91 protein-coding genes and 7 pseudogenes (2 of these 98 running past the window's edge) are annotated in these 115,343 nt (G+C 40.3%); 49 read left to right on the top strand and 49 right to left on the bottom strand.

Features of this window, described 5'->3' with window-relative positions; translation table 11 throughout:
* Positions 1-652: the 3' portion of an ABC transporter permease gene (locus V7L20_RS21260; protein ID WP_334745978.1), read on the top strand. Its footprint begins 236 nt before the window's first position; 652 of the gene's 888 nt are visible here — the last part of the coding sequence; its start codon lies off the left edge, out of view; the stop codon is at positions 650-652.
* Positions 653-877: 225 nt separating this feature from the next.
* On the opposite strand, the gene V7L20_RS21255 is transcribed toward V7L20_RS21260, so the two are convergent.
* The 3 genes from V7L20_RS21255 to V7L20_RS21245 all read right to left on the bottom strand — a co-directional run bounded on the left by V7L20_RS21255 (position 878) and on the right by V7L20_RS21245 (position 5,737).
* A complete protein-coding gene (locus V7L20_RS21255; RefSeq protein ID WP_334745977.1) occupies positions 878-1,834 on the bottom strand; it encodes a trypsin-like serine peptidase in 957 nt (318 codons plus the stop codon).
* 69 nt (positions 1,835-1,903) lie between these two features.
* Positions 1,904-5,224 carry a CHAT domain-containing protein gene (locus V7L20_RS21250; RefSeq protein WP_334746039.1) on the bottom strand — a complete coding sequence of 1,107 codons (3,321 nt, stop codon included), beginning with the start codon at positions 5,222-5,224 and terminating at the stop codon, positions 1,904-1,906.
* Positions 5,225-5,323: 99 nt separating this feature from the next.
* On the bottom strand, positions 5,324-5,737 hold the full coding sequence (locus tag V7L20_RS21245; protein WP_334745976.1) for a hypothetical protein: 414 nt from the start codon (positions 5,735-5,737) through the stop codon (positions 5,324-5,326).
* A 619-nt stretch (positions 5,738-6,356) separates the two neighbouring features.
* Here V7L20_RS21245 and V7L20_RS21240 point away from each other — a divergent pair.
* Positions 6,357-7,061: a Uma2 family endonuclease gene (locus V7L20_RS21240; protein ID WP_334745975.1), complete on the top strand. Its 705-nt coding sequence runs from the start codon at positions 6,357-6,359 to the stop codon at positions 7,059-7,061.
* A gap of 48 nt (positions 7,062-7,109) precedes the next feature.
* Here the strand turns inward: V7L20_RS21240 and V7L20_RS21235 are convergent, their stop codons facing one another.
* The 8 genes from V7L20_RS21235 to V7L20_RS21200 all read right to left on the bottom strand — a co-directional run bounded on the left by V7L20_RS21235 (position 7,110) and on the right by V7L20_RS21200 (position 19,362).
* A complete protein-coding gene (locus V7L20_RS21235) occupies positions 7,110-10,754 on the bottom strand; it encodes a hybrid sensor histidine kinase/response regulator (RefSeq protein WP_334745974.1) in 3,645 nt (1,214 codons plus the stop codon).
* Between the two features lie 83 nt (positions 10,755-10,837).
* A complete protein-coding gene (locus V7L20_RS21230) occupies positions 10,838-11,020 on the bottom strand; it encodes a four helix bundle protein (RefSeq protein WP_334746038.1) in 183 nt (60 codons plus the stop codon).
* Between the two features lie 137 nt (positions 11,021-11,157).
* Positions 11,158-14,466 (bottom strand): GAF domain-containing protein, encoded by a 3,309-nt coding sequence (locus V7L20_RS21225; RefSeq protein ID WP_334745973.1) that lies wholly within the window; start codon positions 14,464-14,466, stop codon positions 11,158-11,160.
* 120 nt (positions 14,467-14,586) lie between these two features.
* The gene (locus V7L20_RS21220) at positions 14,587-15,060 is read right to left on the bottom strand and encodes a chemotaxis protein CheW (protein WP_334745972.1); all 474 of its coding nucleotides are present in this window, start codon (positions 15,058-15,060) and stop codon (positions 14,587-14,589) included.
* A 125-nt stretch (positions 15,061-15,185) separates the two neighbouring features.
* On the bottom strand, positions 15,186-15,548 hold the full coding sequence (locus V7L20_RS21215) for a response regulator transcription factor (protein ID WP_334745971.1): 363 nt from the start codon (positions 15,546-15,548) through the stop codon (positions 15,186-15,188).
* 496 nt (positions 15,549-16,044) lie between these two features.
* A complete protein-coding gene (locus V7L20_RS21210) occupies positions 16,045-17,250 on the bottom strand; it encodes a response regulator (RefSeq protein ID WP_334745970.1) in 1,206 nt (401 codons plus the stop codon).
* 639 nt (positions 17,251-17,889) lie between these two features.
* Positions 17,890-18,816, bottom strand: a complete 927-nt coding sequence (murQ, locus tag V7L20_RS21205; protein ID WP_334745969.1) for an N-acetylmuramic acid 6-phosphate etherase — start codon at positions 18,814-18,816, stop codon at positions 17,890-17,892.
* A gap of 117 nt (positions 18,817-18,933) precedes the next feature.
* Positions 18,934-19,362: a DUF3110 domain-containing protein gene (locus V7L20_RS21200; protein WP_334745968.1), complete on the bottom strand. Its 429-nt coding sequence runs from the start codon at positions 19,360-19,362 to the stop codon at positions 18,934-18,936.
* A 263-nt stretch (positions 19,363-19,625) separates the two neighbouring features.
* Here V7L20_RS21200 and V7L20_RS21195 point away from each other — a divergent pair, with 263 nt between their 5' ends.
* A complete protein-coding gene (locus V7L20_RS21195; protein ID WP_334745967.1) occupies positions 19,626-25,298 on the top strand; it encodes a translocation/assembly module TamB domain-containing protein in 5,673 nt (1,890 codons plus the stop codon).
* Positions 25,299-25,896: 598 nt separating this feature from the next.
* Here the strand turns inward: V7L20_RS21195 and V7L20_RS21190 are convergent.
* A complete protein-coding gene (locus V7L20_RS21190; protein WP_334745966.1) occupies positions 25,897-26,826 on the bottom strand; it encodes a carbohydrate ABC transporter permease in 930 nt (309 codons plus the stop codon).
* Positions 26,827-26,950: 124 nt separating this feature from the next.
* Between V7L20_RS21190 and V7L20_RS21185 the strand changes: the two genes are divergently transcribed.
* Positions 26,951-27,613 carry a GIY-YIG nuclease family protein gene (locus tag V7L20_RS21185; protein WP_334745965.1) on the top strand — a complete coding sequence of 221 codons (663 nt, stop codon included), beginning with the start codon at positions 26,951-26,953 and terminating at the stop codon, positions 27,611-27,613.
* 484 nt (positions 27,614-28,097) lie between these two features.
* Here the strand turns inward: V7L20_RS21185 and V7L20_RS21180 are convergent, their stop codons facing one another.
* The 4 genes and pseudogenes from V7L20_RS21180 to queA all read right to left on the bottom strand — a co-directional run bounded on the left by V7L20_RS21180 (position 28,098) and on the right by queA (position 33,170).
* On the bottom strand, positions 28,098-28,871 hold the full coding sequence (locus V7L20_RS21180) for an ABC transporter ATP-binding protein (RefSeq protein ID WP_334745964.1): 774 nt from the start codon (positions 28,869-28,871) through the stop codon (positions 28,098-28,100).
* Positions 28,872-29,472: 601 nt separating this feature from the next.
* Positions 29,473-30,315: a methyltransferase domain-containing protein gene (locus V7L20_RS21175; protein WP_334745963.1), complete on the bottom strand. Its 843-nt coding sequence runs from the start codon at positions 30,313-30,315 to the stop codon at positions 29,473-29,475.
* Between the two features lie 297 nt (positions 30,316-30,612).
* A pseudogene (locus tag V7L20_RS21170) lies at positions 30,613-31,551 on the bottom strand (tetratricopeptide repeat protein).
* A gap of 407 nt (positions 31,552-31,958) precedes the next feature.
* Complete coding sequence (gene queA, locus V7L20_RS21165; protein ID WP_334746037.1) at positions 31,959-33,170, bottom strand: tRNA preQ1(34) S-adenosylmethionine ribosyltransferase-isomerase QueA; 1,212 nt, start codon at positions 33,168-33,170, stop codon at positions 31,959-31,961.
* A 246-nt stretch (positions 33,171-33,416) separates the two neighbouring features.
* Here queA and V7L20_RS21160 point away from each other — a divergent pair, with 246 nt between their 5' ends.
* Positions 33,417-33,806 carry a hypothetical protein gene (locus V7L20_RS21160; protein ID WP_094333021.1) on the top strand — a complete coding sequence of 130 codons (390 nt, stop codon included), beginning with the start codon at positions 33,417-33,419 and terminating at the stop codon, positions 33,804-33,806.
* A gap of 69 nt (positions 33,807-33,875) precedes the next feature.
* On the opposite strand, the gene V7L20_RS21155 is transcribed toward V7L20_RS21160, so the two are convergent.
* Entirely contained in the window at positions 33,876-34,373 is a 498-nt protein-coding gene (locus tag V7L20_RS21155) for a YraN family protein (RefSeq protein WP_334745962.1), read from the bottom strand.
* 120 nt (positions 34,374-34,493) lie between these two features.
* Positions 34,494-34,718 carry a hypothetical protein gene (locus V7L20_RS21150; RefSeq protein WP_334745961.1) on the bottom strand — a complete coding sequence of 75 codons (225 nt, stop codon included), beginning with the start codon at positions 34,716-34,718 and terminating at the stop codon, positions 34,494-34,496.
* A gap of 87 nt (positions 34,719-34,805) precedes the next feature.
* On the opposite strand from V7L20_RS21150, the gene V7L20_RS21145 reads away from it, so the two are divergent.
* Positions 34,806-35,315: a pentapeptide repeat-containing protein gene (locus V7L20_RS21145; protein ID WP_334745960.1), complete on the top strand. Its 510-nt coding sequence runs from the start codon at positions 34,806-34,808 to the stop codon at positions 35,313-35,315.
* A 206-nt stretch (positions 35,316-35,521) separates the two neighbouring features.
* Here V7L20_RS21145 and V7L20_RS21140 read toward each other — a convergent pair whose 3' ends face one another.
* A complete protein-coding gene (locus tag V7L20_RS21140) occupies positions 35,522-35,923 on the bottom strand; it encodes a hypothetical protein (protein WP_334745959.1) in 402 nt (133 codons plus the stop codon).
* A 595-nt stretch (positions 35,924-36,518) separates the two neighbouring features.
* On the opposite strand from V7L20_RS21140, the pseudogene V7L20_RS21135 reads away from it, so the two are divergent.
* Positions 36,519-36,836: pseudogene (locus V7L20_RS21135) on the top strand (nuclease-related domain-containing protein); the annotation flags it as partial.
* Between the two features lie 414 nt (positions 36,837-37,250).
* Positions 37,251-37,970: pseudogene (locus V7L20_RS21130) on the top strand (sigma-70 family RNA polymerase sigma factor); the annotation flags it as partial.
* 43 nt (positions 37,971-38,013) lie between these two features.
* Here the strand turns inward: V7L20_RS21130 and V7L20_RS21125 are convergent.
* Positions 38,014-39,768 (bottom strand): N-acetylmuramoyl-L-alanine amidase, encoded by a 1,755-nt coding sequence (locus V7L20_RS21125; protein ID WP_334745958.1) that lies wholly within the window; start codon positions 39,766-39,768, stop codon positions 38,014-38,016.
* Positions 39,769-39,852: 84 nt separating this feature from the next.
* On the opposite strand from V7L20_RS21125, the gene V7L20_RS21120 reads away from it, so the two are divergent.
* From V7L20_RS21120 to V7L20_RS21105, 4 genes and pseudogenes are all read left to right on the top strand, one after another.
* Entirely contained in the window at positions 39,853-41,490 is a 1,638-nt protein-coding gene (locus tag V7L20_RS21120; protein ID WP_334745957.1) for a CTP synthase, read from the top strand.
* Between the two features lie 94 nt (positions 41,491-41,584).
* Positions 41,585-42,007 (top strand): hypothetical protein, encoded by a 423-nt coding sequence (locus tag V7L20_RS21115; RefSeq protein WP_334745956.1) that lies wholly within the window; start codon positions 41,585-41,587, stop codon positions 42,005-42,007.
* A gap of 194 nt (positions 42,008-42,201) precedes the next feature.
* Positions 42,202-43,250: pseudogene (locus V7L20_RS21110) on the top strand (IS630 family transposase).
* 538 nt (positions 43,251-43,788) lie between these two features.
* Positions 43,789-44,499, top strand: a complete 711-nt coding sequence (locus V7L20_RS21105; RefSeq protein WP_334745955.1) for an SDR family oxidoreductase — start codon at positions 43,789-43,791, stop codon at positions 44,497-44,499.
* 249 nt (positions 44,500-44,748) lie between these two features.
* Here V7L20_RS21105 and V7L20_RS21100 read toward each other — a convergent pair whose 3' ends face one another.
* From V7L20_RS21100 to trxB, 5 genes are all read right to left on the bottom strand, one after another.
* Entirely contained in the window at positions 44,749-45,651 is a 903-nt protein-coding gene (locus V7L20_RS21100; protein WP_334745954.1) for an ROK family protein, read from the bottom strand.
* Between the two features lie 3 nt (positions 45,652-45,654).
* Positions 45,655-45,792 carry a hypothetical protein gene (locus V7L20_RS21095; RefSeq protein WP_334745953.1) on the bottom strand — a complete coding sequence of 46 codons (138 nt, stop codon included), beginning with the start codon at positions 45,790-45,792 and terminating at the stop codon, positions 45,655-45,657.
* 54 nt (positions 45,793-45,846) lie between these two features.
* Positions 45,847-46,056, bottom strand: coding sequence for a hypothetical protein (locus tag V7L20_RS21090; RefSeq protein ID WP_334745952.1), 210 nt, complete (start codon positions 46,054-46,056; stop codon positions 45,847-45,849).
* A 73-nt stretch (positions 46,057-46,129) separates the two neighbouring features.
* Positions 46,130-47,026 carry an ABC transporter permease gene (locus V7L20_RS21085; protein WP_334745951.1) on the bottom strand — a complete coding sequence of 299 codons (897 nt, stop codon included), beginning with the start codon at positions 47,024-47,026 and terminating at the stop codon, positions 46,130-46,132.
* Positions 47,027-47,144: 118 nt separating this feature from the next.
* Positions 47,145-48,515, bottom strand: a complete 1,371-nt coding sequence (trxB, locus tag V7L20_RS21080) for a thioredoxin-disulfide reductase (RefSeq protein ID WP_334746036.1) — start codon at positions 48,513-48,515, stop codon at positions 47,145-47,147.
* Between the two features lie 200 nt (positions 48,516-48,715).
* Between trxB and V7L20_RS21075 the strand changes: the two genes are divergently transcribed.
* Complete coding sequence (locus V7L20_RS21075) at positions 48,716-49,282, top strand: Uma2 family endonuclease (RefSeq protein ID WP_334746035.1); 567 nt, start codon at positions 48,716-48,718, stop codon at positions 49,280-49,282.
* Positions 49,283-49,301: 19 nt separating this feature from the next.
* On the opposite strand, the gene V7L20_RS21070 is transcribed toward V7L20_RS21075, so the two are convergent.
* Positions 49,302-49,460: a hypothetical protein gene (locus V7L20_RS21070; RefSeq protein ID WP_334745950.1), complete on the bottom strand. Its 159-nt coding sequence runs from the start codon at positions 49,458-49,460 to the stop codon at positions 49,302-49,304.
* Positions 49,461-49,487: 27 nt separating this feature from the next.
* On the opposite strand from V7L20_RS21070, the gene V7L20_RS21065 reads away from it, so the two are divergent.
* Positions 49,488-50,024, top strand: a complete 537-nt coding sequence (locus tag V7L20_RS21065) for a type IV pilin-like G/H family protein (protein WP_334745949.1) — start codon at positions 49,488-49,490, stop codon at positions 50,022-50,024.
* A gap of 281 nt (positions 50,025-50,305) precedes the next feature.
* Positions 50,306-52,513: an O-linked N-acetylglucosamine transferase, SPINDLY family protein gene (locus V7L20_RS21060; protein WP_334745948.1), complete on the top strand. Its 2,208-nt coding sequence runs from the start codon at positions 50,306-50,308 to the stop codon at positions 52,511-52,513.
* 297 nt (positions 52,514-52,810) lie between these two features.
* Here V7L20_RS21060 and V7L20_RS21055 read toward each other — a convergent pair whose 3' ends face one another.
* Positions 52,811-52,987: a hypothetical protein gene (locus tag V7L20_RS21055; RefSeq protein ID WP_334745947.1), complete on the bottom strand. Its 177-nt coding sequence runs from the start codon at positions 52,985-52,987 to the stop codon at positions 52,811-52,813.
* Positions 52,988-53,275: 288 nt separating this feature from the next.
* On the opposite strand from V7L20_RS21055, the gene rfbF reads away from it, so the two are divergent.
* The 9 genes from rfbF (at position 53,276) to V7L20_RS21010 (ending at position 65,610) form a co-directional block, all read left to right on the top strand.
* The gene (gene rfbF, locus V7L20_RS21050) at positions 53,276-54,046 is read left to right on the top strand and encodes a glucose-1-phosphate cytidylyltransferase (protein ID WP_334745946.1); all 771 of its coding nucleotides are present in this window, start codon (positions 53,276-53,278) and stop codon (positions 54,044-54,046) included.
* A 2-nt stretch (positions 54,047-54,048) separates the two neighbouring features.
* Positions 54,049-55,029, top strand: coding sequence for a GDP-mannose 4,6-dehydratase (locus tag V7L20_RS21045; RefSeq protein WP_334745945.1), 981 nt, complete (start codon positions 54,049-54,051; stop codon positions 55,027-55,029).
* 6 nt (positions 55,030-55,035) lie between these two features.
* Positions 55,036-56,355, top strand: a complete 1,320-nt coding sequence (gene rfbH, locus V7L20_RS21040; protein ID WP_334745944.1) for a lipopolysaccharide biosynthesis protein RfbH — start codon at positions 55,036-55,038, stop codon at positions 56,353-56,355.
* Positions 56,352-57,398, top strand: coding sequence for an NAD-dependent epimerase/dehydratase family protein (locus V7L20_RS21035; protein ID WP_334745943.1), 1,047 nt, complete (start codon positions 56,352-56,354; stop codon positions 57,396-57,398). Before rfbH ends, V7L20_RS21035 begins: the two co-directional genes overlap by 4 nt.
* The gene (locus tag V7L20_RS21030) at positions 57,391-58,902 is read left to right on the top strand and encodes an N-acetylneuraminate synthase family protein (protein WP_334745942.1); all 1,512 of its coding nucleotides are present in this window, start codon (positions 57,391-57,393) and stop codon (positions 58,900-58,902) included. Before V7L20_RS21035 ends, V7L20_RS21030 begins: the two co-directional genes overlap by 8 nt.
* A 22-nt stretch (positions 58,903-58,924) precedes the next feature.
* Positions 58,925-59,512 carry a hypothetical protein gene (locus tag V7L20_RS21025; protein ID WP_334745941.1) on the top strand — a complete coding sequence of 196 codons (588 nt, stop codon included), beginning with the start codon at positions 58,925-58,927 and terminating at the stop codon, positions 59,510-59,512.
* Positions 59,513-59,517: 5 nt separating this feature from the next.
* Entirely contained in the window at positions 59,518-61,332 is a 1,815-nt protein-coding gene (locus tag V7L20_RS21020; RefSeq protein ID WP_334745940.1) for a thiamine pyrophosphate-binding protein, read from the top strand.
* Positions 61,333-61,570: 238 nt separating this feature from the next.
* Positions 61,571-62,758, top strand: coding sequence for an FkbM family methyltransferase (locus tag V7L20_RS21015; protein ID WP_334745939.1), 1,188 nt, complete (start codon positions 61,571-61,573; stop codon positions 62,756-62,758).
* A gap of 128 nt (positions 62,759-62,886) precedes the next feature.
* The gene (locus V7L20_RS21010) at positions 62,887-65,610 is read left to right on the top strand and encodes a glycosyltransferase (RefSeq protein WP_334745938.1); all 2,724 of its coding nucleotides are present in this window, start codon (positions 62,887-62,889) and stop codon (positions 65,608-65,610) included.
* Positions 65,611-65,739: 129 nt separating this feature from the next.
* Here the strand turns inward: V7L20_RS21010 and V7L20_RS32795 are convergent, their stop codons facing one another.
* From V7L20_RS32795 to V7L20_RS21000, 3 genes are all read right to left on the bottom strand, one after another.
* On the bottom strand, positions 65,740-65,826 hold the full coding sequence (locus tag V7L20_RS32795) for a hypothetical protein (protein WP_442943601.1): 87 nt from the start codon (positions 65,824-65,826) through the stop codon (positions 65,740-65,742).
* The gene (locus V7L20_RS21005) at positions 65,813-66,040 is read right to left on the bottom strand and encodes a hypothetical protein (protein WP_334745937.1); all 228 of its coding nucleotides are present in this window, start codon (positions 66,038-66,040) and stop codon (positions 65,813-65,815) included. Before V7L20_RS21005 ends, V7L20_RS32795 begins: the two co-directional genes overlap by 14 nt.
* 418 nt (positions 66,041-66,458) lie before the next feature.
* Positions 66,459-66,881 (bottom strand): tetratricopeptide repeat protein, encoded by a 423-nt coding sequence (locus V7L20_RS21000; RefSeq protein WP_334745936.1) that lies wholly within the window; start codon positions 66,879-66,881, stop codon positions 66,459-66,461.
* Between the two features lie 1,298 nt (positions 66,882-68,179).
* Here V7L20_RS21000 and V7L20_RS20995 point away from each other — a divergent pair.
* Entirely contained in the window at positions 68,180-68,398 is a 219-nt protein-coding gene (locus V7L20_RS20995) for a DUF4327 family protein (RefSeq protein WP_012407469.1), read from the top strand.
* Between the two features lie 92 nt (positions 68,399-68,490).
* Here the strand turns inward: V7L20_RS20995 and V7L20_RS20990 are convergent, their stop codons facing one another.
* The 3 genes from V7L20_RS20990 to V7L20_RS20980 all read right to left on the bottom strand — a co-directional run bounded on the left by V7L20_RS20990 (position 68,491) and on the right by V7L20_RS20980 (position 72,990).
* Positions 68,491-69,762, bottom strand: coding sequence for an FHA domain-containing serine/threonine-protein kinase (locus V7L20_RS20990; RefSeq protein WP_334745935.1), 1,272 nt, complete (start codon positions 69,760-69,762; stop codon positions 68,491-68,493).
* 192 nt (positions 69,763-69,954) lie between these two features.
* On the bottom strand, positions 69,955-71,961 hold the full coding sequence (locus tag V7L20_RS20985; RefSeq protein WP_334745934.1) for a serine/threonine phosphatase: 2,007 nt from the start codon (positions 71,959-71,961) through the stop codon (positions 69,955-69,957).
* A 237-nt stretch (positions 71,962-72,198) separates the two neighbouring features.
* A complete protein-coding gene (locus V7L20_RS20980; RefSeq protein WP_334745933.1) occupies positions 72,199-72,990 on the bottom strand; it encodes a basic amino acid ABC transporter substrate-binding protein in 792 nt (263 codons plus the stop codon).
* A gap of 249 nt (positions 72,991-73,239) precedes the next feature.
* On the opposite strand from V7L20_RS20980, the gene V7L20_RS20975 reads away from it, so the two are divergent.
* Entirely contained in the window at positions 73,240-74,442 is a 1,203-nt protein-coding gene (locus V7L20_RS20975; RefSeq protein WP_334745932.1) for an aminotransferase-like domain-containing protein, read from the top strand.
* 80 nt (positions 74,443-74,522) lie between these two features.
* Here the strand turns inward: V7L20_RS20975 and V7L20_RS20970 are convergent, their stop codons facing one another.
* From V7L20_RS20970 to V7L20_RS20960, 3 genes are all read right to left on the bottom strand, one after another.
* Positions 74,523-75,149 carry a J domain-containing protein gene (locus V7L20_RS20970; protein WP_334745931.1) on the bottom strand — a complete coding sequence of 209 codons (627 nt, stop codon included), beginning with the start codon at positions 75,147-75,149 and terminating at the stop codon, positions 74,523-74,525.
* A 330-nt stretch (positions 75,150-75,479) separates the two neighbouring features.
* Complete coding sequence (locus V7L20_RS20965) at positions 75,480-76,091, bottom strand: ATP-dependent Clp protease proteolytic subunit (RefSeq protein ID WP_334745930.1); 612 nt, start codon at positions 76,089-76,091, stop codon at positions 75,480-75,482.
* A 247-nt stretch (positions 76,092-76,338) separates the two neighbouring features.
* Positions 76,339-77,001 (bottom strand): ATP-dependent Clp protease proteolytic subunit, encoded by a 663-nt coding sequence (locus V7L20_RS20960; protein ID WP_334745929.1) that lies wholly within the window; start codon positions 76,999-77,001, stop codon positions 76,339-76,341.
* A gap of 240 nt (positions 77,002-77,241) precedes the next feature.
* Between V7L20_RS20960 and V7L20_RS20955 the strand changes: the two genes are divergently transcribed.
* From V7L20_RS20955 to V7L20_RS20940, 4 genes and pseudogenes are all read left to right on the top strand, one after another.
* Entirely contained in the window at positions 77,242-78,498 is a 1,257-nt protein-coding gene (locus V7L20_RS20955) for a vWA domain-containing protein (protein WP_334745928.1), read from the top strand.
* A gap of 12 nt (positions 78,499-78,510) precedes the next feature.
* Complete coding sequence (locus V7L20_RS20950) at positions 78,511-79,791, top strand: vWA domain-containing protein (RefSeq protein WP_334745927.1); 1,281 nt, start codon at positions 78,511-78,513, stop codon at positions 79,789-79,791.
* Between the two features lie 328 nt (positions 79,792-80,119).
* Positions 80,120-80,331 (top strand): annotated as a pseudogene (locus V7L20_RS20945) (hypothetical protein); the annotation flags it as partial.
* Between the two features lie 29 nt (positions 80,332-80,360).
* Positions 80,361-81,059 carry a hypothetical protein gene (locus V7L20_RS20940; RefSeq protein ID WP_334745926.1) on the top strand — a complete coding sequence of 233 codons (699 nt, stop codon included), beginning with the start codon at positions 80,361-80,363 and terminating at the stop codon, positions 81,057-81,059.
* A 48-nt stretch (positions 81,060-81,107) separates the two neighbouring features.
* On the opposite strand, the gene V7L20_RS20935 is transcribed toward V7L20_RS20940, so the two are convergent.
* Positions 81,108-81,266, bottom strand: a complete 159-nt coding sequence (locus V7L20_RS20935) for a DUF433 domain-containing protein (protein WP_334745925.1) — start codon at positions 81,264-81,266, stop codon at positions 81,108-81,110.
* Between the two features lie 168 nt (positions 81,267-81,434).
* Between V7L20_RS20935 and V7L20_RS20930 the strand changes: the two genes are divergently transcribed.
* Both V7L20_RS20930 and gloA2 read left to right on the top strand, forming a co-directional pair.
* On the top strand, positions 81,435-82,007 hold the full coding sequence (locus tag V7L20_RS20930; protein WP_334745924.1) for a pentapeptide repeat-containing protein: 573 nt from the start codon (positions 81,435-81,437) through the stop codon (positions 82,005-82,007).
* Positions 82,008-82,206: 199 nt separating this feature from the next.
* Positions 82,207-82,593: an SMU1112c/YaeR family gloxylase I-like metalloprotein gene (gloA2, locus tag V7L20_RS20925; protein ID WP_334745923.1), complete on the top strand. Its 387-nt coding sequence runs from the start codon at positions 82,207-82,209 to the stop codon at positions 82,591-82,593.
* Between the two features lie 122 nt (positions 82,594-82,715).
* Here gloA2 and V7L20_RS20920 read toward each other — a convergent pair whose 3' ends face one another.
* A complete protein-coding gene (locus V7L20_RS20920; RefSeq protein WP_334745922.1) occupies positions 82,716-83,192 on the bottom strand; it encodes a hypothetical protein in 477 nt (158 codons plus the stop codon).
* A 211-nt stretch (positions 83,193-83,403) separates the two neighbouring features.
* Between V7L20_RS20920 and V7L20_RS20915 the strand changes: the two genes are divergently transcribed.
* Entirely contained in the window at positions 83,404-84,222 is an 819-nt protein-coding gene (locus V7L20_RS20915; protein WP_334745921.1) for an Rpn family recombination-promoting nuclease/putative transposase, read from the top strand.
* 63 nt (positions 84,223-84,285) lie between these two features.
* On the opposite strand, the gene V7L20_RS20910 is transcribed toward V7L20_RS20915, so the two are convergent.
* Positions 84,286-85,362, bottom strand: coding sequence for a PIN/TRAM domain-containing protein (locus V7L20_RS20910; RefSeq protein WP_334745920.1), 1,077 nt, complete (start codon positions 85,360-85,362; stop codon positions 84,286-84,288).
* A 250-nt stretch (positions 85,363-85,612) separates the two neighbouring features.
* Here V7L20_RS20910 and hemW point away from each other — a divergent pair, with 250 nt between their 5' ends.
* Both hemW and V7L20_RS20900 read left to right on the top strand, forming a co-directional pair.
* Positions 85,613-86,794, top strand: a complete 1,182-nt coding sequence (gene hemW / locus V7L20_RS20905) for a radical SAM family heme chaperone HemW (RefSeq protein ID WP_334745919.1) — start codon at positions 85,613-85,615, stop codon at positions 86,792-86,794.
* Positions 86,795-86,804: 10 nt separating this feature from the next.
* Positions 86,805-87,701: a UTP--glucose-1-phosphate uridylyltransferase gene (locus V7L20_RS20900; RefSeq protein ID WP_334746034.1), complete on the top strand. Its 897-nt coding sequence runs from the start codon at positions 86,805-86,807 to the stop codon at positions 87,699-87,701.
* A gap of 221 nt (positions 87,702-87,922) precedes the next feature.
* On the opposite strand, the gene V7L20_RS20895 is transcribed toward V7L20_RS20900, so the two are convergent.
* A complete protein-coding gene (locus V7L20_RS20895) occupies positions 87,923-89,323 on the bottom strand; it encodes a hypothetical protein (RefSeq protein WP_334745918.1) in 1,401 nt (466 codons plus the stop codon).
* 305 nt (positions 89,324-89,628) lie between these two features.
* On the opposite strand from V7L20_RS20895, the gene V7L20_RS20890 reads away from it, so the two are divergent.
* Together V7L20_RS20890 and V7L20_RS20885 are read left to right on the top strand one after the other, a co-directional pair.
* Positions 89,629-90,753, top strand: coding sequence for a THUMP domain-containing class I SAM-dependent RNA methyltransferase (locus V7L20_RS20890; protein ID WP_334745917.1), 1,125 nt, complete (start codon positions 89,629-89,631; stop codon positions 90,751-90,753).
* A gap of 211 nt (positions 90,754-90,964) precedes the next feature.
* Entirely contained in the window at positions 90,965-91,231 is a 267-nt protein-coding gene (locus tag V7L20_RS20885; RefSeq protein ID WP_334745916.1) for a hypothetical protein, read from the top strand.
* A gap of 214 nt (positions 91,232-91,445) precedes the next feature.
* Here V7L20_RS20885 and V7L20_RS20880 read toward each other — a convergent pair whose 3' ends face one another.
* The 5 genes and pseudogenes from V7L20_RS20880 to V7L20_RS32790 all read right to left on the bottom strand — a co-directional run.
* Positions 91,446-92,330 (bottom strand): hypothetical protein, encoded by an 885-nt coding sequence (locus V7L20_RS20880; protein ID WP_334745915.1) that lies wholly within the window; start codon positions 92,328-92,330, stop codon positions 91,446-91,448.
* A 667-nt stretch (positions 92,331-92,997) separates the two neighbouring features.
* The gene (locus tag V7L20_RS20875) at positions 92,998-93,261 is read right to left on the bottom strand and encodes a hypothetical protein (protein ID WP_334745914.1); all 264 of its coding nucleotides are present in this window, start codon (positions 93,259-93,261) and stop codon (positions 92,998-93,000) included.
* Between the two features lie 240 nt (positions 93,262-93,501).
* On the bottom strand, positions 93,502-93,873 hold the full coding sequence (locus V7L20_RS20870; RefSeq protein ID WP_334745913.1) for a transposase: 372 nt from the start codon (positions 93,871-93,873) through the stop codon (positions 93,502-93,504).
* Between the two features lie 106 nt (positions 93,874-93,979).
* A complete protein-coding gene (locus V7L20_RS20865) occupies positions 93,980-94,111 on the bottom strand; it encodes a hypothetical protein (RefSeq protein ID WP_334745912.1) in 132 nt (43 codons plus the stop codon).
* Positions 94,112-94,117: 6 nt separating this feature from the next.
* A pseudogene (locus V7L20_RS32790) lies at positions 94,118-94,162 on the bottom strand (hypothetical protein); the annotation flags it as partial.
* A gap of 481 nt (positions 94,163-94,643) precedes the next feature.
* Here V7L20_RS32790 and V7L20_RS20860 point away from each other — a divergent pair.
* Complete coding sequence (locus tag V7L20_RS20860) at positions 94,644-94,988, top strand: hypothetical protein (RefSeq protein ID WP_334745911.1); 345 nt, start codon at positions 94,644-94,646, stop codon at positions 94,986-94,988.
* A 211-nt stretch (positions 94,989-95,199) separates the two neighbouring features.
* On the opposite strand, the gene V7L20_RS20855 is transcribed toward V7L20_RS20860, so the two are convergent.
* Positions 95,200-95,799 carry a hypothetical protein gene (locus tag V7L20_RS20855; RefSeq protein ID WP_334746033.1) on the bottom strand — a complete coding sequence of 200 codons (600 nt, stop codon included), beginning with the start codon at positions 95,797-95,799 and terminating at the stop codon, positions 95,200-95,202.
* Between the two features lie 261 nt (positions 95,800-96,060).
* On the opposite strand from V7L20_RS20855, the gene dacB reads away from it, so the two are divergent.
* Positions 96,061-97,506 (top strand): D-alanyl-D-alanine carboxypeptidase/D-alanyl-D-alanine endopeptidase, encoded by a 1,446-nt coding sequence (gene dacB / locus V7L20_RS20850; RefSeq protein ID WP_442943600.1) that lies wholly within the window; start codon positions 96,061-96,063, stop codon positions 97,504-97,506.
* Between the two features lie 16 nt (positions 97,507-97,522).
* Here dacB and V7L20_RS20845 read toward each other — a convergent pair whose 3' ends face one another.
* Positions 97,523-98,026 carry a GNAT family N-acetyltransferase gene (locus V7L20_RS20845; RefSeq protein ID WP_334745909.1) on the bottom strand — a complete coding sequence of 168 codons (504 nt, stop codon included), beginning with the start codon at positions 98,024-98,026 and terminating at the stop codon, positions 97,523-97,525.
* 342 nt (positions 98,027-98,368) lie between these two features.
* On the opposite strand from V7L20_RS20845, the gene V7L20_RS20840 reads away from it, so the two are divergent.
* From V7L20_RS20840 to hetR, 6 genes are all read left to right on the top strand, one after another.
* On the top strand, positions 98,369-98,818 hold the full coding sequence (locus V7L20_RS20840) for a helix-turn-helix domain-containing protein (protein ID WP_334745908.1): 450 nt from the start codon (positions 98,369-98,371) through the stop codon (positions 98,816-98,818).
* An 18-nt stretch (positions 98,819-98,836) separates the two neighbouring features.
* Positions 98,837-99,664: a PIN domain-containing protein gene (locus V7L20_RS20835; protein ID WP_334745907.1), complete on the top strand. Its 828-nt coding sequence runs from the start codon at positions 98,837-98,839 to the stop codon at positions 99,662-99,664.
* A gap of 58 nt (positions 99,665-99,722) precedes the next feature.
* Positions 99,723-100,769, top strand: coding sequence for a zinc-dependent dehydrogenase (locus V7L20_RS20830; protein ID WP_334746032.1), 1,047 nt, complete (start codon positions 99,723-99,725; stop codon positions 100,767-100,769).
* A gap of 100 nt (positions 100,770-100,869) precedes the next feature.
* Positions 100,870-102,207 (top strand): inorganic phosphate transporter, encoded by a 1,338-nt coding sequence (locus tag V7L20_RS20825; RefSeq protein WP_334745906.1) that lies wholly within the window; start codon positions 100,870-100,872, stop codon positions 102,205-102,207.
* 905 nt (positions 102,208-103,112) lie between these two features.
* Entirely contained in the window at positions 103,113-105,527 is a 2,415-nt protein-coding gene (locus tag V7L20_RS20820) for an EamA family transporter (protein ID WP_334745905.1), read from the top strand.
* A gap of 1,825 nt (positions 105,528-107,352) precedes the next feature.
* Positions 107,353-108,252: a heterocyst differentiation master regulator HetR gene (hetR, locus tag V7L20_RS20815; protein WP_334745904.1), complete on the top strand. Its 900-nt coding sequence runs from the start codon at positions 107,353-107,355 to the stop codon at positions 108,250-108,252.
* A 578-nt stretch (positions 108,253-108,830) separates the two neighbouring features.
* Here the strand turns inward: hetR and V7L20_RS20810 are convergent.
* Positions 108,831-109,538 carry a hypothetical protein gene (locus V7L20_RS20810; protein ID WP_334745903.1) on the bottom strand — a complete coding sequence of 236 codons (708 nt, stop codon included), beginning with the start codon at positions 109,536-109,538 and terminating at the stop codon, positions 108,831-108,833.
* 468 nt (positions 109,539-110,006) lie between these two features.
* On the opposite strand from V7L20_RS20810, the gene rpsD reads away from it, so the two are divergent.
* On the top strand, positions 110,007-110,615 hold the full coding sequence (rpsD, locus tag V7L20_RS20805) for a 30S ribosomal protein S4 (RefSeq protein ID WP_334745902.1): 609 nt from the start codon (positions 110,007-110,009) through the stop codon (positions 110,613-110,615).
* Between the two features lie 753 nt (positions 110,616-111,368).
* Here the strand turns inward: rpsD and moaA are convergent.
* Positions 111,369-112,355 (bottom strand): GTP 3',8-cyclase MoaA, encoded by a 987-nt coding sequence (gene moaA / locus V7L20_RS20800; RefSeq protein ID WP_334746031.1) that lies wholly within the window; start codon positions 112,353-112,355, stop codon positions 111,369-111,371.
* 162 nt (positions 112,356-112,517) lie between these two features.
* Between moaA and V7L20_RS20795 the strand changes: the two genes are divergently transcribed.
* The 3 genes and pseudogenes from V7L20_RS20795 to V7L20_RS20785 all read left to right on the top strand — a co-directional run.
* Complete coding sequence (locus V7L20_RS20795; RefSeq protein ID WP_334745901.1) at positions 112,518-113,549, top strand: hypothetical protein; 1,032 nt, start codon at positions 112,518-112,520, stop codon at positions 113,547-113,549.
* Positions 113,550-113,589: 40 nt separating this feature from the next.
* A pseudogene (locus tag V7L20_RS20790) lies at positions 113,590-113,778 on the top strand (helix-turn-helix domain-containing protein); the annotation flags it as partial.
* Positions 113,779-114,005: 227 nt separating this feature from the next.
* On the top strand, positions 114,006-115,343 hold the beginning of the coding sequence (locus V7L20_RS20785; protein ID WP_334745900.1) for a Hachiman antiphage defense system protein HamA. Its footprint extends 2,070 nt past the window's final position; only the first 1,338 of its 3,408 coding nucleotides appear in the window; its start codon is at positions 114,006-114,008; the stop codon falls past the right edge of the window.

The raw sequence follows: 115,343 nt of genomic DNA, 5'->3' as shown, positions 1-115,343 counted from the left end.
AGTAATTGTGCGATCGCTATTTTTTGCGTTTGGCACTACAATAATTTGTTTAATTTTGGGCTTTCCCGTCGCTTATTGGATTGCTCAGATAGCGCCGCAGCGTTGGCGGAATTTGCTGCTATTAGGCTTTGTATTACCTTTGTGGACTTCCTCGTTACTTCGTTCATACGCTTGGATTACAATTCTTCGTCCTACTGGTTTATTAAACAGTTTACTCAGCAATTTAGGCTTGCCTACTTTGGAATTACTTAACCAGAGTCAAGCTGTATTTATTGGTATGAGTTACAGCTTATTACCCTATATGGTTTTGATTTTATATGCTTCTCTCGAAAAGCTAGACAAGCGGTTGCTAGAAGCGGCAGCTGATTTAGGCGCAAATCCGGTGGAAACTTTTTGGCAAGTAACCGTACCACAAATTTTTCCTGGAATTGCGGCTGCTTCTATGCTTGTATTCATCACAGGCTTGGGGGATTTTGTCGATCCAGAATTACTTGGTGGTGCTTCTAGTATGACGGCGGCGCGGTTAGTTTATAACCAGTTTCTGGGAGCAACGCAAAATTGGGGATTTGGTTCAGCTTTAAGTATGACGTTAATTTTGCTTGTTAGTATTGCGATCGCACTTTTAATTAAGTTTGGGACTTCCAAGGAATAAAATCACCAAATACAATAATGATAATCATTCGGAGGTGAAATAAATGATGGAATTAACTATGGAATTGAGCGGTTTTAAGAAAATTGAGTAACAAAAAGAATTGATTGACTTGCCCAAAAGCTCTGTTAATAAGGGTTTTGGCTGCCAGTGCTGCCTTACTTCACTTCCTTGTGATGTCGGGGCTGTTGCCCCTGATGACACCATTGCTAGCTCCGTCTCTAGATGCTAATTTCTAGCGCTCAACCGCTCCAAAAAGTCGATTTTTACCGCTACATTAATTAGGTCTTTATGAGCGCGTAAGTCTTTAATTTCACCCTCATTGAGGGCAACAATGTATGGTTCATCATCAATCATGGCAATAATCGGGCCTCCGGAAGACCCACCAGCAGTATCGCAGTCATGTAAAAGGAAGTTTTCTTCTTCCTTAACAATACTACAACCAGCTTGGAAACTGGCAGTCCATCCAGGGCCAGCAGTGAAATACTGTTGATACTTAGCACTAGGGAAATCGCCGGAATAGCCAATGAAAAAGAATCTCTTCTGGTTGCGAATCAAAGTGGCACTTGGTAAAGCTTTAATTCCTAAATAACCATACCTGCGACCAAGAGGTTGATTGATTTTCATTAAAGCCCAATCATTTGCATTTAGTTCTTTACCATTTTTGAAATCTGTGCCATAGACGACTTGCTCTACAGTTGCGACATCTCTAACGTCTTGTACTTGTCCATCAATAACGTTTGGCAGAAATTGAATTTGTTGACTTAACTTGCCAGTATCAGGATCAATAACACAATGGGAATTAGTTATAACCCAATTTTCTGCAATCAATGCACCAGTGCAGTGATAACTACCAGCATCGGCTGTAGTTCCTTGGACTCGTCCAATTGTAGACCAAGGATATTTCCTACTCAACATCGGAGTGCGATCATCTATTTGATCAGGTATTCCTCGTTTCCCGCCTACATTAGGTTTTGGAGATTGTCCACGACTGGGAATAAAAGGTTGACCATTGCTTGGAAGTTTTAATTGACCTGCATCTTTTAAAGAAGTAAATTTTGGAGGTGTAGATTTTTGTGTTTGCGTTTGCGCTTGTACCGATGCCCAATAAACGAAAGTGCTGACACCAAGAATTCCTGATAAAAACAGTGCGAGTGGTTGTTTGTAAATGGGTTGTTTAGTCATGAGAAATTACTCCTGAATGGAAATGTGAATATTAGTTGTGTACTCAAACTTTTTAGGTGCTAAAACGATTTACCGCCACTCACCCTGTAAAGTGAATGCAGCCCAATATTGTGGCTGATTCAAGTTAGGGTCTTTCCACAGTTTCAGTTGTGCTTCTCGAAGGGCAGTTGTAGGCGATTTACCTTGTTGCAACAAAGCTTTATAGAATTCCTGCATCAACTGTGCTGTAGCGTCGTCATCAACCCGCCACAAAGATACAGCTACCCGTTCAGCACCCGCATACATCAAGCCTCTAGTCAAGCCTACTAATCCCTCGCCACTAACATCTTTGCCCAAACCAGTTTCACAAGCACTAAGTACTACTAAATCAGCAGGAAAGTTCAGGTTGAAGATGTCACGTAGTTGAAGATAGCCATTGGAGAGTTTATTGCCTTGTTTATCTACAAGGGACAGGACAATTCCTGATAATTCCGGGTTAATAGGATTAGCAAATCCGTGAGTGGCAAAATGTAAAAACCGATATTGGGAGAGTTGCTTGCTAGTTGCCCAGTTGTAATTAGCATCAAAACCAAAAGCTTGCAGAGTATCAGAAGCAGGTACAAGTTTTAAAATTGCTTTTGCTTCTTCTGCTGTTCCAGGGAGCGCCCCCCATCCATTGCGGTCAAGACTTCTTGCTGCTCTTTGTAACTGAGATTGTTGTATTTGACCACGAATATCAAGGTTTTGGGTAGTACTTGCTGGTTTGCCTGTAACTCGCTCATCAGTTGTTTCAAACACTGGGTTAGCAAGGAGAGCTAAAGTTTTGAGAGCGTGTTTACGTCCTTTAAGAAGCTGTCTTTGAGTTGCAACAGCTGTGACTGAAGGCAAATTAACTATTTCGTGGTTAACTATTAATGGTTGGTAAGTAGTTTTGTTATTAGCTTTGCTACTATTAGTAGATGGCTGGGTCAACGCTGCAAAAGGAATTTGTTGCAAAACCCCATCAGCGACAATCACTAAACGTTTTTGACCCAACTTTTGGGCTACAGGTGCAAGGATTAGTTGACTCAAAGAATTAGCAACTGTAGCGGTTTCTTTTGTGGATGCTCCTTGTATTCCTGGATTAGTTAGATAATTTTTGTAGAAATTGTTAGCAACTTTCTCTATTTGCTCTCGTCCAGGCAGTATGTATGTATCGATGGAATTAGGAGTCACTGCCCAAAGATAACTGTGTTCTTTACCCAGAGAATATTCTAACAGCAGTGTGTCTTTATCAAGTTGTTGTTGAATTTGGGGTAATTCTAGTGGTTGGGGATATTTTATTGCTGCATATTTGGGGCTACTAGTACGAATTTTTGTGATTAATTCTTTCTGTTGAATGAGTATGTCGGAAATTTCTTGTTGAAGTTTTGCTGTTATTTGTTCTGCATTTGGTTTTGTAGATGCTTCTTGTAGAAGTTGAGTTTTAGCGTCAATTAACTGCTGTAATTGCTGTTCAGTAGCTAGAAGTTTGGGTTCAACACCGTTGCGGATATCTGCACGAGCTTCTGTTAGCAGTTCAACTAATCCTCTAGCGCGAGAACGTTCGCTGATGTTTAGTGCTTCCGCATCGTATCCTTTGGATGGGTCTTTTTTGTGCAACTGCATCAGCAAGTCGATGTAGAACTTGTAGTAATCCTGTACTGTGGCGAAGTAGGAAGTACGCAAGTCCTCGCTAGTAACTTTGGTGCGTATACCTTCTACTATCTCAATTGTGGTTTGAATTTGAGTGAGGGCATCTTCAAGATTACCTCTATCGCGCTCTGTCACAGCAAGATTGTATCGTGTGTCAGCTTCGCCTACCTTATCCTCCATTTTCTGCCGCAGCGCTAATAGTTGATTGTAGGTTTCAATTGCCTGCTGCGGTTGCTTCAAAGAATTGTAAATCTTGCCCAAGTAGTCAAGTGAGTTTGCTTCTCCCAAGCGAAACTTCATGTTTCGCCACGCTGATAGCCCTTCTTTGGATGATTCGAGGGCTTTTTGATATTCACCCGATGCCAGATATACTCTGCTCAAAAAGAATAAGGCTATACCTTTGTTTAAGTTGTCATTTTGTTGGCTAGCTAATACCTCAAGCTTCTTAGCATTATCTAACGCCTTAGGATAATCCTTCGATAACTCGTAAACCTTAACTAACCCAACCAGTGCGTTCTGTTCGTCTGAGAAATACTTTTGTTCATGGCTCAACTTCAGCGCGGAGTTACAATATTTCAACGCCTGCTCATACTCTTGAGCTTTGCGGGAGACATTACACATATTAATTAGAGTCATGGCTTCCGTATTGCGATCGCCTAGCTGCTCAAATATCTCTAACGCCTGTTCACTGGTTTTAAGACTTTGCTCATAGTCGCCCAATGAACTGTAAACTAGAGCCATATCTTTGAGGGTTTTTGCCTCTTCAGGGCTAAGTTTTAGCCGTCTTTGAATATCTAGTGCTTTATTGTGAGAGTCCAGGGCTTTCTGTGGTTCACCCATTGAAAGATAAGTTTCGGCAATATCATTGAGTGTTCCAGCTTCTGCTGCTGAATTTTCAATGGCATGGTTTAGTGCTAAAGCTTTGTTAAGAGAGTCTAGCTCTTTTTGTTTCTCACCCAATGAACTATAGACATATGCGATTGAGGAAAGTGCCAACGCTTCCAAACCCCGATTCCCTGCTTTTTGCCTAAGCAATCGCGCTTGATTTAAGTAGTTCAGTGCTTCCTGTAAATCATATAAAGAAACGTAGGTGACAGCAATACTTGAAAGAACACTGCTTTGTGTGAGCAAGTCATTATTACCTTTAGACAGTTTTGCCAGTGCTGTTTTTTGTAGCTGTAGTGCTTCTTTTAAGGATGCTAATGCATTTTGCTTGTCGCCTGAGAAGTTGTAGATTGAGGCCATCCAGCCGAGAATCTCAGCTTGCCCAAGTAAATCCTTCCTTTGGCGCTGGATCTCTAATGACTGTTTCAAAAACACAAGTCCTTCTTGGTAATTACCGAATGAGTCGTAGTATGTTAGACCTTTAAGCTTAAGTATACTTGCTTGCCCTTCTAGCTCTTTGTTCTTCCGATGAATCTTCAACGCCTTATTGTAGGAGTCAATTGCATCTTGTGCCTGACCCAAATCCTTATAGTCTTGAGCAATTGAGCTAAATGTCCCAGCAGTTAAAGAGTCTTGTTTTTCAGATTGAAACACTGATAGTGCTTGGTTGTAATAGTCTATTGCTTTTTGCTTGTCGCCAAAACCAGAGTAAACACTAGCGATACCCAAGAGTATATTACCTTTCACAATGCCGTGTTTGGGTTCAACTTGAATAACTAACCCTTGGTTAAAATATTCCAGTGCTTTTTGGTTTTCACCCAAAAGACTGTAAGCTGAACCTATATCATGCAGTATTGCAGCTTCTACAAAGCCAGCATACTTTGGGATAGTAGCTCTTATATCTTTTTGCCGCCAGATTTTGAGTAATTCTTCCCATTTAGCAATTGCTTGTCACCGAGATTTTCCTGTTTCTTGATTAAACAGTTTCAGACCTTCATTAGACAGTTGCTGAGTTCGAGCAAAAGCTGTGTTTACATTAGCCTTTACATAGGGTGTTGCTTGCTCTAGTTTTTGTTGTTCTTCTGACGACAGTCCTAGTCCTTCATCCTTTGGGGAGTTGGGTTTAGCTGGGACTTGCGGTTGTTGTGCTATCAACAAACTTGTACTCAAAGGTATTGCGGCGATATCTTTCTCTGTTTGTGTAACCGCACTCTTGTTGGTCATAGATGTTGACCGATAAGTGTTTGCTGTTACCCCCATCGACTTAGACAACAAAACCGTACTGACCAGCAACGTGAAACTACAATGGGTAAAATTTTGCAGGAATTTGTGAGAGATACATTGATAACTTGCACCTTTGGTCATTATTAAACCTCATTTCATGATGATTTACAGCGATATTCCTGACTGAACAAATCCCGCTTACTAGTAAATTATTTAATTGTCGTCAGTCAAATTGCTGAAAAATTAATTTAATTTGATTTTATGGGTACGGTCAGGATATCTGTTATGGTTTCTGTTTTTGCAACGAACTCACTCGGTAAACCCTGGTTTTCTCGTACGTAGACTTTGTATGAGTCATTTTTACCCGCTTACAACTCCATTGTTTAATACAACTCTCCCAACCACTAAATTTTCATACATTACAATAATTAGTGGCTGTTAGCCTAGATTTCCTGCAAATTAATTTTTATAGAAGGTTACAATCCTTCATGCGCCTATCGACCCAAAAAAGTTTTTTGTACGGGAAGGATTTTTATAAGCCGCGATCGCGCAAGAGCAATGCGAGGTAATGGCTCTTCAAATCCTTATCAATAGTGAGGGAAACCACCTTAAACTTATAAGCCGACATCTGACCCACAATATTTTTTGTGAACAAAAAATCTCGTGAGTAGTCACTACTATTAGCGAACCTGCACCCAAACGCTAAACTTTCTGTCACTCATTTATAATAAGGGCATCAAACGCCAGCGAGACAACGGTTATGCTCTCACCTGATCTCAAAAATGCGTTACCAACGACTGATGAACTTCCCTGTTCAGACGATACGCCAGTGGATAACGAAGACCAAAACTTTTTGCCCAACATTTTACTCTTCTTACTCAACTCCATTTGGGCAAATCGCATGGATTGGTACTTCGGGGTAGATATGGGAGTATATCACACGACAGGAGTAAATCCCAGAGTACCTGTAGTGCCAGATGCTTTTTTAAGTGTGGGAGTAGAACGGAAAAAGGGTGGCAAATCACGCAAAAGTTACGCAGTTTGGGAGGAAAATGGGATAGTTCCAATATTCACATTAGAAATGGTATCCCACACTCCTGGAGGTGAATATGACGAGAAGTTAGATATATACAGTAAACTTGGTGTATTGTACTACGTAATTTATAACCCTGAGTTTTGGCGACGCGACCAACATCAACCCTTTGAAGTGTATAAGTTAATAGATGGAAACTACCAACTACAAATAGGTGAACCCTATTTGATGCCAGAACTAGGGTTAGGTATTGGGCGACACCAAGCTGTAATTGCTGGGATACAACAGGAGTTTTTATGTTGGTATGATCAGCAAGGAAATCGCTATTTGACAGATGCAGAACAGGCACAACAGCAGCGACAAAGGACCGAACAATTAGCGCAGTATTTACGTTCTCTAGGTGTAGATCCAAATAATCTACCTAGTAATTAAAGCGATCGCATTTCTTAAAATATCAAACTGCGACGCGAGAGCCATTAGTCATTTGCCACGGTGGACTAAATGGTTTAAATCATCTGTATTACTATTAATTAACTCATTAATTTTAGAAAGAAACTCATGTTCTAAATAAGGCTTAGTTAAGTAAGCCTTTGCACCCAATTCTTGAGCAAGCTGGCGATGTTTTTCAGCGCTGCGAGATGTGAGAATCATTACAGGTTTTTTGGCTAAATTGGGGTATTGACGAAAATTGCCCAACAACTCAAAACCATTCATTCGTGGCATCTCTAAATCGGAGATGACAACTTGTATTTCTGGATGTAGCTGTAACTTTTCTAAAGCTTCTACACCATTTTGAGCCTGTATTACTTGATAACCAGATTTTTGCAATGTGAGAGAGATAGTTTGGCGCAGACTAATTGCGTCATCTACTACTAAAACAACTTTTGGTAATATATTATCTGGCTCTTGAGAATAACTGGGTTGGGTTTCTTTTGGTGATGTATTATCTGGCTCTTGAGAGTAACTGGGTTGGGTTTCTATAGTTTTTGTGGAAGTAGATGCAGCAAGTAATGGTGTAGATGAAAAAGTATCTCCTGATATTGCTAAGGCTTTTTTATTTGACAAAGAAGGTACTGATAGCGCCATGACATCAAGTGTTGTTTGTTGAAGTTCACTAGATACCAGCAATGAAGCATCAATCACTAAGATGAGATTACCATTGGCTAAACTACTACAACCATAAATGTATTTTGGCGGTGCGATCGCATTTCCTAAAGGTCTGATTACCAGTTCTTGTTCACCAATTATTTGGTCAACTTCTAAAGCAAATCTTCCCTGATTTCGTCGTAGCAAAAGCACCGGATTTTTTGCTATGCTTGGCTCTTGATTACTTGATGTATTATATAAAGTATCATTATTCAAGCATGAATTATTATAATTAATCAACTTTGAAAGTTGATGGAGGCTGACCATAGTCTCATTATCGTCTGTATTCCAATGTAAAACTTTTTTACCTTCAATTTCTTTAATCTGCTGCTCAGACGGAATCAATATTTTTTCGATGCTGTCTAAAATAAGGGCATATACAACACCTTTTGCTTGAACGAGCATTAATTTTTCGGTAGTCATAGAAAAGGGAATTTTGAGTATAAATATTGTTCCTTGGTTGGGTAAGGATTGAACTGAAATTGAACCATTAAGTGCGTTCATCTGAGTTCGCACGATATCTAACCCTATACCACGTCCAGAGATTTCACTTACTTTATCAGCAGTAGAAAATCCAGGTGAAAATATCATATCTAACAGTTCAGATTCAGCCAGATTAGAAGCATAGGTAATAGTTTTTTCTTCACTTTGTATCGGATAAAATTCAGCAGCTTTTCTGCGAATTCTGTCTAAATTCAATCCCTGGCCATCATCTCGAACCTCAATAACAGTTTGGCTACCCTGATGATAGGCGCGGATTTCGATTAACCCTTGTTCTGGTTTACCAAACTCTCGGCGAAGTTGCGGAGATTCAATCCCGTGGTCAAAAGCATTACGTACTAAATGTAACAAAGGATCGTACAGCTTTTCTGCGATCGCTTTATCAACTAGTACTTCAGTACCAGTAAGTTTCAATTGTACAAGTTTGGCATGAACATTCCCCAACTTATCTACCATGTGGGGGAAGCGATTCAGGATATTGCCCAAAGGCGACATTCGTGCTTCTACTAAGCTATCTATAATATTAAGAGTTAAATTTTCTTGTTTGTCACTAATTTGGGCAGCTTGCGTCAGAAGCAAGTCAAGAGACTCTGTGGTTTCTTGTAGTTGCAGTGTCTCTTCTATTGCTTCATGCAATGTCATCTGAAAATCTGTATATACATCCATTTCTAAAGAGTCAAATTTCACTGCAAAATTTTGCGTTTGTTGTGAGCTAAGATTTTGTATTTGTAATGGTAAATCATGTAATTCATTTAAAGTTGTTTGGTGTCTAGTGAGTTGCTGGATTAATTGATCAATTATTTCTTTGACTTGTTCATCTTGCAAACTATGCCGTTTTTGGGAAATTAACAATTCCTCAGCTAGATAATTGAGGTGTTGCAGCCTTTCTGTATCTACACGAATAAATGAAGATTGGCGAAAGTTTTTAGTTTGAACATACTGTGATTTATCTTCTATGTCTTTATTTATTTGTGTAGCTAAATCAGGCATGACTTCAATAGTTGTTTCAGGAACATTTATAACTACCTGCTTATTAATAGTTAATGAATCAAGCTTTCCTGAAGAATCATCATTTGTGGTTACCACCACCTGCTCTGTAAGGTTTTCGCTAGCTTCTTTTCCCCATATTGCTTCTAGTAAGTTTTCAGTTTTTTGAGAAGATACATTAGGTATTTCTTTAAGAACTAAGAGTGTTTGTAACTTTGGGCTATCAAGCCAATTTTTATCTTTACTATTAACTGGAGGATATTTTTTATATTTTTGTGCTAATGTATGAATTCGCGTTTGTAATATTTTAATTAGTAAAATATAAGCGTCAGCTTTTTTAATAGAATGCTGAAACTTTGTCACAGCAAAGATTATAATTAAAATTATTCCATTTCGATAAATACAAAGGCTTTGACTATCTTCTTCATTTTGAACAAAATCAAGAAAGTTTTTCAACCAATTGTCAATATAATCAAGTAAATTTTCTTCTTTTAATCTAGGAACTATTAAATCAAAATTAAGTTCTGATTTTGGGATTTTTATTTTGTGATTAAACCAGCCCCAAATGTAGCGAATGACTTTTAAATAAAACTTGGCAGTTGTTGGCTTTACTGATTCGTTTTTATTATGCTCAGATGTAGTAATAAATTGGTAAAATTGTTCTTCTGAATTAGTTTTTAATTCTCCAAATAACTCATTATTTGCCACTGTCGTGAGTTTTTGTAAAGCTGGAGAAGTTTTTCTGCCAGATGTGCGATCGCCTTTTAATACCAATTGTTGTGCTTGTTGCAAATCTCCAAGGGCAATTTCTGCAATTTGCTGTACCTGAGTGGGGTTTGCTTGCAGCGCTAACAGAATTGTTTGAGAAATTTCTCGTAATCCGGGTAAATTTAGAGATTCCGCTAAACCGAGAAACACCTCAGCTTGAGAGTGTAAAAACTCAATAAATTCGTCATGACTTGGTGGATTATTAACAGCTTCAGCAATACTGTTTAAACGTTGCTCTACTCCTACTTCAAAAACAGACTGGACAATATCAAATCCCAATTCTTCAGAAGTGGGAATATGAGTCTCAGCACCAAATGCATCACCCAGCTTTTCTTGCAACTGTGCAAACACTGAAGTCGTTCGATGAAGCAGTTCTTCATTATTAACAGTACTACCGATTAATTCGGTATTTAATGCTATGCTAAGACATTCATAAGCTTGTAATAAAAGTGTTTGTAATTCTGCATCAACTACCACTTCTGGATTATATAAAGCCTTAAATACATCTTCTAAAAAATGGGTTATCATCTTAATTACTTCTAGTCCAACATTAGCAGCGCCACCTTTAAGTGTATGAGTAGCCCGCATTAAGTTATGAACTTTAGCAGTGCTATAGCCTTCCGATAAGCTAAATAGTTCTTGTTCAATAATTTGTACTAATTCTGGGGCTTCAGCCAGAAAGTAGATGTATCCTTGTTCGCGGATTTCGTTATCTGTAATCATATTTTAGATTTTAAATTTTGGATTTTGGATTTGTTGCGTAAAGTTTTGATTGATGCAACTGTCATTGCCATAATTTCAGTATTTTATGACATTAAGTTGCTTACTTTTTCCAAAGGTAATAAACCAACCTCAACAATAAGTTCCATCCAATAAAGACTTTCATCGGCTTCTTCCTCTACCAAGCTGAGTTTAGCAATGACATCGGCAGTTGACTTACCACGGCAAGCTGACCGATAGTTAGCTCCTACAGATGTTGCTGAACGGATTAGCTGCTTTTACCTCTGCCGTTCGACTCTGTGGAAGGGCTTCTACTAAGCGGATTACTCGCAATGCTAACTGCTTTGTTCTCCGCTTAAAATCTTCCTCATTCATAATCCCAAATTTAAAATCTAAAATCTAAGATTCATTTGACCTTAAACTTACTAGCAGTTGTTAATAAATCTTGCGCCATCCCTGATAAATCTTGAAACACAGTAGCAATTTCTTGAGATTCTGCAAAAGTCTTATTAGCAATTTCTGCTACATCTTGCATTGATTTTGTGACTGTTACAGATTGCATCATTTGTTTTTGAGTTGCTGCGGTAATTTGCTCGATTAGCTGACTAATTTCGGCAGTTGCATAAACGATCGCATTCAAGTTTTGGCGAGTATCATTGACAAGATTTGTGCCTTCTACTACCTGTTGAATACCAGTTTCCATCGCTACTGCAACTTCTCCGGTTTCTGCTTGAATCTCCTGGACTAATTTTTCTATTTCGATGGTTGCTGTTGCTGACTGGCGAGATAAAGAACGGACTTCATCAGCTACAACTGCAAAGCCTTTGCCATATTCACCTGCACGGGTGGCTTCAATAGCTGCATTCAAAGCCAGGACGTTTGTCTGTGTGGCAAAATTACCAATTAAATTCACTACTTTGGAGATTTTTTGTGAAGATTCACTGAGGCGTTTAATCTTCTTGCTGGTTTGAGCGACGGTTTCACGAATTCCTTGGATTGCTTTTACAGTTAAGTTCATCGCAGTATCACCAGACTCTACAGTTTCATTGGCTTGTTGCACCGCTACTTGCACTAACTCAGCATTTGTCACCACAGCTTGAGTAGAGTCTACCATCTGTTGAATCTCACCTAAAGCTGCGGTAATTTCCTCAGATTGTTGTTGTGCTAAATTAGTCAATCCCGTTAGTGAAGCCTCGCTGTTACCAGAAGTTTGGGCAACTTGTTGAGCAGCGCCCTGTACCTGAAGAACGATTTGCCGCAATGCTTGCAGGGTATTATTGTAAGCATCGGCGATCGTGCCTAGTTCATCTTCTGTAATCGGTGCGCGTACTGTTAAGTCACCGTTGAGGGCGGGTCTAACGGCTGTTAGCAGTTGAATAGATCGTTGTTGTAGTAGCTCTTTGGCTGCCTTTTCTCGTGCTACTGCTTCTGCTAATTTGGCTGACTGCCCTTTTACTTGTTGCAAATATTCAGTTTGTTGTAATGCTAGTCCTAACTGGTTACCAATGCGTGCTAACAAGGTGACTTCCGATTCTTCCCAATCACGAGTTTCAGAATTTTGATAAGCTGCCAGCAATCCCCACAATTGTTCTCCAGCAAATACAGGAACAATTACATAAGCTTTAACTTCAAATTGCTCTAAAATTTCCAGATGGCAAGGAGAATGACCTACCTGATAGATGTCATTTACAACAAAGTTTTCACTCTGGATATATCGACCTCCTTGAGTTTCTTGCAAGTGGGTATCTTCCCAGACAGTTTTGATATCGGGGCCTACCAGTTTTACCCAAGTATGAGCTACTGATTCTGCTACAAATTCACCAGTCCAATTAGGATTGAAGCGATAGACTGCGACACGATCGCATCGCAGTAATTGCCGTACTTCTTGAGTGGTTGTTTTGAAGATTTCTTGTACATCTAAAGATTGCCGAATCCGGTTACTAATCTTGGTGACAGCTTTCTCTTGTTCCGCAATTTGAGCTAGTTTTTCAGATTTCAACCGAACTAATTCCAAATAATCTATCTGTGATTTAGCTAGACTAAATTGCAAGCTAGTCTGAACCAAAAAGTTTACTTCCCAGGTTTCCCACTCACGGGGGTGATAATTTTGATAAGCTGCCAGCAAACCCCACAATTTATCCCCAAAGAATATAGGAACAATTATGTAAGCTTTGGCTTCAAACTGTTCTAAAATCTCAATATGGCAAGGAGCAAGTCCTACTTTATAGATGTCATTAACAATAAAGTTTTCATTTTTGATATACCTACCTCCCTTCGTTTCTTGTAAGTAGGTATCATTCAAAACGGTTTTAATATCAGGCCCTACCAGTTTTGTCCAACCAGTACCCACAGACTCAGCTACAAATTCGCCACCCCAGTCAGGGTTAAAACGATAGACTGCGACGCGATCGCATCGTAGTGATTGACGCACTTCTTGAGTGGTTGTTTTGAAGACGCTATCTACATCTAAAGATTGTCGGATGCGGCCTACTATCTTAGTAAAAGCTTTTTCTTGTTCAACTATTTGAGCTAGTTGCTCAGATTTCTTATGCATTAGTTCGAGATATTCGCCTTGTGAGATAGCCACACCAAATTGCAGCCCAATTTGAGTCACAAAGCTTTCTTCCCAAGGTTGCCAATCACGAGGCCCAGAATTTTGATAAGCTGCCAGCAAGCCCCATAATTTCTCTCCAGCAAATATGGGCGCAATGATGTAAGCCTTTATTTCATATTGCTCTAAAATATCAATATGGCATTGAGCATGACCCATTTTATAAATGTCTTTGGCCACAAAGCTTTCACCCTTGGCATAACGTCCTCCTTGGGTGTCTTGCAAGTGGGTATCTTCCCACACCATATAAAAGTCAGGGGTGACCATTTTTACCCAGCCATTACCCACTGACTCAGCGACAAACTCGCCACTCCAGTCAGGTTTAAAGCGATAAACGCCGACGCGATCGCATTTTAGTAATTGACGTACTTCTTGAGTGGTTGTTTGAAAAATCTTATCGACATTTGATGCTCGCAGAATTTTGTCGATGACTTTAGCTACTGATTTTTTTGCTAGTATTCGTTGTTGTTCTTCTCTTTTGAATTCAAAACTCTGTAATTTGTAGATTAGTTCTGTTGTAATTTGAGATAGCAGACTAATTTCTACTTCTTGCCACTGCCGTGTTGATAAGCAATTATTTACTGCCAGTAACCCCCATACTTTTCCTTCTATGACAATGGGTAAACTCAAACTAGCTTTAATTTGAAATTTATCTAGCAGTTGCTTTTGATAAGGGGTAAGTTGAATCTGACTGATATCGTCAATAACTACAGGTTGTATATAGTCTTGATTGGTATATAAACCAAAAATAATTACGGGAATATTTTCGCCTAAAGTTGGTGTCCAACCTAGTGTTTTTGATTCTGTTAAAACATTACCTGTATCAAGTGAAGTAAACTGATAAATTAAGGCGCGATCGCAACTAATTTTTTCTCTAATTTGCGCTACAGTAATTTTGAGTAGTGTATCAAGGTCTGGGGCTTGGCGCATGTGAGTTGCGATGTCTTGCAACTGTCGCCGCCAAGTTTTAAATTCCTGAGCGATTGCGTTTAATAAAGATATTTCATTGTTAGCAATATTTGTTATATTACCGCTTACATTCATATTTTCAACTTCAGAAATTATATCCTGTTTTTCATTGCTATTATTATACAAAAATGTCATTATACTGACCTCAATTTTTATTTAAATAATAACCATTTGTCATTAAAAAAGAACTAGTATTTGGTTATAAATAATTAGCAATTATTAAAATAATCTGCCTAATCAACCATAATCAACAGTTCAATTATGAATTTTCCATATCGGAGCTTGAATAATTGTGATGGGATCTAAATTAAAAATTATATCATCAGAATCATTAATAAAGTATCCCTGTAAAAAAGGTGATATTTTAGGATAAAATAGTTCGCTATTTGGGGGTTTTATTTGCTGAGTATCTAACCATTCAATATCTATCAGTTGTCGCACCAATAGTCCCAAATACTTACCCTTGTTTTCGAGAACAATGGCCATCATTTTTGAAAGTAGATTTGCTCCTTGCGAAATTGGAGGATAACCTAACATTGCCTCTAAATCTACTAGCCAAAGCATCTCGCCACGCCAGTTATAGATACCCAAGACGCTACTGGGCATCTGAGGAACGCCACATATTTCTGGTAATGATACTTGCAAAACTTCGGTGATCTGCTGTAATGAAATTATTGCTGTATCCCTGACTCCCAAATTAAAACTTAAAAACTTTTCTTTGGTTTCCAAAGTTATTGATCCTTTGTGCTTGATTATTGCTCTATAGCCAATATTTGCAGGAATTATTTGATTTTAGAGAGGCTCTAGATTAGAAATTTGGACTTATAGCTTTTCGTTGATTTATTAAATTTTTATTAATTCAGTAATCGCTTTAAAACTACCGTTAATTCATCTCGATCAATCGGTTTTGATAGATAACCATCAGCGCCCAACATATTACCCCAAATTTTATCTACATCACTATTTTTTGTAGAGCAAAAAACCACAGGTATTTTGCTAGTGTTGGGATTATTTTTTAACTCACGGCAAATCTCAAAGCCACTTTTACCTGGTAAAATTACATCGAGAAATATGAGGTCTGGCTTATTTTTATCTATTTTATCTTGAGCTTCTTCACTGCTTGTGGCGCTAATTACAGAATAACCTGCCTGTAGCAAGTAACGACTGATTATTTCCATATCTGTTAAGCCATCTTCAACAACTAAAACAGTATTCATGGTAATTACTCGTTAAAATTTTTAAGAATGTAAACAAATTTGAGATAAAAATCCTAAATGATGCGTGGATAAAGACAAAGGATTAGGGACTAGAGACTAGCCCCTAACCCCTTGTCATAAAGAATATTTAATAACTCAAATAGGACTGCTATAAATACAAAAATTTGTATTTGTCTAATTTTGATTCAATCTTTATATATTAACCTCCGAAAAAGTACGTAATGAACAGAACTTAATATATGTTTTAGTTATGGATAACATCTTCGATTTTGGATAAAAAAATAGGTGGGTTTAAGACCGCCACCTACTTGCCTCTTGTGAATTGGGATTTATTATTTATCACCCCAGTAATTTTATGTTTACTGAGGTGGAATTTACCGATTGTAAATATTTTTGCTATGGCTGTTGTTAAACAATAGGCTGATGCTGAGGAATGAAATTTTCAAGCTATCAGATTAGTTTATGATTAATCATCAAGAAAAATTATTAATTATCTCTACTTACAAACTTCTACATTAGCTTGACTCTTGTCGATGGATACACTACTCGGCGCAGGTAAATATTTACGTACTGTACTCATAACCTTGTCAGCGACTACAGGTTTAGTGATAAAATCTGTAGAGCCTACTATTTTAGCACGAACTCTATCTAAAAGACCATCACTACCTGTTAATATAATTACTGGTGTATTGACGAAGCTAGATATTCGTCGCAACTGAGTACAAATTTCGTAACCACTCGCGACTGGCATAATCAAATCCAAGAAAATCAGGTCTGGTTTATCCTGAATGAGGATTGGGAGAGCTTGTACAGCATCTTGAATTTTGATAAACCTTAGTCCATTGGAGGTGATAATATCCTCTAGCATTTTACAGACTAGAGGGCTATCATCTACGCAGGCTACTAGTGGAGCAATCGATTTCTTTGCTTGTGCAGTGATAAACTTATTGTTGCCCTCAGTTACAACTAAGGGCATATCAGGTATTTCCACCAATTCAATGATTCCTTTAAGGATATAGGGAAGCAATGAACGGGTGAGTGGTAGTACATTTTGCTTCATTTTCACGGCTAAATCTCGCAGAGTTAATTTGCCGTTGATTAAATTTACAAAGTTTTTGTAGACAGATAGACTTACTATCTGCTGAAGTTGTTCTGGTCGGCGTAGAACTGGTGCTAAGTCAGGAGAAAAATTTGCTAAACCTGCTTCTGACCAGATTTTCCACGAGTCTTGCATCTGCCTTACAGACATTTCTGCACTGGTGAAGCTTATTGGTGTTTCTAAGATAACTTCTTGGCTGCGATTGCAACTTATAGAAGCAAAATTTCCTTGCATAGCTAGGTCAAATAATAGTTCTGCTATGGTGTTTTCGGCAATAGATTGAATCTGTTCTCTCTGAATTTTATGTTTTTTATGAAAAATTTCTAGAATGCGATAATCCCAGTAATCTAGTGATACATCTTGCAAACACAACTGCAATTTATCAACATCAATCTGGGGACAATTTTGAGCCATATTTCTACGCCAACGGCGGAAGGGATGAGTTCCACCTGTTGCCCAAACTATCCGTCCCAGCCGATAATAAAAAGTCCATTGGCTACCTTTAGAACTTTTAATATTTAATTTGCCATTGTATTGTAGCTGAGTACAAGTTTTAAATTCATTAACTAGGTTATTTGAAAAAATAAGTTCGGAGTGGGTCATACTTTGTTCCTTATATTAAAAAGCAGCTATTGAAAACCCACACTATTACCACAAGTCAAAACTCACACATTTTTTAATTTTTTGTGCTTTCTGGCTGTTAGGAATAGTAGGTTTATTTTCACCGACCTGTACTAGCTATATAGTGGTCAGCAGATAGGTCAATAAGTGCAAATACATTTTGTTGATAGCAATCTAAATCAAGTTTATTAAAATCAAGGGATATAGGAAAATAGCAAAAATCTTACTAGTAAAAAAGTCATGTAGCACAGAGTTGATTCTCGGCAAACTTTACTACTTAAGTAGCTTGCTATAGCCGACATCATTAAGAAAGATACATTCAGTATTTATTTATTATTTTAAGAATTTTCATACGTAATTAGATCCGTATAATTTCTGATTTTTTGTTTAAAAAAGATTGGTAGCCTTTATTTTTGTTTCATTTATTAAGATTGGCAATATATGTTAAAATTATTTATTAAAAAATTTACATTGTTTAATCTGTCTTACTTGTAGAGAGACGCAAAATTGGACTGGGCTTCTATAGGAGAGGCTACGCCAACGCTAAGGCGTCTTTCTACACACCTAAAATTGTCACTAATAATCTTTAATTGTATAAACTATTTATTCAGGAGAACTTCTTTAAGGTTTGTTGTGGTTTTGATAGCTAATAACAGCTGCCCTAAGATTACTTTGGTGTTCTGAGAGAAGCCGATCGCCTTCGTCTTTTTCCAAACCAGTCCAGTGCATCAATAGCGCTAGCTTTACCCATTTACCACTACGTTCTAATAAAAAACCAGCTGCTTCCCGACTTAAGCCTGTGAGGTCTTGCAAAATTCGCAAAGCGCGATCGCGTAACTTTTGATTTGTTACCGCCACATCTACCATGCGATTACCGTAAACTTTGCCTAGTTTGACCATCACCCCAGTGGAAAGGATATTTAAAGCTAACTTTGTGACTGTACCAGCTTTCAGGCGAGTTGAGCCAGCGATTATTTCTGGGCCGGTTAATAAGCGAATGTCAATATCAGCATCAAAGCAAACTTGTTCGGCGGGAACACAGGCGATAAAAATAGTCTTGGCTCCTCGCACACGAGCAGCGTGAAGGGCACCGTGAACATAACGCGTTGTCCCACCTGCGGTAATGCCAACTACGACATCTAATTGGGTAATTTGTCGCCCAGCGATCGCAGCCTCCCCATCTTCGATGCTGTCTTCTAAATCTTCCGAACTGCGTACCAGTGCGCCAGCACCACCAGCAATAATCCCCTGTACCAACTCTGGAGGTGTACAAAAAGTAGGTGGACACTCAGCAGCATCTAACACTCCTAACCTGCCACTTGTGCCCGCACCAATATAAAATAAACGTCCTCCGTGGCGCAAACGCTCTGCGGTGCTATCAATTGCTTGTGCCAACTGAATTTTCGCCGCCGCAACCGCCTCGACTGCCTTTTGGTCTTCGCTATTAAACAACTCCACCAATTCCAGAGAACTGAGCTGGTCTAAGTTAAGACTGTTAGGATTTACCAGCTCGGTCAAAAGATGCCCACGTTCGTGCAAGTTTGTCATTTGTCATTTGTCCTTTGTCATTTGTTTTTTGTCCTTCGTCATTTGTTCTTTGTCAGTTAGCAACCAATGACCATTGTACAGACGCGATTAATCGCGTCTCTACTGACTAATGACTAATTACAACAATCCTTCCAATTTGCGACGCATCTTCTCTAGTTCAGAATCAGACAATTCTGGTTCTTCTAGTGGCTGTTGATTAAGAGGGAAGGTGTCTTCAACAGTATCCTCCTTCTGGGCATCTTCTTGCCAGTCGGTTTTTTCGACGTTAAGTTCTGGGGGAGTTACAACTAAATTGCTGTTTTCTGGGATGATTTCCCATTCATATCCAGCATTTTCGCAAAATTCCTTGATTTCCTCAGCATCGATCGGCTCTGGTGTCGGTGAGGGAAAATCCTGAGCTTCTAACATCAGGGCAAAGCGGGTGGCGTCGTCTTCTGACTCGAACATCAGAATTTTATTGCGATCGCCTTCCCGAATGGTATGAATTCCCTCATTTTCCGTTCGAGCATTAAAAATTAACACAAAAACACGCATTGGTGTAATCATCTGTCTTTTTTAAGGTCTATTCATATTAAAGTTCTAGGTTGTGCTTCAGCGAAAGTCATAGGAACAATTTTCATTCTATTGGGATCAGATTTATCTGAAAACGCCAATATTATGAACCATAAGTATTGGATTAAGCAAATACCGTAACTCAAGCAATGAGGTCTTGGGTTTAGTTGGCGTATCCTGGAAATGGCATACTGAATCAGCGTGTCAGTTAATGCTTGTGTGCCAGCGACATCTGGCAATTAATACTGTGAAAGCAAATGATTAAATCTCCCAATCAAGATATTCTCTCCCCGTGCCCGATCCGCAAACGTCTATGGTTGCTGGTGTTGAGTCGGGGTAGCATTGCTTTGGGCGGACTTTTGCTGTTAGGAGTTATTGTCGGTATTTATCGGTTGTGGATTTTTGTCCAAACAGAGTTAACGCCGTTGGCACAAGAAAGTCTCACGACTACACTTAACCGTCCGGTAAAACTGGGAAAAGTCACACAATTTTCGTTAATGGGAGTGCAGTTCGGGGCTTCAACTATCCCAGCCACATCCACAGATCCAGATCGGGCCTTTGTTGAAGCTGTAGAGGTTGGTTTTGACCCTTTAGAACTAATCTTTAACCGCCATCTAAAGCTAAATGTTACCTTAGTCAACCCAGATATTTATATTGAACAGGATAAGCAAGGGCGCTGGGTTTCCACTAATATAACGCTGTCGCGTGAAGGCGCAGCTATTAAAACCGATTTGGACAAATTGTGGTTTCGCAATGCCAAGCTGGCCTTGATGCCGCACAAAAGAGCAGGGGGAGGAATTTCTTCCTCATCTCCATTACCTCCCGTAACATTTTCTCAACTTAACGGTTTTGCTCAACTTTTAGCAAATAACCAGTTCATCAGGTTTGATGTGGGGGGTCAAGCAGACAGTGGTGGCAGTATTTCTATTCAGGGAAAGACGCGTTCTAGGGTGCTAGCAGGTAACTTCCAGGTGCGATCGCAAGACTTCCTGGCTGCGGATATTTCTCGGTTAATTAAGTTACCAGTTAGTTTACGGGCGGGTCGAGCCAATGGCGACTTGTTAGTTAGGTTAACACCAGGACAACGGACTTTATTGTATGGCAGCGCTGTTGTGCAAGGCGTAACAGTTCAAGTGCCCAAAGTCCCGCAACTGTTGAGCAATAGCCAAGGAAATCTTCGCTTCCAGGGAACGGAGTTGCATTTAAACGATGTGACTAGCAATTACGGCAAAATTCCCCTAATAGCTACGGGAATCATCGACAATCAAGCAGGCTTTAAGTTGGCAGCGCGTGTAAATGCGGTGAGTTTGGCTAATGCCCAAGAGACTCTCAAAGTAAAACTACCTGTGCCGATCGCTGGACAAGTAAAAGCTGATTTGCAGATTACTGGATCAACTACCCAACCAATTCTCTCTGGCACAGTTGCCACAATCCAAACTGCTCAGATTGACAAAGTTGATTTTAATACCATCAGTAGTAAGTTTGAACTTGCTACTAGTTCCTCTTTAATTACCCTGCAAGATATTCAAGGTAAAGTTAAACTTGGTGGTGATATCACGGGCGCAGGTACAATTCAACTCGGTAAAACCCCGCAACTGGATTTAAATTTCGCTGCCAAGAATGTTCCAGGGGATGCGATCGCAAAAGTTTATGACATAACACCCAACTTCCAAATTGGTAATGTCTCAGGTACAGCCCAACTAACTGGCGCTCCTACCAATGTCCAAACTGTAGTACAATACCAAGCTCCTAACGGAACTTACCCCGGAACTGGTGAAGTTGCAATTGCTCCAAATCGCAACGTCTCTTTCCGTAATGTGGCTCTGAATGTAAGTGGTGGTACAGTCCGGGCAACTGGTAGTTATGCCAATCAACGTTGGCAAGCTGTGGCTGTTGCCTCTGGGGTAAAATTGGAACCCTTTGTAGACAAAAGTCAACTGCAAAATGTCTCTTTGGCAGAAGCACAGTTTAATGGTCGTCTCATTCTCTCAGGCAGCACAGCACCATTTAAAATTGCCACAATTCGCACTGATGGTGGAGGAGTTCAAATTGGTGGCGGTATAGTTGCAGTTTCTAATATCCAACTGCAAGACCAAAGCTTTTCTGCTCAACTTGTAGCTAATGGTGTGCGGTTGGGACAAATATTGAAACAGTCTCCCCCAGCTTTAAATAACCCATTGGCGGGTACGTTCCAAATCGCAGGCAACAGAGATAATTTTAGCCTGAAAACCCTCCGTGGCAGTGGTGAGGGTCGCCTCGCTATTGGCGGTGGTACGGTTACAGCCTCTAAAATTCAAGTGGCGAATGGTGTATATCAGGCGCAAGTTCAAGCAAATAATGTGCCTGTGCAGCAGTTGGCAACAGTACCAAAGCAGTTCCAGGGAGCGTTAACTGGTCAGTTCAATGTCGCGGGTTCTGTTGATTCTTTTAAGCTGCAAACTATTCAAGCTAACGGTCAAGCGCAGGTAAATGTTGCGCGTGGGACTATTACAGCCTCTAATATTCAAGTGGGGAATGGTGTATATCAGGCGCAAGTTCAAGCAAATAATCTCCCGTTGCAGCAGTTAGCAGCAGTACCACCGCAGTTGAGAGGGACGTTAACTGGTCAAGCTAAGGTGGCGGGTTCTGTTGAGTCCTTCCAACCGCAAACTATCCAAGCCAGTGGTCAGGGACGGGTGAATCTTGCAGGTGGAACGATCGCAGCCTCTAATATCCAATTGGTAAATGGTCGCTATCAAGCTGTAGTTAATGCTGACGGTTTGGAATTAAATCGCTTAAATCAGCAATTGCAGGGTCAGTTTGGCGGTCAGTTGCAATTAGCTGGCACGTTTGGATCATCCAAATTAGCTGATGTGCGTGCTACTGGACAGGTGCAATTATCTCAAGGTATCCCTGGTCTTGAGCGACCCCTGAGTGCTGCGATCGCTTGGAGTGGTGAAAGGCTGACCATTGAACGAGCAACTGCTCCCGGTTTAAGTGTGACTGGTAACATATTAGCCAATGCAAGAACAGCAGGTATACCGGAAATTACTGCCCTAAATCTCAACGTCCAAGCCCAGAATTACAACTTAAAACAGTTACCGATCAATCTTCCTAATCAAGTTGCTGTGGCGGGGAAAGTAGATTTTAATGGTCAAATCACTGGTAAGCTGCCCTTACCAAATGTGGTAGGGCAAATTAATTTGCGAGACTTGGTTGTTCAAAATATTGCTTTTGAGCCGTTGTTAACTGGAAACATCGATTCAGCACAGGGACGCGGGTTAAATTTAAACTTGGCAGGTAAAAACGATCGCCTTGCCTTCAATTTAGATGCTAATAATCGCCCGAAATCCTTCATAGTAAAATGGCAGCAAGCATCAGCTACAGGTAATGCTCAAGGGAATGATTGGGCGCTCAAACTTGCAAATTTTCCCTTACAAATATTGAATTTGACTCCACCAGCAATTACTAGATTGGGTACTGGTAAGATAGCTGGCTTGTTAACTGGAGATTTGCTATTTAATCAGCAGACATTGGCAGCAACGGGAAATTTAGCGATCGCTAATCCGCAAATTGGCCGGCTTAAAGGCGATCAAATAGCTGCTCAATTCCGCTACAGTGATGGAAAAGGCACAGTTACCAGTAGCGAATTTATCAAAGGCAAAAGTAGCTACGCCCTTGTCGGTACTTTTGCCCAAAGCCCTAAAGGGCCTCAACTACAAGGTAAACTGAACGTCAACCAGGGAGAGATCCAAGATGTTCTAACTCTAGCGCAGATATTTGATTTACAAAACTTGCCAGGTGGTTCAGCAGAAATCTACGGCACAGCAGAGGATCTAACCACCACCCCCCAAGGAGCGCCAAATGAACCCTTATTCACCCAAATCCAACGATTTTCTGAAATTGAAGCTTTGGTCGCAGAACAGGAAGAACAGCGACTTAATTCCACTCCCATACCAGATTTGGCAGACTTAAAGGGGACTTTCAACGGAGAAGTGGCTGTAAATACAGCTACAGCCAATGGATTATCAGTGGATTTTAATTTGAATGGACAAGACTTTGCCTGGGGTAAAAAGGAAGAACTAAATCGTTATTATACTGCCGACAAAGTGATTGCCGAAGGCAACTTTGAAAATGGTGTTTTGAGTTTGCGACCTTTACGGCTTGAATCTGCAAACAGGTTGATTGCTTTTACGGGTAATATTGGCGGTGATCAACAATCTGGTCAGTTGCGGGTGAATAATTTGCCGGTACAAGTACTGAATAATTTTGTCAAACTACCAGTTGGAATCAGAGGTGATCTTAACGGTACAGCAACTTTAGCAGGTAGTATTGCTAATCCCCAAGCTATAGGAGAATTGAAAATCACAGAAGGATTATTGAATCAAAACAAAATAGATTCAGCGATCGCAAGTTTCAGCTATGCCAACGGACGCTTAAACTTTGGTAGTACGGTAGCAGTGGCTGGGCCAAAACCTGTTGATATTACTGGTAGTATCCCTTATAAATTGCCTTTTGCTTTTGTGGCACCAGACAGCGATCAGATCAATTTAGACATGAAGTTAGAAAACGAAGGATTGGCGCTGTTAAACGCATTGACTAATCAAGTGGTATTTGAAAAAGGTAAAGGAGAAGTAGACCTCAAGGTACGCGGAACATTGCAAAAACCCGAAGTAAATGGAACTGCTACTATTAATAATGCTACTTTTTCAGCCCAAGCTTTGCCAGGTAAGGTGAGACATGTTACAGGTAGAGTGCTGTTTAATTTTGACACCATCTTAGTAGAAAATCTTCAGGGTCGATTTAGCCGTGGAAAGGTAGAAGCTGCTGGAGAAATACCCATTTTCAACAATGACAACACTATTAATAATCCCCTAACTGTTAATCTTGATCAGCTAGCGTTAAATCTGAAGGGACTTTACCTGGGAGGTGCTAGCGGCAATTTACAGATTACTGGTTCTGCCCTGAACCCAGTAATTGGCGGTCAAGTAAATTTATTTGATGGTCAGGTATTGCTGGCAGAATCTACCAGCATCGGTTCATCTGCAAATAGTGGTTTTGGCGTATCACCCACAAAAGCTGATAAGCAGAGCAAATCTGAAATTGGGAATGGGACGGGAAATGCGAGCGCTAGATTTAATAATCTAGATTTAGAACTTGGTAAAAACGTCCAAATTACCCGTCCACCTATTCTCAGTTTCCGCGCAACTGGTAATCTCATAGTTAACGGCTCAATCAATCAGCCAATACCCGATGGTACTATCCGATTAGAACAAGGTGGGGTGAATTTATTCACTACCCAATTTAACCTTGCTCGTGGCTATACACACACCGCAACCTTTAGTCCTTCTCAACCCCGCGATCCCAACTTAGATATTCGGCTATATGCCAAGGTACTGGACGTAACGCAAAGTAATGACTTCAGCCGGGTAAATACCACAGGTTTATCAGCATTAGAGAGTATTCGAGTCGAAGCCACTATCAACGGTCTAGCCAGCAAACTGAATGAAAATCTAGAACTAACAAGTAGTCCGTCGCGTAGTCAAACCGAAATTGTAGCTCTTTTAGGAGGTGGGTTTGTAGACACCCAAGGACGAGGTGACAGTACTTTGGGTTTGATTAACATCGCAGGTTCGGCTGTCTTCAACAATTTTCAGTCAGCTTTTAACCAGATTGGTAATACCTTTGGCTTAAGTGAACTACGGATATTCCCTACCGTTATTTCTGATAATCCCGAAGCTGGAAGAAGCAGTTCAACCTTGGAATTAGCAGGAGAGGCTGGGGTTGATATTTCTTCAAAAATATCCGTTTCCAGCATTAAAATTTTAACAACCAATGACCCCTTCCAGTGGGGTGTTAATTATCGGATAAATGATAAGTTTCGTGTGCGTGCTTCCACTAACTTAACCGATGATAGTCGTGCAGTAGTAGAGTATCAAACGCGGTTTTAGAGAAAAAGTAATTGGGGGTGTTGAAAGTGTAAGCGATCGCTTTAGCGTACATTTTGCACTTCACTTTGTAATATACATATATTACAAGTTCTAGATAAGCATTCTCTCTACTAATTCTAATAGATTGCTATGATTACCTTTTGTTTTAAAAACAATTACACTAGAACAGATTGCTTCCTTTACTTATTACGACTTTATTCTCGAAGCTTTATTTATTATAGCTTCATAAAGAATTGGTATAACTTCATTTTTGATTATTTTTAGTTAACTTCTGTTTAGTTGAAAGCGATCATTAGTTTCTAAATAATTAGTTTTAAACCTAAAATTACTGCTCTATCTACATCCTAGCCTTTTAGTCTTTTGTTAAGAAAGATGTGACTAATGCATAGGAAACCACTAGCACGGTATCAACTCCGTGCCCTTTTTAAAGATTTAGTTAATTCGTGAACATAGTACTATCCATTCTTTTGACATACGCTATGATTTAATCAACGAAGTCGCCTAATCCACTTTAATCTCGTTAGTCAGATTAGCCTGGAACGGAGGAACCACTATTGGGGCGCATCTTGTGGAAGTTTGGCTTTAAATTAAGCCAATATCAGATTGTGATATTATCGTTCCCCTGCGTATTAATAACTAATCGCAAAATTGATAATCCTAAAATTATCAAAAATAGCACTAAACCAATTGTGCAAGCATAACTGATTTCCAAGTTACCAAAAGCTTGCTCATATAAATAATAAACAATCGTTTTTGAGCTACTGAGTGGGCCTCCTTGGGTCATAATGTATACTTCTTCAAACACTTTGGTGGCGGAAATAGCCGAAATCACCGCCACTAGTGCTAAATACGGCTTCATCAAGGGTATGGTAATATCCCAATGTTTGCTGATACCATCAGAACCATCGATCGCAGCAGCTTCGTACACATCAGCAGGAATTGATTGCAACCCCGCTAAATAAATCACCATGTAGTAGCCTAGTCCCTTCCACACGGTGACAGCCATAACGCTGGCAAGAGAAATTGGTACAATACCAAAAATTTTTTCTGGGCTAGTTAACCAAGGAATACCTTCTGGAAAAAGGCCCAAAGCTTTCAGCAACTGATTCAGTAATCCGTTTTCTGCATACAGCCATTTCCAAGCTATTCCCGCAACCACCATTGAAATTACCACTGGGGTGTAGTACGCTGCTCTAAACCAATTCATCCCTCGCAGTTTCTGATTTAGCAAAATTGCCAGCACTAAGGGAGCAATTACTAAAATTGGTACTACACCCACAAGATATAAAAAAGTGTTTTCCAAGGTTTTCCAAAAAACTGCATCCTTCCAAAGCTTGAGGAAGTTGCCAAAACCTATCCATTGTGGCGGCTGGGCAATATCTTCGTAGCTGGTAAAGCTGAGGTAAAACGCTTGCAGTGCAGGCCAAAAGACTGTTAACGCCAAAAGAACTAAAGCGGGTAGTAAAAATAAATAAGGGGTGAGTCGCTGTTTGATCAATATCCAATTTTTAGGTGTTAATTGATTCATATAAGGTCTAATAGTTGTTTTGGCTTTGTCAGCAAGAATTTGGGGATCTGAGTAGATTTAAGCTTCAATATTTTAAAGGCATATATTTGCGTAGCACTAATTAATAACTTGGAGATAAACAGTGATGGAAACTCAACACAACCCGCCAATTGAACATCAAAATGTCCCCACAAACCACCGTGGACTACATGATTTTTTGTACAGTTCCGAGGAAGAACACGCCGCCACTGAAGTGAGTATAACTCCTGAACTGGCAAACAATGGTACTGAAATCATTGACCTTGAGGCTTGGAGTACGGCTGCTTATAACGCTAAAATTGCAGGTGTTTACGCAGTATTAGACGCAGAACGCCGCACGCAGTACATTGGCTATTCTCGGAATGTATTACTTTCCTTGAATGGTCATGTCAGTCAAAATGGTCAGCAAAAGTGTGCTTTTGTACGTGTACAAGCATTCAAATTCCCGAAGCGTCAAGAAATGGAAGATTTGCGAGATGCGTGGATAGCCGAACTCGAAAGTACACCACCTGGTAATGTTTCCGAAAGCGAAATGTGGGCTAGCACAGTAGGAGAAGCTGCCAAGGCAGTAATGTCACAGGTGGAACGCCAAGCCTATGAGGAGAAAAAGCTAAAACTCCGGAAAGCTATGGCTGACACAACTCTTTCTAAAGAGTCAGAAACAACAGATGCGAGTGAAGCCGAACGTCAGCGTCAACTTGAAGCTGCTGTGAAAAACGATGACTGGAGTGTAATTATCGACGCACAGATACAGGAAACTAAGTCTTAAAATGAGTGTTCAGTCTTCTCGCTATTTTCGCACTTGGATACTCCATCTTGTAAAGGGATAGGGTATCCAAGTGTTTAAACGAATGTTTGTGCTGGCTCTGCTTAGAAGCCTCTAATAAAGTTGTTGAGAAACTGATTAGTCAATAAGAGTGAATCACAAATACTTTTTTCATCGTTGTGATCGCCAGAGAGTCTCAATGTTACTTTACTTAATACATTTCAAGGTTCAACTTAGATTCTCACTCTTAATCAAAACAGTCCTTTCAAGATTTTTATTAAAAAGAATATTTGCTTTTATTAAGCAGGTTCACAGAGTGAAATTATATTTTTTGCGCTTAATTAAAAGCGGGCAAACCCTACAATTTGAATTGGAGACGCTATACCTCCACGCTTGATTAGGTATAGTTTTTCAAGCATTTACAGACATAAACCAACGCTAGCCTAAACATGTCAGCTTGAAGATTGAGAAGAGATAAAAATAAACCTTAAACAGCAGAAATAGTACAAACTTGTAATCCGACAGGTGTTTGAATAATCACTGATTCTACGCCGAAGACTTGTGCGATCGCATTTGGTGTTAGAACTTCTTCAGGTGTACCAACTTCCCAAATATGACCCTGTTTTAATAATGCAATGCGGGAACTATACCGGGCTGCTAAATTCAGTTCGTGTAAAACTGTGATAATAGTTAATCCCTGCTGATTCAGTTCTTTCAGCAGTTCCAATAGTTGCAATTGATAGTTGATATCTAAAAAAGTTGTCGGTTCATCTAATAGTAAAACTTTTGGTTCTTGCGCCAGTGCTAAAGCTAAAAAAGCCCGTTGTCTTTCACCACCTGATAGATGTTCGACTAAGCGATCGCTAAATTTTTCTAATTGCGTCTTTTCAATCGCATCTTCCACTTTGACCGAATCTTGGGCGGTTAATTCCCATTGCCACCAAGATTGATGTGGCGTGCGTCCTAAGCTTACTAATTGTCGCACACTTAAGCCAACGGGAACCGTTTGTTGTTGCGGTAATAATGCCAGTTTCTGTGCAACTAGATTTGGGGGTTGAGAGTGAATTGCTTTGCCATCAAGTAACACTGTTCCCTGCTGTGGTGAGAGAATACGACTCAGCAATTTGAGTAAAGTAGATTTACCTGAGCCATTAGCACCAACTAAACTCAACCATTCTCCTGTTTGCAGAGTAAGGTTAATGTTTTGAACAATTGGTACTAAGGTGTAACCGCCTGTGAGGTTTTGCAGTTCGAGTGGCATTTTAAATATTCAAAAATTAGGAACTTAATTTTACAGGATTTGATTGGATTATTTAGCATGCTTATACCCAGTTAAATTCAATTAGACACATTGATTTAGCTCGGCTTTATCCATTTAATTGAATTGCGATCACTACTGCGTAAATTACTTAAATGAGCAAGCAGAGTGCCGTTTGCTTGCCTAAAATACTAAAATGAGTGCGCGATCTACCGAAATGAGAAAGCAATATGCCTTTTTGCTTGCTGAATCTACTGAAATGAGAAAGCAATATACCTTTTTGCTTGCTGCAAATATGACAATGGGAAAGCAATTGGCATTAAACTGCCTCTACAATCTCTGGATGACAGTAATATTTTAGAACGGTTTTTGCTCTATCCCCAATCCATCGGGCGACTTGATCGGGAGACACCCCTTCACTAATTGCCCAGGTAGCAAAGGTGTGACGTGTGGTGCAGGGTTTAAGTTAAAGTAGTAGTCCACCAAAGAAACTTTACGGGGTTTATGGTGAGAAAATCAAGTTCTCTTCTTCCCCTGCTGCCCCTGCTTACCTTTATCCATCATTTTTGGGTTAGTCGGGTAGTAGTAGGGTAACCGTGCGTCCTTACTTATTGCCGCACAATAAGCCAAACCGAATTAACCCACGCTGATAACCGCGACGCATTAATCCCAGTGATAATGCCCCTTGAATGGTAGTCCAACCAGCATTTAGTAAGCCCCAAAACGCTTGGGGAGTGAATGCCGAATCAATCACCACATTCCAAAAGGGGGCGACAGCTGTTGACCAATCGGCAGTGCGGATATTATGTAATGGTAGTTGATGTGCGATCGCTTCGTACTCTGGCAAAGAAATCACATAAGGCAAACAATACACCCGATAAATATCCTGCAAGTGCTTTTGTTCATCTGCCGTTAGTGGGGACTCATCAGTTGATCGATGACACCAAGTCACCATAATTAACTTGCCACCAGGCTTCAATACCCGGTAGCATTCCTGGAGAAACTTGGTTTTATCTGGCATGTGTTCACCGCTTTCTAGCGACCAAACCAAGTCAAAAGAATCATCAGCAAAGGGCATTGCTTGAGCATTTGCGACTTGGAATTGTGTTCTCAGACTCAAATTAGCTTCCATTGCGCGTTCTGTTGCTCTGGCGGCTTGCACAGGACTCAGTGTAATCCCTGTAGCCTGAGCATTAAACTTTTGTGCAAGGTATAAAGAACTGCCGCCAATGCCACAACCCACATCTAAGATATTTTCTGCTGCTTGTACTCCAGCCCAATTGAGTAGTTCTTCAATTAAATCAATTTGAGCCTGACGGCGGTCTTTTTTCTGGGTACCGTCCGCACCATAGTAGCCGTGGTGCATGTGTTCGCCCCAAATCTGTTCCCACAGACCAGACGAAGCATCATAAAATTGCTGAATTTGCTGGTAAAGTGTTGCACTCATGAAAAAAGCAGTGTTAAGACAAAGCCGAATTTCAAAAAAATATACAGATAGGCTACCATGTATGTTTTTAATTAAAATAGGGTCTTTTGGTTTGCACGGATAATAAACTTCGGTTTCTCTCCCCTGCAAGCAAAGAGGTTTGGAGAAAGGTTAAGAATATTTAAGTTGCACATCGCGTTAACTCTGAGTTTTTTATTGTCTAGGACTCGTTGAAGTAGGCTATGGTTCAACTAAGACAGGTACATCGCCAGGGTTAGCGGGTGTTTCTGGTTGATTTGGCGTCTGTGGCTCAGGTGTTTATACTACATTACTTGTGTTGTCTGGAGTAGCTGTTTGACTAGCTTGAGGTTGGTGTTGCCCACAAGGCTGGGCAATTTGCTGCATTAGCTGTTCAATTTTCTGAGCTTGCTCAATGTTCCCTTGCTCACGATACTCGTTATGGGCACGTTTCAATATTCTACTGGCTTTCTTGATGTCGCCCTGATTATATAAGGTTACTCCCAAGTTATAGTAAGCTGAGGCATTTTTAGGATTTAGGCGAATAGCTTGCTGATAAACAGAAATAGCCTCAGTAGCTTGACCATGAATTGCTAGCAAATTTGCCATGTTGTTGTAGGCTATGGCGTTTTTAGGATCTAGCTGCAAAGCTTGGCGATAAGCGGTGATCGCAGGCTCTATTTCACCTTGTTGTTGTAAGGCGATCACTAAGTTAAAATAAGCGTTGGCGTTGCTGGTATCTAAATCAATTACTTTTTGGTATGCTGCGATCGCATCTTCAAGCTACCCCATACAGCGCCAAACCCAAATCATACAACGCTGCTACCCTTGTGGGAACTATCACAAGACTCTGGCGATAAGCTATAATGGCTGCATCTTTTTCTCCTTGTTGGTGCAACACTAACCCTAAGTTGTAATAAGCTTCGCTAAAATTGGGATTATCTTTAATCGCCTCTGTATATTCTTATAAAGCTACATCTAAATGATTTTACTGATAAATATATTACCCAGAAAATTCCATGTTGCCCTAAGGTTAGGATCTCGTTGCACCGCTTGGCGAAAGGCATATTCCGCACCTTGTAAGTCTTGGCGGTTATAGCGCGTGACTCCTTGCTGGAAAAAGCTTGCTGCTTCGAGATTTTGAGAAACTACGGTTTCTGCTAGCAACTTGCTTCCTGGAAAATTAGTAATTGCTGATACAGCTAAGACTAAAAACACAGAACAACCACAAAATGTCACCCGAAAAAAATCTAACCACTAAGAAAGTAGGGGTTTTTCTGACATAAATTGCAGACTTATATTTATTATTCGCTCCTCATAAGTGAGAGTACCCACCGCGAAAGAAAAAATTCCAAATTTCCAAATTTTGAGTCGCACCTTTGGTGGGCTTAGAGAGCGACTTAAATTTTAAATGGAAGGAAAAATCTAAAATTGGATGACTCCCTACTCCCTATAAGTGTCAAATTAATGTATAAGCTAGATTTAGCGAACTTTCTAGGTTTGACTCTCACCTCCAACCCTGAAGGCAATTTTGCCAGAGGAGAGCAAATTCTTTAGTTCCCCGAATCCCAACTTAGGAGAAAGGGTTAGGGGATGAGTGCAAAACGTCTTCTCAAAACAGATTTTTCTTAAGTTGACACCAATGTCTACTTCCGACTCCCCACTCCCACAGCTGACGGCAAAATTAACATTGCATCGCCGAATGAATAAAAGCGATACCCAAAAGCGATCGCTTGATTGTATATATTCAATAACCGTTGTCTGTCAATTAGCGCACTTACCAACATCAGCAAACTGGAACGCGGCAGGTGAAAATTGGTAATTAAACCATCCACTACCCGCCATTGGTAGCCGGGATAAATAAACAAGTCTGTTTTACCGCAAAATGGTTGTAAATTACCAGATTGAGCCGCCCCTTCTAAGGCGCGTACTACCGTTGTTCCTACAGCAATAATTCGACCGCCAGCTGCTTTAGTAGCGCGGATTTGCTCTACTGTAGCGGCAGGGACTTCAATCCATTCTTCATGCATCTGGTGGGTAGTTACGTCCTCCACTTCTACAGGGCGAAATGTACCTACACCTACGTGTAGCGTTATAAAAGCTTGATTAATATTGCGATCGCGTAACTTTTGTAATAATTCTGGGGTAAAGTGTAATCCTGCCGTCGGAGCTGCGATCGCTCCTGGTTGTTTGGCATAAACTGTCTGATACTGCTCATCAGCAGCTTGTGATGTAGTAATATACGGTGGTAGCGGCACTTCACCAAATACCTCTAACAGTTGCACCAAAGATTTTGCCTCTGGCAGATCAAATTGCAATAAACGTCCCCCTGTTGCTGAGTCTGTTTCTAGAACCGTAGCCGTGAGTTGGGGACTGGGGACTAGGGAAGAATCTTTCCAATTCCCAATTCCTAATCTCCAACCTCCAGTCCCCGCTTGCCTTGTTTCAAAAATAATCTTTGCTCCCTGTTTGAAGCTTTTTCCTGGCTTAACTAAAGCTAACCAACAGTTATACTGCCGTTCTTCCAACAACAACACCTGGATTTTACCACCAGTGGATTTATGACCATAAAGCCGCGCTGGAATGACTCTTGTATTGTTCATAACCAACAAATCACCAGAGCGCAGCAGTCCAGGCAAATCATGGAAAATGTGGTGTAAGGGTGGTGTTTCAATGCCTGTAGTCGGAGAATCAACCACGAGTAACCGTGAGCTATCTCTAGGAACTGCTGGGTTTTGGGCAATGAGTTCTGGAGGTAGTTCGTAGTCATACCCAGCTACCGAGCAATCTAATTCAAAATTTTTTTCTTTTAGGTTAGAGGTGTCTTTCAAATTGGCTTGTACTAGTTTTTGGTTTATATTAGTATTTATACTCTCTTAAAAAAGTTGGTTTGAGCAATTCCCTTCTAAAGGAACTTTAAGGCATTTTACTTAATTTTCTCGCTAGACTATAAAATTGTTACTATTAGGTAATACTGAAAAATTAACATAAAAATTGGGTAAACCTCCCCATCCAAAGACGGGGGCTTTTACCCTACCGGGAACAGGCAATGATTGACGAATATATATATGTAGGATTGGCTTTGATCCCAAGCACCAACAAACATGGAATACTTGTACTATCTGGCAAATGCCAGTCTAACCCTGAGGGTCGTTCAACACCTGCACGCTAGACCCCAGACACCAGTTTCTTTCGTCACCGTAATTCATCAAATTGATGGCTGGGTGGTTAGGATCAAACTCAAAGGTCAAGTTTCACCCCAAGAAGATGGCGACTTTCGGGCTTTTCTAAATGAATTAGGAATTAGCTACGAGCCGCCAATGAGGGTGCAAATGGCACTTTGGAGTTTGGAAGCCGGGCAGTGCCCTGTGGAGGTGATGCGTCGGTATCAAGTTGCGATCGTCTCTCATGGTAGTCCAGAGAGAGATGAAATCGAGGCGTTCCGGCAACAATTTGTGCGGGGCTTAGGCTACTGTCCAGAAACCTTGGCGTAATCCTATTTGGTTGTAACGCCACTACAGTATTATTGGTCATTGGTAATCAAGATATTTATCGATTACCGATTAACCATTATCAATTGAAGAGTCGAAAGCTGCCAGAATGTATTCTTGCAGCTTAAACTTGTATCCGGGGGCTGATGAAGTAGCTAAAGCTTCCTGGCTTGTTGTAACCGCAATCAGATTTTTTGATATCTTTTGACAGTAGACAATAGCAACATCAAATCGACAAGAATAATCTGCCTTCTCAGGGCACTGAGCTAAAAACATTCTAGCTGTCCGCGAGATTTTTGCTTGCTTTTGTGGAGTGATTGCGCTTCTTCCCCCTGCATCCCAACTACCTGAACTGCGGGTTTTGACTTCCACAAATGCCAATAATGAGTGGGGAGTGGGGTATTCTCCCCTGCTCCCCTGCTCTTTCCCAGTTACTCCATCATATTCAGCAATAATATCGATTTCTCCCCAACAGCTAGAAAAGCGACGATAGAGAATTATCCAACCTGTAGATTGCAACCATTGGGCTACTAGGTCTTCTCCTAATTCACCAATATCTGGACAATGCATATAAACTTTAGTATTCTCGGTTATTTAATTCAACAGGAAAATAAGAGTTTCTAGCAGTTACCCAAATCATATAGCAATCCGATTTGATTCGGTGAATTACTCGTAGAGACTCTTTACTCTTTACTGGGAACTGGGGACACAATGACAAGCGGTAGTTGAGCGGAGTCGAAACTCAGTTTCGCTCTGCAAAAACTTTGCCCATTGTCTTACCCGCGACAGAAATTCTAACATCAGTTCTGTAGGTCTTTCGTCTTTCTCCCCCATTCCCAGCGTATCCCACAGAATAGCTTGAAGTCGTGCGAAGGCAGTGTTCAAATCGTCGGATGAACTTGAAATAGTATTCATCAAAATATTTTTAAAGGATTTTTGCGCTAACATCTCTGACTCAAGGATAATGAGATGGAGGAGGGTTCGCCATTGGCTAAAAATAGCATGAATTCTAAGTTTTGCGCCCGAATTTGGGCAACCATACTCAGCTTATTGCTGTGGGGAATAGTTGGCATCACCGCAACCGTCGGTTTTGTTCCAACAGCTTTGGCACTTGAATATAATAAAGAAATTTTGGTTGACGCTGATTTCTCAGGACGTGATTTAACAGATTCCAGCTTTACCAAAGCTAATCTTCGTCAGAGTAACTTTAGCCATGCTAATTTGAACGGTGTCAGTTTCTTTGCAGCAAATTTGGAGTCTGCGAATTTGGAGGAAGCTGACTTGAGAAATTCCACTTTAGACTCAGCTCGTTTAGTCAGAGCAAATTTGACAAATGCACTGTTGGAGGGTGCTTTTGCTGCTAACGCCAGATTTGATGGCGCAATCATTGACGGGGCAGATTTTACTGATACTCTGCTGCGTTCAGATGAGCAAAAAAAATTGTGCAAACTTGCCAAAGGAACTAATCCCATTACAGGACGAGATACGCGTGATACGTTATTTTGTCCTTAGTATTTTCTAGCTGGGCGTTGGGCATGGGGCATTGGACATGGAAAAGAGGACTTGGGGACAAGGGGAAAGACTTGTTGCAAGTTCTCACTTTTTGTCACCTTGTCCCCAAGTCTCCCTCATCTCCCTCATCCTCTCCTGCTCTTTCTGCTCCCTGCCCGCCTGCTTCTTCCCCATTCCCCATTCCCTAGTTATAAAATAGTGAGCAACTACCAACCACGGGCACCAATCTTTTGACAAACAATTTTCATTCCTTTGCCTGGTGAAGAACTTGCTACAAAAGCGATTTCTCCTTTCTCCTTATCTTCTTCAAGTAGCTGTCCTTCTGGCCCGTAAATCGCAATGCGATTGCGAAACAGCCGCGATTCTTTGCACGATGCATCAAAGGTAGTCTCGAAGATGCAATCTCCGTAAATCCCGTAAAGCTTGTATGTCGTGCCCTTAATAGTTTCCGTGTCCAGAGCTACGCTGTTTCCCAATTTATCATGCCCTACAGTGATATATCTTTCTGCATCTTGAGCGATGGCTGCGCCAACACCTTCGGCGAACGCACTACCATTGCTTAATAAAACAGCGATCGCTCCTACCATACCGCCTATTTTAAAATACATACGCTTTAAAAATATCAAGATTTCATATATTTCTACCCGCAATCAAAGCGGTTCTAGCACTGTAGAAGCACTGAAATCAAAATATAGCAAGATATTTTAATAGTTCGTCAAACCTTATGGGAAGCGTAAAGCACTACATAATTTGTAATTAAGGCATACAGAACAAGACTTGATACAGGTTGTTTATAACACAATACTTAAGTTCCTCAAACAGTGTCTCAACTTTGGCACGGATACTTTTTTGATAGAGTTCCTTTCCACGTCAGGCGACTTACTTGGCTACTGAGCGTCGCGTGGGACATAAATAAATCCCCTGTTTAAGCTGGTAGATTCTTGACTTCATTGTAGAACAGAAGATACAGAGGTTAGAGAGCAATGCTTGATTATGTAGGAGTTGAAAGAGCGATCGCCTCAAAATGTGACAGATTAAGATGCTCATGACTTCATCGTAGTTGACACTTGGTAAGAAGTGACCTTAAAAACAACTTCAGTTCTGGGAACCCTAATAATAGCTGTCACTAAACACAACATTTTGTGCAGATGATATCTGCCTAAATAATTAAGTTTAGTAACGATTCTTTAAATTAGAGATTCTATGGAATTCTATCCAGACAATATTTTTGATGCCAATAACGCCGAGAAAGAAGTTTGGCAACAAGTAAAATCTGCCTTCAGGAATGATTCTGGTGAGGCATTTCATTGTTATCAGCTATTTGACAGATATGGAAATCTTGAGCGAGAGATTGATATTCTTATTGTTCATCGTCAGCTGGGACTATGGGTAATTGAATGTAAAGGATGCTACATCAATGATATAGAAGCTATTAAGGGTGCTGAATGGAAAATGAAAAACTGGTATGAAGACCGTATAAAACCAGTAAACCAAGCACAATACCAGATGTTTGCACTTAAAAACCATTTGCGTAAACAGCTAGATTTTTGCGCCTCATTAAACTTAAACTTTAGAGTTGCTATTCCCTTTATTAGCCAAGAACAGTGGCAAAATAAAAGATTTCATAATTTGCCAAATATTCAAGGTGTTGTACTGACTAAAGAAGATTTGAAACCTTATACTTTAAAACATAATTTTACTCAGAGTGTTCAAAGTAGACAAATAAATTTAACCGATGAACAATGGCGATCGCTGATGTGTGTTTTTGGTGGAACTAATCAGACACCTGTAGACAAAGTATCATTTTCAATATCCAAAGACATCTCTGTAAAAAAAGAAAAAACGCACAAAACAGATGACTCAAAAACTCCTCGTCCTGTCTGTAAAATAATCAAGTTGCCCCGTTATAAGTTTCCTATTAATAGCTTTACTAGTATTTGTGATTACCAGACTAACAACGTAGCTAACAAATTACTCAACAGTATTTATCAGTCTGAGTTCGAGTTAGAAGAACTCTTAACAGATGAAGAAGACTTACTGATCATTGATGAAAGTGAAGACAAATTTTTAGAGGCTCCTAAATCACGTCATCGAACACAAAGCAAGAAAAAGCATTATACCGAAGATTCAATTCGCCTTTACTTGCAAGAAATTGGACGAATTCGCCTGTTACGAGCAGATGAAGAAATTGAATTGGCGCGGAAAATCGCCGATTTGCTGGAATTACAAAGGGTACGGGAAAAACTTTCAGAACAGTTGGAGCGTGACCCTAATGATAGTGAATGGGCAAAAGCCGTACAACTGCCATTACCAGCCTTTCGTTATCGGCTACATGTTGGTCGCAGGGCGAAAGATAAGATAGTGGTATCCAACCTGCGCCTTGTAATTTTAATTGCCAAAAAATACATAAATCGTGGCTTGTCAATTGAAGACTTAATTCAGGAAGGTAGCCTTGGCTTGATTCGCGCCGCAGAAAAGTTTGACCACGAAAAAGGTTATAAGTTTTCTACTTATGCTACATAGTGGATTCGTCAGGCAATTACCAGGGCGATCACTTACCAATCTCGCACTATCCGTCTTCCAGTTCACCTCTACGAAGCCATCTCTTACATCAAGAAAACCACCAAGCTACTATCTCAAGAAATGGGTCGTCGCACTCGACCAAATACAATGAGGAACTAGTGTTGTATCTGCAAATTTATTTAACACTCATAAACCACTCAGTAATCCCTTGAGCGATCGCATCAGCCGTTTTCTTCTGTACCTCTGGGTTCACTATCTGCTCAAATTCATCGGGATTGCTCATAAAACCCAATTCCAACAATACCGATGGTGCAGCTGTCGGACGTGTCAGCGCCAGGTTATCCCAAAAAACACCATAAGAAGGTTTGCCGAGTTTTTTGACTACATAGTTATGTAAAAACATTGCGAGGTTGTGGGCTTGGGGTTGATACCAAAAAGCGGCAAATCCCTTAGTTTTTTCAGCATCGCCATCATCGGGTAAGGAGTTGTGGTGTATGGAAATAGCAATGCATGGTTCTTCTTGACTGATAATTGCCTGACGTTCTGCTAGAGAAAGTTGCTTGTCGTCCTCCCGCGTCATTACTACCGTTGCTCCTTGCTTCACCAAATCGTCGCGCAGCAACTTAGATACCACCAGATTCACGTCTTTTTCTAAATATCCAGTTGGGCCACTGGCACCAGTTTCTTTACCTCCATGCCCTGGATCTAGTACAATCTTGAAATTAGCTAAAATCTTGCGTCTTGTGTTACCGATTTTAGGCGGATGACGCAAAGCCAAAACCAGGGTTGTACCGTCGTATCTCAGCTTATATCCCCACTGTTGAGCTTTTTTGAGGTTAAAGGTGTATTTTACTTGTCCTGGGACTTCCTGTTGCCAGTCTAGGCGATAAATTAGGGGGTCATCATCCAGGCGAATTATGTCTGTTTGGGCAGTGGTATTATAGAGCGTGAGAAGGAGAGTTTGCTCACTTTGTTGTACGCTCACGGGTACGGCAACTTGCAAGGGGAAAACTATCTCTGTCGCACTAGGAAGTTGACGGTATCCGACACTGCGAATTATTGTTTGTGGCAAAACTGCACCAGGTAGAATGCGGATTTCTTTACTATTAATCCAAGCGCCATAATCTAGGCGCAACCATTCACCTTCCCTACCTGTAACTGTTGCGCGTGTGCCTTTGGGCAGTGGTGTGAGTCGAGAATAATCGGTGCTAGGGCCAGTACGAGCAACGCCTGACTCTACTGTAACCTCAAAAACTGGCAATTGAGCTCTTGAGAGGATTTCAATCTTACCAGATCCTGGTTGAGTTATCGTCTTGCCATCAAGCGTCAGTTGAAATTGAGGTTTTCCCAGATCGGCGGCTGTTGCCACTGTAGTGCAACCTTGATAATTGCCTACGCTAGACTGGGCATGAGGCTGATTTTGCCCTGTCAAAGCAGCCAAATTACTTGGTAGTTGTGCTTGTTGAGGTTGGGGTAAAAGGGCAATAGTTTGATTAGCCAGGGTTACAGAGACATTAGCATTAGGGGGTGCGATGGCGCCAAAACAAATTACTTCTCCCGGTAATCTGGCAATGTCAACTGCAGGAGTCAGGGAATCTTTCGCAAAGGCTACCCCCTGTGGTAGTTCAGGGCTAGTGTTAAGCCTGATCACCTTAATTTTAAGTTCTTGATTTTGGCGACGCACAGTAAAAAGATTCTCCCCCAACTGCAAGGGGAAACTAGGGGAAAAATGACCAGCTTTGCTGCGGTTAATTGGCTTACTATTGATCAAAACCTGACCATCTGGTGGTGCAGTGCCCAGAAAAAAGATTTTTTGGGCACTTGTCTGGTAGTTTGTCTGGGGAAAAACAACTATAAGAGATGGCTGTGCCAATGCTATGGAGGAGGAGAGAATAAAGCCTAATATTACTAATCCTAGAAGTTTTTTCACAGCAAATCACACAAGAAGACACCACAATAACTGTGGCACAATGACGGGATGTATTTTTAGAAGTCGTTAGAAATTCAAACTACTATGACTAAGTTTATCTTCGTTACTGGAGGCGTAGTTTCCAGTATTGGTAAGGGCATTGTAGCAGCAAGTCTAGGGCGTTTGCTCAAGTCGCGTAAATATTCAGTGTCGATTCTCAAACTTGACCCTTATATTAATATCGATCCTGGCACAATGAGTCCCTTTCAGCATGGGGAAGTATTTGTTACCCAAGATGGTGCGGAGACAGATTTAGACTTGGGGCATTACGAACGCTTTACCGATACCTCGATGTCGCGCTTAAATTGTGTGACTACTGGCTCAATTTACCAAGCAGTCATCAATAAAGAACGGCGCGGAGACTACAATGGTGGTACTGTACAAGTAATTCCTCATATTACCAATGAAATTAAAGAGCGGATTCTACGAGTTGCTAAAAGTACAAATCCCTCTGTAGTAATCACAGAAATCGGCGGGACGGTGGGAGATATTGAATCACTGCCGTTTTTGGAAGCAATTCGCCAGTTCCGCAAAGAGGTGGGACGGCAAAATGTGTTGTATATGCATGTAACGCTAGTACCGTGGATTGCCTCTGCGGGTGAGATGAAAACTAAGCCAACACAGCATTCAGTTAAAGAACTGAGATCCATTGGTATTCAACCAGATATTTTAGTTTGTCGGAGCGATCGCCCCTTACCCAAGGGATTAAAGCAGAAATTGTCGGGATTTTGCGATGTGCCGGAAGAATGCGTCATCACTTCCCAAGATGCCAAAAGTATCTATGAAGTACCGCTGAATCTAGAACGAGAAGGAATGGCAGAACAAGTGCTGAACTTGCTGCAAATGGAACAACGTAAACCAGATTTGACGCAGTGGCAAACTTTGGTAAAACGGTTACATAGTCCCAAGCACCAAGTAGAAATTGCCATTGTTGGTAAATATGTCCAGTTAAGTGATGCCTATCTATCTGTAGTGGAAGCGCTGAACCATGCTGCAATTTCCACTTATGGCAAACTGCGTCTACGTTGGGTAAATTCAGAAGATTTAGAAATTGAACCAGCCGAAAATTATCTTGAGGGTGTCGATGGCATAGTTGTGCCAGGAGGTTTTGGGGTTCGGGGGGTGGATGGCAAAATTGCCGCGATTAAATACGCCCGCGATCGCCAAATTCCCTTTTTGGGTTTATGCCTGGGTATGCAATGTTCTGTAATCGAATGGGCCCGGCACGTAGGGGGATTAACAGATGCGAATAGTGCTGAATTTGACCCTCATACATCTGATCCGGTAATTAATTTACTTCCAGGACAGCAGGAAGTAGTCGATTTAGGGGGTACAATGCGCTTAGGGCTATATCCTTGTCGTGTTCTTCCTGATACACTGGCTTTCAAGCTTTATCAAGAAGATGTGATTTATGAACGACATCGACATCGCTATGAGTTCAACAATGCTTACCGCGATTTATTGCTAAAGTCTGGCTATACGATTAGTGGTACTTCTCCCGATGGACGCTTAGTTGAAATTGTGGAATTATCCAAGCACCCATTCTTTCTTGCTTGCCAATTTCATCCAGAATTTCAATCACGCCCCAGTACACCTCATCCCTTATTTAAAGGATTTATTCAAACAGCGATCGCTCTTTCTCTTTCAACTTCAGGTACACCAACACCATTGGAGGTTTCATAACAATTCATAATTAATTGCAATATTAACTTAAGGCTACAGTAGATTTGGATATACAGGGTGCATCATTCGTAAATTTCGGACTTGGGGAGATGTTGTGGCGTACTGGGTGAAAATCCTTTACGAAAGGAAAGAATATGTAGTAAATTTTGAACGTGTCCATGCTTTTTGTTATGAGTTGAATGGCAGAGTTACTTTTTGGCTACCCGATAGTGCTATTCCTATAGTAATTAACCCACAAAGTAATCTGGAAGACTATCAAAAAATTCTCAATTATTTAGAATGTGTGACAGGATTAGAATTAGATTGTGCCCACTGGGTGAAAATAATTTATGAAAAAAATGAATATGTAATTAATCTTGACTGTATCAGTTCTTTTTGTCATGAACCGAATGGCAGGATAACTTTTTGGTTGCCAGATGGCACTATCCCCATCATCATTAATCCTGTGAGTAATCCTGAATCTTATGAAAAAGTTGTGAAATACGTTAAAAAAGCAACAGGATATTCTTTGTCTTAGTATTAATTAGTAAGGTATGCCCAACTTTTTGTTAGTGTTGGGATCTGTTTGCTCTAATGTGTCGCGGGTTATCGTATTTTGATCGGTACTGGAATTACTAAGTGGCATTTGATGATAAGTAAGTCGGCGCGAAAAAACCAAACTATGTAAAGATAAGTAAATACGGAGAATGTATCTACCGAGGTGACGAAGATATGGGCGCTCGTTTAAGGGTGTTTTTGACTCGCGATCAAGATAAAACTCTATTAAACCTAAGAACTGCGGATGCACCACAGAAAGTCAAAGACCGAGCAGAGATAATCAGGTTAAATGCACATGGCTGGTATGTGCAAAAAATAGCCGCCCATTTTAACTTGACTCCACAAACAGTGAGAGAAGTTTTACATAAATGGGAAAAGCTTGGTATACAAGGGCTTTGGGAAAACCGGGTCGAGGGGGAAAACCGAAGTGCAAGGAATCAGACATAGTTTTTTTGTCAGAATGTCTGAAAAAGGAACCACGCACATACAACAGTCTTCAATTAGCTCAAAAATTAGAGAGCGATAAGCCTTCTCTACGAGAGGCTGCGCCAACGGCATAGCTTCGCTTACCGCCAAATTAAACTGAGTCCCGACAGGTTAAGACGGGTACTCAAAAAAAGGGGATCATTTGGAAAAGAACAAGGAAAAGCCATAAAGGAAAACAAGACCCGGTAATACGGCAAAATAAGCAATCAGACTTAGATATGCTGGAATTAGCTGCTGCTGGAGAAATAGACCTGAAGTATTTAGATGAATCAGGGTTTTGTGCATGGAGCGAACCTAGTTACACTTATTACCCGCGAGGTGAGCAAAAACGTCTGGAACAAACCCAGCGTCGTGGTCGAAGATTAAGTATTATTGGGTTTCTTCAACCAATGATCAGCTTTATTTACGGTTTGGTTATCGGAGGTGTTAACAGAAAAGCTTATATCGAGATGATGGAGCAAGAAGCGGCTGATGCCCAAAAGACAGAGCGCATTAGGGTAGTAGTGCAGGACAATGGCCAGATACATCGATGTCTTCAGGTGCAGCAGTTATGGCCAAAGTGGGAACAAATGGGTTTGTACCTCTTCTTTTTGCCGAAATATTGCTCTGAAATGAATCCGATTGAATTGGAATGGCAACACCTGAAAAAAGATGAACTAGCGGGAAAAATGTTTGACGACGAGTTGGAACTTGCCTATGCCGTAATTGATGGTGTTCAAGCTAGAGGGAAAAAATGAAACTACAGTACACATCGTGTTAAATTTAACTCACATGACTCTGGTTAAGTTTTTGTTACATACTTATAAATTTCCCCGCCGACTTACTTAACCTTGAGATTGGGTTCAATTTTGGTCAGGCTATAATTCACAAATTGGTCATTTAGGAGATAAAGGCACACTTAGAGAATAGGGTTTCAGAGCGACGCCTACGCCAAAAGCCTATAAAGGGTCAATGTTAATACTTAATAATATAAATGATTTTGCGTAAGAGTTATTGAATTATTCAAATACTACATTTTGAAGCGTGAAATGTGGATTTTCCAGTTGATTTTGATTTCGTTTGAATACACAAGGGGTTTAATCTCAAGCATAGACAAGACATTTGAGTTACTTCAAGCAGAACATAATGTAGAGAACAATATCGAAACTCCTGTGATTTTTGATAAAATGCCGACAGTTTTGGAGATCGTTTAAGACGGTAGTTTGAAGGCTATCTGCTGCTGTTCGAGGGCAAGCTGAATGACAGAGTTTTTCTTGAAAAAGAGGAGATTTGATTGTGAGCGAAACCGTTGTTGTAATTGGTGGTACATCAGGTATGGGGCTGGCAACTGCACAAGTACTCAGCAATGAAGGGTATCGCGTGATCATTTCTGGTCGTTCTCAAGACACGATCAACAAGGCACTGTCTCAAGTTGCAGGGGACGCTACGGGATTTGCACTTGATTTCACAGATCCTGCCTCGGTTGCATCGTTCTTTGAGCAAGTGGGTTCTCTCGACCACTTAGCATTAGTTGGTAGCGGGAAAGCAGTGTGGGGCAATTTTCGTGATCTGAAACTAGAGGATCTAAAAGTTGCATTCGACCAAAAGTTTTACGGTTTTTTCCTGTGTACTCAAGCGGCTTTAAGCAAACTTCGTGCTGATGGTTCGATTACGTTTGTCATCGGTGGTGCAAGCCGTTCAGCAATCCCTGGTACAACTGGGGTGGCTGCGGTGAATGGCGCAATTCAAGCAATGGCATTCACGATGGCAAAAGAGCTTGCTCCTCTACGTGTGAATATTCTCTCTCCTGGTCTGTTTGACACTCCAGTTTATGATTGGATGACTTCTGAGCAGAAAGCAGATTTCTTTAAGCAAATGGGCGGAGAGTTACCTGTTGGGCGGGTTGGAAAACCTGATGAAATTGGTCAAGCAGTTTCCTACTTTATCAAGAATGGATTTACGACAGGAGCGATATTAGATGTAGATGGAGGGGGACGGTTACATTAAGTATTGCTGAATCGGTTGGGTTGCTTTAGAAACCTAACCAGTCTGTTAGAGCAAGCTGTAGGGAGATGTGCATGTTGAACTGCTACCTTTGTGACTGGACATAACTACATGTTGAGAACTTTTTCACAAGTTCGGACTAAGGGAGCGTAGCTGAAAGCCACATTTAAAACAATAGAGTTACCTCACATCAAAGAAAAAATGATTATCATTTTCATTAACTATATATTTTATTTTCTGGAAGTCCCTTAGCTAAAATCCTGAATAGTGTTGCCATGCCAACTTTGCTGCACCCACTATCCCAGCAAAATTGCCTAACTTGGCTGGCAATATTTGTAAACCTACCCTTGATAAAGGCTGAACTCGCTTCTCAATTTCTGCCTTCACTGCTGGTAAGAAAAACTCAAAGCTGCCACTGATACCGCCACCAATCACGATCGCTTGCGGTGTGAGTACATAAATTAAACTCGTCAAACCAATTCCCAAGCTTACACCATATTCTTGCCAAAAATTCAATGCTTCGGCATCTCCTTGTTGGGCAAGAAAACCCAATTCGACGGGTTCTTTGAGAGTGCGGCGGCGAATTGCACTAGCACAGGCATATTGTTCCAAAGAGCCTCGATTGCCACTATTACAAATTGGACCATCAGGATTTAATGAAATTAAACCCAATTCCCCGGCGGCTCCTTGATGTCCAACAAATAGTTTGCCATCAAGGATAATTGCGCCACCAACTCCAGTACCTAAAGTTAGCAGAATCAGATTTTGAAAGTGGCGACCGGCTCCCAACCAAGCTTCTCCCAAAAGAGCGCAATTAGCATCATTAGCGATCGCAGTCGGTTTGCCAGTTTTAGCTTCTAACCAGTCTGCTAAAGGGACATCGATCCATCCAGGTAAGTTAATGGCGATTTTGGCAATGCGTCCTGCTGCATCAGATGGGCCAGGAGTACCAACACCAATAGCAACAGCTTGATTATCTGGATCAATTTGAGCGATCGCATCTACCATCACCGTCAGCACCGCCTCCGGCGTCGTCGGCTGGGGAGATACCACAGTCAAAGATAAGAGACAAGTACCATCAGCTTTAAAACGCCCCAGCTTAATTGCCGTTCCACCCACATCAATGCCAATTACTTGAATTTTGTCATTTGTCATTTATCATTTGTCATTTGTCATTGGGCATTGGGCACTTGTACTGAGCGACTTGTGCCGACTTGTGCCGACTTGTGCCAAGCGACTTGTACTGAGCGAAGTCGAAGTAAGCCGAGGTAAGTCGAAGTATTGGGTATGGGGCATTAGGCATTGATGAACAGCTATTCCCTATTCCCTATTATTGGGCGCAAGTCGTTTTCATCCCCGATCTGTTCGCATAGTGTCTTTGCTTGGGAGAAGACGCGCAGCTTTCAACTCCGATTTCTGTAAATTAGCAAAACTTGTGCTGCGGAAACTCGATTGCTCTTGCCAACCTGTAACTGGCGCACCTCTTAAGATACCAGCAAGAGCAACGGAAAGGATGAACCCGCCAGTAGCGGCAGCAATTAACGTTAAATTATCTTTCATACAAATCTCTCTATTGTTTATTTGTCAGTTATCCTTTGTCCTTTGTCAGTTGTCCTTTGCTAATGACTAATGACTACTTTCGGATTCTATTTTCTCTTCGTAACCGGGGATTGACAAATTCATTTAACCCTTCACCAAGTAGTGATAACCCTACCACCATGAATGTCATCGTTAAACCAGGGAAAAGTGTAGTCCACCAAATGCCAGTAGGTAGAGCTTCTAAGGCTTGCTTTAAATCATGTCCCCATTCTGCCACTTCTTCGGGAAGTCCTAGCCCCAAAAAGCCCAAACCGCCCAACACCAAAATTGCATCAGCAGCGTTGAGTGTGAATAGGACGGGTACGCTTTGAATGACGTTGAAAAATAGATAACGAGAAAGCACAACCCAAGTAGAAGCGCCCATTGCTTGAGCAGCTTCGATGAAGACTTCAGTTTTTACGCTAACGGTGTGGTTGCGAACAACACGGTAATATTGAGGAATGTAAGCAATGCTAATAGCGATCGCTGCGTTTAATATCCCGCGCCCCACTACAAACGCCAGTGTCACAGACAGCAGTAGTCCCGGTAGAGTGTAGATGCTATCCATAATAAACAGCAACACTTTATCCAATTTACCGCCCTGATAACCACTCAGCATCCCCAAAGGTACACCGATAATTATACTCAGCGCTGTTGCCAAAATTACTACCTGCAAAGCAGCTTGAGCGCCGAACAGCGTGCGAGAGAACACATCATAACCCAAACGACTAGTACCAAACCAATATTTAGCTGAGGGTGGCTCATGAATTGGATTAGAGAGAAAATCTTTTGGGTTTTGCAGCCATCCCCAAGCCTGGAATACGGGAGCAAAGAATGCCAGAAAGATGAAAAAGAGGGTAATGGCTAACCCGATGAGCATGAGTTTTTGCGAAAGATTGAGACTATTGCCAAACTGTAAAAATGTCGGTAGTCGGCGTTTTGTAATGGCCATAAAGCGATCGCCTGGATCAAGCAAGATACGCTGACTATTTTACATATTGGGTATCGGGGATTGAGTATTAACAGTTAAAAGAATTATTTCCCAGTCCTCAGTCCCCAATCGCTAGTCCTTAAAGATTACTTTCAATCAACTGGCGGTATTCGCTCTTTTGCTTGACACCTTTGACTTCCTTTACCAGTTCCTTATTTTTGAACAATTGAACCGTTGGCGTTCCAGTCACACCAGCATTTTCAGCAATATCTCGGTCCTTGTCGATGTCTATTTCCACAAAATGAATTTTGCTGTCAAATTCATCCACCACTTTATTTAAAATTGGCTTCAAGGTATGACAAGGGCCACAACCAGGAGAGACGTATTTAACAAGGAGTAAGCGATCGCTTTCATGGAACAATTTCCGTAAAGCATAACCTCCCTCATGGCGCGTTCCATCCAAATTAAATCCTGCTTCTTCCTCAGCTTCAGTCTTTTTGGCTGGCTGATGTTCTAATTCATTAACTGCTGTTTCTGGCTGTTGATGGAATTCTTGAATCAAGCCACTGGATGACAACCAACGTTCTGCCAACATCGCCGCCATACAACCAGTACCCGCAGCCGTAATTGCTTGGCGAAACTCATGATCTTGTACGTCGCCAGCAGCAAAAACGCCCTCTACACTAGTTTCTACAGAACCATGCTTGGTGACAACGTAACCTATCTCATCCAGTTCTAACTGACCTTTAAATAAAGAGGTGTTGGGAGTGTGACCTACGGCGTAAAATAAACCCTTAGCGTGTAGTTGGCTCTCTTCACCAGTTTTGGTATTGCGGACTTTCACCCCTTCCATGTGACCGTTACCAAAGATATCCACGGCTTCTGTGTTCCAATGCACCTGGATTTTCGGGTTACTCAAAACGCGGTCTTGCATGGCTTTAGAAGCCCGCATTTTATCGGTGCGTACCAACATATTTACCTTAGAACCGTATTTAGTGAGGTAAATTGACTCTTCCGCCGCCGAGTCGCCAGCACCAATTACAGCCAATTCTGCGCCGTGAAAAATTGGTGTTGCACCATCGCAAATTGCACAAGCGGAAATACCCCGACTCCAAAATTCATGTTCGTTAGGTAAACCTAAACGCTTTGCAGTTGCACCCGTAGCAATGACGATGCTGTTGGTTTTTATTTCCCTTTCTTGCGATCGCACTGTAAATGGACGCTGATTCAAATCAACTGATATAACATCTTCAGTATACAGTTCAGCCCCCCAGCGCTCCGCCTGAGCCTTCATCTGATCCATCAGTTCTGGCCCGGTAATCCCTTGGGGAAACCCTGGAAAGTTCTCAACTTCTGTCGTTGTCATTAGTTGCCCACCAGGTAATCCACCGACTTGGAAACCCTCAAATACAACGGGTTTCAGGTTAGCGCGTCCGGCATAAATAGCTGCTGTGTACCCTGCTGGGCCAGAACCGATAATTACCAAGTTTTCTACAGTTGTATTAGCCATGAAAATATACGAACTCATAACGACTACGCTTAGTATAACATAACAAACTGTGATTGGCTACGCCACGCTGGAAGGGATGAGCTATGCCCTGTCGTAGGCGATCGCAAGTGAAAAATCAAGAATACAGAGACAGCGATCATAGGTTGCCGCTTGATGTGCGAGGAGTATTTATGATAGCTATAAGAGTATTTTGTCGTGTTATGTCTTTTACTATTACAGACTTAGAGCAGCTACAAACCGAGCATCCAGAATGGCAGATGGAGCTGGTAGAAGGGAAAATCATAGTTATGGGGCCATCAGATTACGAGTCAGAAGAAATTGGCACTCGGTTGAGTACCTTCCTGAATATTTGGGTAATGTCGCGTAAGCTAGGGCGAGTAACTGGCTCTAGTGCAGGCTTCATATTACCTAGAATAGAAGAAGACGACTTGGAAAAAAGAAACCTGCGTGCGCCTGACGTGTCTTATGTTCGGGCTGACCGATTGAAAAAGACCAAGCGCGACTTTGTAGAGTTGGTTCCAGACCTGATGGTTGAGATTAAATCTAAAAGCGACAAAATTAAACCCTTGGAGGAGAAGATTCAGTTATTTTTGCAGCTTGGATCTGTAGTCGGCATACTGATTGACCCTGATAAATTGACAGTAACGGTTTACCGACTAAACCAAACTCCGGTGGTATTGCACAATGGCGACACGCTCACACTACCAGACTTGCTACTAGGTTGGGAACTGGCAATATCAGAGTTGTGGCCACCTGAGTTTGAATAAAGCACATCCACAATCGAAGTTAAGAATCTAGCTCTTGGTCAACACCAAGGGCTAAGTTATGTTTGTACCATTTGGGATACAAGGATTCTGGATTGTGTAACTGTATTTCCCCAAACTTTTTTTCTGAAGGTGATAGGAAAGCGATCGCAGTTGGGTAAGTTATATCTAGAACACACAACCACTTCCTACCCCAGGGTAAATACTTATGAAAACCGAATTAAAAGCAAAGTTTCTCCAACACATCATCGGCAAAAAGAAGGAAAACGAAGGTTTCACACTTATTGAATTACTAGTAGTAATTATTATTATCGGTATTTTGTCTGCGATCGCTCTACCCTCTTTCTTGAACCAAGCTAACAAAGGTAAGCAGTCAGAAGCTAAACAGTATGTTGGTTCGCTCAACCGCGCCCAACAAGCATATTACCTAGAGAATAGTTCGTTCGGATCTACCATAGATCAGTTGGCTATTGGTATTAAAACTCAAACTGAAAACTACAAGTATCAACTTGATAATAGTGTTGCTTCTCAGGTTGCTAATAATGGAGTATCTTTGAAACCAGCCCTTAAATCCTATGCAGGTAATGTGGTTTTATCGGTACTACAAACTACTAGTAGTGACGCAAGCACTTTAGCTATTTTATGTGAGACAACGGCTGTTGGCGTGGGTACCAGTCTAGCACCTAATGGTAGTGGTACCCCATTGCAACCTGCTTGTCCTAGCGGTTATCAACCGTTGAAATAAGTAAAACGGTTAGCTGTATTTCTTTTAGTTGAACACTTGATAGAAGTGGGTAGTTTAGGCTACCCACTTTGATTTAGCTTTCTATTTTAGTAATTTCAAATCTTGCACTAGCCCCACCATTAACTAGAAAATTAATTTCCTGGTTAATAGTTCAAGTCAGCTTTAGCTGACTTGAAAAAGTTTCAGTCTATTTGAATGGGCTTAATCTATTCATCAGTAAGTAAAGTTATGGGCGAGGTGCAAGATTCGATGCAATACTACTTTCCTAAAAATCCTTAGCTATGACTTCTGTACAACTTCATACTGATCTGATTTTGTTAGAGCAACAAGCTCAACAATATTTCATCAAAAGCAATTACAATCAAGCTGCTAGCTGCTATGAGCAAGCTATACAAGCAGAACCGGAAGTGAAATCTCACTACTGGAACTTAGGATTAATGTTGCTATTGCAGGGGGAAGAGACAGAAGCACAGATGACTTGGCTGCTGGGTATGGGTGAGGGAGAAGTTGAAAAAGTTGAGCAGTGGACAAGTGAATTGATATTAATTCTGCAAACCGAAGCTGAACGCAGAAAGACGCTAGCAGACTATAAAGTTGCTTGGGCAATTCGCCAGCATATCCGTGAAATAAATCCCACAGATATTAACAATCTGTTGTATTTGATTGAGTTAGCTATTAAACAGGAAACGCTTATTGATGATGAATTAACTTCACTAGGGGTAATTGAGTTAATTCAGTCAGAACCAACTGTAGATATTCAGTTATTGTTGCAGGTATTGGAGAGTATTCTCAATTATGCTCCTTTGCATCCCGCAGTTCTTGAGTTTACAGAAGCTTGTCTAGCTCATGTTCACGAGCCTCAATCTTTCATTAATATTTTGCTTCCAGCTACAGTTAAAATTGCCCACTCGATGCGGCAACCAAAACTTGCGGCATTACTCCTTGAGATATGTTTACGTCTCGATCCTGAAAATTTAGCAATTTTGCGCCATTTGGCTGCTTTTAATCTCAAAGCAAATGATTATTCTAAAGGGATAGAAGTAGCAAAGTTTTGCTACTCGCTATCAAATACATTAATTGATAAAATTTTTGCAATACACCTACTTCATCGAGGATTAATGGATTCTCCTGATTGTTGGGAAGAAGCCTGTGAAGTTTTCCAACAGCAGCAAAATCTAATGATGTTACTGTTAGAAGAAAAACCTCTAAATTTGCGATCAGTTGAGGTTCTGTATCTATCTAATTCCAACTATTTTGCTCCATATTTGCAAGATAATATTCAAAAAAATAGATATATTCAAAATCAAATTGCTAGTCTCTGTCAGCTTAATGTAGAAAACTATGCTAACGAAGAAGTACAGCGATATCAACAGCGAACTTATAAAGGTCGAAATAGCAAGCTAAAAATTGGATATTTATCGCATTGTTTATCTAAGCATTCAGTCGGCTGGTTGGCGCGGTGGTTGATTCAGCATCATAACCGCGAGCAATTTGATATGTATGGCTATTTTATAAATTATAAACAGATAAACGATCCGCTACAAGAATGGTATGTTCAGCAATTCACTCAAGCTTATAAAGGTGGAATTTATAGTGAAGACATTGCTGAAAAAATTTACCAAGATGAGATTGATATTTTAATCGATTTGGATAGCATTACACTAGATATAACTTGTGAAATAATGGCGTTAAAACCAGCACCTTTGCAAGTAACATGGTTGGGTTGGGATGCTTCAGGAATACCAGCTGTTGATTACTTTATTGCTGATCCTTATGTTTTACCAGAATCTGCTCAGGAGTACTATACAGAAAAAATCTGGAGATTGCCCCAAACATATATAGCAGTTGATGGTTTTGATGTGGGTGTACCTACTTTACGGCGGGATTTTCTAGAGATTCCTAATGATGCTGTCATCTATCTAAGCGCTCAGAGAGGATTTAAACGCCATCCTGATACAGCACGGCTGCAAATGAAAATTATCAAAGAAGTTCCCAATAGCTATTTCTTGATTAAAGGGTTAGCTGACTCTGAAGCCGTGCAAAAATTCTTTATGCAGTTAGCAGAGGAAGAGGGTGTAGAATGTGAGCGCCTGCGATTTTTGCCGCAAGATCCCGCTGAGACTGTCCATAGAGCGAATTTAGCAATTGCTGATGTTGTATTAGATACTTTTCCCTACAACGGAGCTACGACAACGCTAGAAACACTCTGGATGGGTATCCCATTAATAACTAGAGTTGGGCAGCAATTTGCTGCTCGTAATAGTTACACCATGATGATCAATGCTGGTATCACAGAAGGTATTGCTTGGACAGATGAAGAGTATGTAGAGTGGGGTGTGCGCTTGGGTAAGGATGAAAAATTACGAGAACAAATTTCTTGGAAGTTACGTCAATCAAGGCACACAGCACCGCTATGGAATGGCAAGCAGTTTACCCGTGACATGGAAAAGGCTTACGAGCAGATGTGGCAGAGGTATCTTGATATTTAATCAGCTTTTAGTGAGGGCTTGAGAAACCAGCTCTTTCAATGCGAACAAATGCACTAATAAAAGGCAATCAATAAAAGTCTGACTCTGGCTAGCTTCTAATAACAAGTTGTCTGTGATCGTATTATTTGGTCGGAAGTCAGTCTAGGAGCCACCTTAGTAACAAACAAGACTAACTTTGGCAACTTGGGATAAGGCATAAAGCAGTTTGAAGCAGACATGAAAAGATAAAGAATCATCTTCAAGATTCAAGTTAAAACCAGAAATATTAGCTTTTGTTTTGAGTATTCTGATAGGTGTCTAAAAGTCGCGCAGTACCATCGATAATTCTAAGTTTATACTCCGGTAGTGAATTTGGCTGTTCTCCAGCCTTGAAGAAATTAGCGATCGCAATTTGTTGACTGTTTCTTTGACTAATGCCTGACTCACGTTCAGTTGTACACCAGAGAGGTTTTTATATAGTGCTGTGTTACTCATTAAAAACACTTAACGGAGTAATTACCTTTGTTTTCCCTATTTTCAATAGCATGAATCACAGCGATAAGCCTTTGGCATAGCTTCGCTTACTGCAAGTTTATACTCCGATTCAAAAATTTCTGAAAGAAGCTTGTCGCGTTTCAGGTGCAATCACCGATCACGGTACTTGCTATAGCGTCTATTGCTTTTCGCTCTTATTTTATAATTTTTTTTACCTCAGTACTTATACTGATGGCAATTGTTATTTACCTTTATATTATGATGTCCATTAGCTAAAGATAAAACAAAATGAAAGTTGTGATTTTAGCTGGAGGATTAGGAACTCGTCTAGCAGAAGAAACAGAAATTATACCAAAACCAATGGTAGAAATTGGTGGTCGTCCTATACTTTGGCATATTATGAAAATCTATGCTCATTATGGGTATAAAGATTTTTACATTGCTTTGGGCTATAAAGGCGATTATATTAAACGCTATTTTTTGGAGTATTACAATCTAAATTCTAGTATGACTATTAATTTACAAAATGGTCATGTAGATATTCATAATAACGCAGCTGAGGACTGGATTCTTCATCTCATGGATACAGGGTTAGACACCATGACAGCAGGTAGAATCAAAAGATTACAGCCTTGGTTAGATAATGAAACATTTATGGTTACTTATGGTGATGGAGTTGCTAATTTAAACATTAAGGAATTATTAGAATTTCATAAATATCATAAATGTTTAGCAACCGTAACCGCAGTCCGTCCTCCAGCTCGTTTTGGGAGTTTAAGATTTCAAGGTGATTTAGTAGATGAATTTTTAGAAAAACCTCAAATGGGAGAAGGTTGGATTAATGGAGGGTTTTTAATTTTTGAACCCAAGATTTTTGAATATTTAAAAGATGATGATGAAGTATTAGAAGTTGCCTTATTAGAAAAACTAGCTAGTGAGGGACAATTAGCTGCTTATCGTCATTATGATTTTTGGCAGTGTATGGATACTTTAAGAGATAAATATAGATTAAAAGATTTATGGGATAGTGTTAATCCCCCTTGGAAAGTATGGAATTAAGTATGAGTAATAGCTCTAATTTCTGGCAAGATAGACCAATTTTTATTACAGGTGCAACGGGATTAGTTGGTGGTTGGTTAGTTAAACATCTATTAACCGTCGGTGCAGATATTGTTTGTTTAGTTCGTGATTGGATTCCTCAAAGTTTTTTGATACAAAGTCGAGTCTTAGAAAAAATTAAAGTTGTTAGAGGTGATATTTTTGATCAAGCTCTTTTACAAAGAACTTTAGAAGAATATGAAATTAATACAGTTATTCATTTAGCCGCTCAAACCGTCGTAGGAGTTGCTAACCGTAACCCCATTTCTACTTTTGAAACTAATATTGCTGGTACTTGGCGTTTACTTGAAGCTTGCCGTCATAGTTCTACAGTCAAACAAATTATAGTGGCATCTTCAGATAAAGCCTATGGAGAACAGATACAGTTACCTTATGAAGAAAATACTCCCCTAAAAGGTATACATCCCTACGATGTAAGTAAATCTTGTGCTGATTTAATTACTCAAACTTATGCCCATACTTATAATTTACCAGTAGCGATCGCCCGTTGCGGTAACTTTTATGGTGGAGGTGATTTAAACTGGAGTCGAATTGTACCAGGAACTATTAAATCTATCTTAAAAGAAAAAGCTCCTATAATCAGGTCTAATGGTTGCTTTGTCAGAGATTATTTATATGTAGAAGATGGTGTGAAAGCTTATATGTTATTAGCAGAAAACTTATCACAGTACCCTGAATTGATTGGCGAAGCATTTAATTTTTCTTTAGAGATAAAATTAACAGTTTTAGACCTAGTAGAAAGAATATTAACGTTGATGAACTCAGATTTGAAACCAGAAATTTTAAATCAAGCAAGTAATGAAATTAAAAATCAATATTTATCTAGTCAAAAATCGAGAAAAGTATTAAATTGGCATCCCTCATTTGATCTAGATACAGGATTAGAAAAAACCATTAATTGGTATCAAAATCTTTTAAAGTAAAAATGAATGGAAAAGAAACAACTATTGCGATCGCAAATTCTCCAATTAGTAGCAGAATATTACTCAGAAGCATTTCCGCAACGTGAATTTATACCAGGAGAAACACCTGTACCTGTATCAGGGAAAGTATTTGATCAACAAGAACTACAGTATTTAGTAGATTCATCTCTAGATTTTTGGTTAACAACCGGACGTTTCGCAGCCGAATTTGAGGAAAAATTTGCCCAATGGATAGGGGTTAAACACTGTTTACTAGTAAATTCAGGTTCATCAGCTAATCTATTAGCATTAACTGCATTAACATCCCCAGAATTAGGAGATAAAAGATTAAAAACTGGAGATGAAATAATTACAGTAGCTGCGGGTTTTCCTACCACAGTAAATCCGATCTTTCAAAATCAATTAGTCCCAGTATTTTTAGATATAGAAATTCCCTCTTATAACATAGATATCACTCAATTAGAAGCAGGATTATCAAAGCGCACTCGTGGGATAATGATCGCTCATACATTAGGTAATCCATTCAATTTAAAGACAGTAACTGAATTTGCTCAAAAACATAATTTATGGTTAATAGAGGATAATTGTGATGCATTAGGAAGTTTATATCAAGGACAAAAAACAGGAACATTTGGACATATAGCCACCGCAAGTTTTTATCCTGCTCATCATATTACGATGGGAGAAGGGGGAGCGGTATTAACTAATGATTCTAAATTAAAAAAAATCCTAGAATCCTTGAGAGACTGGGGAAGGAGTTGTTGGTGTTCTCCTGGAGTAGATAATACTTGTAATAAAAGATTTGGTTGGCAATTAGGAGAATTACCTTTTGGGTACGATCATAAATATACTTATTCCCATGTTGGCTATAACTTAAAAATGACTGATATGCAAGCTGCGGTAGGCTTGGCACAATTGGAAAAGTTGCCTTACTTTGTGCAGAAAAGAAGGAAAAATTTTGATTTTATATATCAAAAACTAGTGGATTTACAAGATATATTAATTTTACCTAAACCTACCGATGAATCTGAACCAAGTTGGTTTGGTTTTCTAATTTCAATCAAAGAAAGTGCTGGGTTTAATCGCTATGAATTGGTAAAATATTTAGAAGAAAAGAAAATAGTAACAAGACTATTATTTGGAGGAAATTTAATTAAGCAACCAGCTTATAAAGGCTTAAAATATCGAGTAGTAGGGGATTTAACAAATACTGATTATGTAATGAATAACAGTTTGTGGGTTGGAGTATATCCTGCTTTAAATGAAAATATATTTTTATATATGCTAAAACACCTATATAAATTCTGTGGACGAGAGAGAATATGACGAAAATATTAAAAGAGGATTTACAACATATTCTTATCCATACAGAATCATTATGGGATGAAATGAATGAAAAGCGAATATTTATTACCGGGGGGACAGGTTTTTTCGGCTGTTGGTTACTAGAGAGTTTTACTTATATAGTTGAGCAATTAAAATTGTCTGCTCAAGCAGTAATTTTAACAAGAGATCCAGAGAAATTTAAGCAAAAATGTCCTCATCTATTTAATCACCCTGCTATAGAATTTTATCAAGGGGATATCTGCAATTTTGTTTTCCCTAAAGGAGAATTTTCTCACTTAATTCATGCAGGAACTTCCACCAACGCTAGGTTATATCAAGATAATCACTTAGGAATGTTCAATGAGATTATAGAAGGGACAAGAAGAACCTTAGAATTTGCGAAAGTATCAGGAGTAAAAAAATATTTATTAACTAGTTCAGGTGCAGTTTATGGCAAACAACCTGATACGATGTCTCATATTCCTGAAACTTATCAAGGTTCTCCTGATACTTGTAATATAGCTTCTAGTTATGGAGAAGGAAAAAGAGTTTCTGAATTACTTTGTACATTATATAGTCAACAATATGGTATAGAAATTAAAATTGCCCGATGTTTTGCATTTTTTGGAGCATACTTACCCCTTAATCTTCATTTTGCTATTGGTAATTTTATTCGAGATGCAATAGAAGGAAAAAAAATTGAAATTAAAGGAGATGGAACACCTTTAAGATCATACTTATATGCCTCAGATTTGATGATTTGGTTATGGACAATTTTATTTAAAGGGAAAAGTTGTTTTCCCTATAATGTTGGTTCAGATGAGGAAATATCCATTAAAGAATTAGCTAAGATAGTGGCGGAAATATGTTCACCAACAATAGAGATTTACATAGGTAAAACTCCACTAGTTGGTCAAATACCCGAAAGATATATACCTTGTGCTCAAAGAGCGTATTTAGAATTAAAATTAAAGCAAAAAATAGACTTAAAGATGTCTATTAAAAAATTTATTAATTCACAAACTGAGATAATTTATGAGTAATATCGATGACAGGCTATTATTTATATTAGAAATAGCAAATAATCATAATGGTTCTATAGAACATGGCTTACAAATCATCCGCCAATTTGCCCAAATAAAACAAAACTTTAGCGATATATTCCAATTTGGATTTAAACTTCAATATCGTGATTTAGATACATTTATTCATCCTGATTTTCAAAACAGATTTGATTTAAAATATATCAAGCGTTTTTCCGAAACAAGACTAACAGAAGCAGAATTTAGATTGTTAGTAGAAGAAATGGAAAAATTAGAATTTATCAAAATTTGTACTCCCTTTGATGAAAATTCAGTTAAAAAAATAGAAGAGCATAATTTTGACATAATTAAAATAGCTAGTTGTTCTTTAACAGATTGGCCTTTATTGGAAAGAATAGCTCAAACAAATAAACCCATTATTGCTTCCACAGCTGGAGTAGAATTAGAAGCAATTGATAAGGTTGTAAGTTTCTTTTTACATCGAGAAAAAAATATATCTCTAATGCACTGTGTAGGTGAATATCCCACAACAAATGATCATCTGCAATTGAATCAAATTGAATTATTAAAGCAACGTTATCCACAAATTAGAATAGGTTATTCTACTCACGAATATCCTGATAATACTGAAGCAATTAAAATCGCCATAGCTAAGGGAGCTACTATTTTTGAAAAACACGTTGGTGTAGCAACAAAAACTATATCTTTAAACAATTATTCAGCCAACACTACCCAAATAAAAAGGTGGTTAGAATCAGTACAAATAACATTAAATATGTGTGGAGTAGTAGGTCAAAGACAAAAATTTAGTGAAAACGAAAAGTATAGCTTATTCTCTTTGAGAAGGGGAGTATTTGCTAAACATCCAATTAAAAAAGGCGAAAAAGTTGATTTAAGCAATACTTTTTTAGCAATTCCCACTATAGAAAATCAAATTACAGCTAATGATATGTCTAAATATACATATTTTTACGCTGAAGAAGATTTGCCAATCAATCATCCAATTTTATCAGTAAATACTAAGAAAGTAGAGATTAGAGAGCAAGTATATGAAATTATCCAAAAAATCAAAAAGTTGCTAAAAAAAAGTAGAGTAGTTGTACCACAACAATTAGAATTTGAAATATCTCATCATTATGGCATTGAAAAGTTTTCTAAATTTGGCTGTACGATCATTAATTACATAAATCGTGAATACTGTAAAAAATTAATTGTAGTTTTGCCTGGACAGAGCCACCCAGAACAATATCACAAGGTCAAAGAAGAAACATTCATTGTGCAGTATGGCGATGTAAACATAACTATTGATGGTGAAGACAAAAAATGCACAGCAGGCAATATTGTGACTATAGAGAGAGGTGCTAAACATACTTTTAGTAGCGAAAATGGAGCGGTATTAGAAGAAATTTCGTCAACTCATCACCAAGATGATTCCTATTATACAGATCCAAATATTGCAGCTAATAAAGACAGAAAAACTCAGCTAACTTACTGGATTAATTAGCTGATTAAAGGAGATACTACTAATGTTAACAATAGTTTGGGATGTAGATGATGTATTAAATAATTTAATGCTGATGTGGTGGGAGCAGTCTTGGTTAGTTTCTCATCCTAATTGTACTATAAAATATACAGAATTTAATAAAAATCCACCTCATTTAATACTAGGAATTGAGAAAGAGGAATACTTAAATAGTCTAGATTATTATCGGTTATCGGGAGGAATATCTCAATTAAAACCAGAACCAGAAGTATTAGAATGGTTTCAAAAATGGGGTAGTTATTTCCGTCATATTGCCTTAACAGCAACACCGATAAAAACAGCACCTTTGATGGCAGATTGGGTAATTAAGCATTTTGGTAAATGGATTCGGTGTTTTGCCTTTGTTCCCTCCTACCGAGTTGGTAATTTGATTCCTGAATATGATGAAGATAAAGAATCATTTCTAGGTTGGTGGAAACAGGGGCAAATAATGATTGATGATAATCCTAATCATATTCAAGCAGCCCAAAAATTAGGAATGAAGACATTTTTAATGCCTCAACCTTGGAATAACTCTAGGATGACAAGAACAGAAATATTAGATTCTTTGACAATTTTGGGTAGAGGTTAATGAAGATGATCAAACTTTCTGATTATGTAATTCAGTTCATTGCCAATTTGGGTGTAGAGCATATTTTTTTATTGCCAGGAGGAGGCTGTATGCACCTAATAGACTCTGTGGGTAGGTGTCAACAATTAAAATATATCTGCAATCTTCATGAACAAGCTTGTGCGATCGCAGCCGAAGCGTATGGACAGTACACCAACAACTTAGGAGTAGCTTTAGTCACCACAGGGCCAGGAGGAACCAACACTCTCACTGGAGTGGCTGGAGCTTGGTTAGATTCTACACCTTGTTTATTTATATCAGGTCAAGTGAAAACTGCTGATTTAGTAGGTACGCGCGGTGTACGACAGATGGGGTTTCAGGAAATAAATATTGTAGAGATGGTGAAACCAATTACTAAATATGCTGTAGTAGTGGCAGACCCCAAAACCATCCGCTATCATCTCGAAAAAGCTGTTTATCTAGCCAAAAATGGTAGACCTGGGCCTGTGTGGATTGATATTCCCTTAGATATTCAAGCTGTCCAAATAGAAGAAACTGAGTTAGTTGGCTTTGATAAACAGGAAGTAGAAAAGCCAATTGATCACAGTTTATTACAACAACAGATCAGCGAAACTATTAGGCTATTGAATCAGGCAGAAAGACCCTGTATCTTAGTCGGTAATGGAGTTAGACTAGCCGGAGCAATAGAAGATTTTTTGCAGCTAATCGAAATCCTCCAAATTCCCGTTCTCACCACATGGAAAGCTATTGACTTTTTGCCGGAATCTCACTGGTTATTTGCCGGTAGACCTGGAGCGATTGGGCAACGAGGAGCTAACTTTACTCAACAAAACTCTGACTTATTAATAACTATTGGAGCTAGGCTAGATTTTGGGCAAACTGGATACAATCATCAAAATTTTGCTCGTGGGGCTAAAAAAATTATTGTTGATATTGACCCTAATGAAATTAATAAAATGATGATGCCCATTGATGTCCCTGTCTATGCTGATGCAGGTGATTTTATAGGAAAATTTCTACAGCAAAGAGACAAAATTACCTTTCAAGACCGTAGTAGCTGGCTCAATCGTTGCAAAGATTGGCAAGCTAAATATCCTGTAATCCTCCCCGAATATTGGCAAGAATCAGATAGAGTTAATAACTACGTTCTTATTGATGTTTTATCTGAAGAAATGTCAGAAGATGATTTATTGATTCCTGGTAGTTCGGGAGCTTGTAGTGAAATTACTATGCAAGGGTTTAGAGTTAAGCCCGGAATGCGGATTTTTAACACCGAAGGACTAGGAGCTATGGGTTTTGGTATTGCATCTGCCATTGGTGGGTGTTTAGCAAGTGGGGGAAAACAAACCATCTGTATTGATGGAGATGGTGGGTTTATTATGAATGTTCAGGAACTAGAAACTGTTAAGAGATTAAAATTACCTATTAAATTTTTTATTTTGAATAATGACGGATATGCTTCTATTCAAAATACCCAAAAAAATTATTTTCAAGGCAGATATTTTGCTAGTAATCCTAATAGTGGTCTAACTTTACCTGATATTAGTAAAATTAGTGCAACTTTTGATATTCCTTATATCAAAATAGCTAATCATGGAGAAATTAGAGAGAAGGTAATAGAGGTTTTAAATTCACCTTCAGCTTTTATTTGTGAAGTGCTGATCTCACTTAATCAATTTACCGCTCCTCGGATCACTTCCACAAGCCAACCAGATGGCACAATGGTTTCTAAACCGCTTGAAGATATGTGGCCATTTTTAGATAGAAATGAATTTTTGGCTAATATGATTGTTCCTGATATTGAAGAACAATTTATGTGAGCATTTTCAAAATTAATTCTCGTTATCAGCAATTAAATCATATAATTTGTATTTGATATTTGCAAAAGTGGGACAATCTAAGCTTTGTATAACAGTGGTTACAATCTGAATATAATTTATGAAAATTCAAATGTAATTCATATATATGAATACTAAAATTAATATAATTAAATACAAATTTTGATTAAATTTTTAAAAAATTAGTAAAAAAATTAATTTTTATATTGAAACAGAAAATATGGAAGATTTATTAAGTCAAGAAATTGAAATTTTACTCAGTGAAGATATTGATTCTGTTATCAAAAGCCAACAGGGGGCATTTGATGAATTAGCTGCTCCTTTTGAAAAATCGATTATTATTTTTGGTGCTGGTTTTGCAGGTATAAAAGCTCTCAACGGTTTAAGGCAGTTAAAAATAGAACCGTTAGCTTTTGCAGATAATAACCAAAGATTGTGGAATCAATTTATAGAAGGAGTTCCTGTATTATCTCCACAGGAGGCAGCTATTAAGTTCGGTAATACGTCTGTGTTTGTTATAACAGTTCATAACAGTTCTCGTCCAAAACAGCAGTTGCTTGACCTCAATTGTAAGAAGGTCATTTCTTATGCTTATTTGTTTGCCAAATACCCAAAGGTATTTCTTCCTTATTTTGCCTTAGACTTACCTTATGAGATATATAAGCAGTCAGATGATATTCAAAAAGCATTTAGTTTGTTTGTAGATGAAAGTTCACGGCGGGAATATTTATCTCAGTTACGTTGGAGATTATTTCTTGATTTTGATAAATTAGCCTATCCAATCACTCAGTCTATGAGAGATGAGGAATACTTTCCACTAGATATTTATATGTCTTTACTCAATGAAATATTTGTGGATTGTGGTGCATTTGATGGAGATACGATCAGAAGGTTTTTAACACAGCGTGAATACCTTTTTGATAAAATCATAGGGCTAGAACCAGATCCATTCAGCTTTAAAAAATTACAAACTTACGTCTCTACAATTCCAGAAAATTTTAGAAACAAAGTTACCCTTCTACAAGCAGCTGTTGGTGCGCGACAAGAAAAATTGAAGTTTCAGGCTATGTCATCCCTTGGTTCAGGAGTTAGTAATACTGGAACAGTAGAAGTAGATTGTGTTGCTCTTGACGATGTTCTCAATGATTGTGTACCAACTCTAATCAAGATGGATCTAGAAGGATTTGAACTAAGCGCACTTACTGGTGCCAGCCAGATTATTGAAAATGCCTCTGCTGTTTTGGCAATAACTATCTATCACTGTCAAGACCATCTGTGGCGTATTCCTTTATTCATCCATTCCCTATCAAATGATTACCATTTCTTTCTAAAACCTCATGCAGAAGAATTTTGGGATGTTAGTTGCTATGCTGTTCCTGTTACTCGTTTAAATACAAAGTTTAAATAAGGAATTTATTATATTCTTTATTAAAGTATGGCTAAGATAAATTAGTTTTTTATAAAGTTAATCTCCAAGTATTAAATTTCTATATTTTTGTATTTTAAATATTCAAACAAAATAATTGAGTTAAAAATATGAATCAATCCTTATTTTCTATTATTATACCTACCAGAGAAAGACATTTAACCTTGCCCTACACAATGGACAGCGTATTAAATCAGAGTTATAAAAATTTTGAATTAATTATTATGGATAACTTTAGTAGTGAAGAAACCTATGAAGTTGTTCATCAATTTAAAGATGAGCGAATTAAATATTTTCGCGCTACTGAGAGACTCTCTATATCTGAGAATTGGGAATTGGGATTGTCTTATAGTACTGGAGAATATGTTTTTGTTTTGGGAGATGACGATGCTTTAATGCCTGATGGACTTGAACTCGCTTCAAAGCTAATAAGTGAGTATAACGTTGATATTGTTTCTTGGCTGCGATACTCATATGGATGGCCCAATGCAATTGTACCTTGGGTCAGAAATAGACTACAGCTAAGTTTGTTGTCTCATGCCGAGTTGTGGAATTCAAAAGAAAGACTGAAACAGTTTTATAACTATCAGCTATCTCATGAATTTTTGCCTATGGTTTACAATTCTTTAGTTCACCGAAAAATAATTGATCGTATTAAGTCGATTTATGGCAAATATTTTATGTCATCTACTATGTCAGCAGCCCCAGATGTTTACTCTGGTCTTGTTAATGCCTATTTTACAAATAGCTATTTATATTCTTTCCGTTCTATATCTATTATTGGAAGTTCAGCATATAGTTTAGGTGCATCAGTATGTTTCCAAAGTTTAAAGTCGGAACCTTTGAAAGATGTTCTAAAAGACGATAAAGAAGATTATATCTCAAAAATGCATCCTAGCTTAGTTCCCACAACCAATCAGGAGATAAGTTTTGCACACGTGCAACTTCGTACTAAAGAATTATTTTTTCCATCTGATACAGAACTTGAGGTAAATATAGAAAATTTATTAAATTTTGTTATTCAACAGATTAATAGAGATCCGGGTAGATATGAAATAACATTAAAAGATATTGAGGCACTAGCCCAAAAGCATGGTATTTCTGTAGCTAAGTTGAACATACCCGATAAATTGACTAATTTGAATACTGATGTAGAGGGATACCAAGGACTTATTTTTAGCTCAGAGGGATCTCCAAGGCAATTAATTATTAACTGCGAGCAAGTAGGGATATCAAATGTTGCTCAAGCAGTTAAACTAGCGCAGGGAATATTGCCTAGAATAGAAAGTGTCATAGTCCCTACTACTCATGTTAATAAACTTCCTAAAGAGGAGGAATTACAACTTAAATATCAAAAATATCAAGAAAAAGAACAACCTGTACCAAGAGTTATGGTAGATGGGGTATTTTTTCAACTCTATAAAACCGGAATTGCTAGAGTTTGGAAATCCCTTTTAGAACAATGGGCAAACACAAAATTTGCTGAACATATATTGGTCTTAGATCGGGCTAATACTGCACCGAAAATTAATGGCATTAATTATCGTACTATTCACGCCTACGACTATAACAATACTGAGAGCGATCGCCAGATTATTCAGCAAGTTTGCGATGAAGAAAGAGCAGAATTATTTATTTCAAGCTATTACACCACCCCCATTACTACCCCTTCTGTATTCATGGCTTATGACATGATACCAGAAGTACTAGGAGGCAACTTAAATGAACCGATGTGGACAGAAAAACATAACGGAATTAAACACGCCTCTGCTTTTATTGCTATATCAGAAAATACAGCTAAGGACTTAAGTAGATTTTTCCCAGATATACCATTAGAATCAATTACCGTTGCCCATTGTGGTGTAGATTCTCTCTTTTGCCCTGCTTCTGAAGTTCAAATAAACGCTTTTAAATATAAATATGGTATAAATAAACCTTATTTTCTATTAAGTGGCTTAGGAGGATATAAAAACGCAATTCTCTTTTTTAAAGCATTTGCTCAACTAAGCAACAAACACAATTTTGATATAGTAGTTACTGGTGCAGGTAGTCAATTACCTTCTGAATGGCGACAATATACTGCCGGATGTACTTTTCACGGATTACAATTAAGTGATGAAGAATTAAGATTAGCTTATGCTGGAGCAGTGGCATTAGTTTATCCTTCTCAATATGAAGGTTTTGGAATGCCAGTAATTGAGGCAATGGCTTGTGGTTCTCCTGTAATTACTACTCCTAATGCTTCCCTACCGGAAGCTGGAGGAGATGCTGTAATTTACGTCAAAGATTATGATATTGAGGGTATGGTTGATGCTTTATGTGAAGTGCAAAAACCTAGTTGTAGAAACTTATTAATTAATGCAGGCTTAGAACAGGCGAAACATTTTTCATGGATAAAAATGGCAGAAATTGTAAAAATAGCCTTAATTAAAGCCTCATTTTTAGATTTAAATCTTAAAGAAACTAACATAATTGTTTTTCCAGATTGGTCAACAGATGAAGAAAAATTAGGATTAGAATTGATGGATGTTATTAAATTAATCACATTCCATCCTAATCATAAGCAAATTACTCTACTGATCGATATCAATGGCATTGCACAAGAAGAGGCTGATTTATTCTTGCAAAGTATAGCGATGAATCTTATGATGGACGAAGAAATAGATATAACTGAGAATTTGACAATTTCTTTATTGAGAAATTTGACTGATAGCTTGTGGCAAAGTTTAATTCCTTGTATTAATGGCAGATTTGTATTAGAACATGAAAATAAACAGATCGTTGCCAATCAGCAAGTACGGACAATTCCTTTATATTCTCTAGAAAATTTCTAATAAAGTTATAAATTTATTTATTATAAGTAGCTAGACATGATTAAATATAAAACGCTCAACAGAGTAATTACTATTGTTTGCACGATTCTCGATAGCATGAATCAAAGCGATGCCTGCGGCGGGCTACGCCTACGCTAATTCATATTCATCGTCAAAAATCTGAGAAGAAAGCTTATGACGTTTTAGGTGCAGCCATTCATCTTCAATACGGTTCATTTGAGGTGAGTATGGTGGCAGAAAAAATATACAAACCTTGTTGTTGCCAACGTTGCCAGTATTGTTTAACTTGATTGCTGCGATGAAATGATGCTCTGTCTTGAATAATGACAGTGATTTTACCTGTTTGTTCAAGACGCTGTTGGGCTAAATGTCCCTGCCATTGAAGTAGTTGCAAGTAACGTTCGCTATTGAATGTTTCTATTACATCCATCCCAGTTGACTAATTGAGCGCAGATTTTCGTCTGTTGGAGGTTGTTTTAAAAGTGGTAGGCTGTGATTTTAGGCACTTATTGATTCCTCATAGCCCTTATTTAAAAAGGGGAAACCAAAATAAAAGTCTCCTTTTACAAGGAGGATTTAGGAGGATGTATAATGTTTTTCTACCGACAAGAGGACTTTTTAAACGTCCTCTTAACTCGACTTTATCCAAAATTAATAACTCAGTTTTTTTATCCGGCTAAAACCCTGGCTTTTTGGCAAATACCATTTCCACGTCACAGACTATCGATGAAGTTAAAAGAGTCAAACTTCTGTCTCACAAAGGTTTTAGCTGAGGTAATCGTGTAATGACTCCGCAGGAGTATCGCGTTGCGAAAAAAATGGATAAAGTCGAAGTTAAGTAAAGAATATTAATTAGGTTTGGATTGATTATTTGTTTGGGAATTGCTGTTAACTTGTTCTTTCTTCAGTTCTTCTAATAAAACCTTGTAATTCGGCCTATCAGGACGTAACTTGACTAGCTTTTCTAAAGCTTGAATAGTACCCTGAGTATCTTTCAACCCTAAGCGCACATTTACCAACCCTTCCAACGCCACTACGTTCTCTGGTTCTCGTTGTAAAACCATCTCAAAACCCTGTGCCTTTTGTTGTAATGAAGAATTTGGAGATGGAACTACTGTTTTGGATGGTTCAATTGCCTGTCTAATTACAGGAACCGCTGAAAACACAATGGAACTTAAGAACGAGACCATAGAGACTAGTGTTAGCAACTTTTGTCGCCGCTTAATTTGCTTGCTGCGGTTAATTAGGTAGTCTTCCCCTGAACTAGCCATACTTCAATATATCCTGTGGTAAATACTTAGGCAATAGCATTATTACCATTTTTAAAATACCCACTTTTTCACAAAAACTATCATCTTAGTGAGAAATGTTTTACACAAAATTCAAATGCTGACTCTGAAGACAAGTAAGCTTTATGCTGTGCGTTCGCTTATTATGAGAGTTGAAGCGGAATTAAAGGCTTAATACAAAAGGAAAACGGCTCTTTTTAAGTAACGAGTTATTTTTAAGTAAAATTTATGATTATCACAGAAAGCTCCCAAAAGCAATTATTTAAGGCGCAGGAATAAGATAAATCATAAAATGACAAAAGCTCTATGCAAGAAAAAAATGCCTGAATCTATTGAATTGCCTGGATTACAACCCCTGTAAAGCTTAATTAAATCTTGCATATCAAAAATGAGCGAACGGATAGTTTATGGTAAGCTTATGCTGTACCGACAATTTTGCTATCGATCGCTCCTATCGTTCAAAGCAAAACCCTTTAAGTCTTATTCACTGGGCAAAAAATTAAAATTATATAAAGATTTGCGATGATTCAGCCTAAAGTCAGATGTTTGCGATATTGTAAATAACGTTTAAATAAATATAAACAGTAGATATTTCTACTCAATTGCAAATTTACCTATCAGTCAAAAACTTTCAAACTAGCCCGTGTCCAATACTTCTTCACCAAGCACACATATTTTTTGTGATAAAAACAAATAAAATTTTGCCAGTCGTCCTTAGTCACACTACATAGTGCAACCTCCCAGACGAGTAATTATTTTGCTCGGCGTCCACAATAGATATCTTACAAAAGGTACTGTTGCACTCTAGTGGTTAAAGGTTACAAGGAAAAAGACGGTCAAAGGGTTAAAGGGAAAACAGAAACATCTTTCAATACGGTTGGGTTAGCTTGTGTTACCTTGCGAAGCTCCCCCCAACCCCCCGATAAATTGGGGGTAAAGGAGGAAATTAGCCCCCCAATTTATCGGGGGTCGCCACAGGCGGGGGGATCTTATCCGAACCGTATTGAAACATCTTTATCCTTTCCCCTTAATCTTTATCCCCTGTACCTTTGCCCAGCTGCAAAAAGTTTAAGGACTGCTTGGTGAATTTAAACTTTTGTGGTGGTAATTACCGTACAAAAGCGAATTTACCAGTAATTTAGTAGAGTTTGTTATGGTATAGTTAAAAAGTTAAGACTAGCTTTACCAAAATTACACCACTCTACGATCCAGCAACAATTGCAGAATGGGTAAGCAGTTTTAATTAAGTATTTACCAACAAAATGAATTCAATTGAGGTTATGACTCAGCAAGTGATTCACCCAATGGTGAAATTGCAGCGCAACGTGCAATCACTCATAGAATCGAACATTATCAAGCCAAGCGATAGCATTTGGAAAATCGCTTTGCTCTACGGTAATGAATGGCAGCACTGGAAACAGGAACTGCTTGACTTTGGCTTTAGTATGCAAGACCCAGTTAGTGAATTGCTAGCTGTAGAAACTTGGGATGAGGAATAGGAATAGGGAATAGAGAATAGGGCGAGCAGGAGAAGAATTCTAACTCCGAACAGACGCGATTAATCGCGTCTCTACTCCTAACTCCTAACTCTCTAAAGTTGGCAACCAGTTAAGGCAGCAGCTAATTCCTTAGCAGTTTGATAGCGATCGCGTGGCAATGGTTCTGTAACACGATCAATCACATCTCTTAATTGGGAACTAATAGTGGGAACTTTTGCCACATCAAACCTGAAGTTTCGCCCTCGTTGGCGGTAATACTTGAACGGGTTTTCGCCTGTGAGCAGAAAAATCAGCGTTGGTCCAATTGCATATAAATCAGATTGAGTTAAAGGCTGTCCTCGTTCTTGTTCAGGAGCGCAGTAACCTTCTGCACCAATTCGAGTACCAGGCGCTGTGCCAATTTCCTTAACTGCGCCAAAATCTAGCACCACGATGCGATTTACTGAACTTCGCACCATTAAGTTGGCAGGTTTAATGTCGCGGTGAATCAGTGGTGGCTCTTGGCTATGAAGATAGTTTAAGATGTCGCAAGTTTGAATCATCCAAGCAATCGCTTGGCTTGGCGTAACTGGCCCAGTAGTATAAACACGTCTCTCTAAATCTTGTCCTTGGATTAGTTCCATTGCCAAGTATTTTTTTCCGCCTTCTACAAAGAAGTCGTAATACTTGGGAATTCCCGGATGATTAAGGGATTTGAGAGTATACGCCTCTCGCTCAAATAATTCTTGAGCTTTGGCAATTTTTACCATATCAGCATTCATTTGCTTCAACACCAGCAATTGTGGCATACCCGCAATCTGACCAGTCGCATCCCAAGCGAGATAAGTAGTACCCATACCTCCTTGTCCGAGAGTTCGCAACACCTGATAATGGCGAATTTTCTGTTGTACTGAGAGAGGTTGACCGCAGTGGATGCAAAACAGATTGTTTGGGGAGTTGCCTTCATGGGTGCAAGTGTATCTACCTGGAGCTGAGTAGAGTGTTGCAACGGCGTTTTCTTCTGTTTTTTGTATTTGTTGCGATCGCATACCAGTTTCTAGTACTGTTAGATCCTGAATTTGAAATTTCAGTATTGGCCCTCCCTGTGCTAGTTGCAAAAGGGAATTATCTGGTAATGGACTCTGAATCACAAGAACACCATTGAGGAAAGTCCCATTAGTACCCTGACTAATCAGCCGCCAACCACCGCCATTGTCAGCAGAATCTACTTGTCTCAGTTCTAGATGATGCCGCGAAACTAAACTATCAGTTAAAACAACATGATTATCTGCCGCTCGACCAATCCGAATTATGGAAGAGTTCTCAAAGCACCACTGCTGAAGGGGAGTTTTCTGTTGCGGTTCTAACAGGGTCAGACTAACCACAATACAACCTACAAGGTAAATGGATTAGGGATTGGGCATTGGGCATCGGGTATTAAACTTATCCAACAATTAGGTTTTAATCCTTGATTTATAAGGCATCGAAGTTAATTTGCCTATGTGTCTATTGGGAATTGGTGATTATTTCTTTTTATTATCCATGCCCCATGCCCCATGCCCCATGCCCATTTATGATTAACTTTCCAGATTTGGGCGCACTTTTGCCCGAATAAGTATACCAGTAATATTGTCGTGACCGTTGTGTTGATTTGCCAAATCAATTAATTCTGTAACACCCCGTTCTAAGTTAACGCCAGAAGAACTAAGTAACGGTTCTAAGTGAGTCTGCCAATGGGTTTCTATTAAATCATTATCTGATAAACCGTCCGATGCCAACAGCAGAAGAGTATCTTCATTGATGTCGAAAAAGCCGACGTCGGGATTAATCGAGTTTTTGTCACGAGGCCCCAAGGCTTGGGTAAGTTGGTAAGCGTCTGGACGGGCGTAAGCTATGCTTGCTTCCACTCCTCGATTAATTTCCCGTTGCCCAACTTCGTGATCTACTGTGACTTGTTCTAGTCCCTGCTTACGCGTCAGGCGATAGAGACGGCTATCTCCCACATGAGCAACTGCTGCTTGAGTATCTTGAATTAACAGCATTACCAAAGTTGTACCCATGCGCCCAACTCCAGAACGGGCATCTTGTTGATTGAGCTTGTAAATCGCCTCATTAGCTAAAAACACTGCCTCCCGAATGCTATCTTCCGTTGGCAGTTGGTTGGTAATCCAGTGTTCTTGAAAGTATTGCCGTAGGGTGTTGACTCCTAACTCACTAGCTATTTCGCCGCCAGCGTGTCCACCCATACCATCACAGAGAATATACAAACCATGCCCTTGCAGAACTCGACTTTTAGGCGATTCCAGCTTTTGAATTTTGGTTTCAATGCCAAAGTAGTCTTCGTTATGATGACGTTGACGCCCTACATCTGTGCGTCCTGCATCTTCTAAGCTACTTAACTGCATCGCCAGCACAACAGTTGGCATATCATCAATTTTGCTTTCTGATTTTTCTGACTCATCTGATTGGGGGATAATGGGCACAGCAGTATTTTTCTCCTTTATTGGGGGTAAGGTTGTGGTTCCTAGTGCTTCTAGTTCAATAGAGATTTCTTTCAAACGCGATCGCAATTGTGCGATCGTCTGAATTTTACCTACCTCTAAATCCCCCAACATCTGCACTACAGCGCCAAATTGAGTGCGTTGAGATTGCCTAAATAGCGCTTGCCAAACCCGCCCCAAAGCCTGAATGGTTAACGGTTGCTCTGGAATAGCAGATATTTCGGCTTCGGCATCTTCTGGCGACTCAGTGACAGGCAAAGAATTGGATGATTCCAAATACAACCTTTGTAGCGCCAGCGTTTGGTCTTCATCCAATCGCAAGTTCGACAAATCTAAAAGGCTTTGACGACAACCTACTGGTTCTAATAATGCCCAAAGTTGGGTCATTTCATAACACCAGTGTAAAATTTTTAACGAACTCGTTGTTTCTTCTTGCCATAAATCGAGTAAAAACTGCCAATGTGAGCGGTCTTCGATTATGACTATCTGCATATTTCCCTGCTGCCATGCATCGTGAATCGGCGGTATCCCCGGCTGACCTTGGCATTGTAATGCAATATAAAGTTTAGCAAGGTAAGGAATTCTACTTGCTTCTATTGATGGCATTAGCAAATCCGATTGTTGACTTGCTAGTATTGCCTCAATGGGTGATATTTGATACGGCTGGCAGTCTAGAACTCTGATACCTACATCAGTAATAGTGGCAGTTTCCCTTTGGGCAGGTAGCGGATCTAACAATTGATAGCGCTGTTGAGAGTCTAAATAGGAGCCTAATCCAATCTGAGAACTAACAGATAGAGGAGATGAAGAAGATATTGCTCCCTCATTTTCTTCATCTCCCTCATCTCCCTTTTCTGCCACATTCTCCTCTACTTCCAAAGCTTTCGCAGTCGTTTCTTTAGCAATAATTGCCCAAAATACTGTTCCACATTCCGTGCCACAGTTATGACAACGTAGTGCATTCACAGGTACATCATCGGTACTGCATTCAGGACAAACCTTGTGAGTCAGGGATGTGCCACAGCTTTGACAGAATTTATTGCTATTGGGGTTTTCAAATTTACACTGAGGGCAAATCAGCATAGTGGAAGTTCCTTTATTCCTGCTCCAAGGTGCTTCTAGCCACTAAGATCCAAGGTGCCACAATTGGCTGTCCCTGACTACAGTAGACCTACAAGAGATTGTAGTTTATCAATGAATTTTGGTGGCAGTATTAATTGTGACGCATATTAGAGTAATATTTAATATATTCGCAGTCAATTGCTTATAAATGGGGGAGTGGGGATGAAAGAGAAAGAAGCAATGCCCAATGCCCTATTGTCAAGAATCTGGCAATTGTGGAGGGTCAACGTTAAACCATTTTAGATAAATTTGCTTGTAAGTGCCATTTGATAACAAAGTCGCTATACCTTTGTTAATTACATCCAAATGGGGGGAGTCTTTAGGTGTAGCAATCCCGTAGTATTCTTGGGTGAGCAGGTCGGCAACAACTTTGATGCCTTGGAGTTTGCCATTTTTAATCGCATACAAAGTTGCGAAAGCATCGCTAACTACAGCGTCAACATTGCCATTGAGCAAGTCTTGAAAAAATTCTGGGCCAGAACTAAAAGTACTAATTTTGGCGTTAGGGATGGTTTTGGCAAAATCTGCCCCAGTAGAACCAATTTGTACAGCGATCTTTTTACCTTTGAGACTATTGAAGTCTTTAATATTTTGATTGTCTTGGCAAACAGCGATCGCTAGTCCGGCTTTAAAATAAGGTCGTGAAAAACCAATTGTTTTCAGGCGTTCGGCGGTAATGGTGATTCCGCTAATTGCTGCATCGACTCTTTTCGCTTGCAAAGTTGAGATCATGCCATCAAAGGGCAGACTTTCAAACTGGACTGCAAAACCTGCTACCTTAGCGAGCGCATTCATCAAATCAATATCAAAACCTTCCAAGTTCCCGCTAGCCCTTTGGATTTCAAAAGGGATAAAGGTAGGGTCTGTAGCAACCTTGAGAAGTTTAGCATCTGGGTTAGTAATGGGATAGAAACTTTTACAGGCAATTATCAGTAGCAGACAGCCTAAGCTTAAAATTAGCTGCTGCCACTTGAGGTTAATTAATTTCACTGTAGTAATTCCATTCTATCAGTCAATATTCACGATACTTGTCATCATGTTATAAGGAAGAATACATCCGTCAGCAGCCAGAATCTACCATGAATTCTGAGCGACTAACGAAAGTTTAATACCCACTCTCTTGAAAAGTGATGCTCGTTCCGACGCTGCGCTAACAGATTTAAGGCTTCCTCGAATCTGACTTTTCGCTAATTGTCTTCTTGTGTGTTCTCTATTCTGAATTCCAATTTTGAACTTCTTATGGCTGCCACTACCCCTGCTTACCGAATTGCTGATTTGTTCGCCGAACGAGCTAGAAACATCGCACCACCAACCTACGGTACAGAGTTAACCAAAATCACCACTGTCAGCTTTACCTACGGTCTAGCTGACCCAATTCTTTTTCCTCATGCTCACTTGGCTGCTGCAAGTGCTGCTGTGCTGGCACAAGAGGCTCCGCTCGCTCTCAATTACGGCCCACCTTCAGCTCAACTATACGAGCAAATTATCCTCCGCTTGCAAGCTAAAGGAATCACTACCGATCGCGATCGCCTGATCGTTGGCTATGGTTCTGGTCAGATTCTCGGCTTGCTACCAGATGTGTTTGTCGAACCTGGTGATGTGGTAATTGTAGAAGGCCCAACCTTCATGGGAGTAGTTGTTAGATTTGTCCACGCTGGCGCACGTATAATTACCATTCCTGTGGATGAGTTGGGGATGGATGTAGATGCCCTAGAAGTAACATTGAGCGACTTGAAGAAGCAGGGCATCCGACCCCGGTTTATTTACACCATCCCCACTTTTCACAATCCCACAGGCACTACTATGCCCTTATTTCGCCGTCAAAAACTGGTAGCATTAGCGGCTGAATATGGCGTGGTGGTAGTAGAAGACGATGCTTATAGCGATTTGCGCTTCCAAGGAGAAACTGTGCCCGCCCTGGCAACCCTCGACCAAGAGGGGTGGGTATTATATGTAAGTACCTTCTCGAAAATTATTGCGCCTGGTATCAGGTTGGGATGGGCTTGTGGCGATCCAGCAATTATTGAGCGGCTGGCAATGTTCAAAAGTGAGGGACCTGTGGGGCCATTTGTTAGTCATGTGGTCGCCCGTTATTGTGCCACAGGCAAACTAGATAATCACATTCAAGAGTTAATTGCTTGCTACAAGCATAAGTGCAATTTGTTGTTAGAAGCGATCGCTCAAGAGTTTCCCACTGATATAGTTGCTTTGCGTCCCGATGGCGGCTTCTTCGTTTGGTGTAAATTGCCGTCAGATATTAGCGCCAAAGCACTCCTAATCGCTGCGAGTGAACACGGCGTCAGTTTTCTGCCAGGGACTCGCTGCTACACCAATGGACAGGGGGATGATGCGATTAGGTTAGCTTTTAGCTTTCAGCCAACACAGAAGATTGTTGAGGGAATAGCGACATTAGGAGCAGTCTTGCGCGGATGGCGAGACTAATTTTGGATTTTAAACTTCGGCTACGCTCAGTCGAACGATTTTGGATTTTGGATTGAAGATAATCAAATCGGACTTACGCTTTAAAAAATTTGTTCTAATCGTTGGAAATCGCGCTGCACTTCATACCAGAGACTTTTATTATGAGGGTCTGTCTTCAAAGCTTTTTTGAGATAAATTCTGGCTTTGAGCAGCTGGTTTTGGGAAATTAGCGCCCGTCCCCAAATTTGATAGGCGATCGCTAGCCATTGACGGACTTCTGCATCTGTTGACAAACGATCTGCTAAAGCTTCCGCCAGGGCGATCGCTTGCAAAAATCGTCTTTCTTGCAAAAATCGCTGCAATTGATCATAGGTCTTCCACTTCAGCCGTTCTTCTATTTCCAACACATTAGGCGGCTTTGGTTTCCCTGGTTCTTGGCTTGTCACCTTTGTTGCCGATGTTTTCTGCCTATGCGTTGCTTTTGCCTCATCACGCATACCAGATGTTGACACCTGAGTTGAATGTGCCACAGTTTCCTCTGGCAGTACCACCGTTATCAGGAGTTTGTACGCCTCTGTCAACGCAATAAACTTATCTTTGGCTTTGTTGTCGTCTGGGTTGATATCGGGATGATATTGCTGCGCCAATCGTCGGTAAGACGCTTTGATGTCAGCAAAAGAAGCTCCCGATCTCAAACCTAGTAAACGGTAGCAATCTCCAAGATCCATCTTGAGCTATGAGCTATCGAATATCCAGCAAGAGGCTATCAGCTATCTGCTTCACGCCTAAACTATTAATAATAAGGGTTAATTTGCTATTTTTAAGTTCAATATTGACAGTTTGTTCATAAAAGGGCATTGGGCATTGAGCATTGGGCACTTGTACTGCCCTTCGACTCCTTTCGACTTCGCTCAAGGCAAGACGCTCAGGAACCGCGACTTGCCTTGAGCAACTTGTACTGAGCATAGTTGAAGTAAGTCCAAAGGAGTCGAAGTATTGGTTATTCTTCTTGTCCCCTTGTCCCCCCTGCTCCCTGCCCCTGTGTGCCCCCTGTCTTCCTACTCCCCTATTACAACAGAAGTTCGTTCTTCAATCACACGGTCAATTAAACCGTATTGCTTTGCTTCTTCGGCAGACATAAAAAAGTCACGATCCATATCTTTTTCAATCTTTTCTATAGTCTGACCGGTTTTATCGGCATAAATGCCATTGAGCTGGTGACGAATCCGCAGAATCTCTCTAGCTTCAATTTCGATATCGGTTGCTTGTCCACGGGTGCCACCTGAAGGTTGGTGAATCATAATCCGTGAGTGAGGCAATGCTAGCCGTTTGCCTTTAGTACCAGCCGCTAGCAGGAAAGAACCCATTGAAGCAGCTAAACCTACACAAATAGTCACTACATCTGATTTTATATGTTGCATGGTGTCAAAAATAGCCATGCCAGATGTAACCATCCCACCTGGAGAATTGATGTATAAATAAATATCTTTACCTGGATCATCTGAGTCCAGATACAGCATTACAGCGATAATTTGATTGGCGATTTCATCATCAATATCTCGTCCCAAGAAAATAATCCGTTCCCGGTAAAGGCGATCGTAGATGCTAATCCAGTCTGTATATTGTCCTCCGGGCATCCGGTAAGGAACTTTAGGAACACCTATAGGCATAATTTACTCCGTTCTTAATTAGTCATTGGTCACTTGTACTGAGTTTACGGTGAGCGTAGTCGAACTGCGACTTGCCCTGAGCTTGTCCTGAGCGTCTTGCCTTGAGCGAAGTCGAAAGGAGCCGAAGGGCGCAGTCCTTCGCGTAGCGTCCCGTAGGGAAGGGAGCCGAAGTATTAGTCATTGGTCATTGAGCATTAATAATTTTTGGTTATTAACAAAGGACGAATGACAAATAACAAAGGATAAATTAAAGGACACTGGCAGGGAGTGGGGGATTGGCAAGTTCTTCTTTCTCAAAAACTCGGTCAATTAAACCGTATTCCTTCGCTTCATAGGGTGTCAAATATAACAAGCGATCCATGTCTTTAGTAATTTTTTCTGGGGGCTGTCCAGTGGTGTTATGTAAGATATCAACTAATGCCCCTTTATTTACCAAAACTTCCCTGGCGCGAATTTGAATATCCGTTGCTTGACCTTGGGCGTAGCTCTTAGGCTGATGCAGGATAATTGAGGAGTGAGGCAAACTAGCACGGCAACCTTTTGTACCAGCACTGAGGAGCATTGCTGACATACCCATCGCGGAACCGACGCAGATGGTATGGATCGGAGGCTTAATATATCTCATGGTGTCATAGATGGCGAAGGCTTCGGTTTCAAAGCCAATGGGGTCGCCACTGTAACCGGAAGTGCCGGTGGAGTTGATATAGATTTTAATCGGTTTTTCCGGGTCGTCGGATTGCAAAAACAGCAATTCGGCTACGATTAATTCCGTGACAGCAGGTACCAGTGGCATCCCAATATAGACAATTCGCTCCTTTAATAAGAGGGAAGGTAAATCTGGCGGTGGTGTCCGGTAAAAGTTATCGCCGTAATATGGGGCTTGAACAGCCTTAATTGGGGAAATGTCCATAGCAACTGATCGCCTGAAACTATGCCGTTAACTGTAATACATCCTAGCGCGATGCACGCTTACCTCAAGGTGCGGATTTCTCCCTAATGCTGAAGGCGGCTTCGCATCTGCCAATGCTTGGCTTCTAAGATATTCTGATTATATTAGTGTATTTAGTTGGATAATAAGTTTTCCGTAGAGTTAAAGTAGTGCTTTGAAGTTATTTATTAATATGTATATCCTGAATAGGGACTTGAAGTTATGAAGGTTAGTTTGCAGCCTGCCTTGAATGATGGTAATTTGGACGCAAATCAACTGAACAGTCAACGTCAGTTGGGAATTTCGATTTCGGCGATCGCCCAGACTCAAGACCGCCATGTACCTCTGAATTTATGCTTAATTCTCGATCATAGTGGTTCGATGAACGGGCGATCGCTAGAAACGGTGAAAAAAGCAGCGAATCGTTTGGTAGATAGACTCAATCTTGGCGATCGCCTGAGTGTGGTAGTTTTCGATCACCGTGCCAAAGTCTTAGTACCCAGTCAAAGTATCGAAGATCCAGAGAAAATCAAACAGCAAATCAACCGCCTCGCCGCCGATGGTGGAACTGCAATTGATGAAGGACTGCGCTTGGGAATTGAGGAGTTGGCAAAGGGTAAAAAAGATACTGTTTCCCAAGCCTTCTTATTAACCGACGGTGAAAATGAACATGGTGATAATAATCGCTGTTTAAAATTAGCTCAATTGGCTGCTAGCTATAATTTGACTTTAAATACTTTGGGATTTGGTGACAATTGGAACCAAGATGTTTTAGAAAAAATTGCTGATGCTGGCTTAGGTACTTTATCTTATATTCAAAAACCTGAACAGGCGGTCGAAGAATTTAATCGCCTGTTTAGCCGTATTCAAACTGTAGGATTGACTAATGCTTATCTGTTATTCTCCCTGATGCCCAATGTCCGGCTAGCAGAACTTAAACCTGTGGCTCAAGTTTCCCCAGACACAATTGAGTTACCACTGCAACAAGAAGCTGATGGACGTTTCGCTGTGCGGTTGGGAGATTTAATGAAAGATGCACAACGAGTAATCTTAGCTAATATTTATTTGGGACAATTGCCAACAGGTGAACAAGCGATCGCTCATGTGCAAGTCCGCTACGATGACCCAGCCGTTAACAAGGTAGGTTTAGTTACACCAAATATCCCTGTTTACGTCCATGTAGTGAAAAATTACCAAGCAGACCCGAATCCCCAGGTGCAACACTCTATTTTAGCATTAGCTAAGTATCGCCAAACCCAGCTAGCTGAAACGAAATTGCAACAAGGCGATCGCTCTGGTGCGGCGACAATGTTACAAACGGCTGCTAAAACTGCACTGCAAATGGGAGATAGTAGTGCAGCGACGGTATTGCAAACTTCTGCCACCCAGCTACAATCTGGTGGAGATTTATCCCAAAGTGATCGCAAGAAAACCAGAATTGTCTCCAAAACAGTTTTGCAAGATACCCCTCCTCAGTAAACTCAGGTTTAGATGAAAGTTAAATTGCTCTCGGCGTTAAATGACAATAATGTTGATCTGGCTCAAACAAGTAGCCAACGTCAGCTAGCAATAACGATTTTTGCTATCGCTGGTGAGTCTGACCAAAATCTCCCCCTTAATCTCTGCTTGATTTTGGATAGAAGTGGTTCCATGCATGGACAACCAATTAAAACGGTGATTCAGGCGGTGGAAGGATTAATTGATCGGTTGAAAGTAGGCGATCGCATCTCAGTTGTGGCTTTTTCCGGTTCTGCGGAAGTCATTATCCCCAACCAAGCCATCAAAGACCCCGAAAGCATCAAATCTCAAATAAAAAGCAAACTGACTGCTAGCGGCGGTACTGCGATCGCTGATGGTTTGGAACTGGGAATTACAGAACTGATGAAGGGTACAAGGGGCGCTGTTTCCCAGGCGTTTCTGCTCACAGATGGACATGGTGAAAGCAGTTTGCGAATTTGGAAATGGGATATTGGGCGAGATGATAACAAACGCTGTCTCAAACTGGCGCAAAAGGCTGCCAAGCTAAACCTAACTATCAACACTTTCGGATTTGGCAATAGCTGGAATCAAGATATACTAGAAAACATTGCCGATGTCGGTGGTGGGACTTTAGCCTATATTGAACGTCCTGAACAAGCTGTGGAGCAATTTAGCCGACTCTTTGGACGGATTCAATCTATTGGGCTAACTAATGCTTACTTACTGTTATCTTTAGTGCCCAATGTCAGACTAGCAGAATTGAAACCCATTGCTCAAGTTGCCCCAGACACAATCGAGTTAGCAGTGGAAGCCGAAACTGATGGTAGCTTTGCTGTGCGTTTGGGAGATTTGATGCAGGATGTAGAACGGGTAGTTTTGGCGAACATTTATCTGGGACAATTGCCGGAAGGGAAGCAAGCGATCGCCCATCTACAAATCCGTTATGATAACCCGTTGGTTAACGAACAAGGTTTACTTTCGCCCCTGGTGCCAGTGTATGCAGATGTAGTGCGGACGTATCAACCAGATTCTAATCCCCAAGTACAGCAATCTATTTTAACATTAGCGAAGTATCGCCAAACCCAGTTAGCCGAAGCGAAATTGCAACAAGGCGATCGCACTGGTGCAGCAACGATGTTGCAAACAGCAGCTAAAACCGCTTTACAAGTAGGAGATAAAGGGGCGGCGACAGTATTGCAAACCTCAGCCACTCGCCTGCAAGCTGGAGAAGAACTTTCCGAAGCAGACCTCAAGAAAACTAGAATTGTGTCAAAGACGGTTTTACAGGAATAGTAAAAATTAAACAAGCAAACTGGGGTTTGAGAAAGTAAAATGTCATTTTGAGTAAGCAATATGCCTTTTTGCTTATTGAATATGAAGTTTTGAGAAAGCAATAAGCCTTTTTGCTTATTCAATATAAATTTAAGTTAAATTTGTGTTGATGATATACGATTGTACTCCAAAAATTTTCTAGCGAACTCAGCAAAGTATTTAGGACTTACGCAAAAACCCTCTCAAACTCTCATTTCTCCGTGACCTCTGCGTCCTCTGTGGTACCCTGCGGGAAGCCGCTTTGCGTGTACGTTTTCTGTTACCTGTGCGTAAGTCTTAGTATTGTTAAACTCAGTTAGCCGAGGCGAAATTACAACAAGGCGATCGCACTGGTGCAGCTACAATGCTACAAACAGCTGCTAAAACCGCCTTACAAATTGAGATAAAGGTGCAGTGACAGTATTGCAAACTTCCGCCACTCGCCTGCAAGCTGGGGAAGAACTTTCGGAAGCAGACTTGAAGAAAACAAGGATTGTATCAAAAACCGTTTTGCAGGAATAGTAAAAATTGATTTTGTTTGGAAATGTAGAATGTCAACAATAAACTCTGTTATTGATAAGATTGCAATCCTTGCAGAACAGAGTGGTTATATAAGCTGTCTTGAATATTGGAGTGTTTGCGGCGGTTATAATCCAGATTATCCTTCAAGATTAAGTTTTGAGCAGATCCAAGAACTTACTCAAAATTATCCGTTTCATTTACCATTAGAACTTTGTGAACTATACCAAAGGGGTAATAGTTGTTTGCCTATTGGTGTCAACCCCAACAAAAATTGGGATTCCTTTGACAATTATTTTCAATTTAAATTTCCATTGGAAGATGACGATTTTTTCTCATTAGAAGAAGCAATTAATATATATCGCTCTATAGCCTCTTGGTTAAAGAAAGACGAACACAAATTACAGATATCAAGAAAAACAAATAATAGCCAGCAAAAAGTTCTAGCTTCTCTCCTGAATAGTAATAATTTTTCTTCACGCTTGTTTCCCATTTCTAGCACGGAGAATGGCTTATACGTTGTAGTCGGTAATGAAAAACAACAGGAAACATCACCAATACTCTTTTTATGGGAAGATTTAGTAATTTCTATGGAATGGCCAAGCCTTACTTGGATGATGCTAGGAATGGCAGAAGTCATGGAAAGAAAGATGCAGTCACCAAAGCCTAATCGGTATGAAATCGAAGCTATTTGGCACAAGTATGCTGTCGCAGAGAGTAGTAATCCCTGACGGGGCAACAGTTTCATAACAGTTAGGTAGTTTAATGATGCGATCGTCCTACTTGGACGATGCAAAAATTAAGGCTTGCTGAATATCTTCATCTTCTAATTTGGGAAACTCCTGGCGCAGTTCTTCTCGATTAGGGTAGACAACCAATAACTCAATAACCCGACGAACGGTAAGGCGAAGATTACGAATAGAGGGTTGTCCATTCATGCAATTAGGCGCAGGTTGCTTGGTGTGAATATTGCGTTATAAGCTAAGTACAGCCACCGCGACAGCGAATACTATTAGATTCGCGGTAAAGGAGCTAAGTTGGACAAATTTGGAAAATTATTGTGTTGGGGTTGGTCGATCTTTTGGCTGGGATGGACAGTAACTCAAATGAATGGAGGTAGGGAAGCTCTTTGGTTGCGAATTGCTAACAAATGTCCAAATTGTGACTTGAGCGATGCCAGGCTGAGTAGCGCCTATCTGGTTAATGCTAATTTAAGCGGTGCCAATCTCAGTGGTGCTAACCTGAGTAGCGCCTATCTGGTCAATGCTAATCTGAGCCGTACCAACTTGAGCGAAGCCAACCTGAGCGGTGCCAGCTTGGGCTACCTCCTGTTCTTAGGTGAAAGTGCAAACCTTAGCGGTGCTTACCTCATCCGTACCAACTTGAGCGGTGCATACCTAAGCGGTGTCAACTTCAACCATGCCCGACTCAACAATGCCCGACTGGGCGGTGCAACACTAAACGCTAATTTAGAGGGTGCTGATCTAAGTGGTGCCGACCTGCGAGGTACTTCCCTGGGTGGTGCTAACCTCAAGGGTGCTAACCTCAAGGGTGCCGACCTGCGCGGTGCCAACCTAAGTGGTGCCAACCTGCACGGTGCCAACCTGAGCGGTGCAAACCTGACGGGTACTGACCTGACGGATACATACATACAGGGAGCAATTGGACTTAAGAAATAACCACGGCACAAAGGGGAAGTGTTAGGAGGGCGATCTTTGATGGTGCACATGGGGCCACTGTGCCAAAACGGATTTTTTTAGCCTATTCTACGCAAGAAAGGTACGAAGTAATGGCTGCCGCAAAACCTTATAAATAAGGCTTTGAAGCGAGTTATAAACTCAGACTCTTAATAATTGTAATAAAACAAGCAAAACGCCAATGAAAATTAGTGGTATTCATCATGTAGCTATTATTTGTTCTAACTACGATCGCTCCAAAAAATTCTATGTAGAAGTTTTAGGATTTCCGATTATTCAAGAGACTTTTCGCGTCGAAAGAAATTCTTATAAATTAGATTTACGAGTTGGAGAAAATACTCAAATAGAACTCTTTTCTTTCCCAAATACTCCAGAACGGCCTAGTAAACCAGAGGCTTGTGGTTTAAGGCATATTGCTTTTAAAGTTGATGATGTTGAGGAAACTGTTTTTTATTTAAAATCGAAAGGAGTGGAAGTAGAAAATATCAGAGTTGATGAAATTACAAATAAAAAATTTACTTTCTTTAAAGACCCAGACAATTTACCATTAGAAATTTATGAGCTTTAAAATTATTTGAAACCCACGAAGGTGGGTTTTGTCTGTATAGCAGCGAATTCCATTAGCCAGGGCAGGCGTGTTTTTACAAAAGTGAGATGTTCCCAGTTTTTTTTGATTCTAAGTCAACTTTACTAGATAAAATTTATCTGGTTATTTGGGGGACAGTAAATACTTCTACCAAAAGAATCGCCAGTTTCTGCATCCATTACTTCTACAAGTTTAGCGTTATCAGTACAGACACTTCTACCCTTAGACATTCTCAACTCACCTTGGACAAAACCAGTCACTATCCACACCATTCGGTTGTTAGAAATCGATGATTTGTACTCTCCTGTTTGGGCTGCAAATTCCTCGTATGTTGTAAGTTTTGCTTCTGTTATGTGCATCTTACTAGACTTTTTGAGAACACGTTCAATCGTAATCAAGCGACTTGCTGGTAGGCTATTATTTGCAGGATATATTCGTACTTTTGAGTTAAATGGTATCGGTTGATTGACTTGTTTTTTTGTCTGTACTGGTTTAGCTGTGACTGTCTGCACGAGCAATAAAGTAGTGGCGTTAGCAAATACAAAAGCAGATAATGAAGTTATTGTAAAAATATTAATCATAGTGCAAATGCGCTTCATCATACTTAGAATTTTAATAACTTATAACAACAGTCTAATTAATTTTTAATTACGATTGCAAGGAAAAAATACTTTCTGTAAAGATCCAGATAATTTACTATCAAATATTTATAAAAATTAGAATAAATAGATGTTTTGATTAAAGAATTTCGGATAAATAGCAAATAGGTGAGCTATTTGTTAAAATTTTAAAATGTTTGACAATATCTGTAAATTTTTAGCTGAAAATTTCTCCAGCGACTTTGCCAGTTGGTTATTAGGCGAACCTATTACATTAACCGAACTCAGTCCAAAAGAATTATCTCTCGAACCTATTAGGGCTGATGCTCTAATTCTGCTACAGTCGGAGCAAAACATTTTACATTTGGAATTTCAAACCCAAGCTGATCCTGAAATTCCTTTTCGGATGATTGACTATCGGTTGCGAGTATATCGCCGCTTTCCAGATAAAGCAATGCATCAAGTTGTGATTTACCTAAAGCAGACAAATTCAGATTTGGTGCAACAAAATACATTTACAATTGCTGGGACAAGCCATGAATTTTCAGTTATCAGACTTTGGGAACAACCAACTGAAGTATTTCTGAGAACGGCTGGACTGTTACCCTTTGCAGTTTTAAGTAATACAATTGATCCAGAAGCCGTGCTTAACCAAGTTGCACGGGAAATTACAACTATGACAGAATCAAGAAATCAAAGTAATATTGCTGCTTCCACGGCGATTTTAGCTGGTTTAGTATTAGACAAAGAGGTTATCAGACGAGTTTTGAGGTCAGATATTATGCGCGAGTCAGTGATTTATCAAGATATTTTAGAAGAAGGCAAGGCTGAAGGCAAGGCTGAAGGCAAGGCTGAAGGCAAGGCTGAAGGCAAGGCTGAAGCTTTACTTGAAGTTGCAAGAAATCTATTTAATACTGGTATGCCATTAGAACAGATTGGCGCAGTCACAGGGTTATCAATTGAACAGTTACAGTATTTGCAGGCAAGTGAGTCTGGTGAGTTTAATCAATAAATAATCGGTGCAGGTTGACTGCACCGATTAGTAAGTGTGACTCGAATTAAACATCCCATTGTTTCACGCTAATGCTGAAGCTTGGGGTTTGGCAAAAATCATTCTTCCTGCGGTGGTTTGCAAAGCACTGGTGACTACTACTCGCAGTTCACCACCCACATAACTACTACCTTCTTCAACGACTACCATTGTGCCGTCATCTAGGTAGCCAATACCTTGACTGGGTTCTTTGCCTTCCTTGAGAATTTTCAAATCAAGGTTGTCGCCTGGTAAATAACTAGGACGGACGGCGTTCACTAAATCATTTACATTTAAAACAGGGACTTTCTGAACACTGGCGACTTTAGACAAGTTGTAGTCGTTGGTTAGTAATGTACCGCTAATTTCTTGAGCAAAGCGCACTAATTTGGCATCAACTGTGGGAATATCTTCGTAGTCAACTGCATTAATCAAGATGCGATCGGGATATTCTTCTTTAATGCGGTTGAGAATTTCTAGTCCTCGTCTTCCCCGCACCCGCTTTTGGTCTTTACTAGCATCCGCTACTTGTTGAAGTTCTTGCAAGACAAACTGCGGTACAATAATTTGTCCTTCTAAAAACCCTGTTTCTAGTAACGTTTCAATGCGACCATCAATAATGCAGCTGGTATCTAAAACTTTGGTATTGGCTGGTTTTAATGTTCCTTCCACTACCATTGATTCGACAGTGTTGGGGTTAATGAAACGCAATAAGCCTCGTCCGTGGGTATCTGCCAAATTCATGCCAGTGACGGAGAGGATAATACTGCCGACAACTGCCACCAGTGGCTTAATAAATCCAAAGTCCGCCGGGATGGGTAGCAGAAATAGTGGGGCTAGCATGAGGTTAGCTAGTAATAGCCCAATCACTAAGCCGATCGCACGAGTTAAGATCACTTCCAGAGGCATTTCTTTGACTTGTGATTCTAGGCGACGATATGTTGTCTGGAAACTCAGCCCAATCGCACCACCAATAATAGCGGCAAAGACGGCAACAACTAAGCGTAAAGCTTCAAGATTTGTAACCTGATCTAGTGTGCCATTGGGTAGTAGTTCAATGCTGTAGAACCCTATTCCCGACGCTGCCAGGATGAATGAAAAAATAATAATGGCGTCAAGCATGGTTGTCTTGTTTTCCTGCAACTGTGGTAACCGATAAAGTTAAGTATTTTTTATTTCATCGGTAAGATAAACTCATCAATATTGACTTACACTAAAAGTTTAGTAGGGCAATATCTGCAATTATTATAACTAAAGGCTTTTATCTTCATATTTTTCATTATTTCGTTGTAAAACGACAAAAACTTGTAAATAAACTATTTATTTTCATTGTCTCTAATTTGCAGTTGGCTTAACTTAATATTTTCGCAAAATGAGTCAAAAATTTAGTATTTCTGAAGTTGCGAGTTCTGCGTATGTGCATATTCCCTTTTGCAGACGGCGGTGTTTTTATTGTGATTTTCCGGTGTCTGTTGTGGGCGATCGCTTGCGGGGCGAAACATCTGGTACCATCTCCCAATATGTTGAGGTGTTATGTAAAGAAATTGCCATTACACCTGCATTTGGTCAACTCCTGAAGACAATTTTTTTTGGTGGTGGTACTCCTTCGCTGCTATCAATAGAGCAGTTACAACAGATAGTAACAGAGCTAGAGAAGCATTTTGGTATTGCGTCTGGGGCAGAAATTTCTATGGAAATTGACCCAGCCACCTTTGATTTGGCCCATATAGCAGGCTATCGCAATGTCGGTGTGAACCGGGTAAGTTTAGGTGTACAAGCCTTTCAATCAGAATTATTGCAAAGGGCGGGGCGATCGCACTCAGTTGAAGATATTTTTGCAGCCGTGGAACTAATCCACCAAGTCGAGATTCCCGAATTTAGCTTAGACCTAATTTCTGGGTTGCCGCATCAGTCTTTGGATCAATGGCAAGATTCTTTAGAAAAAGCGGTAGCTCTTGTACCCACTCATATTTCCATCTACGATCTTACCATCGAACCAGGTACAGCATTTGGGCGTTACTACAAACCTGGCGATACTCCTTTGCCCACAGATGAAGCCACAGTCAAAATGTACCAGATGGGGCAGCAAATTTTGACTAGTGCAGGTTATGAACATTATGAAATTTCCAATTATGCTCAACCTGGTCATCAGTGTCGGCATAATCGAGTGTATTGGGAAAACCGCCCTTACTACGGCTTTGGTATGGGTGCGGCGAGTTATATTAACAAGAAACGCTTCACTCGTCCCCGTAAAACTAGGGAGTATTACCAGTGGGTAGAAGCTGGTAGTGTGATTGATTGTGATGTGACTCCCCCAAAGGAAGTATTGTTAGAAACGTTAATGTTGGGGTTGCGTTTAGCGGAGGGTGTGAGTTTGGCAGCGTTGGCAAAGGCGTTTGGGGAAGAGAAGGTGGAGGAGATTTGCTGGTATTTGCAAAGGTATTTTGAGAAAGGTTGGGTGGAAGTTGCAGAGGGAAGGTTGCGTTTGATTGATCCCCAAGGGTTTTTGTTTTCTAATGTGGTGTTAGCAAAATTGTTTGAAAAGTTGGGGTGATAAACTGCTTATGCAAAAAAATAAAGTTAGAAAAGCTGTGATTCCGGTAGCTGGTTTTGGGACTCGGTTGTTTCCAGCTACTAAAGTTGTGAAAAAAGAACTTTTTCCGATTATTGATCAAGATGGTAGAGCAAAACCTGTAATTTTAGCAATTATTGAAGAGGCAATTAGTGCTGGAATTACAGAAGTGGGGATTGTGGTACAGCCGGATGATAAAGAAATATTTGAAGATTTATTCAAAAAACCACCTAAAAAAGAACTTTTAAAGAAACTTTCACCGCAAAATCAAGAATATAGCCGATATTTGGAAGATTTAGGTAGCAAAATTACCATATTATTACAAGAGGAGCAATTAGGCTATGGTCATGCGGTATTTTGTGCCAAAGATTGGGTGCAAGATGAGCCGTTTTTGCTAATGTTGGGCGACCACATTTATACATCTGATATTGAGAAATCTTGTGCTAGTCAACTTTTAGATGTTTATGAACAAGTTAATCAAAGCGTTATGAGTTTAACTACAAAGCCAGCAGAACTTCTTCATATATCTGGGTGTGTAACAGGAGTTTGGCAAGAGTTAAACTCGATTTTGGAAGTTACACAACTCTATGAAAAACCTAGCATTGAATATGCACAACAACATTTGCGTGTACAGGGAATGGTAGAAAATGAGTTTTTATGTATATTTGGTATGTATTTACTAACGCCAAAAATTTTTGACTTTTTAGCAGAACACATCAACCAAAATTTCCGAGAACGAGGCGAATTTCAGTTAACATCTTGTCTTGATAGATTGCGTCAGGAAGAGAGAATGACAGGATATGTTGTTAAAGGCAAATGTTTTGATACAGGTTTGCCAGATGCTTATCGCCAGACAATGATTGATTTTAGAAAAATACGCCTTATGTGAATTAAAAAATCTCAAGCAATATCAGAGGTTTCAGCCTTAGCTTCAATTGTAAACTTTAGCCTTATCAACGAGATTACGTTGCTTCAGCCTTCAACTCACATAAGCTGTAAAATATAGATTAGTCTCAGTTCAATTCATTTGTCTGCAAGCATCTCACTTTTCCTTCCTTCCTTTATTCCTTGGAAGTCTCTTGTGTAAAGTTGAAAATTAAGCTAAATCAATCACAAAACTACCTCAAAACTAGCGGTAGTTAGAGTCGGGAAGAAGCTAGCACCCAATTGTATAAATTTACCCCCCCCAGAATTTATATCAGCAAAATCATCTGCCGAACCATTGGGGTTATAAAAGAGACTACCATTTGCGCTATTGTAAACAATCACCGCAGTACTACTTGCTGCTAAAGTATCGTTCGTCACTGTAGCAAAGTCTGCGGAATTTAATTTAGTTGGGAAGACTGAGTTACTTAGAGCGGTAAAGGTAGATTTAGATAGTTGAATCTTGTCTTGCGTAGGATTGAAGTCATCAATAATATCAACTCCGAGTTCCTTAATATCAAACTTTGATCCTGTTGCAAATGCAAACTTATCTGAACCAGCGCCTCCTTTTAGGAAGTCGTCTCCACTATCTCCCTGTAGGTAATCGTTGCCTTTATTCCCGATCAGAATATCTTTTCCACTACTGCCAAAAAGAATATCATTACCCTTGCCCCCTACAAGGTTGTCGTCACCACTACCTCCATCTATTCTGTCTGCACCATTTCCACCAATAAGGATGTCAGAACCTGCTCCCCCATCAATGTAATGATTACCAATAACACCTGAAAGCGAAATATTATCATCACCGTCCTTAGCAAAAATAACCTTATTGCCAGCCGAAAAATTCCCCCAACTAAAGGTATCGTTTCCATTTGTCGTAACAACATCAGTACTTATCACATTTCTGGCTCGAGCAACTGCCTCTTTTATGGCATCAGCAAAATTCTCACTTTTAGAATCAAGAGTCACTACACCACCTCGACCAAGCTGGGTAACTAGTGTCTCGTAATCGAGTGCAACATCACTCTTAGTTAGAAAAATTGGAATAATGTTATTTGCTTCTAGCGCAGCTTTTACTTGTCCAATTTCTGGATAATCTTCATTAGGATCAATTACACCATCTCCATTATTGGCAATAGTATCACTTGGACGAATTGCTGCCCGATCGCCTGCAACGTGATAAATACTATCGGTAGCTATTATAACAACACGAAATGAACCGACTCTGTAACCGAGACTGCCACCGCTATTTAAAGCTGTGTACAAAAGTGCGTCTAATTGTGATTCGGAGCTATCATTACCACCAAAAGCTTCAAGGTCAAAGATTTTGTCTTTGATTGTTGTTACATTATTTGTTAAAGCGACTTCTGGTTTATATACATAGTCAGCGTAACCTCCAAAAGGCGGTATTGGCTTATCCTTGAAGGAGGCAATACCAAATTTCAGGTTATTGCCAAAGATACTTGCTAACTTCGGGTTGGTTAACCGATTTACCGTCGCAGGAAGTACGGCTTTTACCCGGGCCAAATCTTTATCTGATGAAGATGTTAAGTCTTTTAGCAGAACAATATCAGATACGAAAGTCATTGTTTATTCCTCTGACTATTTTAATTAATGGGTTGTATTGCAAAGTGCTTGAACACTAATTCAGCTTGATGTTATCAGGGTTAATTGAATTTAAGATAGTACTTAAAATGAAGAAATAATAATCTTTTACCACAAATATTTACTGTGGTGTTCTTACTCCGGCTTGATTTTCTTTATCTGGGGCTTATTATGGTGAGTTACTTAAAAGATTATAATCGCAGACTTAACAGAGAATCTGACAAGATATGAGTTAAGTTAAAGTGCGTCAATGGGTCAGCAGTGAAAACAATGCTTTGGATTAACGGATGAATCAGTATTTTGCAACGGTTGCTCGTGGATTAGAAACCCTCGCGGCTCAGGAGTTAGAGCAGCTGGGCGCTCATTCAGTGGAGCCTGGGTTTTGCGGTGTAGCCTTTGAGGGCGATCGCACCCTGCTTTATCGCGTCAACCTCTGGGCTAGGCTACCGTTCCGAATCTTGGTAAATATCCATGAGTTTACATGCTTTGATGCCAAGGATCTCTATCGCGGCATCCAGACTATCGATTGGCAAAACTATCTCACGCCAGACATGACGCTAGCGGTGAATGTCACAGGCAAAAATGATCGCCTCAACCACAGCCACTTCACATCTCTCCAAGTCAAAAATGCGATCGTTGACCAACAGCAAGAAAATTTGGGTGAGCGTTCAAATGTAGAGCTTCATGACCCAGATGTGCGGATCAATGTTCATATTGAACGCGATAGTTGTACCGTTAAACTCGACAGTTCTGGAAATAGTCTGCACCGTAGAGGCTACCGTCCTGCGGTTGGATCGGCCCCTCTCAAGGAATCTCTAGCTGCTGCGCTGATTCAACTTTCGGGTTGGCAACCAGACCAGATGTTCTACGATCCTCTCTGTGGGTCTGGCACTTTACCCCTAGAAGCTAGCTTAAAGGCACTGAACATAGCACCAGGGCTGTTTCGTGAGTGCTTTGGATTTGAAACTTGGCTCGATTTTGACTTATCCCTTTTAGAAAAACTGCTTCAAGAAGCTAAGGACAGCCAACTTGATAACCTGGCTGCACCTATTTGGGGAAGCGATCGCGATGAAAATATAATCGAACAAGCGATTAACAATGCTCAAAACTGCGGCGTTGATAATCATGTATGGTTTTCTCAAATGGAGCTTGCTGATATTGTCGCCCCCGCAGACAGTGGGATTTTATTCTGCAATCCACCTTATGGCGAACGGCTGGGGCGAGATAGCAATCTAGGGGCATTCTATAAACTTTTGGGCGATGTGCTCAAACAACGCTTCAAAGGCTGGACTGCATTTGTCCTGAGTGGCAACAAGGAACTGTCTCAATCAATTGGACTAAAATCATCCCAACGGATTGCAGTGTACAACGGAACGCTGCCCTGTCAGTTAATGAAATATGAACTGTACTAAGTACAGCATTTCATTAATTCGTAGCAAATTAAATTTGCCATTGTATTGCAATGCCAATGCATCCCTTTGCAATACCAATGCATCCCCCTGCAATGTCAATGCGTCCCAATAGAATAAATTGGTACTAGTATGACAACTTTTGAAAAAAGTGGCAGTATAATCAGTGACTGACAATCTGCAATTTATTTATCGTTAAAAGGCAAGGCTATTTATGTCAGACCAATTCACCTTTACCGTTACCAATAAAACTGAATTGGCAATTATAGAGTTGTGGGTATCTCTCGATGATGAAGAGTGGGCCTCATTTAACTTGGGTGAATCAGGGATTCCATCAGGTGAAACAGCAACAATTGCTTGGGCTGAATATACGAATGGTTCGCCCTGTGAATGGTACATCTCTGCTGTATTTGAAGATGAATCAGAAAGTGAGTCAGCCCTATTTAACTTCTGTAAAGAACCAGCTTTAACAATCGGATAAATTCTCTACTGCGATCGCCTACGGCGGGCGTGTACGCCATCGCGCTTAATACATGATTGCATATCGACTCCAGACATAAAAATAAAAGCCCTACCTCGAAAGCATCTAGGTGGGGCTTGATATTAGAATCCACATGGCTATTTCGCGATCGCCTTTCTGAAATTGACAATCTAGCTATTTGAGTAAACGAATAAAGCTGGCTTTGTTATTTGGCCTAATTTGTCGGGCTGAAACAGGTTTCGTCCTTGCTTATCAGACAAAGCTGTTTCTGACCTAGATCGGTTTTGAATTTCACCTGATAAGTTTCGTTTTCGGCAGGCAAAGTTTTCGTGTAGTTATTCGCTCTATCGCACGAAAAGTCACGAGTGAAAGTTGCTGGAGACCAGTTAATTGTCATTGTACTGCCGCTCAGACGGACTTTTCCTTTTCGAGATTGGAAAATTTGCTGGTTGCAGCTGCCGTTCATTACGTTCATTATTCCCGTAAATTCGACCGTTCCATTCGGCAGAAATTGATAAGTGAAACGCGAACCGTTTGAGCCGATATATGTACCACTTGTACTTATAGCACTGTTTCCGGTATGCGTCCAAACCCATTTTCCAACTAGTGACGAAATCTCTCCAACGCTACCAGATGAATCATCAGTATTATTTGAAGCAGTTTCGCTTGCGTGCGCGCTATCGTAAACAGACAGCAAAAGTTTAGCTTCTGCATCATTCGGTAAATTTCGCAATTGCCCTACATATTCTCCGTTAAATGCCTGCCGAATCCGGCTTTGTTCTTCTTCATTCTTAGCAAGAGCTTGTGTATAATTGGAAATTAAATTGTCAATGCTTTTTCTGGTTTCATCTGGGTCTTTGCGAAACTCATTTAATTTTATTGACTGATATTCATTGCGCTGTTCGCTAGTGAATTTTGCTGAAAATGCCCATTCGTAAAAAGCGATAACTTTATCAATATCTGATTTGTTAAGAGATTCATTTTGAGCCGTTACTAAAACTTTACTTACAGCAGCCTGGGCAGAAAAATTTATAGTCGCTCCGTCCATCAAAATGATAGATAAAAATAAGATGGAAAAATATTTGATTTTGTTCATCATTACTGTAATTCTGTTGTCATTTAATTAATCTTCCCAGTGAGTGGAGAGTTTATATGCAATATCGCACCTGTTTAAGTGTGTGACGCACTAGTTAGGTTGCGATTAAATTAATTGTAAACGTTCAGGGGGTACAAATAAGAATAAAAATACCGAGGGCTAAATAATTCGTATTACTTTCACAAGCTGCTAAATCTGTTCAAAAGTTAGATCAAGCTTTTATAAATGCACTTAATGTATTGACTAAAAAAGATATTAGGGCTTGTCCAATATAGAAGTCATTTCTATGCAAAATCAGGACTATCTACACTCAGGAAGCCAATTAGTTATAAAAGCAGATATACATCTGTTTGCTGTATAAATTTAGACTGAAATTAAGTTGTTAATTGTTGTGATAGTCCTTGCAATACAACTTCCTCTAGAGACTTATTCAAACGTTTTGCTTAAGCATTCAGTGTTTGCTTTAAATCATCTGGAAGAGTAATACAGCATTTTGCATCTAAATGAAGTACATTCTTTACCCCCTTAATCCCCCCGATGCATTGGCTACGGTGTACACATAAGTCGGAAAAACCTTATCCACAAAAGAGCCAAGCTATAATTTTTAAAGATTTTAGCCTTAAGTTGACTAGCTGTAACAACTTCTGTCTTCGCTGTATTAACTTCCGCCTTAGTGAGTTTGCGTACTCTTACACAGAAGCAAGCTAACAATTGCGAACGCTAAATCTATAAATGCGAACGCCAAATCAACAAATGCGAGCGCCAAATCAACAAATGCGACCACTAAATCTATAAATGCGAGCGCCAAATCAACAAATGCGAGCGCCAAATCAACAAATGCGAGTGCCAAATCAACAAATGCGAGCGCCAAATCAACAATTGCGTTCGCCAAATCAACAATTGCGTTCGCCAAATCAACAATTGCGTTCGCCAAATCAACAATTGCGTTCGCCAAATCAACAATTGCGTTCGCCAAAATAACATTATAAAGGGGAAACTAGAACATCTAATTCCCTCCCCTTTATAGAACCCATTTGACATCTAAGAAGGTGCAGCAAGCCTCTTAACCATCAACCGAATAAAACAAAGATTAACCTTGGCAGTCGCATTAGCTAAAGTTCTCTCAAAGTTATTGACGAGGATTTTGCATCTTGCAATCCTTGCATTTGACCGCTCAATGATCCACCTCGCTGCAACCGGAACCTTCCCCAGATTTACCTTGGTCTTTCTTTTCTTGTTTCGATGGTTTTGCTGAAAATTCAAACCTGATTTTCGTCATCATTTGGGGATAAACTTTTTCTAACTCCTCCCTCAAATACTCAGGGTGATAACCGTGGTCTAGCAGAATGGTGATTTTGGGAATGTTGACGGGCTTCGACTGGAAATAACCAATGTTTTTAGTCAACATCTCAATTAAACCCTTATCATCAGATACATTTGCTTTGGTGCAATGAGTAAAGAAGGGAAACCCCAGGGTATCAACGGCTAGATGCCTCTTAATCCCATTCGTCGAGAAAGTAGAAACAATATCCTTTCGATTTAACACTCTTCTTTACAAGTGTTTTTCACCGCTTGGGAGTCAATTATGATCAACGTCGTCCATTTGGTTTTTTTTTTAACTTGCTCATGCACTTGAGAATGTAAGATACCCATTAGTTTGTCGATCGCTCCTTCACCAAGACATCTGCTTGTAATGCCAATATACGGTTGAGTAGGGGGGCAAGTCCGAATCGCAAGTCTTCCCAACTACAGCCATTCTTCAGTTGATAGAAGATGCCATCCAAGAGTTCTCTTTTTGTCCAATTGGAGGGTCTGGTCTGCTTCTTAGGCGGCAGTATCTGAGGCAGTAGGGGTTCAAGGATTTCCCACTCAACGGGCTGTTAGGCTGCTGGAGTACGGCATGACTGCTAGATACGGCTTTTGCGGTAACTGTACTTCAAGATAGTAAAAGATGTCAAATGGGTTCTATATCCTTGGACTCCATAAACCTGTCAGTTCACAGATAAGGGCACTCTACTGCCGAGGCAAGGTCGGATCAAGTTATCCGGAAACTTCTCAACGTCTCCCCTCTATCAGGTTTCTGCGATGCGATCTGCTTTGCAGCAACGCTAGGCTAACGCCTCGCTTCGCTAACGTGATCGCTTTCAGCCCCGAATCATCCCTACTCAATCTTCCAATTAGGCGTATAACCAGAAGTAACTTGGCTATACATTTGCAAGACCGATGCAGAAATACGTCCTGAGAGTTTTGCGATCGCCCATAGCGCTCTTGTAAAATCATTTTTAATTGTTGAGAATTCGCAAGAGAAAAAAGTTTATGGCAGATAAGTCCGGTCAAGACCCCTCGGAAATCACAGTGGCAACGGTTGATGAAGAACGAAAAGGCGCAACTTTCAGCGGTACGGTCATCCTTGGTATAGATCCTGAGGGTGGGGCAGTCGTTTTCTTTAGAGACTTTTTAATTGAAGATTATAAAGGCGAACTTACCGCTTATCTGGCAACAGATGGCGATATAACGAAAAGCATTGATTTAGGCGAACTCGATCATAAAAGCCCCAGTTTTAAGCTGCCAATTCCGCTGGGAACGGATACATTACCCTACAATACAGTCGTGTTGAGCGACAAAAAAAGCAAGAAAAAAATCCTGACGATCAATCTATAAAATTTGTAACTTAGCTCGTAGTTCAGCCAAATTCGATTGCCCTCCTGTATAGATATCAAATGGGTTCTATAAGCTACGGTGTACACACAAGTTGAATTACCCCCTTAATCCCCCCGATGTATTGGGGGGAAACAAAAGATTCTTGTTCCCTTCCCGACTTCATAAATAAGTTGGGAATCTTGGACGTTATCAAAATTAATCCGATAGACTACTAATTAGAAATTGGTACATTTTTAAATGCAGCTGTATCTGGCACAAAAATGTCCAAATTATTGACACCATCAGGAACTCTTAGCCAGATATAAGCATCTGCGGAGGCTTGTGGACGTACCTGAAACAAAGAAACGCTTCCTGTTGAGCGATTAAGAGCAACTCCTTTGTAGGTTACGCTAGTGTCAGGATTGCGGGCTGTTGTACTAGCAACCGATATAATATCACTACCAACAACTCCGTCTGTGGCAAGGCGACGAATACGCATTTGCAAATTTACCACATCACGGTTTCCAGTTTCTGGATCTTTAATTCGCTTTGCTGAAAGTAACTCAACTTCTGCCTTTTTACCAAAAGCAGGCTGCACAAACCGACCAGGGCTAATTGCTGAGGTTGTAGCAGTGGCTGGTGATGATGATGCCGTTGCTTGGGGAGAAGTTGTAGCTGTAAGACTTGGCACTTGAGTAGGAATGGTGTTAGTGACTGTATTATTGGCATTTAGTGTCTGTCGCAGCGTGAAAACTTCGTAAGCTGCATAGCCGCTACATCCTAAAGCCAAAGTAGAGAGTAATACAGCTACACCAGATAAAAATGTACTCACACCATTGCCTCGATTCCGTATTTGTGTATATTCAGGTTGACTTACGTTTCTATTTTGTAGTCCCATAAACTATGTTTGTGCGTAGGCGCAGCCCGTCGTAGACATCGCCCACCTATAAAACATGTGAACATCTTCCTTATACTAATTAAGTAACTTTACTGAGTTAATTCTTCTTTCTCCGGAAAGAAGTTGTTAGCAAGATAAAAATATTTATCTTTAGGATAAGGAGTATTGGTGAGACTTAAGATTTTAAATCAACCACTGGGTGTTTTGTTAATATTTTTGACTAGTCAGATAGGATTTAGTTCTAGAGTTGCAAAAGCACAAACCCCAGTTGCACCAACAACTACTATAAAATCAATTTGCTCTACCCAACTGGGAACAGCTATAGATGCTGTAATCAATCGTCCCTTATTTAGTCGGGTGCGCTGGGGAATTTTGGTGCAACCTCTGTCAACGGGGCCAATTCTTTACAGTCGGGATGCTCAGAAATATTTTACTCCCGCGTCTAACCTCAAATTGCTGACAACAGCAGCTGCATTGCAGCAGTTGGGTGCTAATTTTCGGATTCGCACCTCAATTTACCAGGATGGCAATGGTGTTTTACGTGTTGTCGGTAGGGGAGATCCTAGCTTAAGTGATACTCAACTGCAAACATTAGCACAGCAGCTAAAACAGAAAGGTATTACTCAAATTCAGCGATTGATAGCTGATGATAGTTATATTCAAGGTGATATTGTTAACTCCACCTGGCAATGGGAAGATGTGCAGTCAGACTATGGCGCACCAGTTAGCAGCTTTATTCTAAATCAAAATATTTTTAGCCTAAAACTCGTACCGCAAGCTGTAGGTAAATCTTTACAAGTGGTGTGGATTGATCCTGGCGAGGCGAAAGAGTGGCGGATTATTAATCAGTCAGTAACCGTTGCCCAAAATCAACCAAGCTACGTCAATGTTACCCGCGAATTATCAGGAACAGTATTACGAATTCAAGGACAGCTAACAACGAATTCTGAACCGTCTTTAATAGATTTGCCTGTAGTTGACCCTAATTATTACTTCTTACGGCGCTTCCGTGCAGCTTTGGCAACAGAAAAAATTCCTTTGGGACAAATATCAGTAACAAATGGTGGTGTTAATCAACAGGAAATAGCGTTTGTAGAGTCGCCACCTTTATCTGAATTATTAATGGAAACTCTTCAGAATAGTAATAATCTTTATGCTGAAGCACTGCTGAGAGCATTAGCTGTGAAAAAACCCAGAATGAAAAATCAGACTAGTGCTGATGTCGGTTTGGAAGTTGTGAAAGCGAGTTTAACTCAATTGGGAGTTGATCCAGCAAATTATATTTTAGTAGATGGTTCGGGTTTATCACGTCGTAACTTAGTCACACCAGAAGCTTTTGTACAAACTTTGCGAGGGATAGCAAGAACACCAACAGCATATATATATCGCGCATCTTTACCCGTGGCGGGTAAAAGTGGAACCTTGAAAAGCCGCTTTCAAAATACACCTGCTGAGGGCATTGTTCAAGCAAAAACAGGTACATTAACGGGTGTAGTTTCTCTATCTGGATATATGAATGCGCCTAATTATGAGCCGCTAGTTTTTAGTATTATCGTGAATCAATCGGAACAACCTGCAACAGTTGTGCGCCAAGCTATTGATGAAATTGTTGTGTTGCTAGCACAGTTGCAGCGTTGTTAATATTATTGCCATCTAATTAAACAACTGGTTTAGTAATTCGGAGTCCCATGATTACTAAGTCCCGTTCAACGTTGTCAATTTCGGCAACTTGAGGTAAATGTCCCCAATGTTGAAAACCAAATGTTTCAAAAAGTTTTAAACTGGGTTGATTGTGGGCAAAAATGAAGCAGACTAGGGTTTTTAAACCCAAACTAGGACTTTCACTAATTGCTTGTGCTAATAGTTGCCGTCCAAAACCACACCGATGAAAGCCAGGGGCAATGTAAATACTAATTTCGGCAGTCGTATTATAGGCAGGTCGCCCATAAAAGGATTGGAAACTCAGCCATCCAGCAATTACTCCCTCTACTTCGATTACCCAAAGTGGGCGTTGTGAAGGCGATCGCGCCTTAAACCAAGGAAGGCGACTTTCCACGGATACTGGCTCTAAATCAGCAGTTGCCATGCTACTAGGAATTGCAGCATTATAAATTGCCACAATTGCAGGCAAGTCAGTTTCAGTCGCATGGCGAATAGTCATTGCTACCGTCTCAGAAAAAGTCTTGAAAAAATATTCAAAAATAATACAGCGTTACCAAAGCCGTAACACTATCTCATCAGAATAGTTTTGGCTCCCCGTCGCACCGCTTGCATAGCAGCCGCAGTTTTTTCGGTTCCTTTACCGACAACTAAGACATCAGCTGTGTATGTCTGATTAACCATCCCTTGATCTCACTGGAGTTTCGACATATTTTCTCCAGATAACTTGGACTGAGACAAGATAATTTTTTTCGGATATTTCGTTTATGTAGTGTGTATTATTATAAGATAGTGAATAGAAGTGACGGCGTAACGTCCCACAACACAGGAGGAAGTAACCACGATGTCTAAGTATAGCGTGCTTTCAGAGTCTGTAATATCTCCACAGCTAGAAGCTCAATCTATCGAACTGGAGCGCATACTGAGGGTTAAAGATTTCCAGGCGAAACTGGTAGGAGCTAACGGAGAAAAAATTACCATTCCTGAGCCGATTTATCAAGTGCTACTTCAAGTTGTCCACGCAATGGCATCAGGTAAGGCTATATCCATAGTTCCTCAAGAGCAGGAACTGACGACACAACAAGCGGCTGAATTTCTTAACGTATCACGCCCTTATCTGATCAAGTTATTAGAGCAACAAGAAATTCCATATATAACCGTAGGAACACATCGACGTGTTCGTTTTCAGGATTTAAGAAAATATAAGGAACAAAGGGATGCTAAACGTGACCAACTTTTGCAGCAGTTAGTTGATATGAGCGAAGAAGCTGGTTTGTATGAGTATGATGAGTAAGTACTCAGAAAGATTGCTATGCCCAGTGTTATATTAGATGCCTGTGTTCTTTTTCCAATGTACCTACGAGATACCTTGCTATCCACGGCTGAGGCTGGTCTGTACATACCCTATTGGTCACAGAAAATCTTAAATGAAGCAATGGGCAAGCTTATTCTTAAGGGTGTAATACCAACCGAAGCAGCTAAAAATTTAGAGGAGATTATAAAAGCAGCTTTTCCTGAAGCAATGGTTGAAGAAGTACCTTGGGAACTAGAAGCAGGTATGGGCAATGATCCTAAAGATCGTCATGTTCTTGCTGCTGCAATCATAGCCAGAGCTGATATTGTTGTTACCAATAATCTTAAGGATTTCAATGCTAAAGCTTTGGCTCCTTTAAATATCAAAGCACAGTCACCAGACAATTTTCTCAGTGACTTATTCGATAAGCATCCAGAAGAAATGGTTCAAGTAGTGCACAGACAGTCCCAAAAATATAAAAGAAGTCCCCGTACTTTTGTTGAACTACTTGACCTGCTGAGTAAGCAGATACCTGGATTTACGACAAAGATTTTATCGCATGAATACAGTGAAAGTCTTTTCCATACTACAAACAAAGCTCTCAATATAGTAGGAAGACCAATACCAGAGGGTGGTCAATATTTAGAGGGTGAACGGTATCGACTCTGGCAAAATAGGGAAATTTTAACAATTATTGCTAAAGACAATAGAGGTAAGCTCCTAGAAGTTAAGAATGGCAAAATTCAAGGAAAGCTCTCATCGGCGGATATCAAGGCATTCCAAATCTTTGAACAAACCTTAGAACAAGAACTAGAACAGGCTAAGACACAAAAATCACAAATTTGATAGCCTAACGTTGACTGCTAATGTTACATCTAGTATCGTTAAGCGGGAAAAAACCAACGTGAAAGCACAGGTATTTAGAGGCGTCAATCAACTGTCTTACGAAGATATCCCAGTTCCAACCCTAGAACCAGATGAAGTGCTGGTACAGGTGCGGGTTGTGGGGTTGTGTCAATCAGATATTAAAAAAATTCGTTATCCACTGTATGAACCGCCGCGCATTTTTGGACATGAAACTGCCGGCACGATCGCAGCATTAGGCAATGATGTTAAAGGTTGGCAAGTTGGACAACGAGTAGCCGTGATGCATCACATCCCCTGTATGCGTTGCGCCTACTGCCTAAATGATAATTTTTCCATGTGTGATGTTTATAAAAACATCTCCACAACCGCAGGCTTTAACGCCAGTGGCGGCGGTTTTGCCGATTATGTCAAGGTTCCCGGACATATCGTCCAAAATGGCGGATTAATTTCCATCCCTGATAACATCAGTTTTGAAGAAGCCAGTTTTGTAGAACCGACTAACTGCTGCTTGAAAGCTGTGAAAAAAGCCCAAATTGGCCCAGGACAAACTGTGTTAGTTACTGGTGCTGGGCCGATTGGGTTAATGTTCATCATGTTGGTGAAGTATTTCGGAGCAAAAGCGATCGCTACCGATTTACTACCCTCTAGAATTGAAAAAGCCTTGAGTGTCGGTGCAGAGGCGGCTTTTGATGCTCGCGATCCCGATTTAATGGCAAAAATACATGCGCTAACTGGTGGACTGGGTGTTGATATTACCTTGCTGGCTGTTCCTAGTGAGAAAGCTTTCTTTCAAGCACTTGATAGTACCCGCAAAGGTGGCAAAATATTATTTTTCGCGGAATTCCCCGATGAGGTGGAAATTCCCATCAACCCTAATATTCTCTACCGTCGAGAAATTGATTTGATAGGTAGTTATAGCTCATCTTATCGGCTTCAGAATCTATCAGCCGATATTGTATTTAATCAGCGAATTGACGTGCAAGCGTTGATTAGTGATCGCTATCCATTAAAAGATTTATCAGCAGCTGTAGAAGTTGCGATCGCACCCACACCGGATACTTATAAAATCTTAATTTATCCGTAAAAGGGGGATCAGGGGGATCTCTTTAATTTTGAATTTTCAATTTTGAATTTTGAATTGTGATCTCCCCCTGCTCCCTCATCCCCCTATCAGCCTCAAAAAAATGCTTATTACCCTCGTTGCAGTCGCTCTACTAGCTTTCTACGTCGCCTGGAATCTCGGAGCAAACGATGTTGCTAACGCAATGGGAACCTCTGTAGGTTCCAAAGCTGTTACCCTCAAACAGGCACTAATAATTGCTGGGGTATTAGAGTTTACGGGTGCTGTATTGTTTGGGCATGAAGTAACAGAAACCCTAGCGACGAAAATTGCTAATCCCGTCTTATTCGCAGCTACACCCCAAATATTCGTTGTTGGGATGATAACGGTACTAATATCGTGTGGTGTGTGGTTGCAAATTGCCACATCACGTGGTTTACCTGTATCCTCTTCTCATGCAGTTGTTGGTGCGATCGCTGGATTTAGTTGGGTAGCTTTAGGAGTAGGTGCAATTGATTGGTCATCAATTGGCTTGATTACCATTGGCTGGGTTTTAACGCCATTAATTAGTGGTGCGATCGCTGCTTTATTCTACAGTCAAATAAAGCACTGGATTTTAGATCAACCTAATCAAGTAGTGCAATTACAAGAGTGGATTCCCTGGTTAAGTACTGCGCTGCTAGGTATATTCGGCGTAATTGTATTACCATCGCTGACTCAACCGCTAACCAATTTTGTAATTGAGCAAATTGGTTTTACAATCCCTGCTTACGACATCCCACTGTTAACTGGTGCAGTAGCAACAGTTGGACTCACAATCATTAGTTGGCGACAGTTACAACAAACACAAAAAATCTTTCTCACTTCCCAGTCCCCAATCCCCAGCGATGCACTGAGCTTGTCGTTGGCGCAGCCTCTGGTACAGAAGTGTCCCCAATCCCCAATCCCCAATCCCGTAGAAAGATTATTCGGACGATTCCAACTACTAAGTGCTTGCTTCGTCGCCTTTGCTCATGGTTCTAATGATGTGGGAAATGCGATCGCTCCTTTAGCTGCGATCGTTTACATCAATCGCACTGGTAGCGTACCTACAGATGGTATCACCATCCCCATTTGGATTTTAATCCTTGGTGGTGCTGGTATTGTTGGTGGTTTAGCTGTCTGGGGTAAAAAAGTCATCGCCACTATTGGCGAAAACATTATTGCCTTGCAACCTAGTAGTGGATTTTGTGCCGAACTTGCTACTGCTACCACCATCCTCATCGCCTCCCGGCTAGGTTTACCAGTTTCCACCTCTCACGCTCTTGTCGGCGGTGTAGTTGGTATTGGACTAGTGCAAAATATCAAGTCGATTAAGTTTCAAACACTAAAAGGTATTGCCGCCGCATGGCTAATTACAATCCCCGTCAGTGCTGTCCTTAGCGCTGCCATCTTTAGCATCGCCCGGATTTTATTTCTCTAAAAATTATAAATATTTTTCTAACTTTTTTTTCTATTGCATCTACTCAATGTAAAACCTAGACTGCAACAACGCCAAAAAGTGTGCTAAAAAAGTGTGCCAAAAAAGTGTGTATTTGCAGAACTGCTGCTCATTCATTAGAATGTTGTGCAGGGGATAGCGTAACTTTGAATTTCCACAGAAAGATACTTTAATCTCCATTTAGAGATATAAACTGTCACATAAGTTACATTTCAAAGGAATTTACAGTTAATTTTGCAAGTCAGACAATTTTGTAGCTATAACGCACGCATCTGCAAGTCTTTGATAATTACTATTGGCAGCAAAATAATAAATATTTATTTTGAGTGAGATTTCTTTAAAAATAAAAGTCTCATTAGCAAATGGTTGATGTAAATTAAACTGACCAAAAACAACAAAGGTTATACTTCAAGCGACTTACAGCCATAGGGACAATTCAAAATCCAAAAGCTTCGACTGACTTTTACTGAGCTTGTCCTGAGCATAGTCGTAAAGCCTGCGGCATAGCTACGCTTAAGGCGCAGCCTAAGAAGAGAAGGGTGTTGTCGTAAAGCCTGCGGCATATCTACGGTTAGGGCGCAGCCTAAAAAGAGAAGTAGCGTTTTTGCATAGAGCTTGTCGAAATGTCACGCCGAAGTCCAAAATCTCAAATCGAATGACAAAATACTTATCAATGCTGAAGAAAACACTGTGTATTAAGCAGTAAGGCAAATTTGATGCTTTGCCAAGTTGTGTTCAGTATGACAAAATTACGTTGAAATGCGGAAGTGCTGTTAAAATTTTTAATTTATCTGACAATATCTGACAAAATACATGAAATTAGTATGAGCGCCAATAAAGTGTACCGCAAGCAGCTTTATCATCAAGGTGTTAGAGGTTAGAAGCTAATGGGGCGATTCGAGAAGCAACCAGAAAACCCGAGAGTCAGAGGTGAGCTATCCAGAGCAGCAGAAAATGCTCTTTGGGGTGTAGTTGAAGACTTAGAAAATCTTCAGCAGAATGTCCTTAGAGGATTGCAGGAAGACGTAAAGCGGCTTCAATCAGAAAAAAATCGGTTATCTGATGACATTCAAAGCTTGCTAGAAGAAAAAGAGCATTTACAACAAGTGCGCCAAATTACTGAACAGCAAGTGTTAATTCGGCAACTGGCAGAAGTTCTGGCAAAGCATATATCTTCACAACTGCAATCCTCTTTAGCAACTTTAGCTAACCAAACCATAGAGGGCAAGTCTTACGATCAAGCTGCGCTTAAGTCGGCTGAAGTAAGCAGCAATGTAGTAGGTGAAATTAATGAAAAAGTCGAACACATGTTTGACAGCTTGGATGACACCGTTACTATTACCTTTAACTCGCTGCAACAAGAGCTGAAGAACTATCAAAGTAATCTTTCCCAGCAGTTGTCACGGATGTACAGCCAGCAGCAGCAAGGGGAAACGATTTTGGCGGAGTTTGTTAATCGCCTGCATGGAGAACTAGAAAAAACTATAGAAGAAGCTTCACGTAAACCAGCGACAGCAGGTACACCTACTGTTTTACAATTTACCGAGCCAGAAAAAAACAGTTCTTTTGAGACATCCTCGCCACAAGTTGGCGAATTAGTAAGAAATTCCTCTGAGCCAATTTCCCTGATCGCTAATAAATTTTCACCAAGGGAAACGACATCAGAGCCGACTGTTGTTAGAGAAAACGGCGCAAACCCAATTTCTGTCCCCAGCAAAGACTTGTCCCCAAGGGAAACAACATCACAGCCGCCGATTCTTAGAGAAAACGTCGCTAACATAATTTCTATCACTAGTAAAGACTTGTCCCAAAGGGAAACGACATCAGAGCCGACTGTTGTTAGAGAAAACGCTACGAACCCAATTTCTGTCCCTAGTAAAGACTTGTTCCAAAGGGAAACGACATCAGAGCCGACTGTTGTTAAAGAAAACGCTGCGAACCCAATTTCTGTCCCCAGCCAAGACTTATCCCAAACGGAAACTAAATCAGAGCCGAATGCTGCTGTAGTTTCACCACCAAAAGAAAAGGCTGCTGAACCAATTTCTGTTCTCAATCAGGACTTATCAGAAAACGAAACCAAATTAGAACCTCCGACTGTATCTGTACCGCAGCCAGAAGCAATACAACCTTCACGAAGGAGAAACGCTGCTGAATCAATTTCTCTCCTCCGCAGGAACGTATCGCAGAGCAAAGCTAAATCCTCACCGATCGCTCCGTTAGAGCCGCAGCCAAAAGCAAAACTGCCACAATCGCGATCGCGCAATTCCTCCGGCTCATCGTCGCTCCAAATCGGTTTATTCTTGATTATCTTATCGGCAGTGCTATCGTCGCTTTACAACGTAGCCATCAAAGTAATTTTCCACGAAGGTTCCCAGATTTTTGGAGTATTAGATGTAGAGCGCTTGCTGCCGCCGACTTTAGGCAATACTTTCTTAATTTTGACCCTACGGTTTATGGTAGTAGTACCACTGCTGGTTTTGTTATCTCCGATACTACACCCAAGCATGTGGCAAGATTTAGAAAACTTGGCCGCTTCAGTCCGAGGAAATCCCACACCTACAAATGCAGCGACAAAGCAGATTTTGCTGTTGTCAGTTGTGAGTGGCTGCTTTTTGTTTATGTCTCAGGTTCTCATATACATTGCGATCGCTCAAGTCACAACTGGAATGGCGATCGGACTGTTCTTTATTTATCCGATGGTTAGTGGTTTATTGTCGTGGTTTTTGTTTCGTGATCGCCCTACCATATTTCGCATCAGTGCGATCGCCGCGATTTGCTGCGGTGAATTGTTGGTTTTGGGAGGTTCTCCCAACCCAGGTATGGGTAATACTTCAATGGGAAGTAGCGCCGCCATTCTTTCCGGCGTGGCTTTTGCAGCCTACATAATTCTGACGCGGGTTTGTGCTAGCAAACTGCATCCCGTAACTTTTACTTTAATTAACTTCGCCACTATGCTGCTGTTGAGCTTTATCTGCTTGATGCTACCTTTACCAGGCGATTGGAATTTAGCAGTTGACCTCTCTAAGATGTTGGAACTGGTTTTAAGTGCATTTATTTTGGGTGTGTTGACTCTTGCCGGCTATTTGCTAAACAATGTTGGTATTAGTAAACTAGGTGCCTCGCGATCGGCACTCATTGGTGGTACTACCCCAGTTTTAACCGTAATTTTCGCTGGGTTAATCATTCAAGAAAATTTGGATATTGTGCAAATTCTGGGAGTGTTGTTAGTAACCTTTGGCACAGCTGCTTTCAGCTTTGAAACAATGCGAAATCAGGTTAAATCCTCTAGTCCCACGAATTAAATGACGAGTTCAATCAGTTTCGGTGTGGTGGGAAGTAAAGTAGCTCCTATAACTCTGGGCACCAATCCTGACGCGAATACGCTTAGTTACAACTTTTCTAAATCATCTGGACACACAAGATCCCCGGCTTGTTTGAGAAGCCAGGGATCTTCTGTTTTTACCAATAATTTAGTACTGCTGTATGGGTGGAGATAAAACTTAATAGATGAGTAAAAAGTAATTACAATAACTTGACTTGTAATATTCTTTTAGGAATTTAGCCTGATACAGGTAGGTAAACACGTATATATAAGCAGTACGAGTAGTACTGACTCAAGCAATTTAGCACGAGTACTTGCTCAAGGAGGAGATTGGCAAGGAGTTAAGATCATTGCAGCACGTTTAACTAGCAGATGAAGAAGTAGCAGAAATGTTTAGAGTAACCCAGTTTTAAGCATGGTAGACTCAGTAAGTGGGCAAGAATAAATTAAACTATGTTAAGTAATGTAAAATTAACTGAATTGAGTTTTAGCAAGGTCTTCAGACCTTAAAATAAGGCTGGAGGTGCTGACTACAAACCTTGAATTATTCACGCCCATTTACTTATTGTGTTTAGTGAGATGGTATATTTATTTCTGTCGGTCTGTACTAGTGAATTTGGTCTGCGATCGCCCAGACGCCTAGATAAAGAAGTTTATATCGTAGCTTGCTGCGGATTCTCTTCTTTGTTATTTACACAATTAAACCTTCTTAAACATATAAAACAGCGAGGTAAAAATATACTTGAAAGTAGCTGATGAATTAGTTAAATCATGAAACTTTAAAATTCTTTTATGAAAAAAATATCCAAATAATCATTAAATAAAATCTATTATGTTTTAGGATGTATTTGGATTTGTCTAATAACTAATTTTTCGGCTACTAGCAGAATCAATAAATTCTAATAACTATAAACTAATTCAGAGTTAATCGAGGCTTTTTGTGTAAAACTATCAACACAAAAAGATAATTAAGAATCGAATTTAGTAGTACAAAAAAAATATTATCAAACCTTGATTTAGCAAAAATATAAAATTTTAAATAAGCATTATTTATCAGCTTTAAAATGCATAAATTTATTACAAAAAACAAAAATAATGATATGATAAGGAGCGATGTTTAATTTGAAAAAACAACAGGTATTTTTGAAATTGGAATTAATTGCTCTACTTGATGTCTACTATCTTCCTTCAAGCCAACGGCTTATACTGACGAGATATCATTGGAGGTTGTGAACAAGATAATAGTTTGCAATGAGCCGTGTGGCTCAACCTCTGAATGTTTCTACACCTGGGAAGCAATTTCTCTTTAGACCATTCCCAATTATTTATAGTCATTTGTGTGCTAAAAATAATTCACCAAAGCTGAATAAAAGCCATCTTTTCAAGTAAAAGATATCCCAGATGAACCGCGCCAACTAGTTTTTATTCAGAGTCGGTATATTGCCATAATTAGGCAAAAACTGCTTGAAATTGTTGGTCTGGAAAGATGATAAAAATCCTAGAGAACTTAAAAGCTTTGTAGATTACTTGCAATACATTTGACTTTTGGGATTTAAACCGTTGTCAAGCTAGACTTAGTGATGTCTGTAATTTTCTGGTCAGATATACAGACAGTTATAGTAACCATAACTAAATCTGCCTTGATACCACAAAATATGCGAAAACGGTAGTTTGGGCTACCACGGATTTCATAGTTATCGCATACTAATATAGTCTGAAGTGAAAACATCGCTTTCAGCCAGGTGTATACTACCTATTTTCAATCGATTAAAAATGTGTAAACGTGCTATTCAATTGTCTGTAATATGAGTAACGACATAGATCTGATCAAACGTCTTGACCCCAGTGCGATGGATCAGATCATGCTTTATCTGGCTTTTAGTGCCATGCGGACGAGTGGGCACAGGCATGGGGCATTTTTAGATGCAGCCGCAACAGCAGCAAAATGTGCAATTTACATGACCTATCTGGAGCAGGGACAAAACCTGCGGATGACAGGGCATTTGCACCACCTGGAGCCGAAACGGGTAAAAATTATTGTAGAAGAAGTCAGACAGGCTCTAACAGAAGGCAAACTATTAAAAATGCTGGGTTCTCAAGAACCTCGCTATTTAATTCAATTGCCTTATGTCTGGTTAGAAAAGTATCCTTGGCAACCGGGGCGATCGCGCGTTCCTGGCACTAGTCTGACAAGCGAAGAAAAAAGACAAATTGAGCAGAAACTGCCCAGTAACTTACCTGACGCCCAGTTAGTTAGCTCTTTTGAGTTTCTGGATTTGATTGAGTTTTTGCACAGGCGATCGCAAGAAGACTTGCCACCCGAACACCAAATGCCTTTGAGTGAAGCCTTGGGTGAGCATATCAAGCGCCGTCTGCTCTACTCAGGAACGGTAACACGCATTGATTCTCCTTGGGGAATGCCCTTCTATGCTCTTACCCGTCCTTTTTATGCCCCCGCAGACGATCAAGAACGCACTTACATCATGGTAGAAGATACCGCTCGGTATTTCCGCATGATGAAAAATTGGGCAGAACGGCGACGAAATGCCATGCGCTTGCTAGAAGAACTTGATATCCTCCCAGAAAAAATAGAGCAGGCTATGGAAGAATTGGATGAAGTTATCCGTGCCTGGGCAGATAAATACCACCAAGACGGGGGTATTCCAGTAATTTTACAGACAGTTTTTGGCGAAAGAGAAGACTAGCACCGCAGGACAAAAGTTAGCCTTAGAGCGGAAGTCAAAAGTTACCCATGCTTTAATTTTGGGCTTTCTGGCGTAATGAAATGTAGTTTATTTTTACCGGACTGTACTACCAGCGCTACTCCAAATTTAAAAAGCTTAATTTATAAGCTTTTCACTGATTTTTTTCGTTGCTTAATAGTAGGGAGATGGTTAGTCTATTCACATTGTAACACTGTACTAGCAATAGTAGTACAAAAGTCGCAAAATAGCTTGTGACTTTTGTATTGTAAGTGTTTAGTTTGGATAATTTGCAAGTGAGGACAATTATACGACGAAGTCCTGTTTGCCCAGTAAGCTGTTAAGCATTTAAAAGTACCTTGATTCCACAGGGGAGCAGTCCTTGCTCGAAGCAAAGGAGAGGGTTTGCAGCTTTTTTTGACAATGAAAATAGTCCAACTTGTAGGCGTGACAGCTTATATGCAATTTAAATATGGAACAGCTTAACCATCAATTTAAATTTGACAAATTAGTAGGGTGTATATAAAAATATATACCCTACAAATTAACCTGTATTCTTAGTCAATTACAAAGGACTGTAATTAATTCGTCGCGCCGGGTTGCGTTGGAACAATCGGTTGCGTTGGAATAACCGGTTGTGTTGGAACAATCGGTTGTGTTGGAACAATCGGTTGCGTTGGAACACTCGGTTGCGTTGGAAATGGAGTAGTCTCTAAACTCGGACTTGAACCCGCAGGTATTATAGTTGACGGTGTAGACGAAGATGAAGCACCGATAACACTATCATCAGCACTAATACAAGTATCTAATGCCTGTATAGCGGGAAAGTCGATTTGACTACGCAAGCCAACCACACACTGCCCAAAGCGCACGGGCAACAAACTACGTCCACAGTAATCTAGAACTGCCGGATTAACTGCTTCCTTGGTACTTAAGCTGACGCCAACTACACAGGTAGCTAACTCCTCAGGACGCCGGGCCCTCCCACAAGTAGAAAGCGCATCTATCGCAGCAATTTGGGTTTCCTTCTCAATTTTAACCACACAAGCAGCCAAATCTCTGGGACGTAGTGCTGCTGAACAACCTTGTGATGCCGCTTGTGCCGTTACACCCACTTTTAGGAGGCGACCCGCACAGACACTATAATCATTGTTGTAGGAAGCAGCGATCGCTGTATTGGGTAAGATCGTTGCTAAACATCCAGCTATAGCCAAAACTGGTACTGTTAAAATCCTGGAGGTGGAACTGGCTTGTTTGTTCTTACCTCTATTAACCGCTTTATTGCTCATTGACGTTGCCATTCTCCAAACACCCAAAGTTATGCTAACTCAAATATCTTAAAAATCCTCTGTAATTAAAGAATTTCGGCGGTAGCAAGGTATAGACATAATTAATTATGCCGGAAATTGTGTTAATATAACTGTTTGAAAGATAAGTAGGCAACGTAAAAAGTATTTCAGAGTAAAAATACTGCGTAAACCAATCTGATGATTGAGTAGCCTACGAAACTAAATAAACACAAAAAACTTATTGGCAGGAGTACGGCGGGGCACGTCGGAATTCAAGCTTGGAAGCTAGTCTGTCGGCTCTACCGACTTAAAGCAACTGGCGCAAAAGTTGATGCCTCTACATTGGTAGGATACGTCATACCAAGGCAAGCAGCCTCACAAAACCAAGAATCCTCTGATTTTTGATCAGGGCAATGTCAAAATTGAATGTTTGGGTAAAGTTTAAACAGGATTAGATTAAGGAAACTCATGTCCCGATATAGAGGGCCACGCCTCAGAATTGTACGCCGCTTGGGCGATTTACCAGGATTAACTCGTAAAAGCGCCAGACGCGCTTATCCGCCTGGTCAGCATGGTCAGAACCGTAAAAAACGCTCTGAGTATGCTATCCGTTTAGAAGAAAAGCAAAAGCTCCGCTTCAATTACGGTTTGACTGAAAAGCAATTGCTGCGCTATGTGCGGAAAGCCAGACGTGTTACTGGTTCTACCGGACAAGTGCTGCTGCAATTGCTAGAAATGCGCTTGGATAATACCGTTTTCCGCTTGGGTATAGCTCCGACTATCCCAGCAGCTCGTCAACTGGTAAATCACGGTCACGTAACTATTAACGGTCGTGTGGTTAATATTGCTAGCTATCAATGTCGTCCTGGTGAAGAAATTGCCGTCAGGGATCGGGCACAATCACGGAAGTTGGTAGAAGCTAACTTGCAATATCCCGGCTTGGCAAACCTCCCCAGTCATTTGGAGTTTGATAAAAATAAGTTGGTTGGTAAAGTCAACGGCGTAGTTGAGCGGGAATGGGTGGCACTACAAGTTAACGAACTACTTGTGGTGGAATACTACTCACGACAAGCGTAATAGTCATTTATTTGTCCTTAGTTATTTACAAAGGGCAACCCCCAAAGTGTGAGTAAACGAAACCTCTGCTCACACTTTTTAATTGAGAATAATTAGTATGGGGGTCTGTGTTCAAGCACACCCCTTATTTTCCTTTGAGGTCGGCTATTCAGTGTGAAGATGTCACTGTAGAACCATCTATCGGGACTTAAACATTTTTTCTGGAGAAACAAGCCTCAAACCCATGCAGGGTAACGGAAATATACCAAATGCTCAAAATAAGCCCAAACCCAGATATATCAAGAAAATAAGCCTAACGATGTCAAAGTCTTTCTGTATATAGATTTGAGGCTCTTTTTTGGGTATTTTTTGTCTAAGCCCCACTAGCCATGATTAAAAAGTCCAGTAATAAAGCTCCAATGGGCTTCCTACGAAAAATGATTCAATTTAAAGCGATCGCTCAAATTATTTCTTTATTTTTAGTGCTTGCTGACTCAATTGCATTACAATATCTTGGGACAATGGCTCGATAACAACCATCAGTAGGCAGAGATTTAATAAAAGCTATTACCTCTTTTGTCCAAAGTCCAAATTTTTAGCAAGAATCTTTTTTACTAATTCTCAATCAATCCTAGCGTAGGCGTAGCCCGCAATTCGGCTGCGCTCAGTGACCACCGCAGGCATCGCTCCTCACCCTGTCGAGTTGAGCAAATCCATAATTTGACACCCCATACAGGAAGAGAGTTTCAGCCTTTGATTCAGGATGACCAATGACTATCCGCCAATTTGCGACATCGTGCGGGTGTATACACCCTTATTACCAGAATCACGCCCTTTAAAGTTAATTTCTGGCTTGATTGCTAGTAAACGCCTCACTTGCTCTTGTAGTTGAGCAGTACTAGTGCCAGAACGCAAAGCAGTTTTCAAGTCAAGTTGACCTGTTTCATTCAATAAACACGGACGCAGCCAACCATCAGCACTCAGGCGCATCCGGTTACAACGATCGCAAAAACATTCTGACATTTGACTAATAAATCCCAGTGTCCCCTTCGCACCGGGAATTTGAAAGATATCAGCAGGGCCAGCACCACGAACTTGTGATTCTGTCAAGCTCCAGCGATTGCGGATAGACTCTCGTAACTCGGCTGAAGATACCCAACCGCGATCGCCAAATAAATGCATATTACCAATGGGCATAAATTCAATAAATCGAATGTGCCACTGTTTGTCAATTGTCAGGGCGGCTAAATCTAGAATTTCGTGGTCATTAACGCCAGGAATCACTACCACATTCAGCTTCAGGGGGTCGAATCCAACTTGATAGGCAGCTTGAATCCCATGCCAAACTTGTTGCCAACGAGAACGTCCCTGATTACCAATAATTCGATCAAAAATGTCGGAATCGAGAGAGTCCAGACTAATATTAATTCGTCGCAGACCAGCATTGTAGAGGTTTTGTGCCATCGGAGCTAGCAAAAAACCGTTGGTGGTCATTGAGAGGTCTTGAGTTTGGGGGAGAGTTGCGATCGCCCTTACCAAATCCACCACACGCGGACGCAATAAGGGTTCACCCCCAGTCAACCGAAATCGGGTAAAGCCTACTGGAATAAATACCTCTTTAATTAAGGTGAGCAATTCCTCATCAGTTAACAGCTGTTGCTTGAGAATATAATCCAGTTCTACTCCCTCTGGCATACAGTACTGACAACGAAAATTGCAGCGATCAATTAAGCTAATGCGGAGGTAGTCTACCTGGTTCATCATTTTATTTTTATTGTCTCTGATTAATTAAAGACTTTACAAAGGTGGTTTACCCCTTCCTACTATCTTTGTTGTAACTCAAAATACCGTACTCCCCCTTAAGTGAGAGTCCACAGATTATGGCATAATAAGCCGATCGCATCCACTAGTTAGTCATCAATCGTGCAAGACACCGACTCCATCAACAACCTTGCTGCTGCTTTACTACAGCCAGCAGATATTAGCTTTGAACTGCCCGATCCAGAAGATGAACAGATTCTAGAGTCAGATTTTCAACAGCAGCTAGAAGTAGCTTGGCAGGTATGCGATCGCTTTGATTTGCAAACTGAAATCTGGCGGGGGCGAATTTTACGGGCGATCCGCGACAGAGAGAAAGTCGGTGGTGACGGACGCGGTACTGGCTTTCTGCGATGGCTAAAAGAACGGGAAATCAGCAAAAGTCAAGCATACTCCTGGATTCAACTGGCAAATAGTGCCGATACTCTTATCGAAGACGGTAAACTTGATCCCGGAACTGTGAACAACTTTAGCAAACGGGCTTTTGTTGAAACCTCCAAAGCAGTACCCGAAGTCCAACAAATGGTGAGTGAAGCTGCACAAAAAGGCGATCGCATCACCAGGCGGGAAGTGCGCCAACTCAATGATGAATGGACAGCCATGTCCTCAGATTTATTACCCGAAGCAGTCAAAGAAAAAGCAGCAGATAACACCCTTCCCCCGCGCTACATTGCCCCACTAGTGAAGGAAATGGAAAAACTGCCAGAATCGCACCAAAAGTTTATCCAAAAGGAAATTGCTGCTAATCCTGATGTGGATACCCTGAAACAGGTAACTAATGAAGCGCGTAACTTGGCCAAATATCTCAAAGGTGCGGCTCAAGTTCAGGCGCTGACGCAGGAAAATATTGATATTGAAACAGCCTTAGAAGAAGCACAAAGAGTCGGCTGTTTGAGCATTGCTGCTGATTTGGTAAATCAAGCATCGCAAATTGAACAAACGATCGCTAAATTGTACATGACTTGGAAACGAATCGGTAATTTAGCAGATCGATTATATGTAGATACAGGTGCAAGTACACCCAACTTGCGATCCCTCCTCACTTGCTTGGAACCTCTGGGTGGTGAAATCATGGAATTGCAATTAAGTGGTGCGACTGAACACACTGTACGTCTGCAAATTCAAGAGACGAGTTAAAACAACGTGAGTTTGACGGCGATCACAAAAGCAAAAAGTTTGTCATGAAAGTGGTTATACAGGGGCAAATGTTCAGGAACGCCCCAAAAATGCAGAGAAAGAAGCGTGTTTGACAATACAAGATATAGACAAGTTCTGTAAGGCATTGGATTGTCAACCTGGGGAGCTTTTGGAATATGTACCCAATGATGACGATGGTGAGGTAGTTTCTAGCGTCGAAGTGGCGTGATTTCAGGATGTTGGAAGTTTTAATCGCATTCATTAAAAATTAGGGGATAACCTCAGTTCGGGATAAGCTGAGACATTGATTATATGGTTGGCTAAAACCCAATTTATTTGTAGAAATAGCAGGGGAAATCGCCTTTATCCAAACTGACGTTATTGAGCTGACATTTAGCAGTAATTAATGTTACTACCTAAATAGGTGTACTAGCCAAAGTTATTTATTACCCCAAAATGCCCTTTCTACAAGACTTCACTGATAACCTAGTTTTAGTCTCTTGTGCCAAGCCTGTTGGCAAAGATTTTGAAAGGCAAAAAGTAACCCTCAAGGACGTTGAAACGTTTCTGCGCCACTTAAAATTGATAATTCCCTATTTCTGTCAGCATCCACAAGGCATCATTGAAGAACTGGAGAATTTGAAAGAAGATGGATTAAAGTCCGTTATTAAAGACCTTCACCAAATGACTGAAGGTCAGGTTAAAACGTGGAATGGTACTATTGGTGAAGCAATTGCCTCTTCTTATATATTAGGTTGCACAGGTTATCAAATTCCCGTTTTTAAGCTCCGCTTTTCCCCTAACAGAAAAATGCCAATGCATGGGGATGATGTACTTGGATTGAAGTTTAATGCGGATGGAATACCGAAAGCATTACTGGTTGGAGAATTTAAAAATTACGGTAGTAATCCAAAGCAAGCTGTTAAGGATGCCAGTGCTGGTTTGTTTAAAGTTCAGGAAGGCTCAGTTACGCTTTTGGATTTCATTATCAATGTTCTCAGAACGGCAGGACGATATAACGAAGCAAAACTTGTTAAGCGATTTAATGATCCTTACACGTACTCATACTACACAGAATACCTTGCTGTTATTGTGACTCAAGAAGAAAAGTGGAAAGATAAATATTTTGACGATGTTATCGAAGGTATTACAATTCCTTTAACTGTCAACGCGTTTCTCATTCCCAACTGGATAGCGTATCAGAAAGAATTAGTATCCAGTCAAAATAAAGAACCCTCAAAACTGTCGCTTCCTTCTGTAAATATAGATGAATTAATAGAAGTTAAGAAGTTACTGAGTAACTCTGATTTCAAAAGCGAACACAATCAATTAGCATCAGATGCTTTAACAGTCGAACTAAAAAATGAACAAAGAAGGTTTATTTCCTATAGATATGACCCTCGTAAATTAGAAAAAGCAGCTAATTTTCTAGCACTAACAGGCTATAACTTGTTGACAGACGGTTCCCAAGAAGCAGAACAAGTACTCAAAGAATCTGCCGTTATTCATGAGAGATTGGCGATTCTAAGACTTGAAGATGGTCAAGCTTCTATTGCTGTAGAAAATCTTGTTACAAGTGCATTATTGTATAGTATTGCAGGGTATAACGCAAATGCCAAAGTCTTAGTATCAAAAATTATGCATCAGCAAGATATTAAAGATGCCTTGCTTTCAAATACCCCAAGAATTTTACTGATCCATTTGCTGACTGGTGAAATCAGTCAATTACAAGATGCCTTGGCACAATTCTTTTTCAACTTCGCTCAGAAGGAATTAGAGCCAAATAATTATCCA

Source organism: Nostoc sp., assembly GCF_036916735.1.
Lineage (GTDB): Bacteria > Cyanobacteriota > Cyanobacteriia > Cyanobacteriales > Nostocaceae > Nostoc.
Note: the sequence above shows the minus strand (reverse complement) of the source record. Positions and strands in the feature narration are given on the sequence as shown.

Bases quoted from the DNA above. Each gene is read 5' to 3' on its own strand.
- V7L20_RS21100 (WP_334745954.1), bottom strand. From the start codon at position 45,651: ATGACAAATGACAAAATTCAAGTAATTGGCATTGATGTGGGTGGAACG.
- murQ (WP_334745969.1), bottom strand. From the start codon at position 18,816: ATGACAAACTTGCACGAACGTGGGCATCTTTTGACCGAGCTGGTAAAT.
- V7L20_RS20825 (WP_334745906.1), top strand. From the start codon at position 100,870: ATGCTTATTACCCTCGTTGCAGTCGCTCTACTAGCTTTCTACGTCGCC.
- V7L20_RS21035 (WP_334745943.1), top strand. From the start codon at position 56,352: ATGACGAAAATATTAAAAGAGGATTTACAACATATTCTTATCCATACA.
- V7L20_RS20920 (WP_334745922.1), bottom strand. From the start codon at position 83,192: ATGATTAATATTTTTACAATAACTTCATTATCTGCTTTTGTATTTGCT.
- V7L20_RS20940 (WP_334745926.1), top strand. From the start codon at position 80,361: ATGTCAACAATAAACTCTGTTATTGATAAGATTGCAATCCTTGCAGAA.
- V7L20_RS21000 (WP_334745936.1), bottom strand. From the start codon at position 66,881: ATGGCTAGTTCAGGGGAAGACTACCTAATTAACCGCAGCAAGCAAATT.
- V7L20_RS20955 (WP_334745928.1), top strand. From the start codon at position 77,242: ATGAAGGTTAGTTTGCAGCCTGCCTTGAATGATGGTAATTTGGACGCA.
- V7L20_RS21020 (WP_334745940.1), top strand. From the start codon at position 59,518: ATGATCAAACTTTCTGATTATGTAATTCAGTTCATTGCCAATTTGGGT.
- V7L20_RS21235 (WP_334745974.1), bottom strand. From the start codon at position 10,754: ATGATTACAGATAACGAAATCCGCGAACAAGGATACATCTACTTTCTG.
- V7L20_RS21160 (WP_094333021.1), top strand. From the start codon at position 33,417: ATGGAATACTTGTACTATCTGGCAAATGCCAGTCTAACCCTGAGGGTC.
- V7L20_RS21015 (WP_334745939.1), top strand. From the start codon at position 61,571: ATGGAAGATTTATTAAGTCAAGAAATTGAAATTTTACTCAGTGAAGAT.
- V7L20_RS20890 (WP_334745917.1), top strand. From the start codon at position 89,629: ATGAATCAGTATTTTGCAACGGTTGCTCGTGGATTAGAAACCCTCGCG.
- V7L20_RS21140 (WP_334745959.1), bottom strand. From the start codon at position 35,923: ATGTATTTTAAAATAGGCGGTATGGTAGGAGCGATCGCTGTTTTATTA.
- V7L20_RS20845 (WP_334745909.1), bottom strand. From the start codon at position 98,026: ATGACTATTCGCCATGCGACTGAAACTGACTTGCCTGCAATTGTGGCA.
- V7L20_RS21145 (WP_334745960.1), top strand. From the start codon at position 34,806: ATGAATTCTAAGTTTTGCGCCCGAATTTGGGCAACCATACTCAGCTTA.
- V7L20_RS20935 (WP_334745925.1), bottom strand. From the start codon at position 81,266: ATGAATGGACAACCCTCTATTCGTAATCTTCGCCTTACCGTTCGTCGG.
- V7L20_RS21060 (WP_334745948.1), top strand. From the start codon at position 50,306: ATGACTTCTGTACAACTTCATACTGATCTGATTTTGTTAGAGCAACAA.
- V7L20_RS21210 (WP_334745970.1), bottom strand. From the start codon at position 17,250: ATGACCCACTCCGAACTTATTTTTTCAAATAACCTAGTTAATGAATTT.
- V7L20_RS21225 (WP_334745973.1), bottom strand. From the start codon at position 14,466: ATGACATTTTTGTATAATAATAGCAATGAAAAACAGGATATAATTTCT.
- V7L20_RS20810 (WP_334745903.1), bottom strand. From the start codon at position 109,538: ATGAGCAATAAAGCGGTTAATAGAGGTAAGAACAAACAAGCCAGTTCC.
- V7L20_RS21245 (WP_334745976.1), bottom strand. From the start codon at position 5,737: ATGACCAAAGGTGCAAGTTATCAATGTATCTCTCACAAATTCCTGCAA.
- V7L20_RS20860 (WP_334745911.1), top strand. From the start codon at position 94,644: ATGGCAGATAAGTCCGGTCAAGACCCCTCGGAAATCACAGTGGCAACG.
- V7L20_RS20915 (WP_334745921.1), top strand. From the start codon at position 83,404: ATGTTTGACAATATCTGTAAATTTTTAGCTGAAAATTTCTCCAGCGAC.
- V7L20_RS21025 (WP_334745941.1), top strand. From the start codon at position 58,925: ATGTTAACAATAGTTTGGGATGTAGATGATGTATTAAATAATTTAATG.
- V7L20_RS20965 (WP_334745930.1), bottom strand. From the start codon at position 76,091: ATGCCTATAGGTGTTCCTAAAGTTCCTTACCGGATGCCCGGAGGACAA.
- V7L20_RS21045 (WP_334745945.1), top strand. From the start codon at position 54,049: ATGAGTAATAGCTCTAATTTCTGGCAAGATAGACCAATTTTTATTACA.
- V7L20_RS21195 (WP_334745967.1), top strand. From the start codon at position 19,626: ATGATTAAATCTCCCAATCAAGATATTCTCTCCCCGTGCCCGATCCGC.
- V7L20_RS20985 (WP_334745934.1), bottom strand. From the start codon at position 71,961: ATGCTGATTTGCCCTCAGTGTAAATTTGAAAACCCCAATAGCAATAAA.
- V7L20_RS20885 (WP_334745916.1), top strand. From the start codon at position 90,965: ATGTCAGACCAATTCACCTTTACCGTTACCAATAAAACTGAATTGGCA.
- V7L20_RS20835 (WP_334745907.1), top strand. From the start codon at position 98,837: ATGCCCAGTGTTATATTAGATGCCTGTGTTCTTTTTCCAATGTACCTA.
- V7L20_RS21215 (WP_334745971.1), bottom strand. From the start codon at position 15,548: ATGAATACTGTTTTAGTTGTTGAAGATGGCTTAACAGATATGGAAATA.
- V7L20_RS21095 (WP_334745953.1), bottom strand. From the start codon at position 45,792: ATGCCCCATACCCAATACTTCGACTTACCTCGGCTTACTTCGACTTCG.
- V7L20_RS21175 (WP_334745963.1), bottom strand. From the start codon at position 30,315: ATGAGTGCAACACTTTACCAGCAAATTCAGCAATTTTATGATGCTTCG.
- V7L20_RS20910 (WP_334745920.1), bottom strand. From the start codon at position 85,362: ATGCTTGACGCCATTATTATTTTTTCATTCATCCTGGCAGCGTCGGGA.
- V7L20_RS21120 (WP_334745957.1), top strand. From the start codon at position 39,853: ATGACTAAGTTTATCTTCGTTACTGGAGGCGTAGTTTCCAGTATTGGT.
- V7L20_RS21010 (WP_334745938.1), top strand. From the start codon at position 62,887: ATGAATCAATCCTTATTTTCTATTATTATACCTACCAGAGAAAGACAT.
- V7L20_RS20960 (WP_334745929.1), bottom strand. From the start codon at position 77,001: ATGGACATTTCCCCAATTAAGGCTGTTCAAGCCCCATATTACGGCGAT.
- gloA2 (WP_334745923.1), top strand. From the start codon at position 82,207: ATGAAAATTAGTGGTATTCATCATGTAGCTATTATTTGTTCTAACTAC.
- V7L20_RS20880 (WP_334745915.1), bottom strand. From the start codon at position 92,330: ATGATGAACAAAATCAAATATTTTTCCATCTTATTTTTATCTATCATT.
- V7L20_RS21030 (WP_334745942.1), top strand. From the start codon at position 57,391: ATGAGTAATATCGATGACAGGCTATTATTTATATTAGAAATAGCAAAT.
- V7L20_RS21200 (WP_334745968.1), bottom strand. From the start codon at position 19,362: ATGATTACACCAATGCGTGTTTTTGTGTTAATTTTTAATGCTCGAACG.
- V7L20_RS20840 (WP_334745908.1), top strand. From the start codon at position 98,369: ATGTCTAAGTATAGCGTGCTTTCAGAGTCTGTAATATCTCCACAGCTA.
- rfbF (WP_334745946.1), top strand. From the start codon at position 53,276: ATGAAAGTTGTGATTTTAGCTGGAGGATTAGGAACTCGTCTAGCAGAA.
- V7L20_RS20995 (WP_012407469.1), top strand. From the start codon at position 68,180: ATGACTCAGCAAGTGATTCACCCAATGGTGAAATTGCAGCGCAACGTG.
- V7L20_RS21005 (WP_334745937.1), bottom strand. From the start codon at position 66,040: ATGGATGTAATAGAAACATTCAATAGCGAACGTTACTTGCAACTACTT.
- V7L20_RS21085 (WP_334745951.1), bottom strand. From the start codon at position 47,026: ATGGCCATTACAAAACGCCGACTACCGACATTTTTACAGTTTGGCAAT.
- V7L20_RS21150 (WP_334745961.1), bottom strand. From the start codon at position 34,718: ATGAATACTATTTCAAGTTCATCCGACGATTTGAACACTGCCTTCGCA.
- V7L20_RS21240 (WP_334745975.1), top strand. From the start codon at position 6,357: ATGCTCTCACCTGATCTCAAAAATGCGTTACCAACGACTGATGAACTT.
- V7L20_RS21090 (WP_334745952.1), bottom strand. From the start codon at position 46,056: ATGAAAGATAATTTAACGTTAATTGCTGCCGCTACTGGCGGGTTCATC.
- V7L20_RS20930 (WP_334745924.1), top strand. From the start codon at position 81,435: ATGAATGGAGGTAGGGAAGCTCTTTGGTTGCGAATTGCTAACAAATGT.
- V7L20_RS21065 (WP_334745949.1), top strand. From the start codon at position 49,488: ATGAAAACCGAATTAAAAGCAAAGTTTCTCCAACACATCATCGGCAAA.
- V7L20_RS20900 (WP_334746034.1), top strand. From the start codon at position 86,805: ATGCAAAAAAATAAAGTTAGAAAAGCTGTGATTCCGGTAGCTGGTTTT.
- V7L20_RS20950 (WP_334745927.1), top strand. From the start codon at position 78,511: ATGAAAGTTAAATTGCTCTCGGCGTTAAATGACAATAATGTTGATCTG.
- V7L20_RS32795 (WP_442943601.1), bottom strand. From the start codon at position 65,826: ATGAACCGTATTGAAGATGAATGGCTGCACCTAAAACGTCATAAGCTT.
- V7L20_RS20975 (WP_334745932.1), top strand. From the start codon at position 73,240: ATGGCTGCCACTACCCCTGCTTACCGAATTGCTGATTTGTTCGCCGAA.
- V7L20_RS21180 (WP_334745964.1), bottom strand. From the start codon at position 28,871: ATGCCACTCGAACTGCAAAACCTCACAGGCGGTTACACCTTAGTACCA.
- V7L20_RS21255 (WP_334745977.1), bottom strand. From the start codon at position 1,834: ATGACTAAACAACCCATTTACAAACAACCACTCGCACTGTTTTTATCA.
- trxB (WP_334746036.1), bottom strand. From the start codon at position 48,515: ATGGCTAATACAACTGTAGAAAACTTGGTAATTATCGGTTCTGGCCCA.
- hetR (WP_334745904.1), top strand. From the start codon at position 107,353: ATGAGTAACGACATAGATCTGATCAAACGTCTTGACCCCAGTGCGATG.
- V7L20_RS21190 (WP_334745966.1), bottom strand. From the start codon at position 26,826: ATGAATCAATTAACACCTAAAAATTGGATATTGATCAAACAGCGACTC.
- V7L20_RS21185 (WP_334745965.1), top strand. From the start codon at position 26,951: ATGGAAACTCAACACAACCCGCCAATTGAACATCAAAATGTCCCCACA.
- hemW (WP_334745919.1), top strand. From the start codon at position 85,613: ATGAGTCAAAAATTTAGTATTTCTGAAGTTGCGAGTTCTGCGTATGTG.
- V7L20_RS21155 (WP_334745962.1), bottom strand. From the start codon at position 34,373: ATGCATTGTCCAGATATTGGTGAATTAGGAGAAGACCTAGTAGCCCAA.
- moaA (WP_334746031.1), bottom strand. From the start codon at position 112,355: ATGAACCAGGTAGACTACCTCCGCATTAGCTTAATTGATCGCTGCAAT.
- V7L20_RS20970 (WP_334745931.1), bottom strand. From the start codon at position 75,149: ATGGATCTTGGAGATTGCTACCGTTTACTAGGTTTGAGATCGGGAGCT.
- V7L20_RS20820 (WP_334745905.1), top strand. From the start codon at position 103,113: ATGGGGCGATTCGAGAAGCAACCAGAAAACCCGAGAGTCAGAGGTGAG.
- rfbH (WP_334745944.1), top strand. From the start codon at position 55,036: ATGGAAAAGAAACAACTATTGCGATCGCAAATTCTCCAATTAGTAGCA.
- V7L20_RS20895 (WP_334745918.1), bottom strand. From the start codon at position 89,323: ATGACTTTCGTATCTGATATTGTTCTGCTAAAAGACTTAACATCTTCA.
- rpsD (WP_334745902.1), top strand. From the start codon at position 110,007: ATGTCCCGATATAGAGGGCCACGCCTCAGAATTGTACGCCGCTTGGGC.
- V7L20_RS21075 (WP_334746035.1), top strand. From the start codon at position 48,716: ATGTCTTTTACTATTACAGACTTAGAGCAGCTACAAACCGAGCATCCA.
- V7L20_RS21055 (WP_334745947.1), bottom strand. From the start codon at position 52,987: ATGAGTAACACAGCACTATATAAAAACCTCTCTGGTGTACAACTGAAC.